Genomic DNA, 96,244 nt, shown 5'->3' with positions numbered 1-96,244 from the left:
CCATAGAAAAAATCCCCTCCATAGTAAACAGATTAATGTGCTTTCTTTTTACTGTCTACTATAAGGGGATCATATCATATTGAAGGTAGCTTTCTTTATTTTTCGTTTGGAATGTAAAATATTTGTCAAATTTCTCATGGAGCACACAAATGGTTATTGTTATACTAGAATCTACGGAAAAAATGATTATGGGAAATGAGGAGTTTATTCAGTATGGAATGGCGTAATATATATCGTGGTTTTTGTATGGGAGTTAGTGATTTAATTCCTGGTGTAAGCGGCGGGACAATTGCTGTTGTACTAGGGATTTATGAAAGATTGCTTGCGGCAATTAGCGGATTCTTTAGTCGTGAATGGAAAAAACATTTAGGCTTTTTAATTCCGCTTGCTGCTGGTGTGGCGGTGGCACTTTTAACATTAAGTCATGTGATTAAGTATTTGCTGGAATATCATTATGAGCCAACACAGTTTTTCTTCCTTGGTTTAATTTTAAGTATTCTACCAATGTTAATGAAGGAAGCGAATGCAAAGGAAACATTTAAAGCAGGACATATTGTTATACTAATCGTTGCAGCGGCTCTTGTAGCTGTAACAGCATTCTTTAAGCCAGATAAAGCGGCAGATCCAATTACTACGTTAACAATTTTAAATACAATTGGGCTATTTTTGGCAGGATGGATGGCGAGTATGGCTATGCTACTTCCAGGGATTAGCGGATCATTTATTTTATTAATCATTGGTGTATATCCAACAGCGATTAATGCATTAACAACATTAAACCTACCGCTAATTGCAGTCATTGGTGCAGGTGTTATGGTTGGATTTGTGGTGAGTAGTAAAGGGATTAGCTACTTATTAGCACATTTTAAAAGTGCAACATTCGCTGCAATTATTGGGCTTGTCATCGGATCGATTGCAGTAGTGTTTCCTGGGATTCCAGCCGGTGGTATGTCGATTGTAAGTTCTATTATTACGTTTATTTTAGGGTTTGCGATTGTATCGTATTTTAGTAAGAAAAAGTGATTGAGAGATAGCTCTCAATCACTTTTTTTGTTATTTGTATTTATTTTTTTTGTATTTTTTACCAAGAATATACGAAAGCGATCGTTTTGGTGAAAAAGTTACTTGAGCTTACTTTTCTGCTTTATCTTGCCTCTTAACATTTGGTAGGAAAGTAAACCACCTGTAAAAGTACAATTCATGACGGGCTACTTTACTTTATTTGGGGGTGTCAAATATGAAAGTGTCAATATTTATCACTTGTGTTGCAGATGTTTTTTATCCAGAAGTAGGAAAAGATGTCGTGGAAATTCTTGAAGATTTAGGGTGTGAAGTTGATTTCCCTAAAGACCAAACCTGCTGCGGACAGCCTGCTTATAATAGCGGTTATCATAAAGAAACAAAAACAGCTGCAAAACATATGATTAAAGCTTTTGCTAATTCGGAATATGTTGTAGCGCCATCAGGATCTTGCGCTATGATGGTTCACGAGTTTTCTAGTTTATTTTCTGAAAGTGAAGCAGAGTGGAAGAAAAAAGCTACTGAACTTGCAAATAAAACATATGAATTCACACAGTTTCTTGTTGAAGTATTAGGGAAAGAAGACTTAGGTGCGGAGCTTCATAAAAAAGCAACGGTTCATACATCTTGCCATATGAGCCGATTAATGGGGATTAAGGAACCGCCGCAAAAATTATTAAAATGTGTAAAGGGACTGGAAGTTGTTTCGTTACCACATAATTATGATTGCTGTGGATTTGGGGGCACATTCTCAGTGGAAATGCCAGAAATCTCTGAGCAAATGGTCGATGAAAAAGTAAAGCATATTATGGAAACCGGTGCAGAACTGTTAATCGGGATGGATTGTAGCTGCTTAATGAATATAAAAGGACGTTTAACACGCAATGGTTATCCAATTGATGTAAAGCATATTGCTCAAGTATTAAATGAAGATCGAAAATAAGAGGGGGGATATAAAGATGGGAATGAAAATTGGGAATGATCCTTTTCATAAGCGTGCTGAAACAGGTATAGGGGATCAATTCATGAGACAGGCTGTCAGGAAAGCGCAAGATGGTCTTAGAGGCAAGAAATTAAAAGCTACTGAGAGTCTTGGGAATTGGGAGGAATGGCGAGCTTTAGAGGAAGAAATTCGAAAGCATACATTAGAAAACCTTGATTATTATTTGTATCAACTGAGTGAAAATATTGAGAAAAATGGTGGTTTTGTTTATTTTGCAAAGACTGCAGAAGACGCAAGGGAATATGTAAAAGGGATTGTAAAAAAGAAAAACGCGAAAAAAATTGTGAAATCAAAATCTATGGTAACGGAAGAGATTAGTTTAAATGAAGCGATTGAAGAGGCTGGAGGAGAAGTGTTAGAAACGGACCTTGCCGAATTTATTCTGCAAGTGAACGACCACGATCCTCCATCACATATTGTTGTTCCGTGTCTTCATAAGGATAAAGAACACATTTGTGAAATATTTAAAACAAAGTTAGATTATACTGGAACATCTGATCCTACGGAAATGGCGAGGTTTGTAAGGGATTATTTGCGTGATGATTTTTTTACAGCGGATGTAGGGGTGACAGGATGTAACTTTGCTGTTGCAGAGTCTGGGTCTATTTCTATCGTGGCAAACGAAGGGAATGCAAGACTTACCACGACGCTTCCGAAAACGTTAATTACAGTTATGGGAATGGAACGTATTGTTCCAACATGGGAAGAGCTTGATGTATTAGTAACACTTCTATGCCGAAGTTCTGTAGGACAAAAGTTAACAAGTTATATTACAGGGTTAACCGAGCCCGGTGGGACAGACGGACCTGAGGAATTTCATTTAGTCATTGTTGATAATGGTCGTTCTAATATTTTAGGAACAGAATTTCAAAGTATCCTTCAGTGCATTCGCTGTGCAGCATGTATTAATGTATGTCCCATATATCGGCATATCGGTGAACATGCGTATGGCTCCATTTATCCAGGACCGATTGGAGCTGTGTTGACACCACTTTTAGGAGGATATGATGAATATAAAGATTTACCTTATGCATCTAGCCTTTGTGGAGCTTGTACAGAAGCGTGTCCAGTGAAAATACCGTTACACGATTTATTAATTAAACATCGCCGCCACATTGTAGAAGAAGCGAAACAATCACCTGTGGCTTGGAACGTTGCTATGAAAGGTTTTGAAAAAGCGGTGAATAGCTCCAGATTATTTTCTCTTGCTGCAAAGACCGCTCCGTATGCATTAAAGCCTCTTACAAAAGGGGACAAGATCGAGCGTGGAATCGGTCCGTTAAAAGCTTGGACGGATGCGAGAGATTTTCCAGTTCCAGAAAAACAACCGTTTAGAGATTGGTTTAAAAAACGTGAAAAGGAGAACGATAATGGCCATCCAAAATCGTGAGGAATTTTTATTCCAATTATCAGAAAAGCTTGGCAGAAAACGTCCGGAAGCAGTAAAAAAACCGAACTGGTCTTTTTCTCCGCAGTGGACTGTTTTTGACGGATTAACACAAGATGAACTTGTATTGAAATTAATAGAGCAATGCGAGGTAATCCATACACAAGTTAAGCGAACAACAAAGGCCAGGCTTGTTGAAACATTACAATCTTTTCTCACAGAATGGAATATTCAATCTGCTGTGTATTCTAATGATGAACGGTTTGAGGAATATGGCCTCAGTCAATTTTTAAGCAATGAAGGTACAATGCATTTTCGTAAGTGGGGCTTAGATCATAAAGAAGAGAACATAGAATTTGCGAAAGCTGCTGACATTGGCATTACGTTCAGTGATATCGCTCTTGCTGAATCAGGAACCGTTGTTCTATTTAATGATGGATTAAAAGGAAGGCACGTTAGTCTTCTTCCTAAGTCATATATTGCAATTGTTCCTAAAAATACGATTGTGCCAAGGTTAACCCAGGCTACAAAAGTCATTCACCATCAAAATAAAGCGGGAGACAAATTGCCAGCTTGTGTGAATTTCGTTTCTGGTCCGTCAAATAGTGCAGATATTGAAATGAATCTCGTCGTAGGTGTACATGGGCCAATCAGAACAGCGTATATTATTGTGGATGATCAATAAGGATTTACGTCTCCTTACCAAATAATGAGTTAAAAGATTTGACTTGATCTTTGTATATTGCGTATAAGATATGCCAATTGTGAGGGATTCTATTTTGTAATCCAACAGCGATGGGAATTACTTTCCATCGTTTTTTTGTTTCTTTAGGCCGGGAGCTCCTTCATTGTGACAAAGTGTTTTTGATAGTATAATGAAATGAGTATGTGATGAAGAAATTCATCATAAGTAGCTGAGGTGAAGAAACATGCAAAGAGTAACAAACTGTGTGTTAATCAAAGATAATGAAGTTCTCCTATTACAAAAACCTCGTCGGAACTGGTGGGTTGCACCGGGCGGGAAAATGGAACGCGGTGAAACAGTAAGAGATTCCGTTGTTCGCGAATATCGTGAAGAAACAGGTATTTATTTAAAGAACCCAGCGTTAAAGGGGGTCTTCACTTTTGTCATTCAAGAAGGTGATAAAGTTGTTTCTGAATGGATGATGTTCTCCTTTTTAGCGACAGATTTTGCAGGAGAAAACAAATTGGAAAGCGAAGAAGGCATCATTGGCTGGCATACATTTGATAAAATTGATGAGTTAGCAATGGCACCAGGAGATTATCACATTATTGATTATTTAATTAAAGGAAATGGAATAATCTACGGTACGTTTGTATATACACCAGATTTTGAATTACTTTCATATCGATTGGATCCGAGCTAAACCGTCAAGGAGGGGATACAATGACAGCGAATAATGATATTAAAATGGTAATTATTACAGGAATGTCCGGTGCAGGAAAAACAGTAGCCTTACAAAGTTTTGAAGATTTAGGATATTTTTGTGTAGATAACTTACCACCGATGTTATTGCCGAAGTTTGTTGAACTTATGGCAGACTCGAAAGGGAAAATGAATAAAGTGGCACTTGGTATTGATTTACGTGGCCGCGAATTTTTTGAACATTTATGGGGAGCGCTTGATGATTTATCAGAACGCACTTGGATCATTCCTCATATTTTATTTTTAGATGCGAAAGATAGCACGCTTGTAACGCGTTACAAAGAAACGAGACGTTCGCATCCGCTTGCGCCGACTGGTTTGCCGTTAAAAGGGATTGAGGCAGAGCGTGATTTATTAACAGACATGAAGGCAAGAGCTAATATTGTACTCGATACGTCTGAGTTAAAACCGAAAGAATTGCGCGAGAAAATTGTTCATCTGTTTTCAACAGAAAATGAGCAAGCGTTTCGTGTAAATGTGATGTCATTTGGATTTAAGTACGGTATTCCGATTGATGCTGATTTAGTATTTGATGTTCGTTTTTTACCAAATCCATATTATATTCCACAGATGAAGCCTTTAACAGGACTGGATGAAGAAGTTTCGTCATATGTGCTCAAATTTAATGAAACACATAAATTTTTAGAAAAGCTGACGGATCTCATTACTTTCATGCTTCCTCATTATAAAAGAGAAGGTAAGAGTCAACTTGTAATTGCAATTGGATGTACAGGTGGGCAACATCGTTCTGTTACGCTTGCAGAATACCTTGGAAAACATTTGAAACCAGAATATATCGTTCATGTATCTCATCGTGATGTGGAGAAGAGAAAGGGCCATTAGGGGATGAAAAAAGAGAGAAAACCTAAAATTGTCATCATGGGAGGAGGAACTGGACTATCTGTTTTATTAAGAGGATTGAAGAAATATCCTGTTGATATTACAGCGGTTGTTACAGTAGCTGATGATGGTGGCAGTTCAGGTAGATTGCGTGATGAGTTAGAAATTCCACCACCAGGCGACATTCGTAACGTACTTGTTGCGTTATCAGATGTAGAGCCGCTTGTGGAAGCTTTATTTCAACATCGTTTTACATCCGGAGAAGGTTTAACGGGTCATGCATTAGGTAATTTATTGCTAGCAGGGATGACGTCGATTACAGGAGACTTTTTCCATGCCATTACAGAAACGAGTAAAGTGTTAAATGTAAGAGGGCGTGTTTTACCAGCGGCCAACCAAAGTGTTGTGCTTCATGCAGAACTGGAAGATGGGCAAATTGTAACAGGTGAATCGAAAATTCCGTACTTTGGGAAAAAGATTAATCGCGTGTTTTTAACACCGGGTGATGTAGAACCACTGTCTGAGACATTGATGGAGATTCAGCGGGCTGATTTGCTTGTTTTTGGTCCTGGTAGTTTGTATACAAGTATCTTACCGAATTTAATCGTGAAAAAAATCGGGGACGCTGTTCTTACTGCAAAGGCGAAAAAGGTATATGTATGTAATGTCATGACACAAGCCGGTGAAACGATGGGGTATACAGCATTTGATCATGTGCAAGCTTTGCATGATCATCTTGGAGCACCTTTCATCGATACAGCGATTGTAAATAATCATGATATTCCTGCTGAATTACGTAAACTGTATGCAAAAGAGCTGTCTGAACCTGTTGTGGTTGATGAAGATCGTTTTGCTGAAAGTAAGATTCGTTTAATTCAAGATGAATTAGCAAAGTATGATGATCAAGTTGTAAGACATGATACATTAAAACTAGCTTCTATTTTATATTCGTTGTTATAAGCATGCGTTATCTCTTTATGAGATAACGCTACTCATTCATATAGGACAAAATTGTTGTTCCCAAATATCGTATAAGGAGGTGGGGCTGTGTCATTTGCATCAGAAACAAAGAAAGAGCTGACAAAGCTTGAGATGAAGGAGTGCTGTGAGAAAGCGGAGTTATCAGCATTGCTTCGAATGAACGGATCACTTTCTTTTTCAAACCGTCGTCTTTCGATTGATATTCAAACAGAAAATGCAGCAATTGCCAGAAGAATTTACACATTGCTGAAAAAAGGATATGACGTAACGGTAGAATTACTTGTTCGTAAAAAGATGCGACTTAAGAAAAATAATGTATATATCGTTCGGCTTGTTGAAAAATCACGTGAAATATTAGCAGATTTGCATATTGTAAGAGAAGACTTTTCATTTATTCGCAATATCTCACAGGAATTGATTGAAAAGAAATGCTGTAAACGATCGTATTTAAGAGGTGCATTTTTAGCAGGTGGTTCAGTAAATAACCCAGAAACATCATCTTATCATTTAGAGGTCTTTTCGCTATACAAGGAACATAATGATTCTATATGTGAACTGATGAACGGATTTGATTTAAATAGTAAGACGTTGGAAAGGCGTAAAGGGTATATTACGTATTTAAAAGAAGCGGAGAAAATTACGGAGTTCTTAAACATTATTGGTGCACATAATGCGTTGTTAAGATTTGAAGATATTCGTATTGTTCGTGATATGCGTAATTCGGTCAATCGTTTAGTGAATTGCGAAACAGCTAATTTAAATAAAACAATTGGTGCTGCTTTAAGGCAAATCGAAAATATTCGTTACATTGATGAGACGGTGGGACTGGATGTCTTGCCAGATAAACTGCGCGAGATTGCACAATTACGTATTAATTATCAAGATGTAACATTGAAAGAATTAGGCGAGATGGTATCTGGGGGAAAAATCAGTAAATCAGGTATCAATCATCGCTTGCGTAAAATCGATGAAATTGCAGAGAAATTACGCGCGGGGGAACCGGTAGCAAAAAAATAACGGTAAAGGGGAGAAATGGAGCTATGGTTCAAAAACAGGTTGAGGTTGCATTAAAAAACGGCTTGCAAGCACGTCCGGCTGCGTTGTTTGTACAAGAGGCGAATCGTTTTCATGCTGATATTTTCATTGAGAAAGATGGTAAAACAGTCAATGCGAAGAGCATAATGGGAATTATGAGCTTAGCGATTGGATTTGGCAGTAACGTAACGATTATAACAGAAGGGTCAGATGCAGAAGCTGCTTTAGAAGCGTTGGCTGCTTATGTGCAAAATAAACAGTAAAAGCTATCGCATGTAGCGATAGCTTTTTTACTGTGAATGGTCGATATGTTGTGTTGAATCGTCAATGAGTTTACTTTATCATTCTCATATAAATTATGAAAGAATCCGTTTTTCTCCTTGGAGCTCACGAATTGGTTGAATGTTTTGTGTGAATTCGACAGTTCCTATATATTTTCCATCTGCATTTCGCACTGCGAAGTAACGAATATATACATATTTATCTTGAAATTGAATCCAAAAATCTTCGCAATCTTTTTTTCCAGATTTGAAATCTTCTAAGAGCTTTTCAACGACATGAACGCTTTTTGGTGGATGACAGTTTTGCACTGTTCGACCAATGACAGCTTTCGTACGAGCAAAGATTCGTTCTTTTCCATGAGAGAAGTAACGCACAACATCATTTTCATCAATGAATGTAATATCAACAGGTAAGTGATTTAACATTAGTTCTAACTGTTTTAAAGATAATATACCTGTTTCAAAACGAATCAGGCCTTCGGATAGGGCTTCTTCTTTGATCATATTTCTTTCTGGTTTCCATGTACTTGTAGGACTTGTTAAGCAGTAGCCAATTTCATCACTTTCATGAGCGATTTTTAGCCATTCATCTTCTGTAAGAGTTTGAAGGGCCATCGGAAATAAAATATTTTCTTCTTTAAAAATCATTTCAGTTACGTCATGGATGACGAAGGAAACGCTGTCTAAGGCTGATTTTTTATCTTGATTATAATTTACTAATTTTTGTTTTGCTTCTTTAATAGCAGCACGAATTCTGTCATCAACGCCCCACATAACTTGAGTTGGTCCATAAATGCCGTATTTCTCTAGATAAGGGAAAAGTAGATTTTCTTTCCGGCTATAATGTTTATCAACATCGATTAATAAATTTAAGTCTTCTATTAGTTTATAAATATTTTCTTCGCTATCTTCTTTTTCAAAACGTTCATAGTGAAGTTGAAGTTTGAAATTCACAAGTAGATCGATTTCTTTGTTTTCCATTTTAAATGTATGAATGGGATGGCCTGGTTGCTCTTCTTGTTTATTAGATTGATGAATTTCTTCAATGGATCCTTTAAAAACAGCTGTATGAACGGAGCATAAGCGTTGGACTTCTTCAACTGGAATTCCTTCTTCTTCCATAAGTGCCTGTTCGAGCTTTGAAATTTCTGCTACGGTAATATTTCCGATCGCTTCTTGAAACTGAGCTGTTACATCTTCAATATTTTTTCCGTTATGAAGATCTTTAATAATCGTCTTTAAGATTGCTTGGCGTTCAGCGTTATTTATATCTTCTTGTTCCCTGTTATTAATGATTTCGCTCATAAGGATTCTCCTCTACTCGTTAATGTGAAATCCACTATTTTTAAAACTTTCCTTTACTGTATCAAGTGAAATTCCTTTCATTCGGCATCCGTTTGGAATTGTCATTATACGGCCGGCTGTTTGAAGCATATTAGGTTTCGTTATATTTTCAAAGCCAAGATCTTTTAAAAGAGGGATGATCTCAGGGTATTGGGTAGTTAAATCATAAACAGTTTGATGAAAATCAATTAACTTTGTCATTATTCTCACCTCGAAAACAAATGATAGTAATTTTCAATTACAATGTAACATAAAGGTAGGGATAGAATTGTGAGTCAAATCACACATTCTTTCTTTTTAACAAGTTTGTCACTTTTGCTTTTATCTTACTATTCTCAATTAGTAACATTGCGATATTAAGATTTAAAGGGAAAAAGGAAGTTAGAGCAGAGTGCACAGTCTTGTAAAAAGCCTCCACTGATGGGAGTATCACTAATGAAAGGGTGATGACTTCGAATAGAATATCGATTTAGGACAGCTTGGGATCAGATTATATAATTTCATTTTCCAACTTGTTTAGATCGATAAGGAAATGACCATCTCCATCCGTAGCAATTAGTTCATTTTTTCTTAAGTAAGTAATGGTTCGGCTCATAGTTTCTCTTGATGTTCCAATCATGTTGGCGAGCTCTCGGTTCGTAAAATGGGTTGTTATTTTATATTTTTCATCTATCTGTACACCATTTGACTTACATAGGCGTAGCAGTAGCATAATAATTCTCGCATATGTGTCATGAAGAATTTGTTCTTCTAATCTATTTTGAAGATCTACGATTTTCTCTCCAAGAACTCTAAATAATTTAATACATAATTCAGGGTACTTAATTAAAATCATCTCAAAATCAACGATAGGAATGACAATTAATTGGGCATCTTCAAGAATTTCAGCATGAGCAGGAAATGAACCTTTTCGAAAGAAGCCAGAGTGAGGAAACATTTCTCCATCTTGAAGTATAGAAACAATTTGTTCTTTGCCAGATGTATCTGTTTTTTGAATTTTCACTTTGCCAGAGTGAATAAAAAATACTCGGTCAAGTGTATCACCCTGCATAAATACAAATGATTTTGCTTTATACATTCGCATTCGTGAAATTTCCACAATGGGTTGAATTTCTTCTTCTGAAAGTTCTTTAAAGAGGGAAACGCCCTGTAAGTGTTTTTTTATTATTTCTGACATGTATTCATCACTCCTAACATCATCCAAAAGATAGTGCTTTTCTTATTAATGTATCCTAAATAGAAAAATGAAGCAGTGATAAAAATCATACTTTTGGTGAAGGTGAGATGAATTTCAAAAACAAAATTGGAACTTGTAAGATTTGTGAAAAATAAGAGAGGAAGATGGAGGTATACGCTTTTCATGAATGCAGATGTCGGCCTGTTAATGCGGGATAAAACGGGATTAATTGAAAAGAGGTCGTTATTCCTCTTTTCAATTATCCTGTTTTATTCTTATTTAAGCTTGTGCAATTGCACGTGGAAATAAAACGTTATTTTCTAAATGTATATGCTCGAATAAATCAGATTCAAGAGCTTCAAGTCGTTGATAGACAAGACGATAAGTGCCACAAGCGCCTACTGGGAGAGTAAAGTCATTTGTAACTTTACGAAGTTCTTTAATAATATCACCAGCGTGGTTGTGTTCATTTTCTAATTCATCTACTACTTTGCGTAATTTCATATAATTTTCATCAGTTGGATTTTGTTCAAATGCTAAAATCAAAGGGAAATCTTCTGTTTCTTCTTTAATTAAATGTTGCTCTAATTCTGTTTTTAATTCATGGAATAGCTTATGAATTTGAGCTAAATGTGGTTGTCCTGTTCCATGAACGCGTAATACTTTTGTTACGTAGGGGCTTAACAACGGTAATTCTTCATTCAAATAGCGATGATGTTTATTCACAATATAATCGATTAATTCACTATACGAAGCTGTTTTCCAATCAATTTCAGATTCGTTTAATTGTTTTGTTTCATGATAGAGCGTATTTAACTTTGTTAAAATTTCTTCTGAGGATAAATTTCTTTCATTAATAGCATCGATAATGGGTCTATTACCACCACAGCAAAAATCTATTCTATATGATTTGAAAAGGTCACTTGCCTTTGGGAATTGTGTAACAATATCACCAATAACGGAATCTTCGGTAAAAATATGTTTCATATGAATACCTCCATAAAGTTTAAATGTTTGATCTGGGTTAAGAATATCGATAATTTAGCGTTCATGTGGTGATATAAATCACTTATAATGAGTGAATTTTATCATTAGTGATTTTTATATAAATTTAAAATTGCAAAGAAAAAATAATGCAGTGATTTTACTCACAGTATCCTTTTTGAACATGGCTTATCTTTAATGAAAGAGGATATAGGGAATCTATTTTATATAAATATTGATCTCGATCCTTTTGTTTGATTCAGTAGCAAAGCATTATAAAAACATTTGAAATATTTTTGTATGTAGCACGTATGACATTATTGATCAAAACTTTGGGGGAGAGTGTCGAAAGAATGAAGTTAATTATTCCAAAGCAGCATGGAGCATGGGGAATGTTACTTATTCCATTTATTTTGGGCGTTTTAATTGGTAAAGGGACGTTGTACCATATTCCGCTTTTTTTTGCATGGTTATTCGTATACTTAGCTACGTATCCTTTACTAATGTATGTAAAGCAACCAAGGAAGAAGTATTACCTATATTATTTCTTTCTTTATTTTAGTGTGGCCTGTGTGTTCGCGATTGTTGCTCTTATATATGAATGGCGTATTTTATTGTTCTCCATTGTTATGCTTCCATGCTTTTTCATAAATATTTATTATTCACATCAAAAAAACGAACGAGCTTTGTTAAATGATATATTTGCTATTATTTTGTTTTGTATAGGTGGAATAATTAGTTATTATTTCACAATGAAAACAGTTGATGAGAAAGCATGTGTAATTGTAGTGATATCATTTTTATATTTTATGGGAAGTACGTTTTATGTAAAGTCGATGATTCGTGAGAAAAAGAATCCAACGTATCGTTGGGTTTCGTGGGGTTACCATTCTTTACTCGTGATTATTACTTTAATTGTATCACCGTGGTTTAGCATTATCTTTATACCAAGTTTAGTACGATCCATAATATTTTATGGTAGAAATATTTCAATTTTAAAATTGGGTATTTTAGAGATTGTAAATTCGATTTACTTTTTTATTACAGTAATGTTGTTAGCCAAAGCCTTACTGTAATAATTTCTCGTAATTATTACAGTAAATTTGTGATGGTTCAGTAATATTTTGATAAGGAAACTGATTCAAATAGCTTTTTTACATTTCATATATATTATCCTGCTATTTACGGGTAGTAATTGATTATGATTTGAATGCTAGATACTGAAAGGACTGTATAAATAATGACTTTCTATCAAACGTTAACGCCATATTATGATGAACTTTTTCCTGCAAATGAGAAACAAATAAATTTTATAGTCTCTTATTTACAAAAAGGTAGCTCTATACTGGATGTGGGCGCAGGAACAGGTAATGTAGCCCAAGCGCTAGTTGAAAAGGGTTTTGCTGTTACTGCAATGGAACCAGAGGAGACACTGGCTGCAAAAATTCGAGAGAAGGCTGCAGTTTACGAAGGGATATTTAGTGTAAATACATTTGGGATGCAACAAATTAAAAATGTGCCTGGAGTATTTGATGGTATTTATTGTATTGGAAATACACTTGTTCATTTAGATAATACGAAAGAAATCTTTAATTTTATCTGTGGATCTTATGAAAAATTAAAAGTAAACGGAAAACTAATGATTCAAATTGTAAATTATGAAAAAGTATTAGATGAAAATAATTTCAAATTTCCAGTACTAGAGAAGAAACATTTCTCCTTTAAGCGTAATTATACGCTAGAAGGAGAAAAAGTATTATTTACTGCAACATTGAATGTAGATGATAAAGAATTATCAAATAGTATTTCGTTATATCGTATTACGAAAAAGGAATTACTGCCTATGTTAAAAGAATCTGGTTTTCGGACTATAGAAACGTTCGGTAATTTTGAGAAAGAGGCTTATTTACCTAATAAATCAGCATTAGTGCTTGTAGCTACAAAATAAATACGTTATTCAAGATGCCTTAGTGAAGGAGACCTTTCCCATTCGCTAAGGTGTTTTTTTATTTAGTTTTGCAAAATGTGATTCCAGTCATCTTTTTATCTTAGGAAAATTTTTATAATACAGTTGTTGTTAACAGATACCATTTGGAAGGCAGTGAAACAATATGGATAGAGAAGTGAAGCTAATAGAAGATATATATTGGGTTGGAAAGATTGATGATAGGGAAGTACCGTTTCATCGTTTGATTTTAGCAAAAGGAACAACTTATAATGCGTATCTTTTAAAAACTGAAAAACCAACAGTGATTGATACAGTTGATCTAGAGTTTGGAAGAGAATTTGTAGAATGTTTAAGTAAATTAATTGATCCACAAGAAATTCAATATATCGTAGTAAATCATACAGAGCCAGATCATTCAGGTGGCTTGGCAGCATTAGCCTCAAAGGCTACAAAGGCTACAATTGTATGCACAGAAATTGCAGTACCTGAGTTGCAGGAAATGTACAAATTGCATCACAGAAATTTCTTAGTCGTCAAAGATGGAGATACATTAGATATTGGTGGAAAAACGTTGAAATTTAAAGAAACCCCATATCTTCATACAGAAGAAACAATGATCACGTATTGTATCGAGGATAAAATTTTATTCCCATGTGATATTTTCAGTACACATGTAGCGAATTATGAATTCTTTAACGATGAAGTGAATGAAGATATTACGGAAGATTTCATAGGCTACTATAATGCGATCATTCATCCACATAGAAGATATGTTAGAACGTTAATGGAAGCATTGAAAGACTTAGATGTTCAAATGATTGCTCCGTCTCATGGGTACATTTTACGAAAAGATGTCCAAAAATATATCGATTTATATGCAGAAATGAGTAAAGATACAACGCAAGGTAAAAAAGTAACAATTGTATATACAACTATTAAAAACAACACGAAAAAAATTGCGAATATCATTAAAGAAACATTCGAGGCAGATAATATTAAAGTAACAGTATTTAATGCTGATAAATCGGATAAAGCTCAGATTCTAGGAAGTATTCAAGAAGCAGATGCAGTCTTCATCGGATCGTCAACTAAATATGCAGATATGATTGGAAACTTAGAAGAAATTTTAATAGAAATGAAGGAAATGAACTTAGAAGGGAAAATCGCAGCTGCATTCGGATCATACGGTTGGAGTGGTGAAGCAATCGAGGTAGTACAAGATTACCTAAATGAAACAAACATGAGAGTCCAAAGTACATCAAATGTTATTAAATCTACAGGTATGACTCATGTTGAATTCCCTATTCGCATAAGATTTTCTCCAAAGAGTGAAGAAAAAACACAACAAATCAAACATGCAACAACATTTGTTACAGATTTATTATTAAGCTCTATTTAATAGAAAAACGTAGGTGAAGACATGGAAAAGAATTTTGTTATTATCGGAAGCGGAGTAGCTGCTGTAAATGCTGCAAAAATAGTTAGAGACCATGATAAAGATTCAAATATATTCATTTTTGGTGAAGAATCATCTTTACCCTATAACAGAATTAAACTATCAAAAGAGTTATACACAGATTTGCATAGCGAAAAAGTTTTAATCAAAAAAGAGAAGTGGTACCAAAAAAATAATATATCAATTTTTACAAATACAAAGGTGGTAAAAATTGATACGGAGCAGCAACATATTGTTACAGCGAATAATGAAAAAATTGCTTATTACAAACTGTTAATCTGTACAGGTGCAAATAATAAGAAGCTACGAATAGATGGAATAAATAAAAAAAATGTCTTTACGATTAGAGACATGCATGACGCGGGTGATTTTAAAACATGTTTAGAAGGTAAAAAGAGTGTTGTAAACATTGGGGGAGGCGTACAAGGATTAGAAACAGCTTGGTCTATCGTGAACGCGGGTAAAAAAGTATCCATTGTGGAAGTTGCAGATAAATTAATGGGAAGACAATTAGATGAGAAAACGTCTCTTTTATTAAAACAAAAAATTGAAAGTGCAGGAGTAAAGGTATATTTAAATACAACTATTGATTCTATTCTCGGAGGAGAAGAAGTAACTGGAATTAAAGTAAATGGTGATCAACGAATTGCTTGTGATAGTGTTGTGTATTCAATTGGAGTCACTCCTAACATTTCACTAGTGAATCATACTCCTATCCACGTAAATAGAGGTATTGTTGTCAATGAGATGATGGAAACGAATGTGGAATCTGTATATGCTGCTGGGGATGTAGCGGAGGTAAATGGTGAAATTGACGGTCTATGGGGACGAGCAATAGATCAAGGGAAAATTGCAGGTAGTAACATGGTTTCTATTTCTGCTACTTACAAGAAAGCAATTCCAGCTACAATCTTTAATGCGTTTGATATATCTTTATTCTCAATTGGATGTATTGATGAAAAACAATGTGATACAACGATTGTTGAAGAGGATGGCAAAGAGAAATATACAAGGTTGTTTATTAAAGATAATAAAATAGTAGGTGTTATCTCATTAGAAGGAGTAGTTGCATCTATCCCTTACAAATCCGCTATTGAAGAACAAGTATCATTGGAAGAGATTGATATGAAAAATACGAATATAAGTGAAATAATGAGCAAGGTAAAAGAGAAACTACAATCTTAATATGGTAATAGAAAGAGGGCATTATAATGAAAAAATATATTTGTTTACCATGTGGTTATATTTATGATCCAGAAATTGGAGATCCAGATGAAGATATAGAACCAGGAACAAGTTTTGAAGATTTACCAGAAGATTGGGTGTGTCCAGTATGTGGAGAAGATACTGAGCATTTTGCGCCAGTAGAAGAATAGCAAAAAAAGTAACGAGAAGATTATTTAATCTCTCGTTATTTTTTATAAGGAAAGAGTTTTTTATGTGATTGGGGTCACACGTGGGTACTTTAAGAAAAGATATAATAATGTAGATACGATTAAAATTCAGCAAAAGTAGAGAAATTAGGCAAGGGATAAGAAAATTCTTACTGATTAAAGTTTCACTTTATATAATATATTTAAAGTTAGGTGAGGTAATGTGAAAGAAAAATGTTATCGTAAAAATACAATGAAGCCTTGTCCAAGAAAGGTCCTTATTTTTCAGTCCCTATCTGATGAAGAAATTTTAAAAATAGCTTCAATGACAAAACATAAGCAATTTAAAAAGGGGCAACCATTAATTCATGAAGGAGAGAAGTCAGATACATTATTTATTATTAATCAGGGGCAAGTAAAGTTATCCAAATTAACTCTTCAAGGAAAAGAGCAAATCTTGCATATTTTAACAAGTGGTGAATGTTTTTGTGAATTGAATATATTTAATTGCGATGAGAAGAGTAATTTCAGTGCATATGCTATAGAAGATACAAAAATTTGTATGTTAACAAAAGCTGATATGGATAGTATTATGGAGCGGAATCCAGGTATTGCATTAAAATTGTTAAAAACCGTTACACAACGGTTAGCACATACGGAGAATTTAGCACACAATCTGGCAACAAATGATCCGGAAGTTAGAATCGCCTATATAATTCTAGAATTTTGTGAAACGTATGGTAAAGATACTGATAAAGGAATACTTATAAACTTACCATTGACACGAGAAGAAATGGCAAACTATATAGGAATGACAAGAGAAACAATTAGTCGTAAATTAAGTAAATTTGAAGAGTTAGGATTTATGACGTCAATTGGAAATAAGCAGATTATAGTTGAAAATAAGTTAGCTTTTAGAGAATATATCGAGTAACTGGATAGGGTATATTAAACTAGATAAAAATCAATATTAAGGAGACTACACATAATATTGAATTCCTTTCTACTTTTGGAAACATACTGCTCTTAACTTGTTCTTTCGTAGAATGAGCTCCTATCTCAAGATTCAGAGGGAGAATTAGGTGGGAGAGAAAGTGGAATTTTAACCAGTGGTACTGATTAAAGCTTCTATTAGCGTTTTGTTTCAAAACACTTTCGCTATTCCATAAGAAAAAAGCTATCGCATATGCGATAGCTTTTTTTGTGAAGCGACCTTTCTAAACGAGCCGTTTCCGCTTTTAAGTATATTAACGATTTGTAAAGATTTTATCGATTAAGCCGTATTCTAGTGCTCTTTCTGCTGTCATGAAGTTGTCGCGGTCTGTGTCGCGTTGTAGAACTTCTAATGGTTGACCTGTGCGATCAGCAAGAATTTGGTTTAATTTTTCACGTAAGAATAGGATACGTTTTGCAGCGATTTCGATTTCAGTCGCTTGACCTTGTGCTCCGCCAAGTGGTTGGTGAATCATTACTTCACTGTTTGGAAGTGCATAACGTTTTCCTTTTTCACCTGCTGCAAGTAGGAAAGCACCCATAGATGCTGCCATACCGATACAAATTGTTGATACTTGTGGTTTAATAAACTGCATTGTATCGTAAATTGCCATACCTGCTGTGATAGAACCGCCAGGACTGTTGATGTAGATGTGAATATCTTTTTCTGGATCCTGAGATTCCAAGAATAAAAGCTGGGAAACGATTGAGTTTGCTACGTTGTCATCAATTGCGCTACCAAGCATAATGATGCGGTCTTTTAATAGTCGAGAGTAAATATCGTAAGCGCGTTCTCCACGATTTGTTTGTTCAATTACTGTAGGAATTAAATTCATCTGTTATTTCCTCCTTTGAAAGCTTTCTTAGTCTTATAATACAATTATGGTCAATAAAGGTCAAACGAAACCACTTTAAATCAAAAAAATATGTAGTTGTATCATGATTTATTCGCTATGTTTTTGGAATTCCCTGCTTATGTATCTTCAACATCATAACCGAATTATATAAATTTAAACGTAATAGGAGAAGTATGTTGTCCGTAAAAGACAAAAGAACGCCTTTTCATATAGAAGCGTTCTTTTGTTGCCTATTCTTTTAAGAGGTAGGTTACTTTATTTAAAATATGTTCAACTTGTTTTGCATTTTTGCTATACATTTGGCTTGCCGATTTTGATTTTGTTTCTAATGAGAATAGCTCAAGATCAGCCTGACATTTTTTTAGAGAAGCCAATAATAATGGTTTATCTTGGGGGGATGGCATTTGAAGTTTATCATCATATATATCGACAGTAAGTTGTCCGTAAGAATCGACCTGCCCGATAAAGACATTTTCTATCACCAGGCCAAGTTTCTCTAACTCAGCGTGAAGCCAAGCGCGATTATGACCACTGGCTGAAAGTGGTTCATCTAGTACGTTTCCATCCATAATTACCGTTTGTGTTTCTTTTGCAGGTGCTACTTGTAAGCCAATATCTTTTGGAGTAAGCGGCTGTTTGTCTCTTTTTAACAAGACATTTAGTTCACCGCCCGATTCTAATACAGCAAACTCAACATCCGCTATGTTAAATGCATTTTTCTTTCTAAGAAGCTCCAATAATTCATCGATAGTATAATTCTCTTTTTTTAAATTATCCTCAAAAACTTTCCCGTCTTTTATAAAAATAGTTGCTTTTCCTTCAATGAGATTTCTGATCCGCTTGTTTTTTAGGGCAACCATACCAGCGAAAAATGGAACAATAGAAAATATAATCATACTAGAAACACCGTGCCAAAAGTTTCGCTCGAGTCCTGTTGCTACTTCGGCAGCGATGTTACCGATTGTCAGACCTGCAACGTATTCAAAAAATGAAAGCTGTGCGATTTGCCTTTTTCCAAGCAATTTTGTCATTGAAAATAAAATGACTAAGAGAGCGAAGGAACGTATAATGACAAGCAGCCAGTCTGATACATGAGGCATGTTAATTCCCTCCTGTTTTACCTAAAATCCTTTATATTGTGGTTCTTCTCGTTCTAATACGGAAATTCGATTCTTAAGATCAGCGATTACACTGTCCATTTCCATCATACATTCATGGAAGACTCGCTTTGCTTCTTCTTCAACGGCATTTTGTGAAAGCGTACTTAAACTTGCTTGTGCGCTTTTTAAACTAGCGAGACATGTTTTTACACTAGCAACAACAGTCATGAGAACACCTCTTATCCTTTTGGTTTAAATAATAATGCTCCGATAAATCCGAATATGATGGCTGCAGATATACCTGCACTTGTGACTTTAAACATTCCTGTTATTACACCGACAATACCATGTTTGGCTGCTTCCGCCATAGCTCCATGAACAAGGGCGTTTCCGAAACTTGTAATCGGAACTGTTGCACCAGCCCCGGCGAAATCAATTAAGGGCTCGTATAAACCAAATCCATCTAGTATTGCACCGGCAACAACGAGTGTTGACATTGTGTGAGCGGGTGTGAGCTTACCGACGTCAAACATAAGTTGCCCGATTACGCAGATGAGTCCACCAACGACAAAAGCCCAGAAAAAAATCATTGTTGTACACCTCCAAATTCAATCGATACGGCATGAGCGATACACGGAATAGACTCGTCTTGCTGGAAGGTAAGAGGGGATAGTAAAGCACCAGTAGCTACGACAAGTATTCGATTGAATTCTCCTTTTTTCATTCTGTTCAATAAATGTCCGTATACGACGGTCGCTGAACAACCGGGACCACTTGCTCCAGCTAATACAGGTTGACCCTCTCTATAAATAAGTAATCCGCAATCTTGAAACTGCTCACTTGCTACTTTTGTTCCGTGCTTATGCAGTAAATCATAAGCAATTTCACGTCCGACATGACCGAGATCGCCTGTAACGATTAAGTCGTAGTAGGATACATCAATTTGTCTTTCCCTTAAATGTGCTTCAATCGTATCGACGGCTGCAGGAGCCATTGCACCTCCCATGTTAAAGGGGTCGGTTAGACCCATATCAATAACTCGACCGATCGTCGCTGATGTAACACGTGGCCCTTCTCCTTGATTACTTAAAAGAGCGGCGCCAGCTCCTGTGACGGTCCATTGAGCAGTAGGTGGTTTTTGTCCGCCATATTCAGTAGGATAGCGAAATTGTTTTTCAACAGCAGTATTGTGACTGGATGCACCTGTTAATAAATATTTTGCTCCTTTTGCATTTACAATACTTGCACCGAGGGCAAGTCCTTCCATAGAAGTAGAACAAGCGCCAAATAATCCAATATAGGGAGCGCCAAGAGTACGGCAAGCAAAGCTAGAGGGAGTGATTTGGTTGATAAGATCACCTGCTAAAATGAACTGAATATCTTCTTTTCGGAGCTTGGCTTTTTCAGTCGCGCGACTGCACGCTTCTTCAAATAAAACTTTATGTGCTTTTTCATAAGAATCTTGTCCGAGCCATAAGTCTTCATGAAGGGCATCAAAATCTTCAGGGATTTTTCCTTTTGCTTCAAATGGTCCACCGATAACCCCTGTTGAGATGATAACTGGTTTATTTTCAAATATCCATGTTCGGTGTCCTTGTAACATTTACATTCCTCCCCATTGGATGAGAATGGTTTTAATAAGACCGATAACAAAAGCGGCAAATACACCAAATAAAATAACGGATCCCGCTAATTTAAACATGTTGCCACCTACTCCAAGGACAAAGCCTTCTGTCTTATGTTCAATACAAGCAGATATAACGGAGTTTCCAAATCCGGTAACAGGTACGGCTGTACCGGCACCCCCAAATTGGGCGAGGCGGTCATACACCCCAAAGCCCGTAAGCAACATAGAAATAAAAATCAGTGTTGCTACTGTAGGGTTTCCTGCTGAACGCTCTGAAAAATCAAAGTATGTGATGTAGAAGGTGGAAATAAGTTGACCGATTAAACAAATAAAACCACCTACAAAGAAAGCTTTTATGCAATTTTTTAAAACGGGCCTTTTTGGTTCACGTTGTTGTTCAAATTTTTTATATTCTTGTTGTATTGGTGTTAAATCTTTATCTTTACTCGGCATGTGAATCCTTCCTTTTCCTTTAGAGAACGTACAATTAAGTATCAGAGTTCATTTCTGAGTGAATTGTTTTGAATTGTTTTTTAATGTATTCTTTGTCTGCTTCTTTTTTCTTAATTTTGTTTTCCAGTTTATCTAATAGCATAAAAATTTTTCGATCAGTACTTATATGAATATCGAAGGTTGGATTTTCGTCTTGCAATTGTTTTTTGATTTTTGTTTTTAATGGTTTTAACTGAAACCTTTCATGATGTTCAGGTTTGGCAGCTAAGTAAAGATCTGTGTTCGAGTTAACAGCTCTGACTTCTAATATTTCTTCCATAGCGAGTACCTTTTTTTTCGCGTCGTGTGCTATAGATTGATTAAAAGATTCTTCCACACTTACTTTCGTTAACTTGGGTTCCTTTTTTTTCTCTGTTTTTTTATGTGTCTCTTGTTTCACTTCTTTATCTAAATGACTAGTACATCCTGTTATGAAACCTAGTAGAAGCACGAATAACACGGTAATTGTGCCAAATTTTCGCATCCCAATCATTCCATTTCTATTGCTTTATGTAATTCGAGTGAAAAAGGATGATATGGAATCATCCTTTTTCTGTTTCTCAAAAAGTGTGTACCATCAGACGAAATAGTACTTTCATCTATTGTTGTCCGTATTGAGGCTCTTCTTGTTGAACTTCATCAACACGTGGGTTTAAAGAATCAATAATCGATTGTGTCTGCTGTGCAGCTGTTTGGAAAAGTTGCTTTGCTTGTTGGTTGTCCGTATCAAGAGCGAACCCCTCTAAGCTTGCTTGTGCGCTTTTTAATCCAGAAACAGTTTGCTTTAATTTTGTAATTACAGTCATTGAATGAAGCCTCCTTATAGAATATGAATTCAAAGGTTATGATTTGTGAATAGGGATGAAAATATAATTACCAAATTTAGGTATATATAAATGCAAATAGAAAAACCGACATAAAATCATTCTTTTTAGGAGGAAGAGAGGATCCGGCCATGCATAGAAGCGATAAGGGCCTTTTTAGCCCCATGCCGAGTGAAAACAAAGGGAGCAAGTGAGTGGAGGTCATTTTTTGTTTTCATAGCTGCGGCTTATATGTCGAAACATCAAAATGGATATAGATATAGCTTTGTTTTTGAGGAAATGGTGAGGAGTTTTTTACATGATAGTAGTTGCGTACATTGAAATAAGAAGATATAATTACCAGTATATCGTTTATGCGCCCATAGCTCAGTCGGATAGAGCGGTGGTTTCCGGTACCACGTCTGCCGGGGGTTCGAATCCCTCTGGGCGCGTTAAAAAGTCCTAACTTACATTTGTAAGTTAGGACTTTTTTATTTCTCTCTTGTTATATCTGATTATAAGATTTACTATTAGTATGTGGTTATAAAAAATGATTGTTATATATTCATTTTGATTTTCAAGCGTATCAGTCGCCGTTATGAAGAACAAAAGGTGACCTGCATTTGGTCTCTCTCTTTGTTTTCACTTGGCACGGGGCTAAAAAAGGCACTGACCGCTTCTTTTTTGAGCGGATCCTCTCTTCCACTCAAAAAATAAAGGTTCTATGTCAGTTCTTCAACTTGTATTTATATATATTTTTTATTGTTTTCTTTCAATATTATCCATTTTTCAGTTGTAAGATGTAAATTTCATTAATACATATAAGTTAATAATATTTGGAATGGGTATCTGCGCAGGATTCTCCTTTTAGGAAACTTATTGTACAATAGAAACAAGGGGGAGATTAGATTGAAGGCAAGTCTTTTACAAGAACAAAGCTTACGTTTGGCCATGACACAAGAGTTAAGACAAGCGATTACAATGCTCCAATATAATGTGCAGGAATTATCGGAGTTTTTGTATGAGCAATCGTTAGAGAATCCCCTTATTGAGTTAGGTGGCTTTGAGAGGGAGAAGAAAAAGAGCTCAAGCAAAAGTAAAAGTACAAGCAAACAAGTTGATAATCAAATGGAAATTTACAGTGTGGATTCGACAACGATTCAGCAACACTTATTAGATCAAATACAGTATTATAAAATAGATGAAGAGCAGCGAAAAGCAGCTTCTTTCATCATTATGAACATGGATGAGAATGGTTATTTACAAGAAACCAATGAAGAATTAGCAGAACTACTTGCAGCACATATTGATGTAGTGGACTGTTCTATGGAGCTTGTTCAGTCATTGGAGCCAGCAGGGGTGGGAGCGCGTAATATTCAGGAGTGTCTATCACTTCAATTGAAGCGCTTACAAAAACGAGATGAGCTGGCAGAAATGATTGTGGATGAACATTTCGCTTATTTTGTTAAGAAAGATTGGCGGAAGCTTATCCATGTTATGAAATGTAATAATGAAGAATTACAATCAGCTGTTGATTGTATTACATCGCTTCAGCCAAAACCAGGGCTTGCGTTTAGCTCTGAAAAACCGCTTTATATTGTTCCTGATATGGCTGTTAAAAAAGACGGCGATCGTCTCGTTTTACAAATAAATGAACGTAACATGCCAAGGATTGAAATTCATTCAGAGTATAGTGCACTTCTTCATAATAGTGAAAGTGAGGTTGCTTCTTATGTATCTGAGAAGTATCAGCATGTGCAGTGGATTATGCGCAGTTTAAAGCAACGGAAACAAACGCTTTTGCAAGTGATGGAAATCATTATGAAGAAACAACATGATTTCTTTTGGCAGGGGCCAGAGTACTTAAAACCACTCTCCTTAAAAGAAGTAGCTGAAGAACTAAGTGTACATGAATCTACAATTAGCCGTGCTACCCGTAATAAATATGTACAAACGCCGCACGGATTGTTTGAAATGAAGTCATTTTTTAGTAACGCAGTGGTGACAACAGAAGATGAGGCTGTTTCTACAAAGCGTGTTAAACAATTGTTGCAAGCGCTTGTAGAAAAAGAAAACAAGAAAAAACCACTTTCAGATCAAAAAATTTCAAAATTGTTAGAAGAAGAGCATGAAATCGTTATTTCAAGAAGAACGGTTGCGAAATATCGAGAACAAATGAATATTCCTGCTTCTTCTCTTCGAAAAACAATTGGATAGGTGAAGAAGATGAAGGTTGTTTTATATACGAAAACGGATTGTGGCCTTTGTGAGAAGGCAAAACAGCTGTTGAAAGAAGTGCAACATGAATATTCTTTTGAAATCGAGGAAATAGATATATATGAAGATGATGAGCTTTTAGAAAAGTATCAAATTATGATTCCTGTTGTGGAAATTGACGGAAAACAGGCGGAATGCGGTGTCATTCACAAAGATGTCATAATAAACTATATAAAGAATGCAGTTAAGAGTTGAATAAGTTTCTATCTCCTGTTACAATAATAAACGTAGCAGGGATTATTTTTTTAAACCTAGTGGGACATAAAATGTCACTACGGGACACAAAGTGACCGCGGGGGAAAATGAACCGATGCAGTGAGGAGAAAAGATATGCGCTCATGGATTCAAAATACAAAAAAATTATTACCTGATCTGCTACCTGTTATGCAAACGAGAATGCAAATTCTTCAGCACATTCGTCTCATGCAGCCGATTGGTAGAAGAAATTTATCTGCAAGTCTTGGTATGACAGAACGAGTATTGCGAAGTGAAGTACAAGTTTTGAAAGAACAAAACTTAGTTCACGTCGCCTCTTCTGGAATGACTTTAACAGAAGAAGGAACAACTGTGGTTCTTGCTTTGGAAGACTTTATGAAAGAAATTTCCGGGTTAAAGGTTTTAGAAAAACAACTTAAGGAAACATTAGACTTGGATGAAGTTTTCGTTGTCCCTGGTGATAGTGATGAATCACCTTGGGTCAAACTGGAGATGGGCCGTGCTTGTGTGACTTGTATAAAAGACCGTCTGACAGCGAATAATATCGTTGCTGTGGCTGGAGGAACAACGCTAGCTGCTGCTGCGGACATGATGCAACTGGATTGCAAAGATTTACATATGCTATTTGTCCCAGCGCGTGGTGGAATTGGAGAAGGCGTCGAATTAGAAGCCAATACCATTTGTGCGAAGATGGCACAAAATACGATGAGTAATTATCGCTTATTGTATGTTCCAGATCATGTTAGTAGCGAAGCATATGCGTCCATTGTGACAGAGCCTTCCGTGAAAGAAGTTCTTGAGTTGATTCGATCTTCCAATATCGTCATTCATGGAATAGGTGATGCGTTAACAATGGCACGTCGTAGAAGTACTTCAGAAGCAGATTGGATGAAAATTAAAACAAGTGAAGCAGTCGGCGAGGCCTTCGGTTATTACTTCAATGAACAAGGTAATGTCGTTCATAAAGTGCAAACAGTAGGTATGCAACTGAAAGATTTACAACACGTATCTCACGTTGTTGCGGTTGCTGGAGGATCTTCAAAAGCAAAAGCAATACAGGCTGTAATTAAACAAGGGCACACTTCGATTCTAATTACAGATGAAGGTGCAGCGAAACAATTAACAAAGGGTATTACCCTTTAATATAATCCCCCAAGGAGGAAATTCAAATGACTAAAATTGGTATTAATGGATTTGGACGTATCGGACGTGTGGTATTCCGCGCAGCTCTTAACAACCCTAACGTGGAAGTAGTAGCAATCAACGACTTAACAGACGCTAACACTTTAGCTCACCTTTTAAAATATGACTCTGTTCACGGAACAGTAAACGCAGAAGTATCTGCTAACGGCGACAGCATCGTTGTTAACGGTAAAGAAATCAAAGTTATCGCTGAGCGTGACCCAGCACAATTACCATGGAGCGACTACGGAGTAGAAGTAGTAGTAGAATCTACTGGACGCTTCACTAAAAAAGCAGACGCTGAAAAACACTTAGGTGGATCAGTTAAAAAAGTTATCATCTCTGCACCAGCTTCTGACGAAGATATCACTGTTGTTATGGGTGTTAACCACGAAGCATACGATGCATCTCAACACCATGTAATCTCTAACGCTTCTTGTACTACAAACTGCTTAGCGCCATTCGCTAAAGTTCTTAACGAGAAGTTCGGTATCAAACGTGGAATGATGACAACAATTCACTCTTACACTAACGACCAACAAATCTTAGACTTACCACATAAAGACTTACGTCGTGCACGTGCAGCAGCAATGAGCATGATCCCAACTACAACTGGTGCAGCTAAAGCGGTAGCATTAGTATTACCAGAACTTAAAGGTAAATTAAACGGTGGCGCAGTACGTGTTCCAACTGCTAACGTTTCTCTTGTTGACTTAGTTGTTGAACTTGACAAAGAAGTAACAGTTGAAGAAGTAAATGCAGCATTCAAAGCAGCTGCTGAAGGCGAATTAAAAGGTATCCTTGGATACAGCGAAGAGCCATTAGTATCTATCGACTATAACGGCTGCACAAACTCTTCTACAATCGATGCATTATCTACAATGACTATGGAAGGCAACATGATTAAAGTTCTTTCTTGGTACGACAACGAAACTGGTTACTCTAACCGCGTAGTTGACTTAGTAGATTACATCGCTTCTAAAGGTCTTTAATTCTTAAGTTTATAAGTTCTCAATGACAAAACGGGGGAGAGGGTTTGTTCCCTCTCTCTCTTCTTTCGTTTTAGAAGCAAATGTGATAAGCTTTTGAATGGGTTTTGTCAATCCTAACTAGTCGGAGGGAAATCCAATGAACAAAAAATCAATTCGTGACGTAGATTTAAAGGGTAAACGAGTATTTTGCCGCGTTGACTTCAACGTACCTATGAAAGAGGGCAAAATTACAGACGAGACCCGTATTCGTGCAGCTCTTCCTACAATTCAATATTTAATAGAGCAAGGTGCGAAAGTAATTTTAGCAAGCCATTTAGGTCGTCCAAAAGGACAAGTAGTAGAAGAAATGCGTCTTACTCCAGTAGCAGCACGTTTAGGTGAGCTTCTTGGTAAAGACGTGAAAAAAGCAGACGAAGCATTCGGACCAGCTGTGCAAGAAATGGTTGCAGCAATGAACGAAGGCGACGTATTAGTTCTTGAAAACGTACGTTTCTATGCGGGCGAAGAAAAGAACGATGCAGAACTAGCGAAAGAATTTGCAGCTCTTGCTGATCTATTCGTTAACGATGCATTCGGTGCAGCTCACCGTGCTCATGCTTCTACTGCAGGTATTGCAGACTACCTACCAGCAGTATCTGGTTTCCTAATGGAAAAAGAGTTAGAAGTATTAGGTAAAGCACTTTCTAACCCAGAACGCCCATTTACAGCAATTATCGGTGGTGCGAAAGTAAAAGATAAAATCGGTGTAATTCGTCATCTATTAGACAAAGTAGATAACCTAATTATCGGTGGTGGCCTTGCTTACACATTCGTAAAAGCATTAGGACATGAAATCGGACAATCTCTATGTGAAAATGACAAAATTGACTTAGCAAAAGAGTTTATGGAACTTGCAAAAGAAAAGGGCGTAAACTTCTATATGCCAGTTGATGTTGTAATTACAGAAGAGTTCTCTGAAACTGCAACAACAAAAGTTGTAGGTATCGATGCAATTCCTGAAACTTGGGAAGGCGTGGATATCGGACCGAAAACAAGTGAAATTTATGCTGATGTAATTAAAAACTCTAAGCTTGTTGTATGGAACGGACCAATGGGTGTATTTGAAATGACTCCATTTGCAGAAGGTACAAAAGCAGTAGGACAAGCATTAGCAGATGCAGAAGGTACATACTCTGTTATCGGCGGTGGTGACTCTGCAGCAGCTGTTGAAAAATTCGGTATGGCTGACAAAATGAGCCACATTTCTACTGGCGGCGGTGCGTCATTAGAATTTATGGAAGGTAAAGAACTTCCAGGTGTAGTTTGTCTTAACGACAAATAAGTAGCAGCCAAAGAAAAAGGACGGTGCAAAGCATGCGTAAACCAATTATCGCAGGTAACTGGAAAATGAATAAAACTTTATCTGAAGCAGTTAGCTTCGTAGAGGAAGTAAAAGGTCAAATCCCAGCAGCTTCAGCTGTTGATGCAGTAGTTTGCTCTCCAGCTCTTTTCTTAGAGCGCTTAGTAGCGGCAACTGAAGGAACGGACTTAAAAGTAGGTGCACAAAACATGCACTTCGAAAAAAATGGTGCATTCACTGGCGAAATTAGCCCAGTAGCACTTAGCGACTTAAAAGTGAGCTACGTAGTACTTGGCCACTCTGAGCGTCGTGAAATGTTTGCTGAAACAGACGAAACAGTAAACAAAAAGACTCTTGCAGCATTTGAACATGGTTTAACACCAATCGTTTGCTGTGGTGAAACTTTAGAAGAGCGCGAAAGCGGAAAAACATTTGATCTAGTAGCAGGTCAAGTGACAAAAGCACTTGCAGGTTTAACAGAAGAGCAAGTGAAAGCTACTGTTATCGCATATGAGCCAATTTGGGCGATCGGTACAGGCAAATCTTCTTCTTCTGCAGATGCAAACGAAGTATGTGCGCACATCCGTAAAGTTGTTGCAGAAGCTGTTTCTCCAGCAGCAGCAGAAGCTGTTCGTATTCAATACGGCGGTAGCGTAAAACCAGAAAACATTAAAGAATACATGGCACAATCTGACATCGACGGCGCTTTAGTTGGCGGTGCTAGCTTAGAGCCTGCTTCCTTCTTAGGTCTTCTGGGGGCGGTAAAATGAGAAAGCCAACAGCTTTAATCATTCTTGACGGTTTCGGACTACGTGAAGAAACTTACGGGAATGCTGTAGCACAAGCTAAGAAACCTAATTTTGATGGTTACTGGAACAAGTTCCCTCACACAACGCTTACAGCATGTGGTGAGGCAGTGGGTCTTCCAGAAGGTCAAATGGGTAACTCTGAGGTTGGTCACTTAAATATCGGTGCTGGCCGCGTAGTATATCAAAGCTTAACACGTGTGAACGTTGCAATTCGTGAAGGTGAGTTCGATAAGAACGAAACATTCCAAAATGCAATTAAAAGCGTAAAAGAAAAAGGTACAGCTCTTCATTTATTCGGTTTACTTTCTGATGGTGGTGTGCACAGTCACATGAACCATATGTTTGCTCTTCTTCGCTTAGCAGCAAAAGAAGGCGTGGAGAAAGTATACATCCATGCATTCTTAGATGGCCGCGATGTTGGACCACAAACAGCAAAAGGTTATATCGATGCAACAAATGAAGTAATTAAAGAAACAGGAGTAGGTCAATTCGCAACAATCTCTGGTCGTTATTACTCCATGGACCGTGACAAGCGTTGGGATCGCGTTGAAAAATGTTACCGTGCTATGGTGAATGGCGAAGGACCTACTTATAAATCAGCACATGAATGCGTAGAGGACTCTTATGCAAATGGTATCTATGATGAATTCGTATTGCCATCTGTAATTGTTAATGAAGATGAAACGCCAGTTGCAACAATCAATGATGATGATGCAGTTATCTTCTATAACTTCCGTCCAGACCGCGCAATTCAAATTGCACGTGTATTTACAAATGAAGACTTCCGTGAGTTCGATCGTGGTGAAAAAGTACCTCACATTCCAGAATTCGTTTGTATGACACACTTTAGTGAAACAGTAGATGGTTACGTGGCATTCAAGCCAATGAACCTTGATAACACATTAGGTGAAGTTGTTGCGCAAGCGGGATTAAAACAACTTCGCATCGCGGAAACTGAAAAGTATCCGCACGTTACATTCTTCTTTAGCGGTGGTCGTGAGGCTGAATTCCCAGGAGAAGAGCGTATCTTAATTAACTCACCTAAGGTTGCAACTTATGACTTGAAACCTGAAATGAGCATTTACGAAGTAACCGACGCTTTAGTAAATGAAATCGAAAATGATAAAAATGATGTTATCATTCTTAACTTTGCAAACTGTGATATGGTTGGCCATTCTGGGATGATGGAACCAACAATTAAAGCAGTAGAAGCAACTGACGAATGTTTAGGAAAAGTTGTAGAAGCGATTCTTGCAAAAGATGGTGTAGCACTTATTACTGCTGACCATGGTAATGCTGATCAAGAGTTAACTCCTGACGGTGGGCCAATGACAGCTCATACAACGAACCCGGTTCCTTTCATCGTTACGAAAAATGATGTTGAATTACGTGAAGATGGCATCTTAGGAGATATCGCTCCAACAATGCTTACACTTCTAAATGTTGAACAACCGAAAGAAATGACAGGTAAAACAATTATTAAATAATTAAATTGCACATATAAAAGGAGAGAAAATATTATGTCAACAATTATTGATGTTTATGCTCGCGAAGTCCTAGACTCTCGTGGTAACCCAACTGTAGAAGTAGAAGTTTACACAGAAAGTGGCGCATTCGGACGCGCTATCGTACCAAGTGGTGCATCTACTGGTGAGCACGAAGCAGTAGAATTACGTGACGGTGACAAATCTCGTTACCTTGGTAAAGGTGTTGTTAACGCAGTAAACAACGTTAACGAAATTATCGCTCCAGAAATCGTTGGTTTCGACGTAACTGATCAAGCTGGTATCGACAACGCTATGATCGAATTAGATGGCACTCCAAACAAAGGTAAATTAGGCGCTAACGCTATCCTTGGTGTATCTATGGCAGTAGCTCACGCAGCAGCTGACTTTGTAGGTCTTCCATTATACCGTTACCTTGGTGGATTCAATGCAAAACAATTACCAACTCCAATGATGAACATCATCAACGGTGGTTCTCACGCTGATAACAACGTTGACTTCCAAGAGTTCATGATCTTACCAGTTGGTGCTCCAACATTCAAAGAATCAATTCGTATGGGTGCTGAAGTATTCCATGCATTAAAAGCTGTATTACATGACAAAGGTCTTAACACTGCAGTAGGTGACGAAGGTGGATTCGCTCCAAACCTTGGTTCTAACCGTGAAGCATTAGAAGTAATCATCGAAGCTATCGAAAAAGCTGGTTACAAAGCTGGCGAGAACGTATTCTTAGGAATGGACGTTGCTTCTTCTGAGTTCTACAACAAAGAAACTGGTAAATACGATCTTACAGGCGAAGGCCGCAGCATGACTTCTGCAGAAATGGTTGATTTCTACGAAGGTCTTTGCAACGACTTCCCAATCATCTCTATCGAAGATGGTTTAGACGAAAACGACTGGGATGGCCACAAATTATTAACTGACTGTCTTGGCAAAAAAGTTCAATTAGTTGGTGACGATTTATTCGTAACGAACACTCAAAAACTTGCTGAAGGTATCGAAAAAGGTATCTCTAACTCAATCTTAATTAAAGTTAACCAAATCGGTACTTTAACTGAGACTTTCGAAGCAATCGAAATGGCTAAACGTGCTGGTTACACAGCAGTTGTATCTCACCGTTCTGGTGAAACTGAAGATGCTACAATCGCTGACATCGCAGTTGCAACGAATGCTGGCCAAATCAAAACTGGTTCTATGAGCCGTACTGACCGTATTGCTAAGTACAACCAATTATTACGCATCGAAGACGAACTAGGCGAAATCGCTGTTTACGATGGTTTAAAATCTTTCTATAACTTAAAAAAATAATTTAAATGTAGTTTTTAATTGTTTAAATTAAGTGATAAAAAACCTCCTATTTATGATAGGAGGTTTTTTTATATGTTTGTAATGCATGTGAGTTAACATCAATAAAACAATTTAATATAATGAACCTGTGATATAAATAGAAAATGTTTAATCAAGAGAGGAAATGGGGTAATGAGAATGGTTAAACTGAGTACAGCGATAGATAATGAAGAATCTAATGAAATTACAGAATGGTTAGAAAAATACATCTTTCCAATTGATTTTCCGGAAGACTGCTACTTTGATGTAAACACCATTTTATATTCAGTCAATTTAGCCAAACATCATACAATAGTATGTTCAATTGTTCATAATTCCGAACCCGCCACTTTTTCTCCAGAAGAGCTAAACGCAGCTATATTAGAAGGGTGTAGAAAAATAGGACTAAATGAAGGGTGTTACTATTTTAACGTTAATGTTCATGATAATATTGCAAGGGTAGTAGAGAGTATTGGATCATATAGCTTAAAGAGAGCAGAAAAGAACTATGCGCTATTTCCATTGTATTACCTATTAACAGAAAACAGAGCAGTTGAAGGTGGCACAAGTTATACGGGGCTTATTGGAAGAAATAAAGATTGGATGCTAACAATTGAATTTGCAACGAAGATAAATTTCATAGTACATGGGAGTAAAGAATTTTGTGATGTAGTATATCAGGCATTATATAAAAAGGACACTAGGTAACGTATTAGTGTTCTTTTTATGTTTTTTAGGACAAATTTTTAGGGATATTGTGAACTTGATTCATATATTTAAATAAATCTATATAAGGATATCTCTTTTTTAAAATAGTAAATCCTAAAAATCAGAAAATATAAACTTTTTATTTTAGGTCAATGTTTTTGACGTAAATTCCGATCGGAAACCCAGTCATACCAAGGGTGTAAGCGTATAACATATGTCATTTTTGTTGTCAAGTTGATAAATTGCAGCTTTTTACAATTTATACTATGATAAGAATAGAAAACAGAAGATCGTATAAACATGAGGGATGATGAACATGAAGTTTACTAAGATTATTGTCCAAGTTGTAGCTCTTTACGTGTTTTACATGATTGGAACATGGGTGCAAGAAATGTTGAATATTCCAATTCCAGGTAGTTTGATTGGCTTATTTTTGTTGCTTATTTTACTTAGCATGAAGGTTCTTCCTGTGAAATGGTTTGATTTAGGAGCAGAAACACTCGTTGCTATTATGCCGTTTTTATTGATTCCGCCAACGATTGGCTTAATGAATTACGGTGCTTTTTTTATGAGTAAAGGAATTTCTCTTTTCATTACAATTGTAGCGAGTACATTTTTAATTATTATTGTCGCAGGACATACAGGACAATATCTTGCGAATAGAAAGGAAAAAGAATCGCGATGAGCCAAATATTAATCGGAATTGGTTGGGTTATTCTTACATTGTTATTATATCAATTATCTAAAAAGATTTATAAAGTATTGCCAACACCATTTACCATTCCAATGCTTGTAGCAACAGCATTAATGATTGTCTTATTACTTGTGCTGGATATACCATATCAACAATACATGCAGAGTGGTGGCGGCTGGATTTCAAAACTGCTTGGTCCAGGGGTGGTAGCATTTGCTATTCCATTATATAAACAGCGTCATGTGTTGCAAAAATATATTGTACCGATTGCGGGTGGTGTATTAGTCGGAACAACAGTTGCGATTGCAAGTGACTTAGTGATTGCAACGCTTATGGGAACAGATAAAAGCTTAATTTTATCTTCTTTACCAAAATCCGTAACAATGCCAGTTGCAATGAGTGTATCTGAGCAGGTTGGCGGCGTTCCATCTTTAACAGCAGCATTCGTTGTTGTTGCAGGGATTACAGGAACAATTACAGGTCCGCTTTTATTGAAATGGAGCCGCGTTACAAACTCTGTTGGTAAAGGGATTGGTTTTGGATGTGCATCACATATTATGGGTGTGATGAGAGCGATGAAAAACAATGAACATGAAGGTGTTATTGGATCGGTAACAATGACATTGACGGCTATTTTAACTTGTCTGCTTGGACCGCTATTTGCAACCATGTTTATGTAATAGATGAAAGTGAGAGCAATAGGAACAGCTCTCGCTTTTCTGTTGGATTTGTGCTACAGTTAAATTAACTGAATCTTTGTAGGAGGTACGCCAGGTGCATACGTTATTATCAGTTTTACTTATTATTGTATCGATTTTGATGATTGTTATGGTACTTATGCAGTCTAGTAATAGTTCAGGCCTTTCAGGTGCTATTTCAGGCGGTGCAGAGCAATTATTTGGTAAGCAAAAAGCACGCGGAATTGAAGCGGTATTAAACCGTATTACAGTTGTTTTAGCTGTACTATTCTTTGCACTAACAATTGGAGTTACGTACTTAAGCATATAAGTAAAGGTCTTGCTTTTTGACAGATATGAAAAAAGAAGAAGCGTTAGCGGATTCGCGCTAATGGTTCTTCTTTTTTTGTCTCATTTGTATTTCATTATTCGCAAAAAGTTTCTAATTAGATTATGGAAATGGAACTATGGTAAACTAAGGATAGAAACAATACGACTAGATTATAGAAGAGAAAGAGGAGAAGAAGATGATGAAATTAGCATCTCCGAAACCATTTACATTTGAAGGTGGAGACCGTGCTATTTTATTACTACATGGATTCACGGGAAATTCAGCTGATGTACGTATGCTCGGGCGTTTTTTAGAGAAAAAAGGCTATACTTGCCACGCCCCAATTTATAAAGGTCATGGTGTACCGCCAGAACAACTTGTTCGTACAGGTCCTGAAGACTGGTGGAAAGATGCTATGGCTGCGTATCAACATTTGAAGGATCAAGGATATGAGAAGATTGCGGCTGTTGGACTATCACTGGGCGGTGTATTCTCGTTAAAACTTGCTTATACATTACCGATTTTAGGTGTTGTACCAATGTGTGCGCCAATGTACATTAAGAGCGAAGAAATTATGTATCAAGGTATATTGGCATACGCACGTGAATATAAAAAACGTGAGCAGAAATCACCAGAGCAAATTGCAGAAGAAATGATGGAATTTAAAAAGACACCAATGAATACATTAAAAGCATTACAAGATTTAATTCGTGACGTACGCAATAATGTTGATATGATTTATGCTCCAACATTTGTTGTACAAGCACGCCATGATGAAATGATTAATACAGACAGTGCAAACATTATCTATAATGGTGTAGAGTCCACGTTAAAAGAAATTAAGTGGTATGAAGATTCTACGCATGTTATTACGCTTGATAAACAACGTGATGAGCTACACGAGGATGTATATAACTTCTTGGAGCAACTAGATTGGTAAGATCTAGTTGCCTCTTTTTTTCATGAGGTATTAAAACCATTCTTTTTAGGGTGGAAGAGAGGGTCCATCGATGGATAGAAGTGGTCAGTGCCTTTTTTCGCCCCATGCTGTGTGAGAACAGAAGGAGAGAATGAGTGGAGGGCTTTTTTTATAGACGCAACGTAGGTTCCTGTAAATCAAAATGGGTTTATATAGAAATAAACTTTTGAGATGAGGATTACGCAGCAGAATAAATGGTGAAAAACGAGTGTTTATAGAAGTTTCACTTTATATAGAGTCAATGTTTCGGATACACTAAATAATATGAGGATTTAAAGGAGGTATTTGTGCTTGGAAGACATTATTCAAGAACATATTGATAAATTATTGTTATTTATGAAAGAAGAAGCGTATAAGCCGCTAACGATACAAGAATTAGAAGCTGCTTTTGGAATTGTAGATTCCGCTGGCTTTAAAGATTTTGTAAAGGCACTTGTTATGATGGAAGAGAAAGGACTTGTTGTTCGTACACGTAGCAATCGCTATGGCCTTCCAGAAAAGATGAATTTAGTGCGCGGTAAGTTAATTGGACATGCACGTGGTTTTGCATTTGTCGTGCCGGAAGAGAAGAAGACAGGCGACGATGATATTTTTATCCCGCCCACAGAATTAAATGGTGCACTTCATGGCGATACAGTGTTAGCTCGTATTAATTCACAATCTAGCGGATCACGCCAAGAAGGTACGATCATTCGTATTGTAGAACGTGGTACGAAGGAACTAGTTGGTACATATACAGAATCAAAAAATTTTGGATTTGTACTTCCTGATAATAAACGTTGGACAAGTGACATTTTTATTCCGAAAAGTGCATCTATGGGTGCGGTAGAAGGGCATAAAGTTGTTGTGAAAATTACAAGCTATCCGCAAGATCGTTTAAGTGCGGAGGGGGAAGTTATTCAAATTCTAGGTCATAAAAATGACCCAGGGGTAGATATCTTATCTGTTATTCATAAACATCATTTGCCATTAGCATTCCCGGAAGATGTAATGGAACACGCGAACAGTGTACCAGAAACGATTTCAGAAGAAGATTTAAAAGACCGCCGAGATCTTCGTGATCAAATGATTGTGACAATTGATGGTGCAGATGCAAAAGACTTAGATGATGCGGTAACAGTAACAAGGCTTGAGAATGGTAATTATAAACTTGGTGTTCATATTGCGGATGTAAGTCATTATGTCTATGAAGGATCTCCAATTGATGTTGAAGCAGCAGAGAGAGCAACGAGTGTGTATCTTGTTGACCGTGTAATTCCGATGATTCCACATCGTTTATCAAACGGAATCTGTTCCTTGAATCCGAAAGTGGATCGCCTTACACTATCTTGTGAAATGGAAATTAACAATCTTGGTGATGTTGTGAGCCATGAGATTTTCCAAAGTGTCATTAAAACGACAGAGCGTATGACATACGCTGATGTAAGAAGTATTTTAGAAGATGAAGACGAAGAGTTAATTAAACGTTATGAGCCATTAGTACCGATGTTTAAAGAGATGGGTCAGTTAGCGCAAATCTTACGTGAAAAACGTATGAGACGTGGTGCGATTGACTTTGACTTTAAAGAAGCAAAAGTACTAGTAGATGAAGAAGGTAAACCGACAGATGTTGTAATGCGTGATCGTTCGGTATCAGAAAAGCTAATTGAAGAATTCATGCTTGTTGCCAATGAAACGGTAGCAGAGCATTTCCATTGGATGAACGTACCGTTTATGTACCGTGTCCATGAAGATCCGAAAGAAGATAAATTAGAGCGTTTCTTCGAATTTGTAACAAACTTTGGCTATGCGGTAAAAGGACGTGCGAATGAAATACATCCTCGCGCGCTGCAACAAATTCTTGAAATGGTACAAGGGCAGCCTGAGGAAGTCGTGATTTCAACAGTTATGCTTCGTTCGATGAAACAAGCTCGTTACGATGCAGATAGCTTAGGTCACTTCGGTTTATCAACAGAATTCTATACACATTTCACATCACCAATTCGTCGTTATCCAGATACGATTGTTCACCGATTAATTCGTGAATATATTATTAACGATAAAATTGATAACGAAACACAAGCAAAATGGCGTGAAAAGTTACCAGAGATTGCAGAGCATTCTTCTAACATGGAACGCCGCGCTGTTGAGGCAGAACGCGAAACAGACGAACTGAAAAAAGCAGAATATATGCTTGATAAGATCGGTGAAGAGTACGACGGTATGATTAGTTCTGTAACAAACTTCGGTTTATTCGTAGAGCTTCCGAATACAATTGAAGGTCTTGTTCACGTTAGCTATTTAACGGATGATTACTATCGCTATGACGAACAGCACTTTGCGATGATCGGTGAACGTACAGGTAACGTCTTCCGCATCGGTGATGAAATTACAATTCGCGTTATTAATGTAAACAAAGATGAACGCGCAATTGATTTTGAAATCGTCGGTATGAAAGGTAGCCCAAGACGTAAATTCAAAGATCGTCCAGTTGTGATTGAACAGCCAAAAGGTGGTAGAAAGAGACGCAGTGGTCGCGGCGAACGTAATAATGAGCGCGGCGGTGCACGTGACAATGAACGTGGTAGTGGAAGAAAATACGAACGTGGTGGTCAAGGGAAAGAATCCTCTGGTCGTCCAGGGAAAAAAGATGGTAACGGTAAAAAGAAAAAGCCATTCTTTGAAAATGTCCCAGGATTTAAGAAGAAAAAGAAAAAGCGTAAGTAAGAAGGAGGGCTTTGCTTATATACTGAGCGAAGCCACTTCTTTTCTGGTGGTATCTAGTTAAGGCGGCAAGCTCTTCGTGTTTAAGAACCTTCTGCAAAAGAAGATAAAAAGCATCCTCTATGCGAAAGAACCTTAGCCGATCAGAGCCGAACATTCTGAGCGAGCACTTCCACTTTTTCGTAATTTTTGTTAAAATGGTACAAATAGAGGAGGGACATAAAATGCCAAAAGGTAGTGGTAAGGTTATTGCACAAAATAAAAAAGTATTTCATGATTATTTCATCGACGAAACATACGAAGCAGGGCTTGTCCTTCAAGGAACGGAAATTAAGTCTATTCGCGCCGGACGCGTAAACTTAAAAGATGCTTTCGCACGTATACATAATGGTGAAGTTTGGGTGTATAATATGCATATTAGTCCATATGAGCAAGGGAATCGTTTCAATCACGAGCCGCTTCGTACAAGGAAATTACTTCTTCATAAGAAAGAAATCGACAAGCTAATTGGCTATTCAAAAGAAACAGGTTATACGCTTGTTCCAGTTAAAATCTATTTAAAAAATGGCTTTGCGAAAATGGCACTTGGTGTAGCACGAGGGAAGAAACAATATGATAAGCGTCATGATTTAAAAGAGAAGGAAGCGAAACGCGAAATCGCACGTGCATTCCGTGATCGTCAAAAGATGTAATACAAAAATTTACATTTGTAAAATGTTGAACGTATGATATAATAATTCATGTAAGGCCAGTGAACATTGAAAAACAGCTCATTAAGTAGCTATCACGAATATACTTCGTATGCTCCATTCTTATATGGGGACGTTACGGATTCGACAGGGGTAGTTTGAGCTTAAGTTGCGAGTCGAGGGGATCGGCCTCGTTAAAACGTCAAAGCCAATAACTGGCAAACAACAAAACAACTTCGCTTTAGCTGCTTAATACAGCTTAGCGGTTCCTCCCTCCATCGTCCATGTGGTAGGGTAAGGGACTCAAACTAAGTGGACTACGCCGGAGTTCGCTGTCTGAGGACGAAGGAAGAGAACAATCAGACTAGCAACTTGGAAGCCTGTCGATAGGCCGAAGAGTTTGCGAAATGCCAATATATCGACTAGACTCGTAGAAGCTTAAGTGCCAATATCTTTGGACGTGGGTTCGACTCCCACCGTCTCCACCAATACATATTTGGTGGTTTTTTTATTTTGTTATAACAAGAAGCATAAGATGGCCGTTTTGGCCAACTTATGCTTCTTTTAGTTTATGGCCAACTTATGCTTCCTCTTATGGCAAACTTAAATCGGCTGAAGAAGAATCCATTTTGATCAATCTTGATATGCTCCTCATTAGGTAGACAGATTAAAAATTAAAATCTGTTTGTCTAAGGGGAGTTTTTATGTCTCGAATAAAATATTCTAAAGCTGAAAAATTAGCGATTTTAACTCTTTATAAAGATGGTTATCCAAAAGTTAAAGCAATTAACGTAACTACGGGTGTATTACCAACAAGGAGTGAAAAGAGGAAATTTAGTTACTTAGATGATGAAATGACAATCCATAAGTATATAGTAGTGAGTATAGGATTATTTAATGGAAGACAGTACAAAGTTTTGGAGATCGAGCGAGAAAGTCGTTCTTTATCCATGTTGATATTGTCCTCAACTATCAGTGTAGAATGATCTTCTGTTATTCAGGGCATGTTGTCGGGTTTAGTGGATAAAAGCGGTGTTTGGGTCAAGGAATTGTTGTGAAAAAGGCTAAACATAGTAAGAAAAGTATTAGACATAAAGCTCAATTATTATTTGAAAAGCTAGTTTGACAAATTATATAGTCCTCCATAGAAAAATTTAGAAATCTACTTTATGGAATATTAATACAGAAGTTCTTTTTGATGGTATGATTAATAGATAGGTAAAAGTATTTTGAATATATAAAAGTAGATATGTGGATTATGGAGGAGTTTAAATGGCATACCAATCAGAAGCACAGTTGGAGAAAAATCTACATAGTCAATTAGTAAATCAAGGTTATACAGCGGTAAAGATTCCTGACTATGATGCACTACTAGCAAACTTTAGAAGCCAATTAAATGAGTTTAATAAACATAAATTAGCGGGGCAATCCCTTACAAATAAAGAATTTAGAAGAGTTTTAACAGCAATCGAAGGCAAAAGTATTTACGATTCTGCAAAAATTTTACGTGATAAATTATTAATTGAGCGTGAAGACGGATCAGAGTTGTATGTGGAGCTCTTAAATACAAAAGATTGGTGTAAAAACTTGTTCCAAGTGACAACGCAGACAACGGTTGTAGGAAAATATGAGAATCGCTATGATGTGAAGATTTTAATCAATGGGTTACCACTCGTTCAAATTGAACTTAAGCGTAGAGGACTAGATTTTAAAGAAGCATTTAATCAAATTCAGCGCTATCGTAGACACTCATTCCAAGGGTTATACCATTTCTTACAAATTTTTGTCGTAAGTAATGGTGTTGATACGAAATATTTTTCAAATTCAGATCATGCAATTCAGTTTGGATTTACATTTTTCTGGTCAGATGAAAAGAACAATATTATTACGAATTTGCAGGACTTCGCAAAAGCATTCTTACAGCCTTGTCATTTAGCAAAAATGATTAGTCGTTATATGGTTATTAATGATACAGATAAAGCATTAATGGTTATGCGCCCTTATCAAGTATATGCGGTTGAGGAACTTGCGAAACGTGCAACGGAAACAAACAATAACGGATTTATTTGGCATACAACAGGTTCAGGAAAAACATTAACTTCTTTTAAAGCGGGTCAGATCTTGGCAAATGAAGAAAGTATAAAAAAAGTGTTCTTCTTAGTAGATCGTCAAGATTTAGATAGCCAAACGATTTCAGAGTTTAATAAATTTGAAAAAGGTTCTGTTGACCGTACAGATAAAACAGATAAGCTGATTGAACAAATTAAAAACCCAATGAAAAACTTCATTGTGACAACAATTCAGAAAATGAACAATGCGATTAAAAATCCACGCTATGCAGATGTGATGGAACCCTATAAACAGGAACATGTTGTGTTCATTATTGATGAATGTCATCGAAGTCAATTTGGTGATATGCGAAAGGAAATTGACCATCATTTCCAAAATGCACAATACTTTGGGTTTACAGGTACACCGCGTTTTGAGGAAAACAAAAGCCAAGATGGTCGTACTACAGCTGATTTATTTGAAAAATGCTTGCATTACTATTTAATTAAAGATGCAATCCGTGATGTTAATGTACTAGGTTTTTCTGTGGAATATATTCGCACATTTAATGCCAATATTAATGAAGAAGACCAAACAAAAGTACAAGGAATTGATACAGATGAAGTATGGCATCATCCAGCACGTTTAGAAATGATAGCAGACCATATTTTAGATAATCATGTGCGCCGTTCGAAAAGTAAGGGCTATTGTGGTTTATTTGCAGTAGATTCTATCTCTACGCTCATTAAGTATTATGATATTTTCAAACAGAAAAATCATAATCTAAAAATAGCAGCCATATATTCATTTGGTGCAAATGAAGAAAGTGATGGTACAGAAGAGCACTCACGTGAAGCATTAGATCGTATGATTGATGATTATAATGAAATGTATGGAACAGATTATTCAACAGATACATGGGACCGCTATTTCTCAGATGTATCGAAAAAAATAAAAAATGCACAAATTGACATTTTGATTGTCGTAAACATGTTCTTAACAGGTTTTGATAGTAAGCCACTCAATACATTGTATATCGATAAAAATCTACAATATCATAATTTACTTCAAGCCTACAGTCGTACAAATCGTGTAGAAAAAGCAACAAAACCATACGGCAATATTGTTTGTTATCGCAACTTAAAAGATGCGACAGATGAAACGATTAAGTTATTCTCTAAAACAGACTCTGTAGATGATGTTTTAATGAAAAGTTATGACGAATATTTAGCCGCTTTCCTTGATGCACGTAATAAATTATTAAGCGTAGTTGCGACACCAGAAGGTGTGGACAAACTTGAAAAAGAAGAAGATCAACGAGAATTTATTATTGCCTTTAAAAATGTGACGAAGCTACTGCAACGTCTACAATCATTCTCTGATTTTGAATTCGATGAAGATGAGTTACAAATTTCAGAGCAAACATATGAGGATTTCAAAAGTAAATATTTTAAAATTGTGGATAAAACAAAACGTGAAGTCGAAAAAGAATCGATTTTACAAGATATTGATTTTGAGTTAGAGCTAATGCATACGGATCGCATTAATGTAAGTTATATTATGAATTTAATCGCAAACTTAACAATGGATGATGAAAAAGAAAGAAGCAATGAAATTCGTTTAATTAAGCAAGAACTAGATCATGCATCAGATCCGAAATTACGTCTAAAAGTGGAACTCATTAAAGGGTTTTTAGATAAAGTTGCTCCGTATTTAAGTCCAGAAGAATCGGTTTTAGATGCATATGCACATTATGAAGCAGAAATGAGTGAAAAAGAGATTAATGACTTTGCAAAAGAAATTGGTTTAGATGATGAAGTATTAAAGGAACAATTGGCTACATATGAGTACTCCAACTTAATTGAGCAAAGCATAATTATGGATGAATTGCCAGGATCATTTTTAAAACGAAAGAAGTCTATCAAAGCAGTTTCGTCATTTATTCAAGAGCATACAGAAAAATATAGTTATAGTTCATAAAAGAGAGGGGTATCCCCTCTCTTTTTTATGATATTTTTAAAAATATCATAAAAAATTATGTTTCATATTGATATTTTTAAAAATATCATTTATATTTAAGTCGTAGAAAAAATAATGAATAGGAGGGGAGTCGTTGAAATTAGGAGATTGTGCAAATGTCATTCAAGGAACATTCATTAATCGCATTCAAACATCTAAACTAAATGAGGACAGTGAGACGGTACATTTGCTTACTCTGAAAGAATTTAATGAAACATTAGGGTTAAGCTATCGTATGTCGCAAGACAAAAATACAGAAGTCTATGTTCGTAGGGGGAAGCTGTTAAAAGAGTTGTTCACAGATTCAAACAGCTTAGTTATGCATACGTTATCGCAGAAAGTTGCATTTTTACCAGAAAAATATGGTGGGTTGCTATTAACGAACAACTTTGTGAAAATTGTGTTTACTGAACCGGTCGACTTATATTTTATGGAATGGTACTTGAATGAACATCCGACTATTCAAAAGCAAATTGCACTTTTTTCAGAAGGTAGTGTCATCTCGTCATTGAAGCTCTCACATATAAAAGATATTGAAGTATTACTACCGCCCTATAGAGAGCAAAAGCAAATGGGGAAGATTACAATCTTAAAAAAGAAAAAAGAACAATTGTTAAAAGAAAAAATGCAGTTAGAACAACAAGTCATGCATCAACGATTGGTGAATATTACAGATAGAAGTACACAGGAGGAAAAGAAATGACAACAAGTGAAAAACAACGTCAACAACAAGCTGAGCTACATAGAAAGCTATGGGCGATGGCAAATGATTTACGAGGACAAATGGATGCGTATGAATTTAAAGATTATATTTTAGGATTAATTTTCTATCGCTATTTGTCAGAAAAAGTAGGGCATCGTGCAGAGAAATTATTAGAAGAAGATAACATTTCATTTGCAGAAGCATGGGAAAATGAAGAATACAAAGAAGATTTGGCGGAATATCTTGTAGGTGAACTAGGCTATGTGATTGAACCGCAATATTTATTCTCAAATTTAGTCGTTGAGATTGAAAAAGGTGCAAAAGGGAACTTTGACATTGAGTTACTGCAAAATGGTGTCAAAGCAATTGAAGCCTCAACACTAGGAACAGATAGCCAAGAAGATTTCCAAAACTTATTCGATGATATGGATCTAACATCCTCAAAACTTGGACGCACAGTTGAAGCACGTTCAAAATTAATTGCAAAAGTTATCATGAACATTGCTGAAATTCCATTTTTACAAGATGATGTTGAAATTGATGTACTCGGTGATGCGTATGAATACATGATCTCACAATTTGCTGCAAACGCAGGTAAAAAAGCCGGGGAATTCTATACACCACAACAAGTATCAAAAATTTTAGCGAAAATCGTGACCGTTGGGAAATCAGAAATTCGCAGTGTCTATGACGGTACATGCGGTTCAGGATCATTATTATTACGTGTAGGTAAAGAAGCCAAAGTATATAAATATTATGGTCAAGAAAAAGTATCAACAACATACAATTTAGCACGAATGAACATGTTACTGCACGATATTCCATATCAACGTTTCGATATTAAAAATGCTGATACATTAGAAGAACCACAACATATAGATGAACGCTTTGAAGCAATTGTTGCCAATCCTCCATACAGTGCAAAATGGAGTGCCGATGATAAATTTAAAGATGACGAACGTTTCAGTGCGTATAGCAAACTTGCACCAAAATCAAAAGCGGACTTTGCATTCGTTCAACACTTTATTCATCAATTAGATGATAATGGGACATTTGCGGTTGTTCTTCCACATGGTGTGCTATTCCGCGGTGCAGCAGAAGGTGCGATTCGTAAATATTTAATTGAAGAAAAGAATTATTTAGATGCAGTAATTGGCCTCCCAGCAAACATTTTCTATGGTACAAGTATTCCAACGTGTATTTTAGTATTCAAAAAATGTCGTAAGCATGATGATAATGTTGTATTTATTGATGCGTCCAATGAGTTTGAAAAAGGAAAAAATCAAAACAGGTTAACAGATGAAAACGTTGAAAAAATTGTTTCAACATATTTAAGTCGTGAAACAATTGATAAATATTCATACGCAGCAGCACTAGAAGAAGTCAAGGAAAACGATTATAACTTAAACATTCCTCGCTATGTCGATACATTTGAAGAAGAAGAAGCGGTTGATTTAGATGTTGTCGCAAAACGATTAAAAGAAATTGATGAAGAAATTGCAAAGGTTGATCAAGAGTTGGAACAATATTTCAAAGAATTGGGGGTGTAGAAGGTGAATGTACCAAAGTTGAGGTTTAAAGGATTTGAAGATGAGTGGAAATATGAAGAATTATCTAACTTAGTTACCTATATCAAGGGATTTGCTTTTAAATCATCGAATTATAAATGTGATGGATATAGAATTATCAGGGTATCAGATCTATTAAAAGAAAGTATAAATGAAACAAATGATAAAATTTATATCGACAAATCACGAGCAGAGGAATTTAAAAAATATCAGTTACAACCGGAGGAGATTATCGTGACAACAGTCGGTTCGAAACCGGAGTTAATAAATTCTGCTGTAGGAAGAACGATATACTATAATGATTTGAAGAAAGAATTTCTCAACCAAAACCTAATCAAACTAACTACAAAGAATAAAATAAATAGTTATTTTGTATATCAAAATACGAAGCAAAAAAGATATATGAATCATATTGATAGTATTCAAAGAGGTAACGCAAATCAGTCAAATATTACTGTTGCAGAATTGCTAGAATATAAAATATTTATGCCTACATTAGAAGAACAAAATAAAATTGCTGATTTTTTTCGTGAACTAAATAAAAAGATCCAACTCAAACAAGAAAACATCAACTTGCTGAAAGAACAGAAAAAGGGTTATATGCAGAAGCTTTTTAAGCAAGAGGTTCGGTTTAAGGATGATAATGGCGGGGAGTATCCTAAATGGAGAACAAAGGTTAAAGCAGCTGAATTATTTGAAGCTATTTCAAATAAGAATCCAGAAGAGAAATTACCCGTATTATCAGCTACTCAAGATCAAGGAATGGTCTTAAGGGATTTATTAAACAAGGATATGCAATATTCTACTACTAATTTAAACTCGTATAAGGTTGTTGATATAGATGACTTCGTTATAAGTTTAAGATCGTTCCAAGGTGGGATTGAATTATCGCATCTAAAAGGCTTAGTAAGCCCGGCCTATACAATTTTCCGTAAAAAAAATGATGATGTTTGTAACAACTATTTTAAATATCTCTTTAAAACAGAAACATTTATTAATCAATTAAAAACAGCTACTTATGGAATTAGAGATGGAAAATCTATTAGCTACAAAGATTTTTCTACATTGAAATTTGATTTACCTTCATATGCTGAGCAACGAAAAATTGTTGACTTTTTATCTAAGTTAGATGAAAAGATTCAAATAGAGGAACAAAAATTAGATTCTTTACAAGAACAGAAAAAAGGATTTATGCAACAAATGTTTATTTAGATACCCTCATGTGAATGAAAAAAGGACTCATTTTGATTGTTTTGTTCCAAATGAGTTGACTTTTATTTAAAGAAAGTCAATGAAGTAATTATGTAAAAGGGGGATGTTATGAAACTTTATAAAGGACAAGATTATTGCTTTTTAAGTGAGAGTGATCAACTAGAGTATGAAAAAGTAAAAGAGTCAGAAAAAATTTATCCATTAACTTCAGGAATACTCAGTGAGATTAGTGTTAATAAATTTCATGAGTACCCTAAGGCAGCTAGACATAATATACATTTATTCCCGAATAATTATTTGGACATGGTAGAACTACAAAGCCATGACAAAATTAAATTTATGCACAATGAATTTAAAGATTTATTAGATAAAAATCCAACTGAGCAAGAAACATTAAATTTTATTAATAGAAATGAGCATTACTTTATTATTGCTTCATTATTTAGTTACTACAATTTTGGTCATCATGAAGCTTATTTGTTTAAAGAATTTCAATTAAATACAACATATCGAACGGATTATTTATTAGTAGGAAAAGGTTCTGGTGGATATCAATTTGTATTTATAGAATTAGAAAGTCCGTCTGATAATCCGTTTAAACAAAATGGAACAGAGCTGAGTCAATACTATCAAAATGGAATTAATCAAGTGAAAAATTGGGAACGCTTTTTACAACAACAGTTCCCTAGTTTACAGCCAAAATTTAATGAGGCAAGAAAGCGCAAAGGAAACTTGCCTTCGGAATTTATTAATTCTGATAATTCTCGCAGGCACTATGTGGTAGTAGCAGGTAGAAGAGAGCATTATGAACAAAATCCTGATGCTTCATACTCAATTAGAAGATATGAAGAACAAACGTCAAGAATAAAATTGCTTCATTATGATAATTTACTTGATTTGACGAAGGAGTTAATTGGTAGAAAAACATTTTAAAAAAAAAAAGTTTTAATCAATCTTTTTTGTAAAGCCAAAGTTTATTTCAAAATCAAGCCCACACATTTTTATCAATCTTTGTTCAAAATGTGTGGCTTTCTTCTATATATAAAATCAACGTTTGTAGCCTCTTCTTAATCAAACTTTCTTTAAAACCAACATCATGTAATTGATTAACATTATTAAATAAAAATCAGTTTCAAGGTTTAAACCAGCTTTAAGAGAGTTAACTGTAATAGTCTTCTTTATTTTTTCATTCGATATATCTAATCATATCACTGTACTAGTTTACATAAAGAGATAAGTGTCCATATTTATAATAGGATATTAAAAAAGTGCGGTGTTAAAAGTGAGAAATACCTATTCGCAAAGGAGTCAGTTGTATAGTTTAAAGCCCATTGGCATAGAGGGGCCGTATATTGAATCTTTAACAAGTTACTTGATTAGGCTATCAGAAGTACATCAAGTTTATCCCTCATCATTAATCTCTTACGTTATTGCTCCAATATTAAATAAAGAATTTCTTATCTATAGTACAACTAGAGGTGGAAATAGATTTTATGACGGTGCAAAGACAATGAATGGTTTTGGAAGCAACGCGCTAGATACGGTAAATGTCTTAGAAAAACTAACACAGGTACGTCAATTAAGTATATTGACGTTAGCATCTATAAGAGAAGTAGTGCCATTACGTTATTTATTAAAAAATTATCTCTCATGGTGTTCAGTATGCTATGAAGAACAACTTAATACTGGGGATGCCATTTATAATCTTCTGTTGTGGAGCCTTGAAATGGTTAATACATGTTCAAAGCATAAGTGTAAGCTGGAAACGGAGTGTTTTTTATGCCATAAAAAGATTCCGCTTTTACACAGGAAAAGCCAAAATGGGTATTGTCCTTATTGTAACAATTGGCTTGGAAGAGAGACAAACCTTAATAAACATTTAGACGAAAACGATTTTGATTATAAAATAACTTTAATGGCAGAACAAATTATAAAGCATAAAGAACAAATCGAAATTTCAGCGAGTAAGCAACAAATTATTAGAAACCTAACTCATCTTGTTAATATTTATACAGAGGGAAACATGCAGGGATTTGCAAGAAACTTAAATTTAGCAAAGACAACCCTGTGGGATTGGTGTAATGGAAAAGCTTTACCTCCATTGTCCAGGGTGTTGGAAATATGTTACTTATTTAATATGTCACCAGTTAGTTTTTATATCGAAGATATAAGTGTAAATAAAAAACAAATAGTCTTCAATGCAAGGTCTTATTCGAAAGATAGTAAAAAAAGAGAAATAAAATTTGATTATGATACAGCTTTATCTATACTTCGAAAATATGCTCACCGCTCAGACTCTATTGTATCAATGAACGAACTAGCTAGACAGCTAGGATATCCAAAAAGAACGCTTTACAAACACTTCCCAGACTTGTGTAAGATTATTTCTGCAAAAAATATAGAAGTTATTAAGGAAAAGAGAGATCAGGTTTACGCTAGTAATTGTCTAATAATTTATCAATACGTTGAAAATCTTATTCAACAAGGCGTATATCCAAGTAGACGAAGAGTTGAAGAAGTAGCGAATAGGCCAGGATTGTTAAAAGACAAGAAGCTAAGGGGTTATTTTAAAGAATTAATACGAGATAAAAATTACTTAGGATAGGGGATAACTTATGTTAAGTGAACAGGAATTTCAAAGTTGGTGTACACTGATGGATTTCACGAAAGAAACGATTGAAACTGTCCAAAAAATTAGAACATCGCCTCCATCTCGAAGCGTAAGAAGCTCAAAATATAATGTAGCTGGAAGATATCCTAGTAAAAAGATGGGGATGTCGATTCAATTTGAAAGTCACACCGTGGAGTTAGCTGCTATTTATTTAGCAGAGTATGATGACGATGTACTTGAATATTATGACCAGCCTATTACATTAAAGTTAGATTATACTCGTGAGAATGGGCGTAGAATATCGTTTTTTTATACTCCGGATTTTTTAGTATTAAGAAGAGATGGTGTGCGGATTGAGGAATGGAAAACAGAAGAACAACTAATCAAACTATCACAAAAAGATCCAGTTAGGTATTTTAAGGATGAGGAGGGACATTGGCGATGTCCACCAGCTGAAGTAGCAGCCAACCAAATCGGCTTGAACTTTTGTGTGAGAACATCGGCCGAAATAAATGTAAACTTATACAGGAACCTTATATTTCTAGAAGTTTATTTGAAGAATGAAAACTATAAAGTATCTGACGAAAAGAAAAGAGAAATAACAAATATTCTTTCTTCCAACTTAGGAATGAAGCTAGCAGAATTGCTTGTCTCCCTAAAAACAACAGATGCTGATGATGTATATACTTTGGTAGCTACAAATGAATTATATATAGATTTAGAGCAATACATCATTGCTAAGTCTAGTGATGTCCCGGTCTTTTTAAGTGAACAGCATAGTGCAGCTTTTGAAAGTATCCGTTCAACAAAACCTGAAAACACTTATCCAGTAACAGCCCTTACTGTAAATATTAACTCAACGGTTATGTGGGATGGAGTTACATGGATAGTTGTAAATATGGGGTTCAAATCTGTTTATCTTTATTCAGATGAAAATGGTTTTTTAGAACTACCAAAACTGTATTTTGTTGAATTACTTAATAATGGCAAGGTAGTGCCCGAAGATGAGAAGAGCGGAGGTCGAAAGTATGCTCCCTATCTGGACATTTTATTAGAAGCGGGACCAGAAGATCTAGCAATAGCTAATAACAGAATGGGTTTAGTTAAGCGAAAGCTAAATGAAGAGGAAATATCTGGTAGCGAAGCTTCTGAACGGACTCTTAGGCGGTGGATAAAAGATTATAAAGAGGGACAGCAATTATATGGAAGTGGATATATAGGTTTACTCCCAAAGCACCAGCAGAAGGGGAATAGAGATCAAAGGCTTCCGGCAGAAACCATATCTTTAATGGAAGAGGTAATTGAAAATGAGTATGAAAACCTTAAACAAAAAAATAAGATTATAGTATACGGACAATTAGTTAATCTCTGTGAGAGTAAAAACCTCCTAGTACCTAGTTATAAGACTTTTTGTGCAACAGTTCAGAATAGAAATCGCTATGAACAAGTCAAAAAGAGGCAAGGAGATCGGGCGGCATACAAACATGAATCATTTTATTGGAACCTGGATCATAGTGTTCCACGACACGGAGATAGGCCATTTGAGATAACTCATATAGATCATACTCAGCTAGACGTGCAGCTCGTATGCTCTAAAACAGGTAAAGTATTAGGGAGGCCATGGCTGACATTCTTAGTAGACGCCTATTCCAGAACTATTCTGTCATATCACATTTCATTCGAATCGGCCAGCTACAGGTCGGTTATGATGACTCTAAGAGAATGTGTACGTAAGTATCATCGATTACCACAATCCATTGTAGTGGATGGAGGGAAAGAGTTCCATAGTATTTACTTTGATACATTTACAGCTATGCATGAAATTAATAAAAAAGGAAGGCCACCAGCCAAATCTAGATTTGGTAATGTAATTGAGAGATTATTTGGAACTTCAAACTCTAATTTTATTCATAACTTGCAAGGGAACACTAAAATTACAAAAAATGTTCGCCAAGTCACTAAAAAAGTGAATCCTGTGAATCATGCTGTATGGACCTTAGAAGCCCTATATGGAGCATTAGAAAAATGGGTATCGGAGGTATATAGCGATAATGTACATCCAGCTTTAGAAGGGCAGACTCCTGACGAAGCATTTAATGAGGGGATATATAGAACAGGAGAAAGAAAATTAGAATTCATTACGTATGACGAAAATTTTATAGTCACGACTTTGCCATCTACAAGGAGTGGAGTCGCTAAAGTAAATTCCCGCACGGGTGTGAAAGTCAATTATATAACTTACTGGAATGCCGCATTTAATAGTCCGGTATTGGAAAACCAGAGTGTACCTGTGAAATACGATCCTTTTGATATAGGTATTGCATATGCCTTTGTAAATAAAAAGTGGATAACTTGTACATCGGAGTATTACCATGTGCTAAAAGGGAAAACAGAGAGAGAGCTAAAACTGGCTATGGAAGAGATTAAGAAAAGAAAGCAAAATCATGCAAAGGGTTACACTGTTACAGCTAAAAAAATTGCTGAATTTATTAATGGGATAGAGGAAAAAGAAAAATTAATGGCGGGGAGTCTAAAAAATACATTAGCATCTAAGGGTAATCAACGTGAAGTTGATTTGGAGTTAACCATATCTACTGCACCTAATACTAAAGAATTGATAAAAAGCATGGAATTTCAAGAGTTTGAGATCTATCAAAAGGAAGGCTGATATTAGATGGACGAACTTAAAAGGAAGCTTAATGGTTTTGATCTCTCTGATAAAGAAAGTAAGTTAAAAAAATTTGAGGATATCGTAATCGAGCATCCTATCATCAAACAAGTGAAAGAACAACTTATTTCTTACATTCATAATCCAGCGGGAACTTTTATTGTTTTAGTACTTGGGCCAAGCGGGGTGGGAAAAACCACCCTAGCACAAGTGCTAGAAGATTACTTCATCCAAGGGATGCGAGAAGAGGTAGAAAATGATAAAGGCAGAATACCTATAGTTAGAACCGAAATTGTGGGTTTCGACTCTGGAAAGATTATTATTATCGAACTTTAGAGGAATTACAGGAACCGCTGATAGATCATAAGATTTGTTTAGAAAATAGAAATGTAATTATGAAGAAGGATTATAACAGTAAATCTCCTTGGTATGCCTTGAGAAAATCTCTTGAAAATGCTTTTAGATTTAGAAATCCTGTGGCCTGTATAGTTGATGAAGCACAGCATTTGCTTAAGGTATCCGGTGCCAAAAGTTTGCAAAATCAGCTAGATACAATAAAATCGCTAGCTAATAAAACGAAAGTTCCACACATATTGATTGGAACTTACGAGCTCAAAGAATTTTTTAATCTAAGTGCCCAGCTTAGTCGTAGAACAATAAGTATACAATTTCCAAGATATAGAGCGAGTAATTTGGAGGATTACCGTACTTTTCTTTCGGTAATCCATATGCTACAGAAAAAGTTGCCTTTAGAAGAAGAACCGAATTTACTTGAACATGCAGATTTTATTTATGAACGTACTTTAGGGTGTATAGGGATACTCAAGGACTGGCTCACACGTTGTTTAGGAGATGCTATCTATAATGGAAAGAAAACTATAACTAAAGAAATGCTCTATACATATGCAATGCCTGTTAATGCTTTGAAGATGTTAATTGAGGAAATTGAGCAAGGTGAGGATTTATTTGAAGAGAATGAACAAGATAAGTTGGATTTACTATATAAGATAGGGTTAAAGGCCAGGGAAAAAGAAAAAATCACTAAAAAAGATGCAACTCAAAAAAGTGGCGTAGGAAGGCGTAAGCCGAAGCGAGATCCAGTGGGAAAACAAGAATATCTAGAGGGGTAAAGATATGTATATATCAAGACGGTGCTCAGCTAGTTATTTATATTCCCTAGAGCCTATGAATGTTGGAACGCCTATGGTGGAATGCTTAATGAGCTATCTTGGAAGGTTAGCGTTAGCGCATAATGTTGAGCTAACAACGCTTGCTGCTCATATTATAGCATTACACCCTTGTAAGCGGTCTTTGTACCCTAAGCAATTTGTACCAGTGCCTGTTTGGAGTAGTGCCTCATTTTACGGTGCGGGGAAGACAGCCACAATGCTTGCTGAGTCACTAGAATTATTAACATTACAAAAAAGTTTTAAGTATATGACGATGTTAACTTGGAAAGAAGTCATACATAATAGGATGTTTCCTTTTGATAAGAAGTGGTGTCCAGAATGTTTTGATGAATGGAGTGAAGCTAACAAAGAAATATATGAGCCTTTAATGTGGTATTTGAATAGTACAAATGTATGTTTAAGACACAAAAGAAAATTGGAATATTTATGTCCTAATCCTAAATGTGAAAAATTGCAATCTGTCATGACATATCATCAAGGATATTGTTATAAGTGTGGCAATTGGTTAGGACAGAAACAATATAAACTTCTTCAAAAAGAACATAATTTAATTGAACGGGATGAATGGATTAATAGAAGTATAGGAGAACTATTGGAAATAGCACCAAATGTTATTCCACCTACAATAGAACTAGTGTGTTCTATTATTGAGGGAAACATGAGAAAGTTTTTTCAAGGGAATCAAAAAGAATTTTGCTCAGTAACAGGTATACATCCCATTTCTTTAAGAGCTATTCTACGGAGGTCACAAAAAAGACTACCGTTACGAGCTCTTCTATTATTAAGTTATTATACAAGGACACCTTTGTTAGAGTTAATGGGTGTATCATATAAAGATTCTAATGAATAAGCTAGTAATTTTGAATATCCTATGCTGCTAATAGGTATTTTTATTTGCTGTTTTGTGAAATTCACGGTCAGCTTATGGGTTAATAATTAACACACGGCCAACTTATGCTTCCAATTCCGTTGAATAATTAGATAATTATCTGCAAAAATAAGTGTTTTCTGGCCAACTTATGCTTCCTACAATAAACTTTAAAATTACTCGTAAAATCGCATAAAATGCAATTGAACTAATTGGAAACGATTTGGATAGACTACTTAATGTATAGTTATCCCTCTTGTTCTTTTTTTCTAGAGTTTATCGTAGCTTAAAAAACTTTGCAACGGAACCAAAGAAAAGATCTTGTATATTAAGTAACAAAAAATCCTTCTTCACTCTAATGAGAAAAGAAGGGTTTTTTGTTATTTATCCCGCATTAACGGACAGTAAGATCCCCACCTCAAAGTTCAGCGAGAGCAATGACGTTAGGTTGGGATCTTACTGTCTGTAAAAGCCCGATTGGTGAGGGCTAATAGTCAGTGGGAGAAAGAAACCCCCACTGATTAAAGTTTCACTTTATACAATGGATTATCGACCTTTACATAAAAATAAGAATGAGCTTCTCCCATCATTCGCATGAGCGTCAAAGCTTTATAGTCTACCTTTTCTGCAAAGAATACATCATAATCCGCTGCTGCATTTTGTGTATAGTGTGGGTCTTGCTGTAAATCTATAAAAATATTTTGTGTAACTCTTTTTACAATATTCCAAAGCAATTGTTCATCTGTTTTATAGAAACGGCTTACATGAATAAATAACTCTCCAAAGTGATTTTGCATAACGGAGTAAAATACTTTGTTTCGTACACTCTTTTCATCATCAACTAAAATGCGTGATTTGTGATGAAAGTTTGTAATGTCAATCCCTGCCTGTTGTAAACGACCACGGTGAATCCGAATGCCTTCCCAATCACGAACAAGAAGTCGGTCTGGTGTGCCATCTTTTTTAAAGACAGGTACTGTATTTTGCAAGTGGCCCTCTAAGCCAATTCCGTACTTCACCATAAGTGGAATAAATCCAGTTAAAGCGTTGACTACATATTTTTCAATAAATGAAACGATTGCATCATGTAATGGTAGACAATGCTTTGCTTTATACAGTTCGATAAGTTCAACAATAACTGGTTGATTCGCTCCGTGTGCAGATGCAACGAGAGCAGAACCGACAATAGCCCATTCATCTTTATTAATATAGGAGTACACATTATCACGAATGACACATGCAAGATTTTCACTTCTCAAAGTTTGCAAATCTATATTAGAGTCCTCTGCGCTGAGAAAATGTGCGCCAGCACGTTCCATAATCGGAATAAATCTTCTTTCATCGATATTTGTATCTTCTTTCATAATTTTTTGTAATATATTACTCATCAGTGGACCGTTATGAATCGTTTGTTCTGATAAGGTTCGCACTTCTCCTGTTAAATGAACATTCGTTGTTAACTTATAATGAGGTCTTCTTGTATCATACTGTGCCGGGAAGATGGTACGAAATGACATACCAGCTACATAAGGCGCCTCATAATCAAAAATAATGATTTTTTTCTGTTCAATTTCTGTTTTGTATAACTCTTGCAATGTATGCATCGTTTGCCAAGGATGGATAGGTAATAGAAGATAATCATCTATTCTATCATCTAGCCTAATCTCTGCCTCGGCTTTCAGTACAGGCTCGAAAGAAAAGATGATAGGATTCCAATCTTGTGATTTCATAAACGCAGTACTTACTTCTTTGTTATGAACGGCTACAAATCGAAGTGGAATCGTATTTTTAAACTCTGCTGAATACGCAATTGTTTCTTCAGGGTTTAAACCTTTTCGCATTTTTGCTCCAGGATGACAAGGGTGTCCTTCAATAACAAGCTGTTCAAAAAAAGCATAATGATCATCTGTTTGCGCAGCTGCTTCTAATGTTGATGCCTCAGTAGACTGTTCATGAAATGTATAGGCAAGCGATAAATTAGCAGCACTATTAGCTAAATCCTCTTCGAACATATGAAAATAAGAAGATAGCCCTTTCCAACCTTCATCGAAAATTAAAGCTAACACTTCATTTGGATGTGTAATTTCTTTTTGTTCAGATGGTGATATGAGCATGTACGGCCCGTTTACAATTGGACGATCGAAAGCATACATTTGTTGAACTGGTACGAGTAAGTAGCAGTCTTGTTTCTTAAAATATAAAGCTTGTATTATGGAAGATTTTTCAAAGTTCTTCTGGTGTGTATGTATATAATCTAGTAAATAATCTGGACAACTGTACGCTGAAATAGAAACAAACGTCTTAGCTGACTTTTGAAATGTCACCACAGTATCCATTAGATTGCTTATATTTTCTCGGATGACAGAAGATAGTAGTCGTTCTAATATACCGTTCCGACCTTTATATAAATTTTGTTTATATATTTCATGTAGCGGTGGATAGTTTTGCTGTAAAAAAGAAAATAATGTTTGTTCTTCTACCTCAAATGAATGAATGCTGTGTAAGTGCATAGAAACCACCTTTCTGAATTTTAGCTCTTTACAAAAAAGAGAGAATATTTTATATTGTCCTTACAATGATGATGATAATCAATTTCAATTATAAAGAGTGAATTGAAAAATGCAACAAAAAATTCGAGGTGATTCTTATTCGAAAACTGTTTTTTGGTAGTTCATTTTTTTTGTTTATGGGGAATTGGCTCGGAATGACTGCTATTAATTGGTATGTCTATGATTTGTACCATAGCGCAACATATTTAGGTTGGTTAAACTTTGTACGACTCATTCCAATCGTATTATTTAGTGTGTATGCAGGAAAGCTTTGTGATTTGTATCCGCGTGTCAAATTAATGAAATCATATTCCTTATGGGGATTTGTATTGACAACTTTACTTGCGGTTTATGTTGCTTTAGTTACTCCTTCATATTTTATTTTTTTACTTTTTTCATTTATTCGTGGGGTCATTAGCGCATTAGAAACACCAAACCGAAATACACTTCTTTCAGATATTGATACAAATAATCAAATTAGCAAACTGATTTCCATGCATTCATTTGTCATGAATGTTTGTCGATCAACTGGACCGGCACTAGCAGGATTTCTTATTGCAGCAGGGCATATCGAATTAACATTTATGATGCAGGCTGTTTGTTCACTTATTGCTTGGATTTTTGTGATATCAATGAAAGATCAACCAATGAAAAAACGAAAAGAAAAGAAAAAAGCGAGTTGGGAACAAATTGCTGCTTATTTTTCTTATGACAAAATAGGAAGAAATATCTTTGTGACGTCACTTATTACAATGGCTTTTGGTTTTTCCTATACGTCTGTTTTACCAGCGCTTGTTTCAAAGCAATTTACGGGAAAAGCAGAAGTGTTTGGAATCGCTATGTCATCAGCTGCAATTGGTGCGATTATAGCTACTGTGATTCTTCCAAAAGCATTGACATATATTTCAGAAGTACGTCTGTATTATGTTAGCTTAATTGCATTTTCAGTTTCTTTAGCATTACTGATTGTTAGTAATACATATGTATTTTTTATTCTTTTATTTTCTATTGGTCTATTTGGTCAGTTATTACGATCAAGTAACCGTGTCTATTTTCAGCATCATGTCCGTGAAGAAGAGAGGGGACTTATGCTTAGTGTAGTACTGATGGATCGAGGGATGATTCCACTTGGTTCTATTTTAGTTAGTTATTCCATTGAATATGTTGGTATTGCTCAAACATTTATTTTGATGGGAGTTGCATGTATGGTCCCGTTTTTATTTCAATTTATAAAACTGAAACAGCAAAAAGGAAAGGTGAAGGAATTTGTCCATTCAAAGTAAACAAGTTAATAGAGTAAAAGCAGAACGTAGTATTTTAAATCGTTTTTGCAATGCATTGATTCGGGAGAAAGTGCTACAAGAGAACTGTGCGATATTGAAACATGAGCATGGTATAGAGATTGTAGATAGCATGAACGATGTGGAATTATTGTTAGAAGTAAAACAAGAGGGAGCGTTTGAACGATACGAGTTTATATTCCCAATTCGTTTTAAAGTTCGTGGACATATACGGTGGATTGATTCATTGTCAATGTTTTGGGAAGAAGTCGCTCCGTTCTTTCGTATTCATATCTCACAGTCTTTACAAGAAGAACTGGAAAACAGTGTAACCAATTTAGCACTAGCATACGAAGCATGGGAACGGAAACAAGAATGGGTGAAACAACAATTAGAGACAAACGTTTTGTTTGTAACAAAAACAAAGCCTAACAATTTATATCAATTTTTAAAAGTTTTACAAACATGTATACCATTTGATGAGCTTACTTATACGGAATCACTTGTTATTGAGGGACATCCGCTTCACCCATCTACGAAAACGAAACTTGGTTTATCAAGAGAAGAAGTGAAGTTGTATGCACCAGAATTTGAACATGTTGTTCCGTTACATGTTCTTCTCGTTCATAAAGAAGTAGCTGAAGTAACGGGAGATCATATGCAGAAACCACTTATATATGAAAATTCACCAGAGTTATACGAAGCAGTACACACATTACTTGTAAATAAAGAAAAAAGAATGGAAGATTATTATCCATTTCTCATTCACCCATGGCAGTATGAACATGTATTACAAGAAGAATATGGTTCAGAGTTAGAAGCGGGATGGATTATTCCAGTGCCATATCAACTATCTTCACGTGCAACATTATCATTTCGAACAATGAATGTATTAAAATTACAATATCACGTGAAACTTCCAGTGCGAGCGCAAGCAACGAGTGCAGTTCGTACCGTGTCACCAGAAATTACAGTAAATGGCCCACTATTATCAACCGTATTAGATGGCATCTATACAAAGGAGCAAAATTTAGAGCAGTCTATTGTCGTTGTAAGGGAACGAGTAGGAGCTTATTTTTCTAAACCGAATACTAGGGATTTAGGACGTAATTTAGCATTTATTTTACGGGAAAATCCCAATCAGTATAGAAGAGAAGGAGAATTATTATGGGTTGGTGCAAGTTTAACAGCCAATAATCCATTAAAAGAAAATGAACCTGTCATTTTAGATATAATGCGTACATATTTTGACAAAGAGGATATCGGTAAAAAAGAGATATTCTATTATATCGCTCATTATACTGAGAAAGTGATGTTGCCATTGTTAGAACTTGTTTTACGATATGGGATTGCCCTAGAAGGACATATGCAAAATTCTGTCATTGTGACAAAAAATGGTGAAGTACAACGTATTCTCATTCGTGATCTTGGTGGAGTAAGAATTTATAAAGAGAAATTGGCGGAGTTGCTAGACCTCTCAGTTATGAAAGAAGCAGCATTATTTACAGAGGATATGAGTGAAGTATATAACAAGTTTATTCATTCTGTTTTGCAAAATCATTTTGGTGATTTGTTATTTACATTAGCTAGAACAGTTGATGATATACAAGAAAAAGAGTTATGGAGAATTGTTGCAGCTGTTGTGAAAGATTTTATGGTAGGTGCAACAGAAGAGCAAAAAGCAGCTATATTTGCACCTTTTATTGAGACAAAGGCATTATTTTCGATGAGAATATATGATCAAGCGAAATCGTATTTATATACAAACTTTGCTAATCCGCTTTGTATGTAGGAGGAATAAAAAAATGCTACCCATCATGAAAATAAACCTTTCAAAATTAAAGCGTAATGCCATTATGATAAAACGATTATGTGAGCGTACAAATATTATGTGTTTTCCGGTTACAAAAGGGGTTGGTGCTGCAACAGAAGTAATCGGAATTTTGAAAGACGCTGGCTTTACAAAATTTGCAGATTCAAGATTACAGCATCTTCAAAAAATCCGTTCTATGATGGGAAACAGCGTGGAACTTCTTTTAATTCGTACACCAGCTTTATCAGAAGTAGAGGAGACGGTTCTAACCGCTGATATAAGTTTGAATTCTGAGTTATGCGTGATTGAGGCATTAGGAAGAGCTGCGATGCAATACGGAAAAATACATCGAGTTATTTTAATGGTAGATTTAGGAGATCTTCGCGAAGGCATGCTACCTGAGCAAATGGTGGAGGTTGCCCAAAGAGTGGTTCGGATGCAGGGGATAGAGCTTGCTGGTATTGGAGCTAATTTTACTTGCTTTAGCGGTGTAATTCCAACCGAATCTTCTATGCGAGAGCTAACGCAATTGACTGAGTTAGTAGAAAGAAAAATCGAGAAGCCACTTTCAATGATTTCGGGAGGGAATTCTAGTTCGTTACCTCTTATTTTACAGAAAAAAGAAACAGGGCGTGTCAATTCTCTTCGGATTGGTGAGGCTATTTTTCTTGGGAAAGAAACAGCGTATGGAAAGAATATTCCATTTATGTACCAAGATATATTTTCGATTGAAGCTGAGATTATTGAGATTAAAAGAAAATCCTCGATGCCCAGAGGTGTGATTGGCAAAAATGCTTTCGGTCAAGTTCCATGTTTTGAAGAAAAAGGAGAACGATTGCGGGCGATTGTTGCGATTGGAAGACAAGATCTTGATATTAGTGGTTTATATCCACTCGATGAAAATATCGAAATTCTTGGCGGGAGTAGCGATCATTTAATCGTTGATATAACAGATAGTACGATATACCGCGTAGGCGACACAATTACGTTTCTTCCAACATACAGCGGGATGCAAAGCGGTATGATATCTTCGCTTGTACAAAAACAATATGTATTGGATGATGTCTTACAAAAGGCACTTAACTTATAAAATGAAGTTATAGACAATTTTTAAAATTATGTTATTATATTAACTGGGAATAATTATCATTATTAATGTGTTGGGGGACTACATAATGAAAAGTCAGAAACTTGGTATTGCTGCATTAGCATTTTCATTAGCTGTTGGGGCTCTTTCAGGCTGTGGAGCGGAGTCAAAAGAGACAGTGAAGAAAGAAGATAAAGCTGAAGCGACGAAACAAACTGGGGTAGTAAAAATTAAGCACGAGTGGGGAGAAACAGAGTTAAAAGAAACACCAAAACGAGTGGTAACACTGGATTTCTCATTTATTGATACATTAACAGCTTTAGGAGTTACACCCGTTGCAAATGCTGGGATAGGGAAAACGAAAATTCCAGAATATTTACAGGATAAAGTGAAAAAAGTAACGGATGTAGGGGAGCGGAAAGCTCCAAATTTAGAAGTAATTCAATCTGCAACACCGGATTTAATTATTGCAAGTAAGGATCGCCATAATATGGTTAAGAAAGAATTACAAGATATTGCATCAACGATTGCGTTAGACGATAACAGCTACCAAGAAGTATTAGAAAATGTCGATACAATTGCGAAAGCTGTTGGTAAAGAAGATAAGGCAAAAGAGATAAAGAAAAAATTAGCAGATAAGATTGCAAAAACAAAAGAACAAGTAAAAGGTGAACCAACTGCAGTTGTAATTGGTGCATTTGATGGTGAATTTTCTGTTTGGATTAAAGATTCCTTTATTGGAACATTAATGACAGATATTGGTGTGAAATATGCATTTGAAGGTAAAAAAGAAAAAACAGAAGGCAAGGCAGAAATTGCAAAAATCACGATGGAACGCTTAAATGAAATTAATCCAGATTACATATTCTTATACGGTGAAAAAGTTGAGAAATTTAAAGAAAATCCACTGTATAACAATTTAAAGGCAGTAAAAGAAAAACATGTGATTGATGTGGATCGTAACCTATGGGCACGTGGTCGTGGACCAATTGCAGCATCCAAAATTTTAGATGAAGCAATTCCAGCTTTTTCTGGTCAGTCAGCTAAGTAGGGAGTGGGCGACTTTGCACAAGGAACAAATAGGAAGCAAACGGGAAATATACCCGTATGCTTCTTCTGTGTTTAAATTTATTTTGTTCTTTCTACTATTGATAGTGATTGCTAGTATTTCTATTTTATTTCGTGTGAAGGGTCTTACACTATCTAACTTATATGAAGTATTTTCAGCGGATACGAAAAATTTAATTTATTATACAGTTTGGAATGTACGTGTGCCACGTGTTTTACTAGCGATTTTGATTGGTGCCGCGCTAGCAGTTGCGGGATGCTTATTACAAGGAATTACACGCAATCCGTTGTCAGATCCAGAAATTATGGGGGTAAACCAAGGTGCTTCTTGTTTTGTAGTTTTAGCTCTTTTAATTTTTGGTGATAAGGATGCGAGTTTTGTTATTTTAATAGCAGCTTTTCTTGGTGCTGCAGTTGGTAGCAGTGTCATTTATTCATTGGCGTTTCGCGGGGAGTATACACCGTCACGGCTTGTATTAGCCGGAATTGCGGTTAGTTTCTTTCTTGGCTCTGTAACAACAGGATCTATTTTACTATATGAAACACAACTAAATGAAATTTTATACTGGATGGCTGGTAAACTATCTGGGGCAAATTGGCTTGATATAAAGTTAATAATGATAACAGCAGGTCCAGTTATCATTATGACTTTTTTACTAGCAAATCAGTTAAATATTCTCTCTCTGGGTGAAGAAACAGCACGGGGATTAGGTATCAATGTCCTTCGTATACGCCGCATCTTTGCACTTATAATTGTTCTATTAGTTGGAAGTGGGGTTGCAGTGGCAGGACCAATTGGATTTGTAGGTTTGATGGTTCCGCATATTGCAAGGAAAATCGTCGGTGAAGATTATCGAATCATTATACCATTTTCAGCATTACTTGGAGCGAACTTACTTGTCTTTGCTGATTTTGTAGCACAAAGGGTTGCCTATCCAGCAGATACACCTGTGGGCGTCATTACTGCATTGCTTGGCACACCATTCTTTGTTTACTTAATGAGAAGAAAGAGGGGTGCTGTACGATGAGGAAATTTGGGCGCTTCACAATAATTATGATAGTAGGAGTTATATTATTACTTATCCTTGCAGTGCTTAGCTTAAGATTAGGTGCAGTTCCAACACCGCTTTCGCAAATCGTGGAAGAAATAACAACAGGGAAAGGAGTCGTTTTAAAATATCGTGTGCCGCGTCTGGTAATCGCGGCATTAGTAGGTATTAATATGGCACTATCAGGATCTATTTTACAAAGCATTACGAGAAATCCGCTTGCTGCTCCTGATATTATTGGGATTTCTGCTGGAGGAGGACTTGTTGCTGTTATAATGCTTTTAATGTTCCCAAGTGCCCCGCCGATGATGCTTCCTGTTGCAGCGTTTTTGGGTGCATTGCTCGCAAGTATACTTGTTTATATGTTATCGTACCAAAAAAGCGGGTTAAAACCAGAACGTCTTGCGTTATGCGGAGTCGCAATATCTGCTGGCTTACAGGCTTTAATTACATTTATTATTGTAAAGTTTGCGCTCGACTCCTCACAAGCACTTGTTTGGTTAAAAGGAAGTTTATATGCACGGTCTATGCAACACGTTGAAATGTTATGGCCATGGACTGTTGTTGGAGCGGTAATTGTCTTTTTAAGTTATAAACAAATTAATCTTCTTTTATTAAATGAAGAAACAGTAAAAGGGCTTGGTATGCGTTTAAATATTGTACGTTTGATTTTAATGGGTACAGCGGTTGGGTTAGCGGCTAGTTCCGTGGCTGTTGCAGGAACAATTGGTTTTGTCGGTCTTGTTATTCCCCATGCAGCACGTTTGTTAGTTGGTTCAGATAGTAGAGTATTTCTACCAGTTTCTGCTTTGCTTGGTGCATTACTTGTAGTTGGTGCAGATATGGTTGGTAGAATTATTATTCCACCAATTGAAATACCAGCTGGAATCATTACAGCTCTAATTGGGGCACCTTATTTTATTTACTTAATTGTTAAGAGAAAAGCAGCATAAAATAAATGATATATAATAAGGAGTGAACAAGATGACGAGTTTATATACAGAGCATCTTGAACTTACCTACGGAGAGAATACGATTATTCATAACTTAGAATTGCATATTCCAAATGGGAAGATTACAGCTCTAGTAGGGAGAAATGGTTGCGGGAAATCGACAATTTTAAAATCATTAGCACGTCTTCTTCAACCAACAAAAGGGAATGTTTATTTAGATGGTAAGGCAATTCAAACAATGCCAACGAAAGAAGTAGCGAAAAAACTAGCAATTTTACCTCAATCTCCGACAGCACCTGAAGGACTTACAGTTGAAGGGCTTGTGTGGCATGGTCGTTATCCACATCAACGTTTACTTGGAAAACGGAGTGACCAAGACTATGATATGGTTAATTGGGCGCTACGAGTAACGAGTATGACGGAGTTTAAATCTCGTACATTAGATGAACTATCCGGTGGACAAAGACAGCGCGTTTGGATTGCGATGGCACTTGCTCAAGATACAGAATTGTTGCTATTAGATGAGCCAACAACATATTTAGATATGGCACATCAGCTTGAAGTGCTTGAACTGTTAAAGAAGTTAAATGAAGAAGAGAATCGGACAGTCATTATGGTTGTACATGACTTAAACCATGCGGCAAAATATGCACATCATCTTGTTGCTATAAAAGATGGGAATAAAGCAATGGAAGGTGCACCGAAAGAAATTTTAAATGATGAATTGTTCGAAAATGTATTTGGTGTAAAAGCTCGTGTTACATACGATGAAATTGCTAAAACATATATGTGTACACCGTACGCGTTAATGAAAGAAGAAAAAGAAGTACACAATCAACAAATGGATTGTGAAGTTGGATAAAAAAGAAACTGTTGAACGATTTTGAACTGTACCCCGAATCGTGGACACTTAAAAAAAGTCCATGCTTCGGGGTTTTTTATGAAATAGATATTGAATTGAAATAACTTATATCGTTGAACGATTCGAGTGACTCTTTACTGAAGTCCTTTCATGAAGCTTTGAATTTTTGTTGATAGCATAAATAAAGTGATACTTACTATAATGGATATAGCTCCAATTACTCCAAAGTAAATGATTTCTGTTGCGGGATTATACAGTTTTACAACTTGTGCATTTATGGCTTGTGCGGATGCGGTAGATAGAAACCATAAACTGATTGTTTGTGCTGAAAAAGCAGCTGGAGCTAATTTTGTTGTTATTGATAATCCAGCAGGCGATAAACAAACTTCCCCAATTACGATTAACAAAAAGCTAAGAACTAGCCATATAGGGCTTGCTAGAGATTCTGTACCGTTAATAAAGGCGGGGATCATCATGATTAAAAATGACAATCCAGCAAAAAGTAATCCAATCGCGAATTTTTTAGGAGTGGAAGGTTGTTTTGTATTCAGTTTTACCCAAATCCACGCGAATATTGGTGCTAGTATTACTATAAATATAGGACTTAATGATTGGAACCATGCAGGTTGTATTTTAAATCCAGCGAATTGTAACTGAGTTCGTTGATCTGCATATGTTGCTAAAATAATTGCACCTTGTTCTTGTATCGCCCAAAATATTGCAGCTGAAATAAATAGGGGTATATAATCCAGCAGGCGAGAACGTTCAACTTTAGTGGTTTTTGGACTGCGATACATATAAATAAAGTAACAAGTAGGAATAATAATTCCTAAGATACTAATAAAAAAAGTAAAACGATTAATAGTTAATATACCCGTTGGTATTGTAATAGCACATAAAAGTATGATTACAATGATACTGATGCTAAAGTGTTTAATGGTTTTTTTTCTTTCAATATCCGTTAAAGGGTTTGGTACTTGAGTGCCGGCTACTCCAAGAGTCTTTTTTTTCGTAAAAACAAATAGTACTAAACCTATTACCATACCAATAGCTGCGACTCCAAAACCAAGATGGAAGTTATATTGTTGCCCTAATGTACCGACAACTAAAGGAGCTACAAGAGCACCTAAATTAATGCCCATATAGAAAATACTAAAACCAGAGTCTCGGCGTGTGTCTGATTCATGATATAAATTTCCAACAATGTTAGAGATATTTGGTTTTAATAATCCAGTCCCAAGTATTAAAAATACCATAGAAATAAATAAAGTAATGATACTACCCGGCAATGTTAGAATAAGGTGGCCAATCATAATTAAAACTCCACCCCAAAAGACTGTTTTACTTGAACCGAGTAAACGATCAGAGACCCAGCCGCCGATAACACTGGACATGTATAATAGAGAGCCGTAAATTGCCATGATTGAAGTGGCAGTAGCTTGATCAAGTCCTAATCCACCTTTTGCGATGGAATAATACATATAGTAAAGTAAAATAGCTCTCATTCCATAATAAGAAAATCTTTCCCAAAACTCGGTGAAAAATAAAGTGAATAAACCTTTAGGGTGACCAAAAAAACCTTGTTGAGGGATACTCTCCATCATTGTTTGTTTTTCTTTCATATCCATACCGCTTTCTCCTTCATATATTTATATATTATTTTAGTATAACGTAAATGTTTAGGATTGAAAGTAGAATATTTAAAAGTATCTTGTTTAAATTTATGGGAGTATTGGTCTTTTGTATTCAATCTGTATGTTATAAGTGATAAAGACTTGTATTATTATCTAACTAAAATAAACTAGATGTTAAAAACATCTAGTTTATTTAGATTAACTCTTACTGCTTGCAGCTAGTGCTTTTGAAAAGGCAATATGGTGAAGAGGGTAGATAATATTTAAGGGGAACAATATAGTAGGATAAAGTAGATTATACAAGGGATACTCCTTTGAACCTTGTGATTAGTACAACGCGTACAATTGTTAAGACTTCAGTTCATAATCAAGAGCTTCCTAAAAAGTTATTCATATTGCAAATCTTCCAAATAAAATTAAGCAGTTAGAAAGTGTATATGTAAAGAAACAATTATCAGCAAAGAAGTTAGGTGAGCGATCAATTGCCCATAAAATCTCGATTAGTGAGGGGGAATAATCAGTGGAATAGGAAGAAAACCACTTCCTAAGTATTGGAAGTGGTTTTTGCTTTCTTGTAGAAATAGATTACTAGCAAAATACCTATGACGATACTAATGATAATCGTTAGTGTAATATACATTGGGTCTTTATTTATTTCGCTTGGGATAACCTGCTCTAGGATCGGCCCAATACACATCGTGAATGCTACCCAAATTACTAACCATGATTTTGTATACAGTGCAAACAAAATAAAAATAAGAACACATACGCCAGCGATGATATAATTTTGCATAGTAGTTGCTACAAAGTAATCTGTATCAAGTCGTCCATCTAACCAAAAATAAAAGCCAACCCATCCGCCGATGGCCATGAAATGAGCGAATACTAAAAGAAGAACTGAGTTTTTGGTAGATGGGTATACTTTTGGAAGTCCTTTAAATAGCGTAAATGCAAATATAGCAAGGGCCAAGAATAAAGGTAATGATCCAAATAACAATATGTTTTGTGAAATCTTGAACTGCCCTCTTACTGCTGGAGCAAAGCACATATAAGCAAGAATAACTAAAACCGCTGCAGGAATTATTACGAGCAATCCTTCCTTGTCTACAGGTAGTTCTTTCCCAATATTCTTCATGTGCTGTTTACGACTTTTTCCAATAATATGATCAACATTCTGGCCTCTTTGTTCAGCTTCTGTTAAATGAACTTCTAGTTCGTCTACTATTGTATTTATATCTTCATCTTTTTTTCCGTGTTGCAGTAAGTACATTCTGAGTTCAATTAAAAATTGTTCAGACTTTGTTGATAACATTCTATTCGCCCCCTTTATTAATCACTTTTTCAACAGATAGCTTTAAATCAGTCCAGCGCTCTTTGAAGTTGTTTAATTCTTTCTCCCCTAATTCTGATAGCTGATAGTACTTCCGCTTAGGGCCAGCAGTTGATTCCCTTAATACGCTCGTAACCAATCCTTCTTTTTGCATACGTAATAGTAATGGATAGATCGTGCCCTCACTAAAAGAGTGAAAACCATAGCTATGTAATTTCTCTGTTAATTCGTAACCGTATATTTCACCTTCTTGAATAATGGCTAAAATACAACCATCCAAAATTCCTTTTAGCATTTGCGTTGAGTCAGCCATTTTAGCCCTCCTGTTCGTATATCTTTATATATATCTTGTAATACAAGGTATATAATTGTGAGGATACCTTGCAATGCAAGTGTTGTAATAAAGGTAACATAAAATTAACTTGTAATGCAAGGTATGTGAATTTAATTTCAATGGTATTTCTCAATGTGCATATAAGTATGCTTTACAGGATTATGTACTTATTTTAGGAGTGATGATTATCAATTGATAATTTATGAATATTAAATAAAATTAATTCATACGATAAGACTTGCTTATACGAGGAAGAAACTACGATTTAACGCTTCTGCAATTTATATAGCAGGATAATTTTGCTATAATATATGAGCATGACATATACGTAGAGGAGTCCGAGAAAATGCGATCATTTAATGTCGATGACTTTATTTCCAGTGTTTTACAATGGATATTAAATACAGCTCTAATCATATTATCCATTGTTCTATCTATCTTTTTAATTAATGAAACAATTACATTTATACAATACATATTTTCCGCAAAAAAATACACATCCTATAAATTAGTTGAAAGTATTATTGTTTACTTTTTATACTTTGAATTTATTGCATTAATTATTAAATATTTTAAATCGAATTATCATTTTCCATTACGTTATTTTATTTACATAGGAATTACAGCTCTAATTCGATTAATTATTGTTTCTCATGAAGAGCCATTTGAAACATTATTATATGCAGGATCTATTCTCATTTTAGTGATTGCTTTATATATATCTAATATGAGGGATTTGAAGAAACATTAAATATGATTTTGATGCAAAGCTATATCGTATATGAAACCACTTTTGCATGAATTACATAAGGCATACTAAAAAGTAGTGCAGACCAAGGTATTGGTTCGCACTACTTTTTTCATTCTAGTGATGAAAAGAGACAAAACGTATGTTTACTTCCTCCTTGACCTTCAAGTTACTTGAAGGATTAGAATGTGAGTAGAGAGTTGTAAGGGAGCGTTTTGAAATGAAAAATGTTGAGAAATTAAATGAAGAATGGAGATTGAAAAAATGAGTCAAGAACCTAAACTGCGCCCATTAGAACGAGAAGATTTGAAATTTGTTCATGAACTTAACAACAATGCACATATTATGTCTTATTGGTTTGAAGAACCTTATGAAGCTTTTGTGGAGTTGCAGGATCTATATGATAAGCACATTCATGATCAAAGTGAACGTCGATTTATAGTAGAAAAAGATAATAATATGATTGGATTAGTTGAATTAGTGGAGATTGATTACATTCATCGAAGAACAGAATTTCAAATTATCATTGATCCAAAGTATCAAGGGTATGGTTATGCAGCGTGCGCAACCCGCTTAGCGATGAATTACGCCTTTTCAGTATTAAATATGCACAAACTTTATTTAGTAGTGGATAAAGAAAATGAAAAAGCTACGCATATTTACAAAAAAGTCGGCTTTACGATTGAAGGTGAGTTACAAGATGAATTTTTTGTTGATGGTAACTACCATAATGCAATCAGAATGTGTATTTTCCAGCATCAATATTTAGAAATGAAATCATAAGTTTTAATGTATGATGAAAAATAAATATTTATCCCGCATTAACGGACAGTAACACTCCCACCTCAAAATTCAGCGAAAGCAAAGAAGTTAGGTGGGAGATGAATTGTCCGTAAAAGCCCGATTGGTGAGGGCTAATAATCAGTAGGAGATGGAGAAAACCCCCACTGATTAAAGTTTTACTTTATTAGCTTCTACACCAATATTTTTAGTGGTATTATTGCAATATTGTTTGTGGCTATCATTTCGATGTTCAAAAAAGGGAAACTTAATTAATTCAATTGATGTACCGTTTTAAATATATAAAAGGAAGCATAACTTAGGGTTATGCTTCTTTTTTGATTGTCCAAGGGTATGCTTCATCGTTAGTAATAAACAAAGAAGTCCCAATCTTTATAAAAAGATGGGCTTTTTTGTCTAATCATACATCCAATTATAAGTTTTTGATAGTAGAAGGCTAATATCAACAAGAAAGTAATGATAAAGCTTTGAATGGATTAAATTTCCGTACATCAGACATAATAATGCTTAAGAAATTCCAATTAGGGTGAGAAATCGCAGTGTCAACTGCGGATATTGGGTGATTAAAATGTGGAAAATGCTTGTTTCTTATCTTCCAGATTGGAAAGTGTTTGTGCAAACCTTTATAGTATTTTTCGTTCCTTATGTGACCTCAAGAGTTTTTAGTTGGATCCGTACATTAGAGAAAGAGTGATGAGGATGAAAGAGAAGGAATCAAAGATGAGGCAACAAACCGATACATATCAGGATAAGCCTTTTCAAAACGTAACAGATTATTTTACAGGCGATTTTACCTTGGATCTAGAGCTTGTAAAAAAAGAAGTTAGTTATAACTCGGATGCCCACTTTCGAGAGTTTAACATAGGGGGGACAAATATTCGAGCGGCGCTTGTTTTTGTGGAAGGACTGTCAGATAAGGATCTCATTAATATGCATATTTTGAAGTCATTGATGTTTAATTTTTATGAAGAATATAAGAGTGCACCATCTTATGTGGAAGGTACCATTTCAAAAGAGTTTATTAAGAATCGCGTCCTTTCTATTAGTGAGGTAGAAGAAGTCTATTCTATAAAAGAGTTGATGGCAAAAGTGTTGATAGGTTCAACGGCACTTTTAGTTGATGGATTAGCAGGTGTATTAATTCTTGGTACAAAAAAAGGAAAAACACGCAATGTTGAAGAGCCGATATCAGAGGGATCAGTTAGAGGTCCACGGGTAGGTTTCACAGAAGTTTTGTCTGATAATACCGCTCTTTTACGGCTACATGGCGAAAACGAGGGATTGTCATTAACAAAATTTCATGTAGGAGAGCGGGCAAAAAAAGAGTTGGTTATTGCCTATATGAAAGAGATTGCTGATTCGGAATTGGTAGAAGAGGTTAAGAAAAGAATTCAGAAAATCAATATTGATAATGTGCCAGAATCAGGATATGTGGAGCAGCTTATCGAAGATAATTACCTCAGCCCGTTTCCACAAGCACAGAGTACGGAGCGCCCTGATCGCGTCATCGCAGCGTTGATGGAAGGGCGTGTTGCGATTTTATTGGATGGAACACCTTTTGCCCTGATTGTTCCAGTTACATTTAGCATGCTGATGCAATCGCCCGAAGATTATTATGAACGTTGGATTCCAGGCACGTTTATCCGTTTATTGCGTTTTGGAGCAGCTATTATTTCTCTTTTTGCACCTGCTTTGTACATTTCCTTTATCTCATTTCATCCTGGATTAATTCCGACCAAGTTGGCTATTTCAATTCTTGGGGGACGGGAAGGAGTTCCGTTTCCTGCAATTATAGAAGCATTATTTATGGAAATAGCCATCGAAATTTTGCGGGAAGCAGGGCTACGCCTGCCTAAGCCGATTGGTTCAGCGATGGGAATTGTCGGCGGATTAATCATTGGACAGGCTGCCGTAGAAGCGGGAATTATTAGTCCAATTATGGTAATTGTAGTAGCGGCCACTGCTATTTCTTCCTTTGCGCTCGCTCATTATAGTGCGGCAATTCCACTACGGATCCTTCGCTTTGTAGCCATGTTTTGCGCTGCCATATTTGGACTATACGGAGTCATTCTGTTTTTTCTCGTTCTATGCAGTCATATAGCGAGATTGAAGAGTTTCGGCGTACCCTATGCCAGTCCAGCTGTTGTTTATCATGTAAGTGATTGGAAAGATTTCGTGATTCGCATGCCACTTCAGATGATGAAACGTCGTCCCAAAATGATGAATATGAAAGATTCGATACGAAAAGGAAGTGAAGAGGGATGATTACCAACTCTAAAGATCGAATTCCGACTTCGCAAGCGGCTGTCATTCTTATCAATTATATACTCGCAGTAGGAATTCTCACCTTGCCCAGAACAGCTGCTGAGAAAGTAAACACACCAGATGTTTGGATAACCGTTATTTTAGGCGGATTAATTGCGATGGTTGCAGGGATAATCATGGTCAAATTAAGTCAACAATTTCCTGGAAAAACATTTTATCAATATAATCAAGAAATTGTAGGGAAATGGGTAGGAGCGATACTTAGTCTATTTATTGTAGGTTACTTTTTTATGCTTTCTTCATTTGAAGTCAAAACGCTGGAAGGAATAACAAGTTTCTTTTTACTGGAAGGAACACCTGGATGGGCTATTATCATGCCATTTATGTGGGTGAGTCTCTATTTAAACCTAGGCGGAATAAACTCAATAGCACGTTTATTTGAAATTATATTTCCAATTACAGTCTTTATTTTCTTGTTCACTTCCTTTATGAGCATTGGAATATTTGAGATAGACAATCTTCGTCCTGTATTAGGGTTAGGGATTATCCCCGTACTAAAAGGCTTAAAAACAACAACGTTTGCATATTCAGGTGCCGAAATCATGTTGCTCCTTTTGGCATTTATGAAACAACCACGCCAAGCTGTAAAAGTCGTTCTAATTGGAACTGCTATTCCCTTAATTTTTTATGTCATTACAGTTGTGATGGTTATAGGAACGTTTTCTGTCGATGGGGTATTAATGAGAACATGGCCTACGATCGATCTTATGCGAAGTTTTGAACTCCCTGGTTTGATATTTGAGCGATTTGAGTCTTTATTACTTGTGATATGGATTATGCAAATCTTCGCAACTTATACAATTTGCTATTATGCTGCTGCTTTGGGACTGGCACAGCTCTTTAATAAAAATATTCATTCCTTTTTGTATGGGCTACTCCCGGTTATTTATATCGTTTCTCAAATTCCGAAAAACATTAATGATCTATTTAAATTGGGGGATGTGATTGGTAATGCGGCGATGATATTATTTGGTATCCTACCACTGCTTCTCCTTGTAATTTCAAGATGGAGGAAGAGAAAGAATGAACCGAAGTGTGAATAATGTACGACTTCTTTTGGCTTTATCATCAGTTCTTTTGCTGTTGGCTCTTACAGGGTGTTGGAGCAGTCGTGAAATTGAAGAGCAGGGGTTCGCGGTAGGGCTGGCATTTGATAAAGGGAAGGAGACGAAAGTTGAGAAAGAGATAGAAGAACATGGAGGAGGTTATCGAAAAAGGAATCTTATAACATCGACCTATCAGTTTGTTAAACCAGAATTATCAGGTAAAGGAAAGGATGGAGGGGGACAACAAAAAGCCTACACGAATATTTCTGAAACCGGAGATTCTCTTCACCAATCGATTCGTGAAGTCGCATTAAGAAGGCAGCGTCCTATAATCTTCCATCACACGAAAGTGATTGTTGTTAGTGAAAGTCTTGCACGAATGTATAGTTTGAAGCAGTTACTGGATATTTATATCCGTGATAATGAGATGAGACCAAGTTGCCTCGTGTTAATTAGTAAGGGACGAGCTAGCGAGACATTGAAATCGAGGGAAGCAGGAGAAATTCCAGCGTTCATTTTGCTTGGAATTGGGGATAATCAATATAGATCATCACGGATTTTACCTCCCGTGCCGCTTGCTAAATTACCAGGAAAGATAAAATCAGGGGCTAGTTTTCTTTTGCCAAATGTGATTTCGGTAAATGGAGAAGTGAAATTTGCGGGAGCTGCCGTAATCAAAGGAAAGACAAAAAAGCTGCGTGGTTTTTTGAATGAAAATGAATTGGAAGGCTTAACATGGATAACTGGGAAAGGGAAAAGCGGTTTGGTGAAAAGTTTTGATGAAAAGACAAGAAAACCCATCCTGTATGAAGTGAAATCTATGAAAAGTAAAATCCAATCCCACGTTAAAGGAAATAACATCTCTTTTGATGTGAACATCCAATCAGAGGGACGGCTATCTGAAAACTGGGTCGCTTCAGGAGAACCTTTTGAAAATAAATTTCTAAGAAGTGTAGAAAAATCTGCGGAACAAGAAGTGAATCGATCGGTGAAGCGGACATTAAAAAAGATTCAAAAGGAATATCAGGCCGATGTCGCTGGCTTCGGTAACAGATTAAAAATTGAGTATCCAAAAGTATGGAAAAAAGTCGAAAAAGATTGGGATAAAACATTTAGTAAGGTTCCAATCAAATATAGCGTAAAGTTAACTATTGAGGACTATGGTACGGAAGGGACTTAGAAGTGAGATTCTTTATCCCGCATTAACGGACAGTAACACTCCCACTTCAAAATTCAGTGAAAGCAAAGAAGTTAGGTGGGAGATGAACTGTCCGTAAAAGCCCGATTGGTGAGGGCTAATAATCAGTGGAGGATGGAGAAAACCCCCACTGATTAAAGTTTCACTTTATTGCATGACATAGTATGAGATAAATGAAAAAATGTTGGTGGAATAGTGAGTGACCTTCCGCCAACATTTTTTTGTTTATAATTTCCTGTATGTTTTTACAGTACGAACACAATCTAATATAAGGTATAAAAATGAAAATTTTATTTCTAAATGAAAGCTGGAAAATGGAGGAGCACGAATGAAACATATTGTTGCTTTATTAATTAAATATACTGCAAGTAGTGCTGTATTACTCATGATATTAAGTATTTTTCAAGGTGTTTCTATTCCTAGGGCTTTGTTTATTTCGTTAGTAATTACAGGAGTAGCCTATCTAATTGGAGATTTGTTTATTTTGCCTAAGTATGGAAATACGGTTGCTACAATTGTTGACTTTGGCTTAAGTTTTTTAGGAATTTGGGTATTAACTTATTTTCTTACAAATGTTAATGTGCCTCGTGGCATTACAGCAGCTTCATTTTGGTCGGCTCTTCTTATTGGTGTAGTAGAAATACTCTTTCATATTTATATGAAGAGATTGGTTTTACAGGAAGATAATCATTTACGAGTGTCATCTAATGCGTATCATAGGAGATATGCTACGGAGTTTTCAGAGGAGTATATTGATCACTCTAAAATAGAAAAAGAGCGCTTATCTAGGAAGATGGAAGACCAAAATAATAAATTGAAATAGGAAAATAGATGTTGTGAGAAGTAATTTGATTGAATGCCTCTAATCTTGTGACAAGCCGTTCAGCTATTAATTTGCTACAAGACTTTCCATGTTCATTTTGATAATTCAAATCCCCAATTTGCGTATTATGAAGTTGATTAAATACTGATCCGATTTGATAAGCAGAAATAGGGGAGGAATCAGCTGCTATATAATCTGAAATTAAGAAATCAAGTTCTGTAGAGAGATGTATGTTGTGAACTGCAGGTACAGGAATATCTTTTGAAGAGAAAAATTTAGAAAGCTTAGCTTCTTTTTGCAAAGAAACGCGGCTACTGAACGTTCCGTCATTTATGTTGTTTATTTCACGCTCCCAAGGTACGCGGAAAGCTAAAGGACCTTTCTTGGAATCTCCTCGAAATACAACGTTTTGTACACCGTTTCCTATGACTTCTAGCTGTTTTACGGCTAAGTCTGGATACTCGCTAGTTAATATAGTGTGTAGCTTTTCTTTTAATTTTTCTGCTTTAGTTTGCGTAGGAATCATTTTATAGCCTCCTCAATTGCGAAAAAAATTTTGATTATTCTTATAATTACACGTTATCATATACGATCTTTTGAGTAACGGAATATAAAGTGAAACTTTAATCAGTGGGGGCTTCATCCCACCTGTTTTAAAAAGGAAAAATAAAACCAATTGCTTTTCTCCTCATTATCTGCCAAGCTTAAGGAGATAAAGTGAAACTTCCATTAGTGGGGGTCTTACTGCCCGTTAATGCGGGACAAAATACTTCAGAGAAAGAAATGTATAGGTGAAGAATATGATTGAAATCAAGACTTCCGCACTTAGCGATGGAGAATTTAATAGAGGAGTATTCGCAAAGCGTGATATAAAAAAGGGCGAACTTCTACACGAAGCACCCGTTATCTCTTATCCGAATGAACAGCATGAGTTTATAGAGAAAACATTACTTGCTGACTACGCATTTGAGTATGGAGTGAATCATACGGCAATTCTTTTAGGTTACGGTATGTTATTTAATCATTCTTATACGCCGAATGCGACGTATGAGATCGTTTTTGAGAATCACACGTTTAAATTCTTTGCTTACAAGGATATAAAAGCAGGAGAAGAAATTCTGATCAACTATAATGGTGATGTTGATGATGATGAATTATTATGGTTTGATAGGGAAAAAGAAGAAAACGATAAATAATTAAGTGTAAAAAGAGCACATTCGATTGGATGTGCTCTTTTGTATGGAACAAAAATAAATTTTTGAAACCAAACTGCCCTTCTATCTATCTAATAAATGAAAGGAGGGGATACGATGGATGAAATAAAATTAGTCAAAAAGGCAAGAAAAGGTGACGATGCAGCTTTCGAACAGCTTATTAGTTTATATCAAGATCAATTGTATCGGACTGCTTATCTGTATGTACAGAATAAAGAAGATGCACTAGATATTGTACAAGAAACAGTTTATAAAGCGTATTTATCCATAGAGCAATTAAAGAAACCGAACTATTTTTTGACATGGTTGACACGTATTCTTATACACAATGCCTATCAGCTATTAAGTGAAAAGAAAAAAGTGAAGAAGATAGAGGACGGAAGAGAAGCGGATACATATGGCGAGATGCCAAATAAATTACATCAAATTGAACAAAATATCGACTTACAAGAAGCAATTCAAAAATTGGATGAAAATTATCAAACAGTAATCATTTTATATTATTATCATGATCTTTCAATCAATAAAATTGCTTGGCAAATGAATATACCAGAGGGAACAGTAAAGACATATTTGCACCGGGCAAGAAAAGCGTTAAAAAATTTATTAGGGGGGAGTGAAGAGAATTGGATAAGCAGTGGTTTAATGACGAGGTAAATAAAATTGATGTTCCAAAAAAAGAATTAAATTTGACTATACAAAAAGGGATTGCTAGAGCGAAGGCGGAAAAACCTGTTAAAAGAACATATAAGAAAAGAAGAATCGCTTTGTTAACTGCCGCTTCAATCTGTATAGGTGTATTAGGCTCTGGATTTGTGTTTCCACAAATGAGCCGTGTCTTGGCGGAAGTTCCGATTATCGGGAAAATTTATTCGCATTTTCATGATACAATTGGTCAAAATCTGTCGGCAAGTAAGCTTGTAACAGAGTTAAATCAGCAGGCGGTGAGCAATGGGATTAGCGTAACAATGAATAGTGTTTATTATGATGGTGGTAGAATTGGCGTTACGTTTAAAGTAGATAATCCAGATCAAGTAGTGATAAAAAATAATCCTGGTAGTGGTTTTTATTATAACTTTAAACTTGTTGATGGAAGCCAAAAGTGGGGGAGGGCAGCTTCATTTGATGGCAAAATAACAAAAGACGGTTGGTTCGGAAATATTCATATTAATTATCCAGAAAAAGAGCTTCCCCAAAATACTACATTACCAATTACCATTACGTCTATCGGAGACACAAAAGGGATTTGGAAATTTGATATTCCAGTAAAGCAACTAGAAAATAAAATAATTCATCCGCAGCAATCAGTGAGCAGTGAAGATAAAGAACATACATTTAACTTTGAAAAGATTACAGTGGGAAAAGGATCCGTTGCTATCGACTATAAAGCAATGTATCCACTTGCCGGAGAAAATGATTTAGCAAGAATTGGAAAGGTAACTGATGATAAGGGGAATGAAATTGATTTTAAAACGTCGGGTATTGAATTTGGAAGAGAAAAGGTTGGAAATCAGATAGAATCTGATGAACGATCTATTTTCGGGAAAATTCCAGAGGGAGCGGAATTTATTACGCTACATCCGAATGTGAGATTATCTGAAAAGCCGTCTATTCAGGCTTTAAATCAAAAGGCACCATTTGAAATACAAAGCACTCGTAGTGATTTAAAGATTGTCGTGAATAAAATTCAACATAAAAAACAGCGATTAATCGTACAGTATACACTTCAAAATGCCGATACAAAACATAAATCTATGGATGAATTGATAAATTGTGGGGAAGTTATGAATTTAATGGATTCTTCATATGTAGATAAGGAATTTGCACCAATTGGTCATGTTGTAAAGGGCAGTGATGTGAAGGTATTGAATAAGGAGAAGTTACAATTCCAGGCAACGTTTCAGCTAGATGGCGAATATGGTGTGAAGAATTTTAGTTTAAAGAATTATGTATTAGAAGTGGAGATGTCACCATATCATCCTGAAAAACCATTATCGCCAGTCAAAATTCAATTAAAATAATCGAAAAAAGGATGCCCTTAACATATAAGGAGGCATCCTTTTATATTACAAGAGCCTTACAGTTTTGTAATGTCTATTTTTGATATGACAAAATATAGACATTTTTATCAGTTTGAAAAGTTCCATCTTTAAACATATTTTTTCACATTGACATGCGATATAATAGAGTTTTGTAAAGGAAGAGATTAGATTTTAAATTTTTCTATCTTAAACTTGATTATACCGGAAAATTTTTGAAGGTAAAGTTTTCTTCTCGATTTTTTGATAAGATAGAGACGGAAGCTATCTTACTAAACTATTTAGGTAATCTATGTGGTGGCCGATTATCTACTTATTTTCAGCATGGCATTACATGTAGTGTAGTGAATGAACTTGTAAGCGAAATGGAAGAGAATAAGAGAACTAGTTTTAAGAATGCTGGAACTATCGAGAGGATAGGCCATTAATTATTAATAGAAATAGAGGAATCATAGAATGAATATGCAGGAAGTATATAAATATTTACGTACAGTATTACCGGAAGAACATGTAAAACAAGATGAGATGTTAAAGAATCATACGCATATAAAAGTAGGGGGAAAAGCAGATGTGTTTGTACAGCCTACTACCTATACTGAAATTCAACAAGTTGTACAGTATGCAAATAAACACAACATTCCAATTACGTTTTTAGGAAACGGCTCTAATGTCATTATAAAAGACGGTGGTATTCGTGGAATTACATTAAGTTTGACTCATATTATGGATGTTACTGTGAACAAGCAGACAATTGTAGCACAAAGTGGTGCAGCGATTATTGATATATCAAGAATAGCATTAGAACATTCTTTAACAGGACTTGAATTTGCTTGTGGTATACCGGGATCTGTTGGGGGAGCTCTATATATGAATGCAGGTGCATACGGTGGTGAGGTAGCATATGTATTAACAAAAGCGGTTGTCATGACAAAAGAGGGAGAGCTAATTACTCTTTCAAAAGACGACTTTGATTTTGGATATCGTAAAAGTACATTTGCCAATAATCATTACATCATACTTGAAGCTACATTTGAACTTGAGAATGGTGTATATGAAGAGATTAAAGAAAAAATGGATGATTTAACGTATAAAAGAGAATCGAAACAGCCATTAGAATATCCTTCATGCGGTAGTGTTTTCAAGCGTCCGCCTAATAACTTTGCTGGTAAGCTTATTCAAGACTCTGAACTACAAGGAACGCGAATTGGCGGTGTGGAAGTTTCAACAAAACATGCTGGATTCATGGTAAACGTTGATAATGGAACGGCGCAAGATTATATCGATTTAATTCATTTCGTTCAAAAGACAGTTAAAGAGAAATTTGGTGTTACGTTAGAAAGAGAAGTAAGGATTATTGGAGAAGATTTAAAGTAAAAGGTTTAAGGAATAAATGGCGTAATATGTTTATTTTTTTATGCTACAAGAAATAAATTGTGAATATTTTTTGGGCATAATTGACAATGTGTTTTCAATTCACTATAATTGGCTATAATTTAACATATTAAATACGTTGAAAGAGCCCAGTAGCAGTTTGTCACTGTTATCGAGAAAGCTAGGGGTTGATGGAACCTAGCACAAACAAACTTGTGAATTACACTCTGGAGTATCTTAGGTAATGCTAAGCGGAGTGGCAATCGATATTATTGCTAAGAGTGGTATGGATAGTGAAATTGTTCCTATTTGTGCAATCTGGGTGGTAACACGGTTAATAATCGTCCCTATGTCTAATGTAGACATAGGGGCTTTTTTGTTTTTTAAATTGGAATTTTAAATATTAAAGGGGATGGAAAGACATGAACATTATTGATGAATTAGAATGGCGCGATGCCATAAATCAACAAACAGATGCAGACGGATTACGTGAATTAGTAGAAGAGAAAAAGATTTCTTTGTACTGTGGTGTAGATCCAACAGGTGACAGTATGCATATTGGACATTTGATTCCGTTTATGATGATGAAGCGGTTTCAATTAGCTGGGCATCATCCAGTGATTTTAATTGGGGGAGCAACAGGGACGATTGGGGATCCAAGTGGACGCCAAACAGAGCGTCAGTTGCAGACGTTAGAACAGGTACAGCATAATGTTGACGCATTAACAGCACAAATGCAAAAGCTATTTGATTTTGGCGGCAATAGTGAAGTGAAAATGGTAAATAACTACGACTGGACGCATCAAATCAATATTATCGAGTTTTTACGTGACTACGGTAAAAACTTTAGTATAAATAGTATGTTAGCGAAAGATATAGTAGCGAGCCGTTTAGATACAGGGATTTCATTTACGGAATTCACATACCAAATATTACAAGCAACGGATTTCCATCACTTATACAAAGAAGAAGGGGTACAACTACAAATTGGTGGTAGTGACCAGTGGGGAAATATTACAAGTGGTTTAGATTTAATTCGTAAATTAGAAGGGCATGAAGCCAAAGTTTTTGGATTAACAATTCCATTATTATTAAAATCAGACGGTACGAAATTTGGTAAATCAGCAGGTGGAGCAGTCTGGTTAGATCCTGAAAAAACAACGCCATTTGAATTCTACCAGTTCTGGGTGAATACGGATGACCGTGATGTAGTTAAGTACTTGAAATACTTTACGTTCTTAACGAAGGATAGAATTGATGAATTAGTAGTGAAGGTTCAAACGGAGCCACATAAGCGTGAAGCGCAAAAAGTGCTAGCAGAAGAAATGACGAAATTTGTTCATGGTGAGCATGCACTGTCCCAAGCACTAAAAATTACAGAAGCATTATTTAGTGGGGATATTAAATCATTAACTGCGGATGAAATTGAACAAGGATTTAAAGATATGCCGACTTTCCATGCTTCAAAAGAAACAAAAAATATCGTTGAGTGGTTAGTTGATTTAGGAATTGAACCTTCTAGACGTCAAGCCAGAGAAGATATTAATAATGGAGCTATTTCTATGAACGGTGAAAAAGTGACTGATGTGAATACACATGTTACAGTAGAAAATTCATTCGATGGAAGATTTATTATTATCCGTAAAGGTAAAAAGAATTACAGCTTGGTGAAATTAGGAGAATAAAGTTTGTTATAGAGTAGAAGTGAGGAGATATCCTCATTTCTACTCTTTTTATGTACACAATTTCGTCATAAAAAGTCAGTATATTAAGATTGTTATGGAGGTTTATCTGGCTTTCATGTCGAATAAAAATAATGTATATAAATCGTTGTTACGAAGAATAGAAGGAGTGGGCGGATGCTCTCTTCCATCAAAAAGGAAAGTTTTTATGTCGGTTCTTCAATTTGTATTTATAAAAAGTTACTCATAGTAATCTATATAAATTTCTTTGTTTTTTGAAAGATAAATCATTGCACGAAGAAAAAAGGAGCCTTGCGCTCATTGTATCTTTTTGTTTTAAACATGGCACGGGGCAGAAAAAGGCCCTGACCGCTCCTATGCATGGTTGGATGCTCTCTCCCATCTAAAAAGAAAGGTTTTTAAAAATAAAAAAAGCCCGAATCACGATTCGGGCTAGTAATCAGATTAGTAAGCTAAGCTGAATAATCCTTTAATATGTGATAAGTAACGAACGTTACTTGCTTCTTTCATTAATGATGCTGGTAAGCCTTTAAGTGGAGTTGAGCTTGCTCCGATTGTAGCAACAGCATCTTTACGACCTAGACTTGCAAGTGTTCCAGAGTTTACTGGTGCGAACTCTTCGAATGCTTTGCCTTCTAGTGCTGCGTATAAGTTGTATCCAATTAACTCACCCATTTGCCAAGCGATTTGTGCAGTTGGTGGGTATGGACGACCTTCTGGACCGAAGACAACAGCGCTGTCTCCAGCAACGAATACGTCTTTGTGAGAAGTAGATTGTAGGTATGCATCAACAGTTGCACGGCCACGGTTTACTTCAAGACCTGATTCACCGATTAATGGGTTACCTTGTACGCCACCTGTCCAAACGAATGTGTTTGCAACGATTTTTTGACCGTCTTTTAAGTCAATTTCATTGCCAGCAACGTTTGTTACAGGAAGACCTGTTAAGAATTTAACGCCGCGTGCTTCTAAGCTAGTAGTTGCACGTTCAATTAAATCGTCTGGTAATACTGGAAGGATTTTTGGACCTGCTTCAACAAGAAGTAATTTTACTTCTTTAGGGTTTACGCCGTGGCTTTTTGCAAGTTTAGGCATAATGTCAGCAAGCTCACCAACTAGCTCAACGCCAGTTAATCCGCCACCACCGATTAAGATTGTAGCATCAGCTTCATTTTTTGTTTTTGCGTATTCACGAATACGATCTTCAACATGTTTGTAGATTTTGTTTGCATCAGCAGCAGATTTTAATACCATGCTGTTTTCTTCTAGTCCTGGAATACCGAAGTAAGCAGTTTTACTTCCTAAAGCAACTACAAGTGCATCGTAAGATAAAGTAGTGCCACCAGCTAGTTTTATTTCTTTTTTGTCTACTGAGAATGACTCAACTGTTGCAATTTTAAGATCGATGTCTTTGCCTTTGAAAAGTTTTGTAAGTGGCATTGCAATAGCTTGTTCAGAAACGTTACCTGCTGCTAGGCGGTGTAGTTCTGTAATGATTTGGTGTGTTGGGTATTGGTTGATTACTGTAACTTGTGCTTCTGATTTGCTGTAATATTTACGTACATTTAAAGCGGCAAGAAGTCCGCCATAACCAGCGCCTAAGATGACAATTTGTTTTGACATAGTATGATATCTCCCGTCTTTACTAATTGTTGTTATAAGATAAATTATTTATTATTGCGTTCTGCACTAATTTGAAGATAAGCATTGATAAAACGGAACATTTTTTGTGCTTGTGGATCTTTTAGTAATTTTAACAGACCGAAAAGACCGATAACTTCAGAGCTTTCTTCAGCACGATCTTTTGCTTCGATAGCAGTTGCTGCCATGCTTTTCACTGTATCTTTTACAGGCTCTACAATCTCTTGGATTGCGCCAACAGTGTCGCTTTTTAATACTTCGTCAGTAGCAACAGTTTGAGCGAAGTCATAAGACTTAGTTAAAATGTTAACAAGCTCAGTTAATTTTGGAAGCTGTTCTACTAGTGTAGTTAATGACTCTTGTACTTCAGGTTTTAACAATTGATCAAGTACATCAAGTTGTCCTTGGCTAGCAGAAATTTGTAAAGATTCTTGTTCAGGCTTTGTTTGAGTGATAGTTTCTGGCATCTCCAATTCTCCTTTACGATAGCAATACTCTTATTTTTTTAGGAATAAAACATTCCCAAGTAACAGGTAAGCGTTAGCAAAAATTTGCAAAACTTTATACAAAGCTTCACAAAACGCAATAAAATGCCTTTAAACTTATGATTGCAAGTAGTAGACAATCATAAATTCAAAACCATAATTTCTTACCTATTATTTATGGACTGTCCGATACATGGCTTGTCCGTATAATGGAAACTTCCTTTATCGGAAAGTGTATATAATATATATCTTATATTATATACTATATACACCCAGGTTAACATAAAAATGATCCCTAATTATTTGACTTTGAGTCCATAACTTAGTATTAGCAAGGGAAAAAAGCATATATTTTATTTTACTGTTACCTAAAATATACTTAATTATAGAGAAAAAAAGGAAAAAACGAGCAAATGAATGTTCATTTTTTCCTTTTTTTCTGATTAAGATTGATCTGTTTGCGGGATAAGCATGGACGAATTCCCGTTCTTTTCAAGATGGCACTCCCCCCAAGTGCAAAGGGAATCAAGAATCGCTTCTAAGGACCGACCGTAGTCGGTAAGAGAGTATTCAACTTTTGGTGGTACTTGATTATATACCTTTCTTTGAATAACCCCATCTTCTTCTAATTCACGCAATTGCTGTGTGAGCATCTTTTGCGTAATGCCAGGCATTAAACGCTTTAATTCACTTGTTCGTTTTGTTCCTTTTGTTAAGTGACAAAGGATGACGACTTTCCATTTTCCCCCGATTACTTCTAAGGTTGCTTCTAAGGTTGCTTCTACAGGAATATTATATGTCTTCATATATTACAACCACCTTTAATGAACTTTTATATAATCATATATTACTTTTTAGTGCCTATAGCACTTTAAAGTACGTACTGTTTTTCATGTTGAACATGTTTCATAATAGCATACGTAAGAGGTAAATGAGTAGTACGGTACCAAAAAGTAACTATGTTACCTTTTGGTACCTATCGCACTTTAAAGTGCGTTCTTTCGAAAAAGAATGAAACCATTCATAATAGCAGTTGTGAGCAGTAAAACTGTGTTTATTAGAAGATAAAAGGGCCTTTTTATCATACTATTATGATTGGATTTCTCATATTAAGGAGGAGTTCGATTGAGTTCATATACAGTACCGTCTTCAGATGTTCAAACAAATAGAAGAAGTGTGTTTGCTTTATTAGCATTAGCGATTAGTGCGTTTGGAATTGGTACAACTGAATTTATTAGCGTCGGTTTATTGCCATCTATTTCGAACGATTTACATGTTTCAGTTACAACAGCAGGTTTAACCGTGTCTTTATATGCACTAGGAGTAGCATTTGGCGCTCCTATATTAACGTCGTTGACAGCTAGTATGTCACGGAAAACGTTATTAATGTGGATTATGATTGTTTTCATTATTGGTAATGGTATTGCAGGAGTGGCAACAGGCTTTGGTGTACTGCTTGTTGCGAGAGTTGTATCTGCATTTGCGCATGGGGTATTTATGTCGATAGGTTCAACAATCGCTGCAGCTCTTGTACCAGAAGATAAACGTGCTAGTGCAATTGCTTTTATGTTCACAGGCTTAACAGTCGCAACTATCACAGGTGTACCAATTGGAACATTTATTGGTCAACAATTTGGCTGGAGAGCTTCGTTCATGGTTATCGTAGCAATTGGAATTGTTGCCCTTATCGCAAACAGTTTGTTAATTCCATCTAGTTTAAAAAAAGGTACGTCTGTATCATTTCGCGATCAATTTAAATTAATAACAAACGGAAGACTATTACTTGTTTTCGTAATTACCGCATTAGGGTACGGCGGAACATTTGTAACATTTACGTACTTGTCTCCATTATTACAAGAGGTGACAGGGTTTAAAGCAAGTACAGTTACAATCATTTTGTTAGTGTATGGGATTGCAATTGCGATTGGAAATATGATTGGTGGAAAACTATCGAACCATAATCCAACTCGTGCATTATTCTATATGTTTTTCATTCAAGCGATTGTGCTATTCGTACTCACATTTACGGCGCCGTTTAAGGTAGCGGGGCTCATCACGATTATTTTAATGGGATTATTCGCGTTTATGAATGTTCCAGGATTACAAGTATATGTTGTGATATTAGCTGAACGCTTTGTTCCGAGCGCTGTAGATGTTGCATCTGCAATTAACATTGCCTCCTTTAATGCAGGGATTGCTCTTGGGGCTTACCTTGGTGGCATTGTAACGAATTCATTAGGGTTAATTCACACAGCGTGGGTCGGCGCGATTATGGTAGTTGGTGCAGTCATATTAACGGCATGGAGTATGGGATTAGAAAAACGAGATCAGGCAAAAAGTTAGTATTCATAAGTGAACCATATTATACAAATGAAAAGATGATAGGAGAGAAAGAGAATATGATTAAGAATTTACAAGATCGTGTAGCGTTGCATAACGGCGTGGAAATGCCTTGGTTTGGTTTAGGTGTATTTAAAGTAGAGGAAGGACCTGAACTTGTTAATGCGGTAAAAACGGCGATTAAACAAGGATATCGCAGCATTGATACAGCGGCGATTTATGCCAATGAAAAAGCGGTAGGAGAAGGAATTCGCGAAGGTATTAAAGAAGCAGGTATCTCAAGAGAAGACTTATTCATCACTTCAAAAGTATGGAACAAAGATCAAGGATACGAAGAGACGTTAGCAGCTTATGAAGAAAGTCTACAAAAGTTAGGGCTTGAGTATTTAGATTTATATCTTGTTCATTGGCCGGTAGAAGGAAAATATAAAGATACGTGGAGAGCGTTAGAAAAGTTATATAAAGAAGGACGCGTACGTGCAATTGGCGTGAGTAACTTCCAAATCCATCATTTGAAAGATGTAATGGAAGGGGCAGAAGTGAAACCGATGATTAACCAAGTAGAATATCATCCGCGTTTAACGCAAAAAGAATTGCGGGACTTCTGTCGTGAACAAGGTATTCAAATGGAGGCTTGGTCACCTCTTATGCAAGGGCAGTTATTAGATAACGAAACATTACAAGAAATCGCAGATAAATACGGTAAAACGACTGCGCAAATTATCTTGCGCTGGGATTTACAAAATGAAGTTGTAACGATTCCGAAATCAACAAAAGAACACCGTATTACCCAAAATGCGGATATATTTAATTTTGAATTAACAAAAGAAGATATGGAACAAATTGATGCGTTAAATCAGAATCATCGCGTTGGTCCAGATCCGGATAACTTTGATTTCTAAAATGAACAGAAGAGAGGGGCACAAAAAAATTTGTGCTCTTCTTTTTAATTGCAGAAAACTAAAAATTCAAACAAATATTTACTCTGTATATGAAATAGGATATCTTAAATTTATAATATGAAATTTTCTTAGGGAGGCACATATGAACAATCATCGTACAAATCATTTCCGCATGTTAATTGTTACTGCACTATTTGCTGCTATTATTGGTATTTTGGCCCAAGTTACAATTCCTCTGCCGCTCGTTCCGATAACAGGACAAACATTAGCGATTGGTCTTACTGCTACAATTTTAGGTTCACGTTATGGCACTTTATCTGTACTGTTATATGTTTTAATTGGTGCAACTGGAATTCCTGTTTATGCTGGGTTTAGTGGTGGTTTATCCGTTTTATTTGGTCCTACAGGCGGCTTCCTATTAGCCTTCATTCCAACTGCTTTTTTAATTGGTTTGTTAACTGAGAAGACAAAGCTTACATTTTGGAATTCGTTAATAGCAAATGTTTTAGGAATGTTTGTGACATTAACAATTGGGACTGTATTCTTAAAGTATGTGGCATCGCTAGGATGGCAAGCGGCTTTCATGGGTGGTTTTGTGCCCTTCCTTATTGTAGGTGTAATAAAAGCTGCATTAGCTGCATGGGTTGGGATTAAGGTAAGAGGAGCGTTAGTGCGTTCGAAATTATTATTGCAAGAAAACTAAATGATAATAGAAACACGCGTAGAATGATCACTGCGCGTGTTTTTTTATAGCGTATTAAGAAGGGAAAAGTAATGTATAAAAAGACTTTTTAACTAGATACTATACAGTAGTAAATTTGTTATTTTATAAGGGGTTGTGAACATGAATATTAAACAATCGTATAAGTTATTGGTTGCTTTTTTGAGTGTTTTATTTGTATTTGCGAATTTATTATTCCCACTCCAAAAAGCATCAGCAGAAGTCATGGATCATACAAAGTATCAAATGGATTGGAGCTACAGTAAATCAAAAAAGAAACCAATCCGAACAGAGCTTATTAAAACAGCAGATGGGAAAATTGCATTCTGCTTGAATGTAGATTTGAAATCACCAAGCGGTCAAGATTTACCTGAAATAGGTAAGGTGGATATTGGGGTGTACCGCGTGTTATTAAATGGATATCCACAGAAGAGTCCACAAGAATTAGGTGTCTCTGATTGGAGAGAGGCGCATTATGCGACGCAGCTCGCTGTATGGAATGCGCTGGGACAAGTGGATATTAATGATTTAGATTTTCGTAATAAAAATGTAGAAAAAGTAATGAAAGATATTGTTGCGAAAGCAAAGAGCAGTGAAGAAATACAAGAAATTACGATGAGTGTTACGCCGTCAGAAAAGCAAGAAGCAGTATTAAAAGATGAGTTCTTCGAAACAGGTTTATATACGGTGCAAACAAATGCGAAAAGTGGAACGTACCAAGTGCAAGCAACTGGTGCGCCTGCAGGAGTTAAATTTGTGAATGAAAAGGGCGAAACAAAAACACAGTTTAATGTGGGGGAAAAGTTCCGTATTTTAATTCCAAAACAGACGCCATCTGGCGAATTTAGCTTTAAAGTATCAGGAACTTTAACAAAATTACAAGGTATCGCGCATAAAGGAACACCGAAAATTCAAGATGCGGTAGTTTTATTAGAGCGCAGTGAAGAAAAAACAAGCCCAGATTTAGCGGTAAGCTGGAAAAAAACTGAAGCACCGCAGAAACCGAATAAACCTTATAAACGATAAAAAAGCGCTGGCGTTTGCCAGCGCTTTTTTCTATTATTATTCAGCTTCTGATACAACTGTAAAGCGTTCGTTCACGTGTTTTGGATTTTCAATTTCATCAAGTGCAGCTACAGCGAAGTCTTCGTAACTTACATAGCTGTCGCCTTTTTCGTTAACAAGAAGGTGGTCTTTACCAGCTTTGTAAGAACCAGTACGTTTTCCTAATGCGAATAGAGCAGAAGGACTAATGAATGTCCAAGTGATATCGTTTGTTTGTTGTAAAATTTCTAGGTTTTTTCCTTGGTTTTGAGCTGTTGCAAGATATTCTTTAGGGAAACCTGGTGTATCAAATACACGTGTTGTTTTTGCCTCAGCTACAAATAAACTTCCAGCGCCTCCGACAACAAGTAACTTCGTATTAGGTGCACCTTTCATTGCCTCAATTAATACGTTCCCTGCATCTACGTGAAGATGTTCACTTCCAGCAGGAGCGCCAAACGCATTCACGATTATGTCAAATGCTTGTATGTCATTAGCAGTAAGATCGAAAACATCTTTTTCTAAAACTTTTACATTATTCTCTGTGATTTTTGCAGCGTTTCTTACGATTGCAGTAACTTCATGACCGCGATCAAGTGCTTCTTTCATAATACGACTTCCAGCTTTTCCGTTTGCTCCGATAATTCCGATTTTCATAATATATACCTCCAAATGTTTAATAGAATAAATGCCTAAAATGTATGTGCAAAAATGAATCGATGTAGTTAAGCAAGTTTGATACCACTTGTTGTAACTAGTATAGTTACAGGGTTAGTTTTTGTCAATCGCTTTGTTTATGAAAAATATTTCTTCAAGTAGTATGTGCGTTTCTAAAAATAAGAAGTCATATTTCTTAACAAGTAACACGATTGTGTTATAAAACCTAACATTTGGAAGCGATAATCTGTCGAAAAATGTTGATTTTTGAATATTTTTTAAATATAATTCAATTTATGAGAAGAAAAGGGAGGGACTAATCGTATGAATATTTTAGAACAGTTCGTTTCATCAACGAATACGATTCTTTGGTCATATATTCTTATCGCAATGTTAATAGGCTTAGGGCTTTATTTTTCTATTAAATTGAAATTCGTACAAATTACCCATCTAGGCGAAATGGTACGATTAATGAGTGATGGATTAACTGGAAAGACACGTAAAAAGGGCAGCGTATCTTCTTTCCAAGCTTTCTGTATGAGTTCAGCAGCCCGCATTGGGATCGGGAACTTGGCTGGTGTGGCACTAGCTATTTCTATGGGAGGACCCGGCGCAGTCTTTTGGATGTGGGTAATTGCAATTATCGGGGCATCTTCAAGCTTTGTAGAAAGTACACTTGCACAGATTTATAAAGTAAAAGATGGCAGCGGCTTCCGTGGTGGTCCTGCTTATTATATGGAAAAAGGTTTAAATAAACGTTGGATGGGAATTTGTTTTTCTATTCTGATTACAATTAGTTACGGTTTAATTTTCAACTCAGTACAGGCAAATACAGTTACGCTAGCATTTAAAAATGCATTCGGTTTAGAGCGTTATGTTGTAGGAATCGCATTAGCTGCATTAGTCGCAGTTATTATTTTTGGCGGCGTTAAAAGTATTGCACGTATGTCAGAAATGATTGTTCCACCAATGGCAATTATTTATATAGCAGTAGCTGTTTTCGTTGTTATTAAAAACTTCTATTTACTACCAGATGTTTTCACAGAAATCTTTAAAGGTGCATTCGGTTTAGATTCAGCTGTAGGTGGCGGTATCGGGGCTGCGATGAAGTATGGTATTCAGCGTGGATTATTTGCGAACGAAGCAGGTATGGGTAGTGCGCCGAATGCGGCTGCGACAGCAGATGTAACGCATCCAGCTAAACAAGGATTTATTCAAACAATTGGAGTTTTAGTAGATACATTTTTAGTATGTACATCAACAGCGTTTATCGTACTATGCTCTGGAGCACATAAGGCAACGAATTTAGAAGGAATTGAATTAACACAAAAGGCGCTAAGCTCACAAATTGGTCCATGGGCAAGTAGCTTCTTAGCGATTATTATTTTCCTATTTGCGTTCAGTTCACTTCTAGGAAACTATTATTATGGTGAAACAAATATCGAATTCATTAAGAAAAGTAAAACATGGTTAATGATTTACCGTGCTGCAGTAGTTGGAATGGTGTTATTCGGTTCTGTTGCGACGCTTCAAGTCGTATGGAATATGGCAGACTTATTTATGGGGCTAATGGTAATCACAAACTTAATTGCGATTACACTTCTTGGCCGATTTGCATATGCTGCGTTGACAGACTATGTAAAGCAAAAGAAACAAGGGAAAGATCCAGTCTTCCATGCAAGCTCTATTCCAGGTTTGGAAAACACAGAATGCTGGGAAGATTCTATGGTAACAAAAGAAAAAGAAGAAAAAGCTGTATAATAAGGAAAGGGCATCAGAGAGAATCTGATGCCTTTTTTTATGGTTTGTAGGAAAAACCGAACATTAATAGAGTTTTTATGTTTATTATATTTTTTTAGAAATATAAAGATGTGAGTTGAAATTTATGTTAGAATGTATAAGGTCTTTCCAGGTAAGAGGTAAGACGGGTTTTGAGGTATAGCATATATATTTTTATATGTTAGGTGAAAGTTCGGATTATTTATTTTTATATGGTCAGACGTTCAACGTTAAATAATTTTCTATAGCGTTGAATAAGGTTTAAATGGAGGATTTTATCTATGAAATTTGTTATGTTTCTTGTAGGATTACTCGTTGTATTTATACTCGGGTTTCTTATAAGTACGGATCGAAAGAAGATTAAGTATAAACCAATTGTGGTTATGCTTGTTATTCAGTTAGCATTATCGTACTTCCTATTAAATACACAGATTGGTTATATTTTAGTAAAAGGAATTTCTGATGGATTTGGAGCATTACTTACATATGCGGAATCTGGAATCGTTTTCGTATTTGGTGGTCTTGTTAATAAAGGGGAAATTTCCTTCTTCTTAACAGCATTATTACCAATCGTGTTCTTTGCCGTATTAATTGGAATCCTGCAGCACTTTAAAGTTTTACCGTTATTTATTCGTTCTGTTGGTTATCTACTTAGTAAAGTAAATGGTCTAGGGAAACTAGAATCATATAATGCAGTAGCGGCAGCAATCGTCGGGCAGGCTGAAGTATTTATTACGGTAAAAGATCAATTAAGCAAAATACCGAAGCATCGTTTATATACACTTTGTGCTTCTTCTATGTCGACAGTATCTATGTCGATTGTTGGATCATATATGAAAATGATTGATCCGAAATATGTAGTAACAGCACTTGTATTAAATTTATTTAGTGGTTTTATTATCATTCATATTATTAACCCGTATGATATTACGGAAGAAGAGGACACACTTAAGTTAGAAAATAAACAAAAGCAATCATTTTTCGAAATGCTTGGCGAATATATTATGCTTGGATTTACAATTGCGATTACAGTAGCAGCGATGTTACTTGGTTTCGTAGCGTTAATTACAGCAATTAATAGCTTGTTCGATTCTATTTTCGGCATTACATTCCAAGCAATATTAGGATACATTTTCTCACCACTTGCATTTGTAATGGGTATCCCGCAATCAGAAATGGTAACAGCGGGACAAATTATGGCAACAAAATTAGTATCAAATGAATTTGTTGCGATGCTTGACCTTGGAAAAGTAGGAGGAGAATTATCAGCTCGTACAGTTGGTATCCTTTCTGTATTCCTTGTATCATTTGCAAACTTCTCATCTATTGGAATTATTGCAGGGGCAACGAAAGGGATCGATGAAAATCAATCAAATGTTGTTTCTTCATTCGGATTAAAGCTTGTATATGGTGCAACGTTAGTAAGTATTTTATCAGCGATTATCGTTGGTGTGATGTTATAGAAATAAAAAGCAGTGAGCAGAAGCTCATTGCTTTTTTATTTCATAGACATAAATTCTAGCGAGATTTGTAAGGGAGAAATTAACAGATCATTTATTGAAAAAATTATGTTGCATTTCCTCTAGATAACGCTTACAATTTGTTTGTGGGTGGTATCAGTTTCATACTTTAAATCAAGTAGGGAAGAAGAGACTACTAATTGTAAATTATAATTTATGTAAACGCTTACCGGTTTTAGGATATATTGTAAAGTAAATAGTATTTAGGGTTCTATTTTTTTAACATCGATGGTCAGACGTCATTCGTTGGACGACCAATAACTCATGGGAAGTGGAGGATTCACATATGAAACTAGTTATGTTTCTAGTCGGTTTATTTGTTGTATTTGTACTAGGTTTCCTTGTAAGTTCAGATCGGAAGAAAATTAAATATAAACCAATTGCAATTATGCTTGTTATTCAATTAGCATTGGCTTACTTCTTATTAAATACAAAGATTGGATTTGTATTAGTAAAAGGAATTTCAGATGGCTTTGGCGCCATTTTAAAATACGCAGAAGCTGGGGTTAACTTCGTATTTGGTGGTTTAGCGAATGATGGACAAGCACCGTTCTTCTTAACAGTATTACTACCAATTATTTTCTTAGCGGTATTGATCGGTATTCTGCAACATCTTAAAATTTTACCGATTATTATTCGTGCAGTCGGTTTCGTATTAAGTAAAATAAATGGTCTAGGAAAATTAGAATCATATAATGCAGTAGCAGCGGCAATCGTTGGTCAAGGTGAAGTATTTATCACAGTAAAAGATCAATTAAGTAAATTACCAAAAAATCGTTTATATACACTTTGTGCATCTTCTATGTCAACGGTATCGATGTCAATTGTCGGTTCTTATATGAAAATGATTGATCCAAAATATGTAGTAACAGCACTTGTATTAAACTTATTCAGTGGATTCATTATCATTCATATCATTAATCCGTATGACATTAGTGAAGAAGAAGATATTTTAGAATTACAAGAAGATAAGAAGCAAACGTTCTTTGAAATGTTAGGCGAGTACATTATGCTTGGATTCTCTATTGCAGTAACAGTAGCTGCGATGTTAATTGGATTCGTTGCATTGATTACAGCAATTAACGGTGTATTTGATTCTATTTTCGGCATTACGTTCCAAAGCATTTTAGGATATGTGTTCTCACCATTAGCATTTGTTATGGGTATCCCAACATCAGAGATGCTACAAGCAGGACAAATCATGGCAACCAAATTAGTAACAAACGAATTTGTTGCGATGCTTGATTTAGGAAAAGTAGCTGGCGATTTATCAGCTCGTACAGTAGGTATTTTATCAATCTTCCTTGTATCATTTGCAAACTTCTCATCTATCGGGATTATCGCAGGTGCAACGAAGAGTATCGATGGAAAACAAGCAAACGTTGTATCTTCTTTCGGATTAAAGCTTGTGTATGGTGCAACGTTAGTAAGTATATTATCAGCGGTTATCGTTGGGGTTATGCTATAAAAATAAGGAAAGCAATGGGCGCGTGAGCTCATTGCTTTTTTTATTTAACTTACTTTGTTTAACTTACGTTTAAAAGCAGGCCTTTTTAAATATGTGCCAAGACGCCATACGTATTCAACTGGCCCTATGCGATACCTTTTTAACCAACAGGTGCTAGCATATAATTGGATGACGTAAATTACAATTGTTAATACAATGCCAAAGAAGTAGCCGATTTTCCCATATAAACCAAGTCCATACGCATAAAAAATGGTAGTAGCAATGATGGATTGCGCTAAATAGTTACTAACTGACATTTTTCCCATATTAGCCATATATTCTAATAAACGTGATGCTTTTTTGTAACGAAATAATAAAATGATAGAGCTTCCGTAAAAAATGGCCATGCTAAGCGGTGTAACACTGTCTTTTAACATAATGAGAAGAGGTTGTTTTGTTAATAGTTCTAAGATTTTTACTGTGAAAGAAAAAATACCGCTGATGAGCCAGATTTTTTTGAGGGAAGGTAAATGTTTATCTATTTCAAAAAGCCAGCCTTTTTTTCCAACATACATTCCTAGTAGGAATAGTGGAGTCATGAAAATCAGTGCGAAAAGTGTTATGAAAAATGTTCCGAAAAAGCCAGTGATCCCAATATACTTAAAAGGATCTTCATTAAGGCGGAAGCTTACATGTTCTATATAGCTACCAGTTTCATGAACCTGTTGTTCTTTTGCGATATAAGGTGCAAAGTCATCGGACATATTGGTGCTTGGTTCAAAGGGATAAGACATCAGCATAGTTAGTACTAGTATGATGGATGCCCAAATGATCAATGTTTTGGGCTTTCGATTGATAAACATCATTAATAAGATTCCTATAATTCCATAACCGAATAAAATATCTCCATCCCAAATAAAAGTACCATGGAGATATCCGAGGATGAGTAAAATACTAAGGCGGCGGATATAAACCGGAAAGAAACGTTTTTCTTTTTTTATGATACTGTTTTGCAGCAAAGTAATACTAATCCCAAATAGAAAAGAAAATAGGGAAATGAAATTGTGGGTGCCAAAAAATTGAATAAACCAATTGGCACCTTCATCAATTTTTCCGAATACATAAGTAGGCTGTTCACCGCTAAACATTCCAAATTGAATTAATGTCATGTTAACAAGTAAAATACCGAATAAAGCAAAACCACGAACGGCATCGATTGCTTCTACACGTTGTTTCATAGAGATGTTCTCCTTCCCGTTTGTACTCTATATTGAAAATAATACCATTTATAATAGTAGTCCTATGTAGAATGAGCGAAGATTTAAGCTGATTTTAATCCGATGTTAAGGTGAAAAGTGATTTAAAGGAGAAAAAAATCACCTTAACGAATTCATTAAGGTGATAAGGATATTACTCAGCAGGAGGAGTAAACGTACGTTTTTCCAATTCCGCATCTAACATAAATAGAGCGTTAGAGTCGCTTGTAATACGTTTTAGTTTTTGGATGATGCTGTCGAAAGAAGCTTCTTCTTCAACCTGTTCGTCAACGAACCATTTTAAGAATGTAATTGTCGCGTGCTCACGCTCATCCCAAGCGATATCGGATAAGTTGTAAATACGCTTTGTTACTTCACGCTCATGCTCAAGTGCGATCTCAAATGCGCTTAAAACAGATTCATATTCATTGTTAGGGTTTTCGAATCCAGTAATAATGGCGCGCTCTCCGCGGTCATTAATGTAATTGTAAAGTTTCATTGCGTGGAAACGCTCTTCTTCTGCTTGTACAAGGAAAAAGTTTGCAAATCCATCATAGCTTTCTGCTGTGCAGTAAGCAGCCATTGCCATGTAAACATGGGCAGAGTAAAATTCAAAATTCATTTGGTCGTTAAGCGCATCGTGTAATTTAGTAGATAACATAAATTCTCTCCTTTGTATGTTGTCGGAACCATTATATCATAATTGATAAATATTCTCATTTGTTTTCGAAACGATTAGAAAGCTTCTCGACATGTGCCTCCATAATATCTTGTAAGTCTAAATCATATTTTTGAGAAAGGATAATGAGGTTTGCAAGTACATCTCCAAGTTCTTCTTTTAATTCAATTTTCAATTCTTCCACTTGTTTTACTTGTTCATCTGGGCGATCGCGTCCAATTTCAATGGCGCGTACAACTCGTGAAACTTCTCCTACTTCTTCTGTTAAGAAATTCAAGCGAATAAAAGAGTTATATTGTGACCAGCTTCGTTTTTCGTAAAATTCCTCAACCCATCTCTGAAATTCGGCAATATTCAATTCTTTCCCATCCCCTCAATATGTTGTACAATGTTCATTGTATCATAACAATATATAGTTTTGGGGTGTAGGTATGAGAAAGATTTGTGTGTTTGCAGGCTCTAATTTAGGAGAAAGACCGGAATTTAAAGAGCAAGCAATTAAGCTTGGAGAAGTGCTTGTCCAAAATAATTGTGAACTAGTATACGGTGGTTCATGTGTTGGTTTAATGGGGGAAGTAGCCAATGAAGTGTTGCGCTTAGGCGGACGTGTCACTGGTGTTATGCCTCGTGGTTTATTTCGCGGAGAGATTGTTCATAAAGGATTAACAGAACTAATTGAAGTAGAAACAATGCATGAGCGCAAAGCAAAAATGGGAGAGCTTGCGGATGCATTTATTGCGTTACCAGGTGGCTACGGAACATTTGAAGAGTTATTTGAGGTTGTATGTTGGTCACAAATTGGGATTCATGACAAGCCAGTTGGATTATTAAATATTAAAGATTTTTATAGTCCAATTTTGCAAATGATCGATCGCGCGGCAGAAGAAGGGTTTATGAATCCATCGAATAAAGAGTTAATTGTTTCGGCGGATAATGCAGAAGAATTATTGCTCCACATGAAAAACTATAAGAGACCTGTTATGGGGAATAAGTGGAAGCAGTTATCATAATAAGATGAATAAAAAGAGGCATTCCGTTCATTTCGGAATGCCTTTAGATTTGTCTTTCATAGATTTCTTATAT

General features: G+C 35.8%; 91 protein-coding genes, 1 tRNA gene, 1 other RNA gene, 1 pseudogene and 1 other annotated feature (1 of these 95 running past the window's edge). Of the genes and pseudogenes, 69 read left to right on the top strand and 25 right to left on the bottom strand.

Features of this window, described 5'->3' with window-relative positions; translation table 11 throughout:
* Positions 1-213: 213 nt before the first annotated feature.
* From JDS96_RS05795 to JDS96_RS05755, 9 genes are all read left to right on the top strand, one after another.
* Positions 214-1,023, top strand: coding sequence for a DUF368 domain-containing protein (locus JDS96_RS05795; protein WP_033797428.1), 810 nt, complete (start codon positions 214-216; stop codon positions 1,021-1,023).
* A gap of 214 nt (positions 1,024-1,237) precedes the next feature.
* A complete protein-coding gene (locus JDS96_RS05790) occupies positions 1,238-1,963 on the top strand; it encodes a (Fe-S)-binding protein (protein WP_199666356.1) in 726 nt (241 codons plus the stop codon).
* A 16-nt stretch (positions 1,964-1,979) separates the two neighbouring features.
* Positions 1,980-3,413: a LutB/LldF family L-lactate oxidation iron-sulfur protein gene (locus JDS96_RS05785; protein ID WP_199666355.1), complete on the top strand. Its 1,434-nt coding sequence runs from the start codon at positions 1,980-1,982 to the stop codon at positions 3,411-3,413.
* On the top strand, positions 3,394-4,095 hold the full coding sequence (locus JDS96_RS05780) for a LutC/YkgG family protein (RefSeq protein ID WP_199666354.1): 702 nt from the start codon (positions 3,394-3,396) through the stop codon (positions 4,093-4,095). Before JDS96_RS05785 ends, JDS96_RS05780 begins: the two co-directional genes overlap by 20 nt.
* A 244-nt stretch (positions 4,096-4,339) precedes the next feature.
* The gene (locus JDS96_RS05775) at positions 4,340-4,798 is read left to right on the top strand and encodes an NUDIX hydrolase (RefSeq protein WP_001190078.1); all 459 of its coding nucleotides are present in this window, start codon (positions 4,340-4,342) and stop codon (positions 4,796-4,798) included.
* A gap of 20 nt (positions 4,799-4,818) precedes the next feature.
* Entirely contained in the window at positions 4,819-5,700 is an 882-nt protein-coding gene (gene rapZ, locus JDS96_RS05770) for an RNase adapter RapZ (protein ID WP_003201889.1), read from the top strand.
* 3 nt (positions 5,701-5,703) lie between these two features.
* Positions 5,704-6,657: a gluconeogenesis factor YvcK family protein gene (locus tag JDS96_RS05765; RefSeq protein ID WP_003201891.1), complete on the top strand. Its 954-nt coding sequence runs from the start codon at positions 5,704-5,706 to the stop codon at positions 6,655-6,657.
* Positions 6,658-6,744: 87 nt separating this feature from the next.
* Positions 6,745-7,695, top strand: coding sequence for a DNA-binding protein WhiA (gene whiA, locus JDS96_RS05760; RefSeq protein WP_003201892.1), 951 nt, complete (start codon positions 6,745-6,747; stop codon positions 7,693-7,695).
* A 23-nt stretch (positions 7,696-7,718) separates the two neighbouring features.
* Positions 7,719-7,976, top strand: coding sequence for an HPr family phosphocarrier protein (locus tag JDS96_RS05755; protein ID WP_199666353.1), 258 nt, complete (start codon positions 7,719-7,721; stop codon positions 7,974-7,976).
* 93 nt (positions 7,977-8,069) lie between these two features.
* On the opposite strand, the gene JDS96_RS05750 is transcribed toward JDS96_RS05755, so the two are convergent.
* The 4 genes from JDS96_RS05750 to ric all read right to left on the bottom strand — a co-directional run bounded on the left by JDS96_RS05750 (position 8,070) and on the right by ric (position 11,502).
* Positions 8,070-9,299, bottom strand: coding sequence for a DUF438 domain-containing protein (locus tag JDS96_RS05750; protein WP_199666352.1), 1,230 nt, complete (start codon positions 9,297-9,299; stop codon positions 8,070-8,072).
* 12 nt (positions 9,300-9,311) lie between these two features.
* Complete coding sequence (locus tag JDS96_RS05745) at positions 9,312-9,539, bottom strand: DUF1858 domain-containing protein (RefSeq protein WP_199666351.1); 228 nt, start codon at positions 9,537-9,539, stop codon at positions 9,312-9,314.
* Between the two features lie 289 nt (positions 9,540-9,828).
* Complete coding sequence (locus tag JDS96_RS05740) at positions 9,829-10,515, bottom strand: Crp/Fnr family transcriptional regulator (protein ID WP_003201900.1); 687 nt, start codon at positions 10,513-10,515, stop codon at positions 9,829-9,831.
* Between the two features lie 279 nt (positions 10,516-10,794).
* On the bottom strand, positions 10,795-11,502 hold the full coding sequence (gene ric / locus JDS96_RS05735; RefSeq protein ID WP_199666350.1) for an iron-sulfur cluster repair di-iron protein: 708 nt from the start codon (positions 11,500-11,502) through the stop codon (positions 10,795-10,797).
* Between the two features lie 350 nt (positions 11,503-11,852).
* On the opposite strand from ric, the gene JDS96_RS05730 reads away from it, so the two are divergent.
* The 6 genes from JDS96_RS05730 (at position 11,853) to JDS96_RS05705 (ending at position 17,210) form a co-directional block, all read left to right on the top strand.
* Positions 11,853-12,575, top strand: a complete 723-nt coding sequence (locus JDS96_RS05730) for a YwiC-like family protein (protein WP_199666349.1) — start codon at positions 11,853-11,855, stop codon at positions 12,573-12,575.
* A 164-nt stretch (positions 12,576-12,739) separates the two neighbouring features.
* Positions 12,740-13,447 (top strand): class I SAM-dependent methyltransferase, encoded by a 708-nt coding sequence (locus JDS96_RS05725; protein WP_199666348.1) that lies wholly within the window; start codon positions 12,740-12,742, stop codon positions 13,445-13,447.
* A 163-nt stretch (positions 13,448-13,610) separates the two neighbouring features.
* A complete protein-coding gene (locus tag JDS96_RS05720) occupies positions 13,611-14,846 on the top strand; it encodes an FprA family A-type flavoprotein (protein WP_199666347.1) in 1,236 nt (411 codons plus the stop codon).
* Positions 14,847-14,867: 21 nt separating this feature from the next.
* A complete protein-coding gene (locus JDS96_RS05715) occupies positions 14,868-16,088 on the top strand; it encodes an NAD(P)/FAD-dependent oxidoreductase (protein ID WP_199666346.1) in 1,221 nt (406 codons plus the stop codon).
* A 26-nt stretch (positions 16,089-16,114) separates the two neighbouring features.
* Positions 16,115-16,279 carry a rubredoxin gene (gene rd, locus JDS96_RS05710; protein ID WP_000759862.1) on the top strand — a complete coding sequence of 55 codons (165 nt, stop codon included), beginning with the start codon at positions 16,115-16,117 and terminating at the stop codon, positions 16,277-16,279.
* A gap of 250 nt (positions 16,280-16,529) precedes the next feature.
* Complete coding sequence (locus JDS96_RS05705) at positions 16,530-17,210, top strand: Crp/Fnr family transcriptional regulator (RefSeq protein WP_199666360.1); 681 nt, start codon at positions 16,530-16,532, stop codon at positions 17,208-17,210.
* A gap of 313 nt (positions 17,211-17,523) precedes the next feature.
* Here JDS96_RS05705 and clpP read toward each other — a convergent pair whose 3' ends face one another.
* From clpP to JDS96_RS05665, 8 genes are all read right to left on the bottom strand, one after another.
* Positions 17,524-18,105 carry an ATP-dependent Clp endopeptidase proteolytic subunit ClpP gene (clpP, locus tag JDS96_RS05700; protein WP_001049163.1) on the bottom strand — a complete coding sequence of 194 codons (582 nt, stop codon included), beginning with the start codon at positions 18,103-18,105 and terminating at the stop codon, positions 17,524-17,526.
* A 251-nt stretch (positions 18,106-18,356) separates the two neighbouring features.
* Positions 18,357-19,226, bottom strand: a complete 870-nt coding sequence (locus tag JDS96_RS05695) for a DUF421 domain-containing protein (protein WP_199666345.1) — start codon at positions 19,224-19,226, stop codon at positions 18,357-18,359.
* A 21-nt stretch (positions 19,227-19,247) separates the two neighbouring features.
* Entirely contained in the window at positions 19,248-19,454 is a 207-nt protein-coding gene (locus tag JDS96_RS05690) for a DUF1657 domain-containing protein (protein ID WP_098610243.1), read from the bottom strand.
* Between the two features lie 11 nt (positions 19,455-19,465).
* Positions 19,466-19,816: a stage V sporulation protein AE gene (gene spoVAE / locus JDS96_RS05685; protein ID WP_098610244.1), complete on the bottom strand. Its 351-nt coding sequence runs from the start codon at positions 19,814-19,816 to the stop codon at positions 19,466-19,468.
* On the bottom strand, positions 19,813-20,829 hold the full coding sequence (gene spoVAD, locus JDS96_RS05680; RefSeq protein ID WP_199666344.1) for a stage V sporulation protein AD: 1,017 nt from the start codon (positions 20,827-20,829) through the stop codon (positions 19,813-19,815). The genes spoVAE and spoVAD overlap by 4 nt, the downstream gene beginning before the upstream one ends.
* The gene (gene spoVAC, locus JDS96_RS05675; RefSeq protein ID WP_017153375.1) at positions 20,830-21,306 is read right to left on the bottom strand and encodes a stage V sporulation protein AC; all 477 of its coding nucleotides are present in this window, start codon (positions 21,304-21,306) and stop codon (positions 20,830-20,832) included.
* A gap of 34 nt (positions 21,307-21,340) precedes the next feature.
* Positions 21,341-21,829 (bottom strand): YhcN/YlaJ family sporulation lipoprotein, encoded by a 489-nt coding sequence (locus tag JDS96_RS05670; protein WP_098610246.1) that lies wholly within the window; start codon positions 21,827-21,829, stop codon positions 21,341-21,343.
* Between the two features lie 115 nt (positions 21,830-21,944).
* On the bottom strand, positions 21,945-22,151 hold the full coding sequence (locus JDS96_RS05665) for a DUF1657 domain-containing protein (protein WP_003201925.1): 207 nt from the start codon (positions 22,149-22,151) through the stop codon (positions 21,945-21,947).
* 373 nt (positions 22,152-22,524) lie between these two features.
* Here JDS96_RS05665 and JDS96_RS05660 point away from each other — a divergent pair.
* The 28 genes from JDS96_RS05660 to JDS96_RS05530 all read left to right on the top strand — a co-directional run bounded on the left by JDS96_RS05660 (position 22,525) and on the right by JDS96_RS05530 (position 53,445).
* Positions 22,525-22,600, top strand: a tRNA-Arg gene (locus JDS96_RS05660).
* Between the two features lie 457 nt (positions 22,601-23,057).
* Positions 23,058-24,365, top strand: a complete 1,308-nt coding sequence (gene rpoN / locus JDS96_RS05655; RefSeq protein ID WP_199666343.1) for an RNA polymerase factor sigma-54 — start codon at positions 23,058-23,060, stop codon at positions 24,363-24,365.
* Positions 24,366-24,374: 9 nt separating this feature from the next.
* Positions 24,375-24,620 (top strand): glutaredoxin family protein, encoded by a 246-nt coding sequence (locus tag JDS96_RS05650; RefSeq protein WP_018765089.1) that lies wholly within the window; start codon positions 24,375-24,377, stop codon positions 24,618-24,620.
* A gap of 135 nt (positions 24,621-24,755) precedes the next feature.
* Positions 24,756-25,784: a gapA transcriptional regulator CggR gene (gene cggR, locus JDS96_RS05645; RefSeq protein ID WP_098610247.1), complete on the top strand. Its 1,029-nt coding sequence runs from the start codon at positions 24,756-24,758 to the stop codon at positions 25,782-25,784.
* A 26-nt stretch (positions 25,785-25,810) separates the two neighbouring features.
* Complete coding sequence (locus tag JDS96_RS05640) at positions 25,811-26,815, top strand: ArsJ-associated glyceraldehyde-3-phosphate dehydrogenase (RefSeq protein WP_003201932.1); 1,005 nt, start codon at positions 25,811-25,813, stop codon at positions 26,813-26,815.
* Positions 26,816-26,951: 136 nt separating this feature from the next.
* Positions 26,952-28,136 carry a phosphoglycerate kinase gene (locus JDS96_RS05635; RefSeq protein ID WP_199666342.1) on the top strand — a complete coding sequence of 395 codons (1,185 nt, stop codon included), beginning with the start codon at positions 26,952-26,954 and terminating at the stop codon, positions 28,134-28,136.
* A gap of 32 nt (positions 28,137-28,168) precedes the next feature.
* The gene (gene tpiA / locus JDS96_RS05630; RefSeq protein WP_003201936.1) at positions 28,169-28,924 is read left to right on the top strand and encodes a triose-phosphate isomerase; all 756 of its coding nucleotides are present in this window, start codon (positions 28,169-28,171) and stop codon (positions 28,922-28,924) included.
* Positions 28,921-30,450: a 2,3-bisphosphoglycerate-independent phosphoglycerate mutase gene (gpmI, locus tag JDS96_RS05625; protein ID WP_199666341.1), complete on the top strand. Its 1,530-nt coding sequence runs from the start codon at positions 28,921-28,923 to the stop codon at positions 30,448-30,450. The genes tpiA and gpmI overlap by 4 nt, the downstream gene beginning before the upstream one ends.
* A 33-nt stretch (positions 30,451-30,483) precedes the next feature.
* Positions 30,484-31,776: a phosphopyruvate hydratase gene (gene eno, locus JDS96_RS05620; protein ID WP_199666340.1), complete on the top strand. Its 1,293-nt coding sequence runs from the start codon at positions 30,484-30,486 to the stop codon at positions 31,774-31,776.
* 177 nt (positions 31,777-31,953) lie between these two features.
* On the top strand, positions 31,954-32,502 hold the full coding sequence (locus tag JDS96_RS05615) for a hypothetical protein (RefSeq protein ID WP_242479859.1): 549 nt from the start codon (positions 31,954-31,956) through the stop codon (positions 32,500-32,502).
* Between the two features lie 316 nt (positions 32,503-32,818).
* A complete protein-coding gene (locus JDS96_RS05610) occupies positions 32,819-33,187 on the top strand; it encodes a CidA/LrgA family holin-like protein (protein ID WP_018765084.1) in 369 nt (122 codons plus the stop codon).
* Positions 33,184-33,876 (top strand): LrgB family protein, encoded by a 693-nt coding sequence (locus JDS96_RS05605; protein ID WP_018765083.1) that lies wholly within the window; start codon positions 33,184-33,186, stop codon positions 33,874-33,876. Before JDS96_RS05610 ends, JDS96_RS05605 begins: the two co-directional genes overlap by 4 nt.
* A 94-nt stretch (positions 33,877-33,970) precedes the next feature.
* Entirely contained in the window at positions 33,971-34,204 is a 234-nt protein-coding gene (gene secG / locus JDS96_RS05600; RefSeq protein WP_003201945.1) for a preprotein translocase subunit SecG, read from the top strand.
* Between the two features lie 199 nt (positions 34,205-34,403).
* Entirely contained in the window at positions 34,404-35,144 is a 741-nt protein-coding gene (locus tag JDS96_RS05595) for an alpha/beta hydrolase (RefSeq protein ID WP_199666338.1), read from the top strand.
* Positions 35,145-35,474: 330 nt separating this feature from the next.
* Entirely contained in the window at positions 35,475-37,889 is a 2,415-nt protein-coding gene (gene rnr / locus JDS96_RS05590; protein ID WP_199666337.1) for a ribonuclease R, read from the top strand.
* Positions 37,890-38,110: 221 nt separating this feature from the next.
* The gene (gene smpB, locus JDS96_RS05585; protein WP_001123909.1) at positions 38,111-38,578 is read left to right on the top strand and encodes an SsrA-binding protein SmpB; all 468 of its coding nucleotides are present in this window, start codon (positions 38,111-38,113) and stop codon (positions 38,576-38,578) included.
* A gap of 126 nt (positions 38,579-38,704) precedes the next feature.
* Positions 38,705-39,063: a transfer-messenger RNA gene (gene ssrA, locus JDS96_RS05580) on the top strand.
* Between the two features lie 216 nt (positions 39,064-39,279).
* Positions 39,280-39,561, top strand: a complete 282-nt coding sequence (locus tag JDS96_RS31915; RefSeq protein WP_242479858.1) for a hypothetical protein — start codon at positions 39,280-39,282, stop codon at positions 39,559-39,561.
* 286 nt (positions 39,562-39,847) lie between these two features.
* Positions 39,848-42,604: a type I restriction endonuclease subunit R gene (locus JDS96_RS05570; protein ID WP_199666336.1), complete on the top strand. Its 2,757-nt coding sequence runs from the start codon at positions 39,848-39,850 to the stop codon at positions 42,602-42,604.
* A gap of 133 nt (positions 42,605-42,737) precedes the next feature.
* On the top strand, positions 42,738-43,346 hold the full coding sequence (locus JDS96_RS05565) for a restriction endonuclease subunit S (protein ID WP_199666335.1): 609 nt from the start codon (positions 42,738-42,740) through the stop codon (positions 43,344-43,346).
* Complete coding sequence (locus JDS96_RS05560; RefSeq protein ID WP_199666334.1) at positions 43,343-44,896, top strand: type I restriction-modification system subunit M; 1,554 nt, start codon at positions 43,343-43,345, stop codon at positions 44,894-44,896. The genes JDS96_RS05565 and JDS96_RS05560 overlap by 4 nt, the downstream gene beginning before the upstream one ends.
* A 3-nt stretch (positions 44,897-44,899) precedes the next feature.
* Entirely contained in the window at positions 44,900-46,126 is a 1,227-nt protein-coding gene (locus JDS96_RS05555) for a restriction endonuclease subunit S (protein ID WP_199666333.1), read from the top strand.
* A gap of 108 nt (positions 46,127-46,234) precedes the next feature.
* On the top strand, positions 46,235-47,059 hold the full coding sequence (locus tag JDS96_RS05550) for a Shedu anti-phage system protein SduA domain-containing protein (RefSeq protein ID WP_199666332.1): 825 nt from the start codon (positions 46,235-46,237) through the stop codon (positions 47,057-47,059).
* A 379-nt stretch (positions 47,060-47,438) separates the two neighbouring features.
* A complete protein-coding gene (locus tag JDS96_RS05545) occupies positions 47,439-48,731 on the top strand; it encodes a TniQ family protein (RefSeq protein ID WP_199666331.1) in 1,293 nt (430 codons plus the stop codon).
* A 49-nt stretch (positions 48,732-48,780) separates the two neighbouring features.
* Positions 48,781-51,405, top strand: coding sequence for a TnsA endonuclease N-terminal domain-containing protein (locus JDS96_RS05540; RefSeq protein ID WP_242479857.1), 2,625 nt, complete (start codon positions 48,781-48,783; stop codon positions 51,403-51,405).
* Positions 51,406-51,411: 6 nt separating this feature from the next.
* Positions 51,412-51,741, top strand: a complete 330-nt coding sequence (locus JDS96_RS31910; RefSeq protein ID WP_242479856.1) for a nucleoside/nucleotide kinase family protein — start codon at positions 51,412-51,414, stop codon at positions 51,739-51,741.
* 17 nt (positions 51,742-51,758) lie between these two features.
* Positions 51,759-52,535 (top strand): TniB family NTP-binding protein, encoded by a 777-nt coding sequence (locus JDS96_RS05535; RefSeq protein ID WP_242479860.1) that lies wholly within the window; start codon positions 51,759-51,761, stop codon positions 52,533-52,535.
* Between the two features lie 4 nt (positions 52,536-52,539).
* Positions 52,540-53,445 carry a TniQ family protein gene (locus JDS96_RS05530; protein WP_199666329.1) on the top strand — a complete coding sequence of 302 codons (906 nt, stop codon included), beginning with the start codon at positions 52,540-52,542 and terminating at the stop codon, positions 53,443-53,445.
* A 539-nt stretch (positions 53,446-53,984) separates the two neighbouring features.
* On the opposite strand, the gene JDS96_RS05525 is transcribed toward JDS96_RS05530, so the two are convergent.
* On the bottom strand, positions 53,985-55,973 hold the full coding sequence (locus tag JDS96_RS05525) for an IucA/IucC family protein (protein WP_199666328.1): 1,989 nt from the start codon (positions 55,971-55,973) through the stop codon (positions 53,985-53,987).
* Positions 55,974-56,101: 128 nt separating this feature from the next.
* On the opposite strand from JDS96_RS05525, the gene JDS96_RS05520 reads away from it, so the two are divergent.
* From JDS96_RS05520 to JDS96_RS05490, 7 genes are all read left to right on the top strand, one after another.
* Positions 56,102-57,295 carry an MFS transporter gene (locus JDS96_RS05520; protein ID WP_307838165.1) on the top strand — a complete coding sequence of 398 codons (1,194 nt, stop codon included), beginning with the start codon at positions 56,102-56,104 and terminating at the stop codon, positions 57,293-57,295.
* Entirely contained in the window at positions 57,279-59,084 is a 1,806-nt protein-coding gene (locus JDS96_RS05515; protein ID WP_199666327.1) for an IucA/IucC family protein, read from the top strand. Before JDS96_RS05520 ends, JDS96_RS05515 begins: the two co-directional genes overlap by 17 nt.
* Before the next feature lie 13 nt (positions 59,085-59,097).
* Positions 59,098-60,195, top strand: coding sequence for an alanine/ornithine racemase family PLP-dependent enzyme (locus tag JDS96_RS05510; protein ID WP_199666326.1), 1,098 nt, complete (start codon positions 59,098-59,100; stop codon positions 60,193-60,195).
* 85 nt (positions 60,196-60,280) lie between these two features.
* Positions 60,281-61,243, top strand: coding sequence for an ABC transporter substrate-binding protein (locus tag JDS96_RS05505; RefSeq protein WP_199666325.1), 963 nt, complete (start codon positions 60,281-60,283; stop codon positions 61,241-61,243).
* Positions 61,244-61,256: 13 nt separating this feature from the next.
* The gene (locus tag JDS96_RS05500; RefSeq protein ID WP_199666324.1) at positions 61,257-62,288 is read left to right on the top strand and encodes a FecCD family ABC transporter permease; all 1,032 of its coding nucleotides are present in this window, start codon (positions 61,257-61,259) and stop codon (positions 62,286-62,288) included.
* A complete protein-coding gene (locus tag JDS96_RS05495; protein ID WP_199666323.1) occupies positions 62,285-63,262 on the top strand; it encodes a FecCD family ABC transporter permease in 978 nt (325 codons plus the stop codon). Before JDS96_RS05500 ends, JDS96_RS05495 begins: the two co-directional genes overlap by 4 nt.
* A 31-nt stretch (positions 63,263-63,293) precedes the next feature.
* Positions 63,294-64,124, top strand: coding sequence for an ABC transporter ATP-binding protein (locus JDS96_RS05490; protein WP_199666322.1), 831 nt, complete (start codon positions 63,294-63,296; stop codon positions 64,122-64,124).
* Positions 64,125-64,258: 134 nt separating this feature from the next.
* Here the strand turns inward: JDS96_RS05490 and JDS96_RS05485 are convergent, their stop codons facing one another.
* From JDS96_RS05485 to JDS96_RS05475, 3 genes are all read right to left on the bottom strand, one after another.
* A complete protein-coding gene (locus JDS96_RS05485; protein ID WP_374220983.1) occupies positions 64,259-65,752 on the bottom strand; it encodes a peptide MFS transporter in 1,494 nt (497 codons plus the stop codon).
* Between the two features lie 550 nt (positions 65,753-66,302).
* Positions 66,303-67,070: an NADH dehydrogenase subunit gene (locus JDS96_RS05480; protein ID WP_199666321.1), complete on the bottom strand. Its 768-nt coding sequence runs from the start codon at positions 67,068-67,070 to the stop codon at positions 66,303-66,305.
* Position 67,071: 1 nt separating this feature from the next.
* Positions 67,072-67,401: a PadR family transcriptional regulator gene (locus JDS96_RS05475; protein WP_003201969.1), complete on the bottom strand. Its 330-nt coding sequence runs from the start codon at positions 67,399-67,401 to the stop codon at positions 67,072-67,074.
* Positions 67,402-67,768: 367 nt separating this feature from the next.
* Here JDS96_RS05475 and psiE point away from each other — a divergent pair, with 367 nt between their 5' ends.
* The 6 genes from psiE to JDS96_RS05445 all read left to right on the top strand — a co-directional run bounded on the left by psiE (position 67,769) and on the right by JDS96_RS05445 (position 74,363).
* The gene (psiE, locus tag JDS96_RS05470) at positions 67,769-68,173 is read left to right on the top strand and encodes a phosphate-starvation-inducible protein PsiE (protein ID WP_199666320.1); all 405 of its coding nucleotides are present in this window, start codon (positions 67,769-67,771) and stop codon (positions 68,171-68,173) included.
* A 261-nt stretch (positions 68,174-68,434) separates the two neighbouring features.
* Entirely contained in the window at positions 68,435-68,953 is a 519-nt protein-coding gene (gene speG / locus JDS96_RS05465) for a spermidine N1-acetyltransferase (protein WP_016112470.1), read from the top strand.
* A gap of 738 nt (positions 68,954-69,691) precedes the next feature.
* On the top strand, positions 69,692-71,236 hold the full coding sequence (locus JDS96_RS05460) for a spore germination protein (RefSeq protein WP_374220981.1): 1,545 nt from the start codon (positions 69,692-69,694) through the stop codon (positions 71,234-71,236).
* Positions 71,233-72,339, top strand: coding sequence for a spore germination protein (locus JDS96_RS05455; protein ID WP_199666318.1), 1,107 nt, complete (start codon positions 71,233-71,235; stop codon positions 72,337-72,339). Before JDS96_RS05460 ends, JDS96_RS05455 begins: the two co-directional genes overlap by 4 nt.
* On the top strand, positions 72,320-73,522 hold the full coding sequence (locus tag JDS96_RS05450) for a Ger(x)C family spore germination protein (protein ID WP_199666317.1): 1,203 nt from the start codon (positions 72,320-72,322) through the stop codon (positions 73,520-73,522). The genes JDS96_RS05455 and JDS96_RS05450 overlap by 20 nt, the downstream gene beginning before the upstream one ends.
* 346 nt (positions 73,523-73,868) lie before the next feature.
* On the top strand, positions 73,869-74,363 hold the full coding sequence (locus JDS96_RS05445) for a YndM family protein (protein WP_199666316.1): 495 nt from the start codon (positions 73,869-73,871) through the stop codon (positions 74,361-74,363).
* Here JDS96_RS05445 and JDS96_RS05440 read toward each other — a convergent pair.
* Positions 74,362-74,889, bottom strand: a pseudogene (locus JDS96_RS05440) (protein kinase family protein); the annotation flags it as partial. The gene JDS96_RS05445 and the pseudogene JDS96_RS05440 overlap by 2 nt on opposite strands.
* Before the next feature lie 274 nt (positions 74,890-75,163).
* On the opposite strand from JDS96_RS05440, the gene JDS96_RS05435 reads away from it, so the two are divergent.
* The 5 genes from JDS96_RS05435 to tyrS all read left to right on the top strand — a co-directional run bounded on the left by JDS96_RS05435 (position 75,164) and on the right by tyrS (position 80,672).
* A complete protein-coding gene (locus JDS96_RS05435; protein ID WP_003201985.1) occupies positions 75,164-75,559 on the top strand; it encodes an SET domain-containing protein in 396 nt (131 codons plus the stop codon).
* 114 nt (positions 75,560-75,673) lie between these two features.
* Positions 75,674-76,234: a sigma-70 family RNA polymerase sigma factor gene (locus JDS96_RS05430; RefSeq protein ID WP_018765075.1), complete on the top strand. Its 561-nt coding sequence runs from the start codon at positions 75,674-75,676 to the stop codon at positions 76,232-76,234.
* Complete coding sequence (locus tag JDS96_RS05425; RefSeq protein ID WP_199666314.1) at positions 76,204-77,598, top strand: DUF4179 domain-containing protein; 1,395 nt, start codon at positions 76,204-76,206, stop codon at positions 77,596-77,598. The genes JDS96_RS05430 and JDS96_RS05425 overlap by 31 nt, the downstream gene beginning before the upstream one ends.
* A gap of 474 nt (positions 77,599-78,072) precedes the next feature.
* Positions 78,073-78,990, top strand: a complete 918-nt coding sequence (gene murB / locus JDS96_RS05420; RefSeq protein WP_199666313.1) for a UDP-N-acetylmuramate dehydrogenase — start codon at positions 78,073-78,075, stop codon at positions 78,988-78,990.
* A gap of 127 nt (positions 78,991-79,117) precedes the next feature.
* Positions 79,118-79,339 (top strand) — a binding site (T-box leader).
* A gap of 70 nt (positions 79,340-79,409) precedes the next feature.
* A complete protein-coding gene (gene tyrS, locus JDS96_RS05415; protein WP_199666312.1) occupies positions 79,410-80,672 on the top strand; it encodes a tyrosine--tRNA ligase in 1,263 nt (420 codons plus the stop codon).
* 462 nt (positions 80,673-81,134) lie between these two features.
* Here the strand turns inward: tyrS and JDS96_RS05410 are convergent, their stop codons facing one another.
* The 3 genes from JDS96_RS05410 to JDS96_RS05400 form a co-directional block, all read right to left on the bottom strand.
* Positions 81,135-82,313: an NAD(P)/FAD-dependent oxidoreductase gene (locus JDS96_RS05410; protein ID WP_003201996.1), complete on the bottom strand. Its 1,179-nt coding sequence runs from the start codon at positions 82,311-82,313 to the stop codon at positions 81,135-81,137.
* Between the two features lie 44 nt (positions 82,314-82,357).
* Entirely contained in the window at positions 82,358-82,798 is a 441-nt protein-coding gene (locus JDS96_RS05405) for a DUF1641 domain-containing protein (RefSeq protein WP_003201998.1), read from the bottom strand.
* A 461-nt stretch (positions 82,799-83,259) separates the two neighbouring features.
* Positions 83,260-83,622, bottom strand: coding sequence for a winged helix-turn-helix transcriptional regulator (locus JDS96_RS05400; RefSeq protein ID WP_199666311.1), 363 nt, complete (start codon positions 83,620-83,622; stop codon positions 83,260-83,262).
* Positions 83,623-83,941: 319 nt separating this feature from the next.
* Here JDS96_RS05400 and JDS96_RS05395 point away from each other — a divergent pair, with 319 nt between their 5' ends.
* The 4 genes from JDS96_RS05395 (at position 83,942) to JDS96_RS05380 (ending at position 87,805) form a co-directional block, all read left to right on the top strand.
* The gene (locus tag JDS96_RS05395; protein ID WP_199666310.1) at positions 83,942-85,159 is read left to right on the top strand and encodes an MFS transporter; all 1,218 of its coding nucleotides are present in this window, start codon (positions 83,942-83,944) and stop codon (positions 85,157-85,159) included.
* A gap of 56 nt (positions 85,160-85,215) precedes the next feature.
* The gene (locus JDS96_RS05390) at positions 85,216-86,058 is read left to right on the top strand and encodes an aldo/keto reductase (protein WP_162617275.1); all 843 of its coding nucleotides are present in this window, start codon (positions 85,216-85,218) and stop codon (positions 86,056-86,058) included.
* A 142-nt stretch (positions 86,059-86,200) separates the two neighbouring features.
* On the top strand, positions 86,201-86,761 hold the full coding sequence (locus JDS96_RS05385) for a biotin transporter BioY (protein WP_199666309.1): 561 nt from the start codon (positions 86,201-86,203) through the stop codon (positions 86,759-86,761).
* A 141-nt stretch (positions 86,762-86,902) separates the two neighbouring features.
* Entirely contained in the window at positions 86,903-87,805 is a 903-nt protein-coding gene (locus JDS96_RS05380; protein ID WP_199666308.1) for a thioester domain-containing protein, read from the top strand.
* A gap of 36 nt (positions 87,806-87,841) precedes the next feature.
* On the opposite strand, the gene JDS96_RS05375 is transcribed toward JDS96_RS05380, so the two are convergent.
* Entirely contained in the window at positions 87,842-88,480 is a 639-nt protein-coding gene (locus tag JDS96_RS05375; RefSeq protein WP_199666307.1) for an NAD(P)-dependent oxidoreductase, read from the bottom strand.
* 324 nt (positions 88,481-88,804) lie between these two features.
* Here JDS96_RS05375 and JDS96_RS05370 point away from each other — a divergent pair, with 324 nt between their 5' ends.
* From JDS96_RS05370 to JDS96_RS05360, 3 genes are all read left to right on the top strand, one after another.
* Positions 88,805-90,241 carry an alanine/glycine:cation symporter family protein gene (locus tag JDS96_RS05370; protein WP_199666306.1) on the top strand — a complete coding sequence of 479 codons (1,437 nt, stop codon included), beginning with the start codon at positions 88,805-88,807 and terminating at the stop codon, positions 90,239-90,241.
* Positions 90,242-90,540: 299 nt separating this feature from the next.
* Entirely contained in the window at positions 90,541-91,722 is a 1,182-nt protein-coding gene (locus JDS96_RS05365) for a NupC/NupG family nucleoside CNT transporter (RefSeq protein ID WP_199666305.1), read from the top strand.
* Positions 91,723-92,065: 343 nt separating this feature from the next.
* Positions 92,066-93,247 carry a NupC/NupG family nucleoside CNT transporter gene (locus JDS96_RS05360; RefSeq protein WP_097834513.1) on the top strand — a complete coding sequence of 394 codons (1,182 nt, stop codon included), beginning with the start codon at positions 92,066-92,068 and terminating at the stop codon, positions 93,245-93,247.
* 44 nt (positions 93,248-93,291) lie between these two features.
* Here JDS96_RS05360 and JDS96_RS05355 read toward each other — a convergent pair whose 3' ends face one another.
* From JDS96_RS05355 to JDS96_RS05345, 3 genes are all read right to left on the bottom strand, one after another.
* Entirely contained in the window at positions 93,292-94,464 is a 1,173-nt protein-coding gene (locus tag JDS96_RS05355) for a DUF418 domain-containing protein (protein WP_199666304.1), read from the bottom strand.
* Between the two features lie 172 nt (positions 94,465-94,636).
* The gene (locus JDS96_RS05350; protein WP_016112449.1) at positions 94,637-95,143 is read right to left on the bottom strand and encodes a ferritin; all 507 of its coding nucleotides are present in this window, start codon (positions 95,141-95,143) and stop codon (positions 94,637-94,639) included.
* Positions 95,144-95,198: 55 nt separating this feature from the next.
* Complete coding sequence (locus tag JDS96_RS05345) at positions 95,199-95,519, bottom strand: MazG nucleotide pyrophosphohydrolase domain-containing protein (RefSeq protein WP_016112448.1); 321 nt, start codon at positions 95,517-95,519, stop codon at positions 95,199-95,201.
* A gap of 73 nt (positions 95,520-95,592) precedes the next feature.
* Between JDS96_RS05345 and JDS96_RS05340 the strand changes: the two genes are divergently transcribed.
* On the top strand, positions 95,593-96,171 hold the full coding sequence (locus JDS96_RS05340; protein ID WP_033671782.1) for an LOG family protein: 579 nt from the start codon (positions 95,593-95,595) through the stop codon (positions 96,169-96,171).
* 27 nt (positions 96,172-96,198) lie between these two features.
* On the opposite strand, the gene JDS96_RS05335 is transcribed toward JDS96_RS05340, so the two are convergent.
* On the bottom strand, positions 96,199-96,244 hold the final stretch of the coding sequence (locus JDS96_RS05335) for a hypothetical protein (RefSeq protein ID WP_018765062.1). It continues 152 nt past the right edge of the window; 46 of the gene's 198 nt are visible here — the last part of the coding sequence; the start codon falls outside the window, past its right edge; its stop codon occupies positions 96,199-96,201.

The organism is Bacillus cereus group sp. N21 (assembly GCF_016483395.1).
GTDB classification, from domain to species: Bacteria; Bacillota; Bacilli; order Bacillales; family Bacillaceae_G; genus Bacillus_A; species Bacillus_A pseudomycoides.
The sequence above is the reverse complement of the archived record's forward strand: the minus strand, read 5'-3'. Positions and strand labels throughout refer to the sequence as shown.

Coding starts and splice junctions, on each gene's coding strand:
- JDS96_RS05400 (WP_199666311.1), bottom strand. CDS start 83,622: ATGAAGACATATAATATTCCTGTAGAAGCAACCTTAGAAGCAACCTTA.
- JDS96_RS05715 (WP_199666346.1), top strand. CDS start 14,868: ATGGAAAAGAATTTTGTTATTATCGGAAGCGGAGTAGCTGCTGTAAAT.
- JDS96_RS05405 (WP_003201998.1), bottom strand. CDS start 82,798: ATGCCAGAAACTATCACTCAAACAAAGCCTGAACAAGAATCTTTACAA.
- JDS96_RS05375 (WP_199666307.1), bottom strand. CDS start 88,480: ATGAAAATCGGAATTATCGGAGCAAACGGAAAAGCTGGAAGTCGTATT.
- JDS96_RS05475 (WP_003201969.1), bottom strand. CDS start 67,401: ATGGCTGACTCAACGCAAATGCTAAAAGGAATTTTGGATGGTTGTATT.
- JDS96_RS05550 (WP_199666332.1), top strand. CDS start 46,235: ATGAAACTTTATAAAGGACAAGATTATTGCTTTTTAAGTGAGAGTGAT.
- JDS96_RS31910 (WP_242479856.1), top strand. CDS start 51,412: ATGGACGAACTTAAAAGGAAGCTTAATGGTTTTGATCTCTCTGATAAA.
- JDS96_RS05755 (WP_199666353.1), top strand. CDS start 7,719: ATGGTTCAAAAACAGGTTGAGGTTGCATTAAAAAACGGCTTGCAAGCA.
- JDS96_RS05615 (WP_242479859.1), top strand. CDS start 31,954: ATGGTTAAACTGAGTACAGCGATAGATAATGAAGAATCTAATGAAATT.
- JDS96_RS05560 (WP_199666334.1), top strand. CDS start 43,343: ATGACAACAAGTGAAAAACAACGTCAACAACAAGCTGAGCTACATAGA.
- JDS96_RS05725 (WP_199666348.1), top strand. CDS start 12,740: ATGACTTTCTATCAAACGTTAACGCCATATTATGATGAACTTTTTCCT.
- psiE (WP_199666320.1), top strand. CDS start 67,769: ATGCGATCATTTAATGTCGATGACTTTATTTCCAGTGTTTTACAATGG.
- JDS96_RS05530 (WP_199666329.1), top strand. CDS start 52,540: ATGTATATATCAAGACGGTGCTCAGCTAGTTATTTATATTCCCTAGAG.
- JDS96_RS05410 (WP_003201996.1), bottom strand. CDS start 82,313: ATGTCAAAACAAATTGTCATCTTAGGCGCTGGTTATGGCGGACTTCTT.
- JDS96_RS05790 (WP_199666356.1), top strand. CDS start 1,238: ATGAAAGTGTCAATATTTATCACTTGTGTTGCAGATGTTTTTTATCCA.
- eno (WP_199666340.1), top strand. CDS start 30,484: ATGTCAACAATTATTGATGTTTATGCTCGCGAAGTCCTAGACTCTCGT.
- JDS96_RS05635 (WP_199666342.1), top strand. CDS start 26,952: ATGAACAAAAAATCAATTCGTGACGTAGATTTAAAGGGTAAACGAGTA.
- gpmI (WP_199666341.1), top strand. CDS start 28,921: ATGAGAAAGCCAACAGCTTTAATCATTCTTGACGGTTTCGGACTACGT.
- JDS96_RS05505 (WP_199666325.1), top strand. CDS start 60,281: ATGAAAAGTCAGAAACTTGGTATTGCTGCATTAGCATTTTCATTAGCT.
- JDS96_RS05695 (WP_199666345.1), bottom strand. CDS start 19,226: ATGCCTCATGTATCAGACTGGCTGCTTGTCATTATACGTTCCTTCGCT.
- JDS96_RS05525 (WP_199666328.1), bottom strand. CDS start 55,973: ATGCACTTACACAGCATTCATTCATTTGAGGTAGAAGAACAAACATTA.
- JDS96_RS05445 (WP_199666316.1), top strand. CDS start 73,869: ATGAAACATATTGTTGCTTTATTAATTAAATATACTGCAAGTAGTGCT.
- JDS96_RS05480 (WP_199666321.1), bottom strand. CDS start 67,070: ATGTTATCAACAAAGTCTGAACAATTTTTAATTGAACTCAGAATGTAC.
- ric (WP_199666350.1), bottom strand. CDS start 11,502: ATGAAACATATTTTTACCGAAGATTCCGTTATTGGTGATATTGTTACA.
- JDS96_RS05450 (WP_199666317.1), top strand. CDS start 72,320: ATGAACCGAAGTGTGAATAATGTACGACTTCTTTTGGCTTTATCATCA.
- JDS96_RS05705 (WP_199666360.1), top strand. CDS start 16,530: ATGAAGCCTTGTCCAAGAAAGGTCCTTATTTTTCAGTCCCTATCTGAT.
- JDS96_RS05435 (WP_003201985.1), top strand. CDS start 75,164: ATGATTGAAATCAAGACTTCCGCACTTAGCGATGGAGAATTTAATAGA.
- JDS96_RS05355 (WP_199666304.1), bottom strand. CDS start 94,464: ATGAAACAACGTGTAGAAGCAATCGATGCCGTTCGTGGTTTTGCTTTA.
- smpB (WP_001123909.1), top strand. CDS start 38,111: ATGCCAAAAGGTAGTGGTAAGGTTATTGCACAAAATAAAAAAGTATTT.
- JDS96_RS05795 (WP_033797428.1), top strand. CDS start 214: ATGGAATGGCGTAATATATATCGTGGTTTTTGTATGGGAGTTAGTGAT.
- rapZ (WP_003201889.1), top strand. CDS start 4,819: ATGACAGCGAATAATGATATTAAAATGGTAATTATTACAGGAATGTCC.
- spoVAC (WP_017153375.1), bottom strand. CDS start 21,306: ATGCCGAGTAAAGATAAAGATTTAACACCAATACAACAAGAATATAAA.
- spoVAE (WP_098610244.1), bottom strand. CDS start 19,816: ATGATTTTTTTCTGGGCTTTTGTCGTTGGTGGACTCATCTGCGTAATC.
- JDS96_RS05490 (WP_199666322.1), top strand. CDS start 63,294: ATGACGAGTTTATATACAGAGCATCTTGAACTTACCTACGGAGAGAAT.
- spoVAD (WP_199666344.1), bottom strand. CDS start 20,829: ATGTTACAAGGACACCGAACATGGATATTTGAAAATAAACCAGTTATC.
- JDS96_RS05730 (WP_199666349.1), top strand. CDS start 11,853: ATGAAGTTAATTATTCCAAAGCAGCATGGAGCATGGGGAATGTTACTT.
- JDS96_RS05485 (WP_374220983.1), bottom strand. CDS start 65,752: ATGGATATGAAAGAAAAACAAACAATGATGGAGAGTATCCCTCAACAA.
- JDS96_RS05665 (WP_003201925.1), bottom strand. CDS start 22,151: ATGACTGTAATTACAAAATTAAAGCAAACTGTTTCTGGATTAAAAAGC.
- JDS96_RS05720 (WP_199666347.1), top strand. CDS start 13,611: ATGGATAGAGAAGTGAAGCTAATAGAAGATATATATTGGGTTGGAAAG.
- JDS96_RS05650 (WP_018765089.1), top strand. CDS start 24,375: ATGAAGGTTGTTTTATATACGAAAACGGATTGTGGCCTTTGTGAGAAG.
- rd (WP_000759862.1), top strand. CDS start 16,115: ATGAAAAAATATATTTGTTTACCATGTGGTTATATTTATGATCCAGAA.
- JDS96_RS05365 (WP_199666305.1), top strand. CDS start 90,541: ATGAAATTTGTTATGTTTCTTGTAGGATTACTCGTTGTATTTATACTC.
- murB (WP_199666313.1), top strand. CDS start 78,073: ATGAATATGCAGGAAGTATATAAATATTTACGTACAGTATTACCGGAA.
- JDS96_RS05775 (WP_001190078.1), top strand. CDS start 4,340: ATGCAAAGAGTAACAAACTGTGTGTTAATCAAAGATAATGAAGTTCTC.
- JDS96_RS05370 (WP_199666306.1), top strand. CDS start 88,805: ATGAATATTTTAGAACAGTTCGTTTCATCAACGAATACGATTCTTTGG.
- JDS96_RS05605 (WP_018765083.1), top strand. CDS start 33,184: ATGAGCCAAATATTAATCGGAATTGGTTGGGTTATTCTTACATTGTTA.
- JDS96_RS05640 (WP_003201932.1), top strand. CDS start 25,811: ATGACTAAAATTGGTATTAATGGATTTGGACGTATCGGACGTGTGGTA.
- JDS96_RS05340 (WP_033671782.1), top strand. CDS start 95,593: ATGAGAAAGATTTGTGTGTTTGCAGGCTCTAATTTAGGAGAAAGACCG.
- JDS96_RS05350 (WP_016112449.1), bottom strand. CDS start 95,143: ATGTTATCTACTAAATTACACGATGCGCTTAACGACCAAATGAATTTT.
- JDS96_RS05765 (WP_003201891.1), top strand. CDS start 5,704: ATGAAAAAAGAGAGAAAACCTAAAATTGTCATCATGGGAGGAGGAACT.
- cggR (WP_098610247.1), top strand. CDS start 24,756: ATGCGCTCATGGATTCAAAATACAAAAAAATTATTACCTGATCTGCTA.
- JDS96_RS05390 (WP_162617275.1), top strand. CDS start 85,216: ATGATTAAGAATTTACAAGATCGTGTAGCGTTGCATAACGGCGTGGAA.
- JDS96_RS05690 (WP_098610243.1), bottom strand. CDS start 19,454: ATGACTGTTGTTGCTAGTGTAAAAACATGTCTCGCTAGTTTAAAAAGC.
- tpiA (WP_003201936.1), top strand. CDS start 28,169: ATGCGTAAACCAATTATCGCAGGTAACTGGAAAATGAATAAAACTTTA.
- JDS96_RS05670 (WP_098610246.1), bottom strand. CDS start 21,829: ATGCGAAAATTTGGCACAATTACCGTGTTATTCGTGCTTCTACTAGGT.
- JDS96_RS05595 (WP_199666338.1), top strand. CDS start 34,404: ATGAAATTAGCATCTCCGAAACCATTTACATTTGAAGGTGGAGACCGT.
- JDS96_RS05745 (WP_199666351.1), bottom strand. CDS start 9,539: ATGACAAAGTTAATTGATTTTCATCAAACTGTTTATGATTTAACTACC.
- JDS96_RS05540 (WP_242479857.1), top strand. CDS start 48,781: ATGGATTTCACGAAAGAAACGATTGAAACTGTCCAAAAAATTAGAACA.
- JDS96_RS05455 (WP_199666318.1), top strand. CDS start 71,233: ATGATTACCAACTCTAAAGATCGAATTCCGACTTCGCAAGCGGCTGTC.
- JDS96_RS05740 (WP_003201900.1), bottom strand. CDS start 10,515: ATGTCAGAAATAATAAAAAAACACTTACAGGGCGTTTCCCTCTTTAAA.
- JDS96_RS05785 (WP_199666355.1), top strand. CDS start 1,980: ATGGGAATGAAAATTGGGAATGATCCTTTTCATAAGCGTGCTGAAACA.
- JDS96_RS05495 (WP_199666323.1), top strand. CDS start 62,285: ATGAGGAAATTTGGGCGCTTCACAATAATTATGATAGTAGGAGTTATA.
- JDS96_RS05360 (WP_097834513.1), top strand. CDS start 92,066: ATGAAACTAGTTATGTTTCTAGTCGGTTTATTTGTTGTATTTGTACTA.
- JDS96_RS05460 (WP_374220981.1), top strand. CDS start 69,692: ATGAGGCAACAAACCGATACATATCAGGATAAGCCTTTTCAAAACGTA.
- JDS96_RS05610 (WP_018765084.1), top strand. CDS start 32,819: ATGAAGTTTACTAAGATTATTGTCCAAGTTGTAGCTCTTTACGTGTTT.
- JDS96_RS05430 (WP_018765075.1), top strand. CDS start 75,674: ATGGATGAAATAAAATTAGTCAAAAAGGCAAGAAAAGGTGACGATGCA.
- JDS96_RS05385 (WP_199666309.1), top strand. CDS start 86,201: ATGAACAATCATCGTACAAATCATTTCCGCATGTTAATTGTTACTGCA.
- JDS96_RS05380 (WP_199666308.1), top strand. CDS start 86,903: ATGAATATTAAACAATCGTATAAGTTATTGGTTGCTTTTTTGAGTGTT.
- tyrS (WP_199666312.1), top strand. CDS start 79,410: ATGAACATTATTGATGAATTAGAATGGCGCGATGCCATAAATCAACAA.
- JDS96_RS05750 (WP_199666352.1), bottom strand. CDS start 9,299: ATGAGCGAAATCATTAATAACAGGGAACAAGAAGATATAAATAACGCT.
- speG (WP_016112470.1), top strand. CDS start 68,435: ATGAGTCAAGAACCTAAACTGCGCCCATTAGAACGAGAAGATTTGAAA.
- JDS96_RS05780 (WP_199666354.1), top strand. CDS start 3,394: ATGGCCATCCAAAATCGTGAGGAATTTTTATTCCAATTATCAGAAAAG.
- JDS96_RS31915 (WP_242479858.1), top strand. CDS start 39,280: ATGTCTCGAATAAAATATTCTAAAGCTGAAAAATTAGCGATTTTAACT.
- clpP (WP_001049163.1), bottom strand. CDS start 18,105: ATGAATTTAATTCCTACAGTAATTGAACAAACAAATCGTGGAGAACGC.
- JDS96_RS05570 (WP_199666336.1), top strand. CDS start 39,848: ATGGCATACCAATCAGAAGCACAGTTGGAGAAAAATCTACATAGTCAA.
- JDS96_RS05510 (WP_199666326.1), top strand. CDS start 59,098: ATGCTACCCATCATGAAAATAAACCTTTCAAAATTAAAGCGTAATGCC.